116 protein-coding genes, 1 tRNA gene and 1 riboswitch (1 of these 118 running past the window's edge) are annotated in these 111,930 nt (G+C 59.9%); of the genes, 56 read left to right on the top strand and 61 right to left on the bottom strand.

All coding sequences use genetic code 11. From position 1 onward, the window contains the following. Positions 1–462: the 3' portion of a LysE family translocator gene (locus RRH01S_RS03870; RefSeq protein ID WP_012651492.1), read on the top strand. Its footprint begins 138 nt before the window's first position; the window shows 462 of its 600 coding nt (coding positions 139–600); its start codon lies beyond the left edge, outside the window; its stop codon occupies positions 460–462. A gap of 27 nt (positions 463–489) precedes the next feature. Here the strand turns inward: RRH01S_RS03870 and RRH01S_RS03865 are convergent, their stop codons facing one another. The 4 genes from RRH01S_RS03865 to RRH01S_RS03850 form a co-directional block, all read right to left on the bottom strand. Further along, positions 490–2,349: a CHASE2 domain-containing protein gene (locus RRH01S_RS03865; RefSeq protein WP_042469989.1), complete on the bottom strand. Its 1,860-nt coding sequence runs from the start codon at positions 2,347–2,349 to the stop codon at positions 490–492. A 13-nt stretch (positions 2,350–2,362) separates the two neighbouring features. Further along, complete coding sequence (locus RRH01S_RS03860; RefSeq protein WP_012651494.1) at positions 2,363–2,896, bottom strand: FecR domain-containing protein; 534 nt, start codon at positions 2,894–2,896, stop codon at positions 2,363–2,365. Positions 2,897–2,982: 86 nt separating this feature from the next. Further along, positions 2,983–4,032 carry a HoxN/HupN/NixA family nickel/cobalt transporter gene (locus RRH01S_RS03855; protein WP_012651495.1) on the bottom strand — a complete coding sequence of 350 codons (1,050 nt, stop codon included), beginning with the start codon at positions 4,030–4,032 and terminating at the stop codon, positions 2,983–2,985. Positions 4,033–4,170: 138 nt separating this feature from the next. Further along, positions 4,171–4,566, bottom strand: coding sequence for a rhodanese-like domain-containing protein (locus RRH01S_RS03850; protein WP_034519357.1), 396 nt, complete (start codon positions 4,564–4,566; stop codon positions 4,171–4,173). A 90-nt stretch (positions 4,567–4,656) separates the two neighbouring features. Here RRH01S_RS03850 and ftrA point away from each other — a divergent pair, with 90 nt between their 5' ends. After that, positions 4,657–5,673, top strand: coding sequence for a transcriptional regulator FtrA (gene ftrA, locus RRH01S_RS03845; RefSeq protein WP_012651497.1), 1,017 nt, complete (start codon positions 4,657–4,659; stop codon positions 5,671–5,673). Here ftrA and pyrG read toward each other — a convergent pair. The 4 genes from pyrG to RRH01S_RS03825 form a co-directional block, all read right to left on the bottom strand. Next, entirely contained in the window at positions 5,636–7,264 is a 1,629-nt protein-coding gene (gene pyrG / locus RRH01S_RS03840; RefSeq protein WP_034518206.1) for a CTP synthase, read from the bottom strand. The genes ftrA and pyrG overlap by 38 nt on opposite strands. 141 nt (positions 7,265–7,405) lie before the next feature. Then, entirely contained in the window at positions 7,406–7,912 is a 507-nt protein-coding gene (secG, locus tag RRH01S_RS03835; RefSeq protein ID WP_042469987.1) for a preprotein translocase subunit SecG, read from the bottom strand. A gap of 119 nt (positions 7,913–8,031) precedes the next feature. Beyond that, a complete protein-coding gene (tpiA, locus tag RRH01S_RS03830) occupies positions 8,032–8,802 on the bottom strand; it encodes a triose-phosphate isomerase (protein WP_034518202.1) in 771 nt (256 codons plus the stop codon). 140 nt (positions 8,803–8,942) lie between these two features. Further along, positions 8,943–9,839, bottom strand: coding sequence for a dienelactone hydrolase family protein (locus RRH01S_RS03825; RefSeq protein WP_042469985.1), 897 nt, complete (start codon positions 9,837–9,839; stop codon positions 8,943–8,945). Positions 9,840–10,038: 199 nt separating this feature from the next. On the opposite strand from RRH01S_RS03825, the gene parE reads away from it, so the two are divergent. The 3 genes from parE to RRH01S_RS03810 all read left to right on the top strand — a co-directional run bounded on the left by parE (position 10,039) and on the right by RRH01S_RS03810 (position 14,706). Beyond that, positions 10,039–12,108 (top strand): DNA topoisomerase IV subunit B, encoded by a 2,070-nt coding sequence (gene parE, locus RRH01S_RS03820; RefSeq protein ID WP_007696126.1) that lies wholly within the window; start codon positions 10,039–10,041, stop codon positions 12,106–12,108. Positions 12,109–12,251: 143 nt separating this feature from the next. Further along, on the top strand, positions 12,252–13,385 hold the full coding sequence (locus RRH01S_RS03815) for an esterase-like activity of phytase family protein (RefSeq protein ID WP_034518199.1): 1,134 nt from the start codon (positions 12,252–12,254) through the stop codon (positions 13,383–13,385). A 142-nt stretch (positions 13,386–13,527) separates the two neighbouring features. Then, entirely contained in the window at positions 13,528–14,706 is a 1,179-nt protein-coding gene (locus RRH01S_RS03810; protein WP_012651503.1) for an AI-2E family transporter, read from the top strand. Between the two features lie 11 nt (positions 14,707–14,717). Here RRH01S_RS03810 and RRH01S_RS03805 read toward each other — a convergent pair whose 3' ends face one another. The 4 genes from RRH01S_RS03805 to RRH01S_RS03790 form a co-directional block, all read right to left on the bottom strand. Continuing rightward, positions 14,718–15,119 carry a GNAT family N-acetyltransferase gene (locus RRH01S_RS03805; RefSeq protein ID WP_042470038.1) on the bottom strand — a complete coding sequence of 134 codons (402 nt, stop codon included), beginning with the start codon at positions 15,117–15,119 and terminating at the stop codon, positions 14,718–14,720. 93 nt (positions 15,120–15,212) lie between these two features. Continuing rightward, positions 15,213–16,367: a DUF2336 domain-containing protein gene (locus RRH01S_RS03800; RefSeq protein WP_034518197.1), complete on the bottom strand. Its 1,155-nt coding sequence runs from the start codon at positions 16,365–16,367 to the stop codon at positions 15,213–15,215. A 114-nt stretch (positions 16,368–16,481) separates the two neighbouring features. After that, the gene (locus RRH01S_RS03795; RefSeq protein WP_012651505.1) at positions 16,482–17,087 is read right to left on the bottom strand and encodes a flavin reductase family protein; all 606 of its coding nucleotides are present in this window, start codon (positions 17,085–17,087) and stop codon (positions 16,482–16,484) included. Continuing rightward, positions 17,087–17,674 carry a nitroreductase family protein gene (locus tag RRH01S_RS03790; RefSeq protein WP_012651506.1) on the bottom strand — a complete coding sequence of 196 codons (588 nt, stop codon included), beginning with the start codon at positions 17,672–17,674 and terminating at the stop codon, positions 17,087–17,089. Before RRH01S_RS03790 ends, RRH01S_RS03795 begins: the two co-directional genes overlap by 1 nt. Before the next feature lie 110 nt (positions 17,675–17,784). Between RRH01S_RS03790 and RRH01S_RS03785 the strand changes: the two genes are divergently transcribed. After that, entirely contained in the window at positions 17,785–18,915 is a 1,131-nt protein-coding gene (locus RRH01S_RS03785; protein WP_042469982.1) for an RgsD C-terminal domain-containing protein, read from the top strand. A 19-nt stretch (positions 18,916–18,934) separates the two neighbouring features. On the opposite strand, the gene RRH01S_RS03780 is transcribed toward RRH01S_RS03785, so the two are convergent. From RRH01S_RS03780 to RRH01S_RS03760, 5 genes are all read right to left on the bottom strand, one after another. Then, positions 18,935–19,774, bottom strand: coding sequence for a lysophospholipid acyltransferase family protein (locus tag RRH01S_RS03780; protein ID WP_012651508.1), 840 nt, complete (start codon positions 19,772–19,774; stop codon positions 18,935–18,937). 108 nt (positions 19,775–19,882) lie between these two features. Beyond that, on the bottom strand, positions 19,883–21,871 hold the full coding sequence (gene thrS, locus RRH01S_RS03775) for a threonine--tRNA ligase (RefSeq protein ID WP_042469980.1): 1,989 nt from the start codon (positions 21,869–21,871) through the stop codon (positions 19,883–19,885). 123 nt (positions 21,872–21,994) lie between these two features. Continuing rightward, a complete protein-coding gene (locus RRH01S_RS03770; RefSeq protein WP_012651509.1) occupies positions 21,995–22,525 on the bottom strand; it encodes a DUF1697 domain-containing protein in 531 nt (176 codons plus the stop codon). 5 nt (positions 22,526–22,530) lie between these two features. Next, complete coding sequence (gene yidD / locus RRH01S_RS03765; protein ID WP_012651510.1) at positions 22,531–22,959, bottom strand: membrane protein insertion efficiency factor YidD; 429 nt, start codon at positions 22,957–22,959, stop codon at positions 22,531–22,533. Positions 22,960–22,971: 12 nt separating this feature from the next. Continuing rightward, complete coding sequence (locus RRH01S_RS03760; RefSeq protein ID WP_034519355.1) at positions 22,972–23,430, bottom strand: iron-sulfur cluster assembly scaffold protein; 459 nt, start codon at positions 23,428–23,430, stop codon at positions 22,972–22,974. 293 nt (positions 23,431–23,723) lie between these two features. Between RRH01S_RS03760 and folE the strand changes: the two genes are divergently transcribed. The 3 genes from folE (at position 23,724) to RRH01S_RS03745 (ending at position 25,878) form a co-directional block, all read left to right on the top strand. After that, entirely contained in the window at positions 23,724–24,347 is a 624-nt protein-coding gene (gene folE / locus RRH01S_RS03755) for a GTP cyclohydrolase I FolE (RefSeq protein ID WP_012651511.1), read from the top strand. Positions 24,348–24,372: 25 nt separating this feature from the next. After that, a complete protein-coding gene (gene hisI, locus RRH01S_RS03750; protein WP_012651512.1) occupies positions 24,373–24,822 on the top strand; it encodes a phosphoribosyl-AMP cyclohydrolase in 450 nt (149 codons plus the stop codon). Between the two features lie 90 nt (positions 24,823–24,912). After that, positions 24,913–25,878: a patatin-like phospholipase family protein gene (locus RRH01S_RS03745; protein WP_007696147.1), complete on the top strand. Its 966-nt coding sequence runs from the start codon at positions 24,913–24,915 to the stop codon at positions 25,876–25,878. 176 nt (positions 25,879–26,054) lie between these two features. Here the strand turns inward: RRH01S_RS03745 and RRH01S_RS03740 are convergent, their stop codons facing one another. Beyond that, positions 26,055–26,489, bottom strand: a complete 435-nt coding sequence (locus RRH01S_RS03740; protein WP_012651513.1) for a CBS domain-containing protein — start codon at positions 26,487–26,489, stop codon at positions 26,055–26,057. Between the two features lie 167 nt (positions 26,490–26,656). Next, positions 26,657–27,427: a rhomboid family intramembrane serine protease gene (locus RRH01S_RS03735; protein ID WP_042469977.1), complete on the bottom strand. Its 771-nt coding sequence runs from the start codon at positions 27,425–27,427 to the stop codon at positions 26,657–26,659. A gap of 309 nt (positions 27,428–27,736) precedes the next feature. Between RRH01S_RS03735 and RRH01S_RS03730 the strand changes: the two genes are divergently transcribed. The 7 genes from RRH01S_RS03730 (at position 27,737) to RRH01S_RS03700 (ending at position 34,307) form a co-directional block, all read left to right on the top strand. Further along, entirely contained in the window at positions 27,737–28,366 is a 630-nt protein-coding gene (locus RRH01S_RS03730; RefSeq protein ID WP_042469975.1) for a PAS domain-containing protein, read from the top strand. A gap of 118 nt (positions 28,367–28,484) precedes the next feature. Beyond that, positions 28,485–29,114, top strand: a complete 630-nt coding sequence (locus RRH01S_RS03725; RefSeq protein WP_007696155.1) for a PilZ domain-containing protein — start codon at positions 28,485–28,487, stop codon at positions 29,112–29,114. Between the two features lie 71 nt (positions 29,115–29,185). Then, positions 29,186–30,148: a prolyl aminopeptidase gene (pip, locus tag RRH01S_RS03720; protein ID WP_042469973.1), complete on the top strand. Its 963-nt coding sequence runs from the start codon at positions 29,186–29,188 to the stop codon at positions 30,146–30,148. A gap of 400 nt (positions 30,149–30,548) precedes the next feature. Continuing rightward, a complete protein-coding gene (locus RRH01S_RS03715; RefSeq protein WP_034518187.1) occupies positions 30,549–31,154 on the top strand; it encodes a transglutaminase-like cysteine peptidase in 606 nt (201 codons plus the stop codon). A gap of 336 nt (positions 31,155–31,490) precedes the next feature. Further along, entirely contained in the window at positions 31,491–32,261 is a 771-nt protein-coding gene (locus RRH01S_RS03710) for a hypothetical protein (RefSeq protein WP_234711640.1), read from the top strand. A gap of 117 nt (positions 32,262–32,378) precedes the next feature. Further along, positions 32,379–33,902, top strand: a complete 1,524-nt coding sequence (locus tag RRH01S_RS03705) for a serine hydrolase (RefSeq protein ID WP_080705408.1) — start codon at positions 32,379–32,381, stop codon at positions 33,900–33,902. A gap of 129 nt (positions 33,903–34,031) precedes the next feature. Then, complete coding sequence (locus RRH01S_RS03700) at positions 34,032–34,307, top strand: hypothetical protein (RefSeq protein ID WP_012651520.1); 276 nt, start codon at positions 34,032–34,034, stop codon at positions 34,305–34,307. Between the two features lie 9 nt (positions 34,308–34,316). Here RRH01S_RS03700 and RRH01S_RS03695 read toward each other — a convergent pair whose 3' ends face one another. Continuing rightward, positions 34,317–34,751 (bottom strand): DUF1489 family protein, encoded by a 435-nt coding sequence (locus RRH01S_RS03695; RefSeq protein ID WP_007696164.1) that lies wholly within the window; start codon positions 34,749–34,751, stop codon positions 34,317–34,319. A gap of 149 nt (positions 34,752–34,900) precedes the next feature. On the opposite strand from RRH01S_RS03695, the gene RRH01S_RS03690 reads away from it, so the two are divergent. Then, positions 34,901–35,374: a hypothetical protein gene (locus RRH01S_RS03690; protein ID WP_042470035.1), complete on the top strand. Its 474-nt coding sequence runs from the start codon at positions 34,901–34,903 to the stop codon at positions 35,372–35,374. 113 nt (positions 35,375–35,487) lie between these two features. On the opposite strand, the gene RRH01S_RS03685 is transcribed toward RRH01S_RS03690, so the two are convergent. Next, on the bottom strand, positions 35,488–36,894 hold the full coding sequence (locus tag RRH01S_RS03685) for an L-serine ammonia-lyase (protein ID WP_034518186.1): 1,407 nt from the start codon (positions 36,892–36,894) through the stop codon (positions 35,488–35,490). 199 nt (positions 36,895–37,093) lie between these two features. On the opposite strand from RRH01S_RS03685, the gene RRH01S_RS03680 reads away from it, so the two are divergent. The 3 genes from RRH01S_RS03680 to RRH01S_RS03670 all read left to right on the top strand — a co-directional run bounded on the left by RRH01S_RS03680 (position 37,094) and on the right by RRH01S_RS03670 (position 39,330). Beyond that, a complete protein-coding gene (locus RRH01S_RS03680) occupies positions 37,094–37,786 on the top strand; it encodes a DUF599 domain-containing protein (protein WP_007696172.1) in 693 nt (230 codons plus the stop codon). Positions 37,787–37,854: 68 nt separating this feature from the next. Further along, positions 37,855–38,844, top strand: a complete 990-nt coding sequence (locus RRH01S_RS03675; protein ID WP_034518183.1) for an acetyltransferase domain-containing protein — start codon at positions 37,855–37,857, stop codon at positions 38,842–38,844. 12 nt (positions 38,845–38,856) lie between these two features. Further along, on the top strand, positions 38,857–39,330 hold the full coding sequence (locus RRH01S_RS03670) for a methyltransferase family protein (RefSeq protein ID WP_034518180.1): 474 nt from the start codon (positions 38,857–38,859) through the stop codon (positions 39,328–39,330). A gap of 4 nt (positions 39,331–39,334) precedes the next feature. Here RRH01S_RS03670 and RRH01S_RS03665 read toward each other — a convergent pair whose 3' ends face one another. Then, positions 39,335–39,721: a MerR family transcriptional regulator gene (locus RRH01S_RS03665; RefSeq protein WP_007696178.1), complete on the bottom strand. Its 387-nt coding sequence runs from the start codon at positions 39,719–39,721 to the stop codon at positions 39,335–39,337. A 92-nt stretch (positions 39,722–39,813) separates the two neighbouring features. Further along, positions 39,814–41,232: a magnesium transporter gene (gene mgtE, locus RRH01S_RS03660; RefSeq protein WP_012651525.1), complete on the bottom strand. Its 1,419-nt coding sequence runs from the start codon at positions 41,230–41,232 to the stop codon at positions 39,814–39,816. A 196-nt stretch (positions 41,233–41,428) separates the two neighbouring features. Here mgtE and RRH01S_RS03655 point away from each other — a divergent pair, with 196 nt between their 5' ends. Then, positions 41,429–41,923, top strand: coding sequence for a peptide deformylase (locus RRH01S_RS03655; protein ID WP_012651526.1), 495 nt, complete (start codon positions 41,429–41,431; stop codon positions 41,921–41,923). 66 nt (positions 41,924–41,989) lie between these two features. Here the strand turns inward: RRH01S_RS03655 and RRH01S_RS03650 are convergent, their stop codons facing one another. Further along, complete coding sequence (locus RRH01S_RS03650; protein ID WP_007696185.1) at positions 41,990–42,502, bottom strand: hypothetical protein; 513 nt, start codon at positions 42,500–42,502, stop codon at positions 41,990–41,992. Between the two features lie 239 nt (positions 42,503–42,741). Next, positions 42,742–42,826: transfer RNA gene (locus RRH01S_RS03645), tRNA-Leu, on the bottom strand. A gap of 202 nt (positions 42,827–43,028) precedes the next feature. Between RRH01S_RS03645 and lipB the strand changes: the two genes are divergently transcribed. Further along, the gene (gene lipB / locus RRH01S_RS03640) at positions 43,029–43,745 is read left to right on the top strand and encodes a lipoyl(octanoyl) transferase LipB (RefSeq protein ID WP_012651528.1); all 717 of its coding nucleotides are present in this window, start codon (positions 43,029–43,031) and stop codon (positions 43,743–43,745) included. Here the strand turns inward: lipB and RRH01S_RS03635 are convergent. Next, positions 43,742–44,164, bottom strand: a complete 423-nt coding sequence (locus RRH01S_RS03635; protein WP_007696189.1) for a helix-turn-helix domain-containing protein — start codon at positions 44,162–44,164, stop codon at positions 43,742–43,744. The two genes, lipB and RRH01S_RS03635, sit on opposite strands and share 4 nt — an antisense overlap. Positions 44,165–44,390: 226 nt before the next feature. Here RRH01S_RS03635 and RRH01S_RS03630 point away from each other — a divergent pair, with 226 nt between their 5' ends. The 6 genes from RRH01S_RS03630 (at position 44,391) to sugE (ending at position 50,478) form a co-directional block, all read left to right on the top strand. After that, positions 44,391–45,326 carry a DMT family transporter gene (locus RRH01S_RS03630; protein ID WP_037218498.1) on the top strand — a complete coding sequence of 312 codons (936 nt, stop codon included), beginning with the start codon at positions 44,391–44,393 and terminating at the stop codon, positions 45,324–45,326. Positions 45,327–45,407: 81 nt separating this feature from the next. Next, positions 45,408–47,417, top strand: a complete 2,010-nt coding sequence (locus RRH01S_RS03625) for an acetyl-CoA carboxylase biotin carboxylase subunit (protein WP_034518175.1) — start codon at positions 45,408–45,410, stop codon at positions 47,415–47,417. A gap of 100 nt (positions 47,418–47,517) precedes the next feature. Then, a complete protein-coding gene (locus RRH01S_RS03620) occupies positions 47,518–48,645 on the top strand; it encodes an S-(hydroxymethyl)glutathione dehydrogenase/class III alcohol dehydrogenase (protein ID WP_007696195.1) in 1,128 nt (375 codons plus the stop codon). A 70-nt stretch (positions 48,646–48,715) separates the two neighbouring features. Then, a complete protein-coding gene (locus RRH01S_RS03615; RefSeq protein ID WP_042469963.1) occupies positions 48,716–49,180 on the top strand; it encodes a YaiI/YqxD family protein in 465 nt (154 codons plus the stop codon). After that, entirely contained in the window at positions 49,177–50,010 is an 834-nt protein-coding gene (fghA, locus tag RRH01S_RS03610) for an S-formylglutathione hydrolase (protein WP_034518172.1), read from the top strand. The genes RRH01S_RS03615 and fghA overlap by 4 nt, the downstream gene beginning before the upstream one ends. Positions 50,011–50,163: 153 nt before the next feature. Then, complete coding sequence (gene sugE / locus RRH01S_RS03605) at positions 50,164–50,478, top strand: quaternary ammonium compound efflux SMR transporter SugE (RefSeq protein WP_012651533.1); 315 nt, start codon at positions 50,164–50,166, stop codon at positions 50,476–50,478. A 160-nt stretch (positions 50,479–50,638) separates the two neighbouring features. Here sugE and RRH01S_RS03600 read toward each other — a convergent pair whose 3' ends face one another. The 7 genes from RRH01S_RS03600 to RRH01S_RS03570 all read right to left on the bottom strand — a co-directional run bounded on the left by RRH01S_RS03600 (position 50,639) and on the right by RRH01S_RS03570 (position 56,486). Next, positions 50,639–51,031, bottom strand: a complete 393-nt coding sequence (locus RRH01S_RS03600; protein ID WP_007696214.1) for a DoxX family protein — start codon at positions 51,029–51,031, stop codon at positions 50,639–50,641. A gap of 123 nt (positions 51,032–51,154) precedes the next feature. Continuing rightward, positions 51,155–52,687, bottom strand: coding sequence for an acyl-CoA carboxylase subunit beta (locus RRH01S_RS03595; protein WP_012651534.1), 1,533 nt, complete (start codon positions 52,685–52,687; stop codon positions 51,155–51,157). A 62-nt stretch (positions 52,688–52,749) separates the two neighbouring features. After that, positions 52,750–53,226: a hypothetical protein gene (locus RRH01S_RS03590; RefSeq protein WP_012651535.1), complete on the bottom strand. Its 477-nt coding sequence runs from the start codon at positions 53,224–53,226 to the stop codon at positions 52,750–52,752. Positions 53,227–53,296: 70 nt separating this feature from the next. Next, entirely contained in the window at positions 53,297–54,082 is a 786-nt protein-coding gene (locus RRH01S_RS03585) for an ATP12 family chaperone protein (RefSeq protein ID WP_037218500.1), read from the bottom strand. A 9-nt stretch (positions 54,083–54,091) separates the two neighbouring features. Next, positions 54,092–54,745, bottom strand: a complete 654-nt coding sequence (locus RRH01S_RS03580; protein ID WP_007696220.1) for an HAD-IA family hydrolase — start codon at positions 54,743–54,745, stop codon at positions 54,092–54,094. Next, the gene (locus RRH01S_RS03575) at positions 54,742–55,740 is read right to left on the bottom strand and encodes an RluA family pseudouridine synthase (protein ID WP_012651537.1); all 999 of its coding nucleotides are present in this window, start codon (positions 55,738–55,740) and stop codon (positions 54,742–54,744) included. Before RRH01S_RS03575 ends, RRH01S_RS03580 begins: the two co-directional genes overlap by 4 nt. A gap of 218 nt (positions 55,741–55,958) precedes the next feature. Beyond that, on the bottom strand, positions 55,959–56,486 hold the full coding sequence (locus RRH01S_RS03570; protein WP_034518169.1) for a copper chaperone PCu(A)C: 528 nt from the start codon (positions 56,484–56,486) through the stop codon (positions 55,959–55,961). Between the two features lie 183 nt (positions 56,487–56,669). Continuing rightward, positions 56,670–56,757, top strand: a riboswitch (glycine riboswitch). A gap of 148 nt (positions 56,758–56,905) precedes the next feature. Between RRH01S_RS03570 and gcvT the strand changes: the two genes are divergently transcribed. Genes gcvT through gcvP form a run of 3 tightly spaced genes read left to right on the top strand, consistent with a single transcriptional unit; the run spans position 56,906 to position 61,296 of the window. Then, positions 56,906–58,042: a glycine cleavage system aminomethyltransferase GcvT gene (gene gcvT / locus RRH01S_RS03565; protein ID WP_034518167.1), complete on the top strand. Its 1,137-nt coding sequence runs from the start codon at positions 56,906–56,908 to the stop codon at positions 58,040–58,042. Positions 58,043–58,069: 27 nt separating this feature from the next. After that, positions 58,070–58,432 carry a glycine cleavage system protein GcvH gene (gcvH, locus tag RRH01S_RS03560; protein ID WP_007696229.1) on the top strand — a complete coding sequence of 121 codons (363 nt, stop codon included), beginning with the start codon at positions 58,070–58,072 and terminating at the stop codon, positions 58,430–58,432. Beyond that, entirely contained in the window at positions 58,432–61,296 is a 2,865-nt protein-coding gene (gcvP, locus tag RRH01S_RS03555) for an aminomethyl-transferring glycine dehydrogenase (protein ID WP_012651540.1), read from the top strand. Before gcvH ends, gcvP begins: the two co-directional genes overlap by 1 nt. A gap of 202 nt (positions 61,297–61,498) precedes the next feature. Here the strand turns inward: gcvP and RRH01S_RS34305 are convergent, their stop codons facing one another. Beyond that, complete coding sequence (locus RRH01S_RS34305; protein WP_161599999.1) at positions 61,499–61,990, bottom strand: hypothetical protein; 492 nt, start codon at positions 61,988–61,990, stop codon at positions 61,499–61,501. Positions 61,991–62,069: 79 nt separating this feature from the next. On the opposite strand from RRH01S_RS34305, the gene RRH01S_RS03545 reads away from it, so the two are divergent. After that, positions 62,070–62,336 (top strand): addiction module antidote protein, encoded by a 267-nt coding sequence (locus tag RRH01S_RS03545; protein ID WP_007696234.1) that lies wholly within the window; start codon positions 62,070–62,072, stop codon positions 62,334–62,336. A 48-nt stretch (positions 62,337–62,384) separates the two neighbouring features. Here the strand turns inward: RRH01S_RS03545 and RRH01S_RS03540 are convergent, their stop codons facing one another. The 10 genes from RRH01S_RS03540 to RRH01S_RS03495 all read right to left on the bottom strand — a co-directional run bounded on the left by RRH01S_RS03540 (position 62,385) and on the right by RRH01S_RS03495 (position 71,251). After that, complete coding sequence (locus RRH01S_RS03540) at positions 62,385–63,077, bottom strand: ZIP family metal transporter (RefSeq protein ID WP_012651542.1); 693 nt, start codon at positions 63,075–63,077, stop codon at positions 62,385–62,387. A 79-nt stretch (positions 63,078–63,156) separates the two neighbouring features. Then, on the bottom strand, positions 63,157–63,774 hold the full coding sequence (locus RRH01S_RS03535; protein ID WP_234711639.1) for a hypothetical protein: 618 nt from the start codon (positions 63,772–63,774) through the stop codon (positions 63,157–63,159). Between the two features lie 90 nt (positions 63,775–63,864). Further along, a complete protein-coding gene (sufA, locus tag RRH01S_RS03530; protein WP_034518163.1) occupies positions 63,865–64,254 on the bottom strand; it encodes a Fe-S cluster assembly scaffold SufA in 390 nt (129 codons plus the stop codon). Between the two features lie 76 nt (positions 64,255–64,330). Next, a complete protein-coding gene (locus RRH01S_RS03525; protein ID WP_007696242.1) occupies positions 64,331–64,711 on the bottom strand; it encodes an SUF system Fe-S cluster assembly protein in 381 nt (126 codons plus the stop codon). A gap of 11 nt (positions 64,712–64,722) precedes the next feature. Continuing rightward, positions 64,723–65,964, bottom strand: a complete 1,242-nt coding sequence (locus RRH01S_RS03520) for a cysteine desulfurase (protein ID WP_034519349.1) — start codon at positions 65,962–65,964, stop codon at positions 64,723–64,725. Between the two features lie 18 nt (positions 65,965–65,982). Beyond that, positions 65,983–67,257: a Fe-S cluster assembly protein SufD gene (sufD, locus tag RRH01S_RS03515; RefSeq protein WP_012651546.1), complete on the bottom strand. Its 1,275-nt coding sequence runs from the start codon at positions 67,255–67,257 to the stop codon at positions 65,983–65,985. Positions 67,258–67,279: 22 nt separating this feature from the next. After that, positions 67,280–68,035 (bottom strand): Fe-S cluster assembly ATPase SufC, encoded by a 756-nt coding sequence (gene sufC / locus RRH01S_RS03510; protein WP_007696251.1) that lies wholly within the window; start codon positions 68,033–68,035, stop codon positions 67,280–67,282. 64 nt (positions 68,036–68,099) lie between these two features. After that, positions 68,100–68,417 (bottom strand): hypothetical protein, encoded by a 318-nt coding sequence (locus RRH01S_RS03505; protein ID WP_306464976.1) that lies wholly within the window; start codon positions 68,415–68,417, stop codon positions 68,100–68,102. 50 nt (positions 68,418–68,467) lie between these two features. After that, positions 68,468–69,937, bottom strand: coding sequence for a Fe-S cluster assembly protein SufB (gene sufB, locus RRH01S_RS03500; protein WP_012651547.1), 1,470 nt, complete (start codon positions 69,935–69,937; stop codon positions 68,468–68,470). Between the two features lie 147 nt (positions 69,938–70,084). Continuing rightward, on the bottom strand, positions 70,085–71,251 hold the full coding sequence (locus RRH01S_RS03495) for a cysteine desulfurase family protein (RefSeq protein WP_012651548.1): 1,167 nt from the start codon (positions 71,249–71,251) through the stop codon (positions 70,085–70,087). A 236-nt stretch (positions 71,252–71,487) separates the two neighbouring features. On the opposite strand from RRH01S_RS03495, the gene RRH01S_RS03490 reads away from it, so the two are divergent. Then, positions 71,488–72,165: an alpha/beta hydrolase gene (locus tag RRH01S_RS03490; protein WP_007696254.1), complete on the top strand. Its 678-nt coding sequence runs from the start codon at positions 71,488–71,490 to the stop codon at positions 72,163–72,165. A 12-nt stretch (positions 72,166–72,177) separates the two neighbouring features. On the opposite strand, the gene RRH01S_RS03485 is transcribed toward RRH01S_RS03490, so the two are convergent. Beyond that, the gene (locus tag RRH01S_RS03485) at positions 72,178–72,696 is read right to left on the bottom strand and encodes a GNAT family N-acetyltransferase (protein WP_012651549.1); all 519 of its coding nucleotides are present in this window, start codon (positions 72,694–72,696) and stop codon (positions 72,178–72,180) included. A 195-nt stretch (positions 72,697–72,891) separates the two neighbouring features. Continuing rightward, complete coding sequence (locus RRH01S_RS03480) at positions 72,892–75,222, bottom strand: caspase family protein (RefSeq protein ID WP_234711638.1); 2,331 nt, start codon at positions 75,220–75,222, stop codon at positions 72,892–72,894. 305 nt (positions 75,223–75,527) lie between these two features. On the opposite strand from RRH01S_RS03480, the gene tyrS reads away from it, so the two are divergent. Continuing rightward, on the top strand, positions 75,528–76,784 hold the full coding sequence (gene tyrS, locus RRH01S_RS03475; RefSeq protein ID WP_034518153.1) for a tyrosine--tRNA ligase: 1,257 nt from the start codon (positions 75,528–75,530) through the stop codon (positions 76,782–76,784). Positions 76,785–76,862: 78 nt separating this feature from the next. On the opposite strand, the gene RRH01S_RS03470 is transcribed toward tyrS, so the two are convergent. After that, positions 76,863–77,267 carry a VOC family protein gene (locus tag RRH01S_RS03470; RefSeq protein WP_012651553.1) on the bottom strand — a complete coding sequence of 135 codons (405 nt, stop codon included), beginning with the start codon at positions 77,265–77,267 and terminating at the stop codon, positions 76,863–76,865. A 33-nt stretch (positions 77,268–77,300) separates the two neighbouring features. Next, positions 77,301–80,720, bottom strand: a complete 3,420-nt coding sequence (locus RRH01S_RS03465) for a YhdP family protein (protein ID WP_042469957.1) — start codon at positions 80,718–80,720, stop codon at positions 77,301–77,303. A gap of 130 nt (positions 80,721–80,850) precedes the next feature. On the opposite strand from RRH01S_RS03465, the gene RRH01S_RS03460 reads away from it, so the two are divergent. The 5 genes from RRH01S_RS03460 (at position 80,851) to RRH01S_RS03440 (ending at position 85,786) form a co-directional block, all read left to right on the top strand. After that, entirely contained in the window at positions 80,851–81,333 is a 483-nt protein-coding gene (locus RRH01S_RS03460; RefSeq protein ID WP_012651555.1) for a peroxiredoxin, read from the top strand. Then, a complete protein-coding gene (locus RRH01S_RS03455) occupies positions 81,333–82,175 on the top strand; it encodes a ferritin-like domain-containing protein (RefSeq protein ID WP_042469955.1) in 843 nt (280 codons plus the stop codon). The genes RRH01S_RS03460 and RRH01S_RS03455 overlap by 1 nt, the downstream gene beginning before the upstream one ends. 117 nt (positions 82,176–82,292) lie before the next feature. After that, a complete protein-coding gene (locus RRH01S_RS03450; RefSeq protein WP_012651557.1) occupies positions 82,293–83,648 on the top strand; it encodes a M23 family metallopeptidase in 1,356 nt (451 codons plus the stop codon). A 183-nt stretch (positions 83,649–83,831) separates the two neighbouring features. Continuing rightward, on the top strand, positions 83,832–85,352 hold the full coding sequence (locus RRH01S_RS03445; RefSeq protein WP_012651558.1) for a DEAD/DEAH box helicase: 1,521 nt from the start codon (positions 83,832–83,834) through the stop codon (positions 85,350–85,352). Between the two features lie 14 nt (positions 85,353–85,366). Beyond that, on the top strand, positions 85,367–85,786 hold the full coding sequence (locus RRH01S_RS03440; protein WP_034518143.1) for an NUDIX domain-containing protein: 420 nt from the start codon (positions 85,367–85,369) through the stop codon (positions 85,784–85,786). 6 nt (positions 85,787–85,792) lie between these two features. Here the strand turns inward: RRH01S_RS03440 and RRH01S_RS03435 are convergent, their stop codons facing one another. Genes RRH01S_RS03435 through RRH01S_RS03405 form a run of 7 tightly spaced genes read right to left on the bottom strand, consistent with a single transcriptional unit; the run spans position 85,793 to position 91,488 of the window. Beyond that, complete coding sequence (locus tag RRH01S_RS03435) at positions 85,793–86,113, bottom strand: TfoX/Sxy family protein (protein ID WP_012651560.1); 321 nt, start codon at positions 86,111–86,113, stop codon at positions 85,793–85,795. Between the two features lie 3 nt (positions 86,114–86,116). Continuing rightward, on the bottom strand, positions 86,117–87,751 hold the full coding sequence (locus RRH01S_RS03430) for an NTP transferase domain-containing protein (RefSeq protein ID WP_042469953.1): 1,635 nt from the start codon (positions 87,749–87,751) through the stop codon (positions 86,117–86,119). Then, a complete protein-coding gene (locus tag RRH01S_RS03425; RefSeq protein WP_042469951.1) occupies positions 87,748–88,455 on the bottom strand; it encodes an XdhC family protein in 708 nt (235 codons plus the stop codon). The genes RRH01S_RS03430 and RRH01S_RS03425 overlap by 4 nt, the downstream gene beginning before the upstream one ends. Next, a complete protein-coding gene (locus tag RRH01S_RS03420; protein WP_042469949.1) occupies positions 88,455–88,784 on the bottom strand; it encodes an XdhC family protein in 330 nt (109 codons plus the stop codon). The genes RRH01S_RS03425 and RRH01S_RS03420 overlap by 1 nt, the downstream gene beginning before the upstream one ends. Before the next feature lie 7 nt (positions 88,785–88,791). Next, a complete protein-coding gene (locus tag RRH01S_RS03415) occupies positions 88,792–90,039 on the bottom strand; it encodes a vWA domain-containing protein (protein ID WP_012651563.1) in 1,248 nt (415 codons plus the stop codon). 4 nt (positions 90,040–90,043) lie between these two features. After that, the gene (locus RRH01S_RS03410; protein WP_042469947.1) at positions 90,044–90,973 is read right to left on the bottom strand and encodes an AAA family ATPase; all 930 of its coding nucleotides are present in this window, start codon (positions 90,971–90,973) and stop codon (positions 90,044–90,046) included. A 20-nt stretch (positions 90,974–90,993) separates the two neighbouring features. After that, positions 90,994–91,488, bottom strand: a complete 495-nt coding sequence (locus tag RRH01S_RS03405; protein WP_034519348.1) for a flavin reductase — start codon at positions 91,486–91,488, stop codon at positions 90,994–90,996. Between the two features lie 169 nt (positions 91,489–91,657). Here RRH01S_RS03405 and RRH01S_RS03400 point away from each other — a divergent pair, with 169 nt between their 5' ends. The 4 genes from RRH01S_RS03400 (at position 91,658) to purB (ending at position 95,432) form a co-directional block, all read left to right on the top strand. Next, positions 91,658–92,740 (top strand): branched-chain amino acid ABC transporter substrate-binding protein, encoded by a 1,083-nt coding sequence (locus RRH01S_RS03400; RefSeq protein WP_034518133.1) that lies wholly within the window; start codon positions 91,658–91,660, stop codon positions 92,738–92,740. Between the two features lie 93 nt (positions 92,741–92,833). Next, positions 92,834–93,520, top strand: coding sequence for a ribulose-phosphate 3-epimerase (gene rpe, locus RRH01S_RS03395; RefSeq protein WP_034518131.1), 687 nt, complete (start codon positions 92,834–92,836; stop codon positions 93,518–93,520). Positions 93,521–93,614: 94 nt separating this feature from the next. Continuing rightward, positions 93,615–94,028, top strand: a complete 414-nt coding sequence (locus RRH01S_RS03390) for a hypothetical protein (RefSeq protein WP_234711637.1) — start codon at positions 93,615–93,617, stop codon at positions 94,026–94,028. 102 nt (positions 94,029–94,130) lie between these two features. Then, complete coding sequence (purB, locus tag RRH01S_RS03385) at positions 94,131–95,432, top strand: adenylosuccinate lyase (RefSeq protein WP_007696291.1); 1,302 nt, start codon at positions 94,131–94,133, stop codon at positions 95,430–95,432. A 12-nt stretch (positions 95,433–95,444) separates the two neighbouring features. On the opposite strand, the gene RRH01S_RS03380 is transcribed toward purB, so the two are convergent. Continuing rightward, positions 95,445–95,915, bottom strand: coding sequence for a low affinity iron permease family protein (locus RRH01S_RS03380; protein WP_012651569.1), 471 nt, complete (start codon positions 95,913–95,915; stop codon positions 95,445–95,447). A 109-nt stretch (positions 95,916–96,024) separates the two neighbouring features. After that, on the bottom strand, positions 96,025–96,831 hold the full coding sequence (locus tag RRH01S_RS03375) for a DUF2189 domain-containing protein (RefSeq protein ID WP_042469944.1): 807 nt from the start codon (positions 96,829–96,831) through the stop codon (positions 96,025–96,027). Positions 96,832–97,003: 172 nt separating this feature from the next. Here RRH01S_RS03375 and RRH01S_RS03370 point away from each other — a divergent pair, with 172 nt between their 5' ends. The 6 genes from RRH01S_RS03370 to RRH01S_RS03345 all read left to right on the top strand — a co-directional run bounded on the left by RRH01S_RS03370 (position 97,004) and on the right by RRH01S_RS03345 (position 100,777). Beyond that, positions 97,004–97,558: an RBBP9/YdeN family alpha/beta hydrolase gene (locus RRH01S_RS03370; RefSeq protein ID WP_007696298.1), complete on the top strand. Its 555-nt coding sequence runs from the start codon at positions 97,004–97,006 to the stop codon at positions 97,556–97,558. A gap of 265 nt (positions 97,559–97,823) precedes the next feature. After that, the gene (gene purC, locus RRH01S_RS03365) at positions 97,824–98,588 is read left to right on the top strand and encodes a phosphoribosylaminoimidazolesuccinocarboxamide synthase (RefSeq protein WP_007696300.1); all 765 of its coding nucleotides are present in this window, start codon (positions 97,824–97,826) and stop codon (positions 98,586–98,588) included. 18 nt (positions 98,589–98,606) lie between these two features. Beyond that, the gene (gene purS, locus RRH01S_RS03360; protein WP_007696302.1) at positions 98,607–98,849 is read left to right on the top strand and encodes a phosphoribosylformylglycinamidine synthase subunit PurS; all 243 of its coding nucleotides are present in this window, start codon (positions 98,607–98,609) and stop codon (positions 98,847–98,849) included. A gap of 104 nt (positions 98,850–98,953) precedes the next feature. Further along, positions 98,954–99,625 (top strand): phosphoribosylformylglycinamidine synthase subunit PurQ, encoded by a 672-nt coding sequence (gene purQ, locus RRH01S_RS03355; RefSeq protein ID WP_042469942.1) that lies wholly within the window; start codon positions 98,954–98,956, stop codon positions 99,623–99,625. A gap of 126 nt (positions 99,626–99,751) precedes the next feature. After that, complete coding sequence (locus RRH01S_RS03350; protein WP_042469940.1) at positions 99,752–100,159, top strand: hypothetical protein; 408 nt, start codon at positions 99,752–99,754, stop codon at positions 100,157–100,159. An 84-nt stretch (positions 100,160–100,243) separates the two neighbouring features. Further along, entirely contained in the window at positions 100,244–100,777 is a 534-nt protein-coding gene (locus RRH01S_RS03345) for an AAA family ATPase (RefSeq protein ID WP_042470031.1), read from the top strand. A gap of 44 nt (positions 100,778–100,821) precedes the next feature. On the opposite strand, the gene RRH01S_RS03340 is transcribed toward RRH01S_RS03345, so the two are convergent. Continuing rightward, positions 100,822–101,070 carry a DUF1127 domain-containing protein gene (locus RRH01S_RS03340; RefSeq protein WP_042469938.1) on the bottom strand — a complete coding sequence of 83 codons (249 nt, stop codon included), beginning with the start codon at positions 101,068–101,070 and terminating at the stop codon, positions 100,822–100,824. A gap of 103 nt (positions 101,071–101,173) precedes the next feature. On the opposite strand from RRH01S_RS03340, the gene RRH01S_RS03335 reads away from it, so the two are divergent. The 4 genes from RRH01S_RS03335 to RRH01S_RS03320 all read left to right on the top strand — a co-directional run bounded on the left by RRH01S_RS03335 (position 101,174) and on the right by RRH01S_RS03320 (position 105,955). Further along, complete coding sequence (locus RRH01S_RS03335) at positions 101,174–102,592, top strand: aminotransferase-like domain-containing protein (protein WP_007696312.1); 1,419 nt, start codon at positions 101,174–101,176, stop codon at positions 102,590–102,592. A 131-nt stretch (positions 102,593–102,723) separates the two neighbouring features. Then, positions 102,724–103,317 carry an acyloxyacyl hydrolase gene (locus tag RRH01S_RS03330; RefSeq protein WP_042469936.1) on the top strand — a complete coding sequence of 198 codons (594 nt, stop codon included), beginning with the start codon at positions 102,724–102,726 and terminating at the stop codon, positions 103,315–103,317. Between the two features lie 155 nt (positions 103,318–103,472). Further along, complete coding sequence (gene purL, locus RRH01S_RS03325) at positions 103,473–105,704, top strand: phosphoribosylformylglycinamidine synthase subunit PurL (RefSeq protein WP_012651575.1); 2,232 nt, start codon at positions 103,473–103,475, stop codon at positions 105,702–105,704. 17 nt (positions 105,705–105,721) lie between these two features. Then, complete coding sequence (locus RRH01S_RS03320) at positions 105,722–105,955, top strand: BolA family protein (RefSeq protein ID WP_004108912.1); 234 nt, start codon at positions 105,722–105,724, stop codon at positions 105,953–105,955. Here the strand turns inward: RRH01S_RS03320 and RRH01S_RS03315 are convergent. Then, positions 105,941–107,140 carry a membrane protein gene (locus RRH01S_RS03315; RefSeq protein ID WP_042469931.1) on the bottom strand — a complete coding sequence of 400 codons (1,200 nt, stop codon included), beginning with the start codon at positions 107,138–107,140 and terminating at the stop codon, positions 105,941–105,943. The genes RRH01S_RS03320 and RRH01S_RS03315 overlap by 15 nt on opposite strands. Positions 107,141–107,293: 153 nt before the next feature. Beyond that, positions 107,294–107,602, bottom strand: a complete 309-nt coding sequence (locus tag RRH01S_RS03310) for a hypothetical protein (RefSeq protein WP_007696326.1) — start codon at positions 107,600–107,602, stop codon at positions 107,294–107,296. Between the two features lie 377 nt (positions 107,603–107,979). Between RRH01S_RS03310 and grxD the strand changes: the two genes are divergently transcribed. The 3 genes from grxD (at position 107,980) to RRH01S_RS03295 (ending at position 110,982) form a co-directional block, all read left to right on the top strand. After that, positions 107,980–108,315 (top strand): Grx4 family monothiol glutaredoxin, encoded by a 336-nt coding sequence (gene grxD, locus RRH01S_RS03305; RefSeq protein ID WP_007696329.1) that lies wholly within the window; start codon positions 107,980–107,982, stop codon positions 108,313–108,315. A 140-nt stretch (positions 108,316–108,455) separates the two neighbouring features. After that, positions 108,456–109,688, top strand: coding sequence for a multidrug effflux MFS transporter (locus tag RRH01S_RS03300; protein WP_012651579.1), 1,233 nt, complete (start codon positions 108,456–108,458; stop codon positions 109,686–109,688). A 13-nt stretch (positions 109,689–109,701) separates the two neighbouring features. Further along, positions 109,702–110,982, top strand: a complete 1,281-nt coding sequence (locus RRH01S_RS03295) for a multidrug effflux MFS transporter (protein ID WP_042470029.1) — start codon at positions 109,702–109,704, stop codon at positions 110,980–110,982. A 26-nt stretch (positions 110,983–111,008) separates the two neighbouring features. Here RRH01S_RS03295 and RRH01S_RS03290 read toward each other — a convergent pair whose 3' ends face one another. Beyond that, a complete protein-coding gene (locus RRH01S_RS03290; RefSeq protein ID WP_042469930.1) occupies positions 111,009–111,929 on the bottom strand; it encodes an adenylate/guanylate cyclase domain-containing protein in 921 nt (306 codons plus the stop codon). Between the last annotated feature and the right edge of the window lies 1 nt (position 111,930).

Raw genomic sequence — 111,930 nt, 5'->3', positions numbered from 1 at the left:
GCTGTCGGTCTCGGCTCGATCGCCTGTGCCGCAGCGGCCGGGCTCGGCAGCCTGCTGATGGCCCTGCCCGCGTTGCAGATCGCGATGAAGGCGCTCGGCTCGCTTTACCTGATCTGGCTTGCCGTCCGGATCGGCCGCAGCGGTCCGCCGCATCTTTCAGGCGATATGTCGAAACCCACCAGCTTTGCGGCCGGCGTGTGGATGCTCTGGTACAATCCCAAGGGCTGGGCGATGACCGTGGGTGCAGCCGCTTCCTTTGCCGCCTTGGCGAGCGGTCCTGCTACGCTCGCGATCTTGCTTGGCTCAACCTTCTGCCTTGTCGCCGCATTCTCGCTGGCGGTCTGGTGCGCGCTCGGACAATGGCTCGGACGCTTGCTGAAAACGGCATGGCAATGGCGCGTGCTCAATGTCTCGCTCGCTTGTTTGCTCGCGATATCCATCATCCCGATGTGGCGCGGATGACGTCTGAAATGCTCAGGGCGTTCCGGATCACGCCTGGCTGCGCCAGAGCCACACGGCCAACAATCCGGCGCGGCCGCGCAAGCTTGTTTCGAGCGGACCTTCGAGCCTGCCTTCGATATATGGCAGGCTGTCATGTCCGGCGGAATGCAACAGGTCGTTGCTGATGGCGATCTCGGCTCGATTGCGGGCGGCCACTTCCATCAGGCGGCTGGCAACGTTGACCGTGTCGCCGGTCGCCGTGATCTGCTGGCGGCCTTCACCGCCGAGCCTGGAGGCGACGATAGTCCCGAAATGCGCGCCGATCTTGAAGCCGATGCGAGAAGCGGTCGCCTCCGGCAGCGCTGCGAGCCAGCCTCTCATCCTGTCGGCGAGGCGAATGCAACAGCGCGCCGCATTGGCGGGATCGGTTCGCTTCGGCTGCGGCAGGCCGAAAAGGATCATCGCGCCGTCGCCCATGAAGCTGGTAATGGCGCCGCCGCTGGCTGTCACCTCCTCGTCGACAAGATTGTAGAAACCGTTCAGCAGCTCCCGCACGGCGGCCGGGCCGATTGCCTCGCTGAGACCCGTGAAGCCATTGATGTCGATAAAGACCACGGCCGCCTCCTGATGCACTGGCTCGGCGAGAAAGCCGGGATCATGGGCAAGATGTTCGGCAAGACCGGGTGCCTGGATGCGCTGCAGGCGTTCGCTCTGCTCGGCAAACCGTCCGGCCTGCCTGCGGCCGAGCCAAAGCTGGGCCGCGCCGAAGAGCAGCGCCGGCGGCACCGTCGCAGCGATCGGCAAGGCGGCGCTCAGCCAGATCCCGTGCTTGAAGGCGCTGAGGTTGATCGCCAGCCAGGCAAGGATGACGCAGAGCGCCATGATCAGGCCGATGGTGTTGCGCCGCCAGGCAAGCAGGCTGACGATGACGAGCGGCAGGCCGACGGCGAAATAGAGGTCGATGAGACGCACACTGCGGTCACGAACCAGGCCATCGCCGGCAATCAAATGTGTGATCGAGGTGGAGATGACTTCGACGCCCGGTAGCACCGGATCGAAGGGTGTCGGAAAGACATCGCCACCGCCGGTGACGGTGGCGCCGATGACGACGATATGGTCCCTGATCGCCTCCTCCGGCAATTGTCCATTCAACGCCGCGCTGGCGCTGATGGTGCGTATCGTACCGCGCGGACCGTAGAACGAGAGCGGCATGAGATAGCCTGTATCGGTATGCACGGAACGGTCGCCGATCTTGATGTGGTCGGAGATGACCGTTGGGTGTTCGCCGGTCGCGGCCGAAACGACGCGCAGCGAGAAGGACGGCTCGATCCGCTCGCCGCTGCGAAACAGCATGGGCACGAAACGCGGCGTTCCCGTCTTGTCGGTCTGCACATTGACGATGCCATAGCTCGCAGCCTCCGCGAACCGCCGCTGCGGCTCCAGGAATTGCAGCGCGCTGGGAACGCGGGCGAGAGGTTCCCTACTGTTATCAGTGACGCGCTGGCGGCTTTCGGGAAAGATGCCGGCGGCAGCCAATACGATATTGACCCGCCTGAGCGATTGCTCCAGCGCCGCATCGCCGGCTTCATCGCCGGGATCAAGCAGCAGCATATCGAGCGCGATTGCTTTTGGTCCCAACGCGGCGATCGCATCTATGATCGTGGCGAGAGTAGCGCGGGGCAGCGGGTAGCGTCCTGCCGCCCGCGAGGCGTCGTCATCGATGGCAAGAATGGTGACGATATCGGCCGGTTGGCGGCTGCCGCCGACCGCATTCCTGAGGTTCGCCAGCGTCGCCTCGGCGCCGTCGATGAAGGGAATATCACCGCGCAAATGCGTGATGCCGAGGCCGAGACCCCAGACGGCGGTCAAGACAAGCGCGATCATCGTTTGGAGCGGCGGTCTGCGCATGGGCGTCAGGATCTCACTGGCCGAGGCGGGCCATCAACGCGTTTATGCGTGGTTGTCCCCAGGCTGTGACATGTAGTGGGGAGCGGCCGCGATCGGCATCGACGCCCTGCCCTTGCCCGAGCGTAACGCCTTGGCCCGTCGAAACCTTGTTGACGACGACGCGGCCCCGCAGCACCAACACGGATGTCTTGCCACGCTGCGCATCGACTGCCCATCGCGTGCCCCGGACGGCCGCAATCGCCTGCGGCGTCACCACTTCGAACCCGCCCTGAACGCGGCTGCTATCGACATCGACCAGCGCCGCCTTGCTGTTGAGCACGATAGCATCCACCTGACCATCGCGATTTCGGTCGGCAAGCCGGTAGCGTGCCCCGCGTTCGACGGTGATGCTAAGCCCTGGTTCGCAATTCAGGGTCTGACGCTCAGTGCTGACCGCCGGCCGCAGCGAGCAGTTTGCGGCGGCTTGCGCAGAGGCCGAGCCGGCGCTGATGGCACAGAGAACGCCCGCTGCCAGCGCAGCGCCGAGAATATCGCTTGTCTGGATCATGATTGTGCCCCCTCATCGCATGTAACTGGGGCCACGGATGACCATTTCCAGTTACGGCATTCTCGATCCTTGGAGCCGATGATGCGTCAGGAGCGGTTGATCTGCAAGTTGTCGTAGCCCCCGGCCTTGTAGAGGACAGTCGAAACCAGCCAGCTCAACAGGAAGATGCCAACGATCGCGAAGCCGAAATTGGCGAGATTGTCGTTGAGATCGCCGATGAAGCTCCAGACACCGCCTTCAAGGCCAAGCTTGTCGGAGATCAGCCCTATCGCCTCGATGCCGCCTATGAAAATGGCGACGACGACCGAAGCGGCGGTGATCGTCAGATTGTACCAGAGCTTGCGCACCGGCTTGACGAAGGCCCAGCCATAGGCGCCGGTCATCAGCGTGCTGTCGATGGTATCCATCAGCGACATGCCGGCGGTAAAGAGCGCCGGGAAGACGAGAATCGTCCAGAAGGACATGCCTTGTGCTGCCTGCGCCGCCGAAATGCCGAGCAGGCCGATCTCCGTCGCCGTGTCGAAACCGAGGCCGAAGAGGAAGCCGATCGGATACATATGCCAGGAGCGCGTCACCACCTTGAACATTGGCCGGAAGATGCGCGCAAGAAAGCCGCCGCCGGCCAGCAGCGCGTCCAGATCCTCGTCGGCGATCTTCTCGCCCCGCCTTGCCCTGCTGAAAGCCGACCAGACGCCCTTGAGCACGAACAGGTTGGCCACACCGATGAGAAGCAGGAAGACGGCCGAGACGCCCGTCCCGATGACCCCGCCGACATCGTGAAAGGATTCGAACTGTCCCTGCATCACAGCCGCCGTCGCGGCAATGAAGATCGAGGCGAGTACGACGATGCTGGAATGGCCGAGCGAAAAGAAGAAGCCGACGGCATAGGGCTGCTTCTTCTCCTGCATCAGCTTGCGCACCACATTGTCGATCGCAGCGATGTGGTCGGCGTCAAACGCATGCCTGAGGCCGAACATATAGGCGAGAAACGCAGTGCCCAGCAGCGACGGCCTGTCGGCGAAGGCGACCCATGCCCAAACCCAGGCAGCTACGTTAAATGCAATCAGCAAAATATAGGTGACGACGATCTTGGTCTTCGACCGCTCGATCCGGTCATCAAATGGATTGAGTATCATACTTTTGTTCCCAATGTGCTTACCGGCAAATTGCCATGGAAACGGGAACGGCGCGACAGTCAAATGACGTAGGGAGCAGGATTTTTTGCGATGCAAAATAGAAGCCCGGTGAGAACCGGGCTCCCTTCCGCTGACGTTCTACCCTCTCTCGAAAATAAACCCCTCGTCCGCCCAGCCTGTCATACCACCAATCATGACCTTGACGCGCTTGCCAAGCGTGCCGAGACGCCAGGCCGCCTTGTCGGTTCCGTTGCAATGCGGGCCGGCGCAGTAGACGACAAAGAGCGTATCATCCGGCCATTCCGCCATCCTTCTTACTGTCATCTTGCCGTGCGGCAGGTTGATTGCGCCGGGTATGTGTTGCTGTTCGAACAGCGATGGTCCGCGAACGTCGAGCAGGACGAAATCGGCATTTCCCGAGGTCATGGATAGCTGGACATCCGAACAATCCGTTTCGAAGGCAAGCTTCTGGCTGTAATATTCGGCGATAGCACTGGGAGAAGCGGTTGGTATTTCACTGACGCGGCTGGACATGAGAGGCTCCTGCATTGGTGTTGCGGGAGCATTTATGCCGCGAGTATCTCCCTGTTGAAATTGGCTGAAACGCCATATATCGTCAAAATCATGCCAAACACCTCCACTCCCGTTCTTCACGGTCCGCATGTCGTCGCTCTTGTCTATGACGAGCTCTGCACTTTCGAATTCGGCGTCGCCTGCGAGATATTCGGTCTGCCGCGACCTGAGATGGGAGAGGATTGGTATCGCTTCTCCGTTTGCGGCATAGAGGACGGTCCTCTGCGCGCCGCCGGCGGCCTGCTGGTCCAGGTCGATCGCGGTCTCGATATTCTGCAGGAGGCCGATCTGATCATCGCTCCCGGTTGGCGCGGAATAGCCTCTCCCGTCCCCGCACCGTTGATCACCGCGCTGCAGGCTGCGAGCAATCGCGGCGCTCGCGTCATGTCGCTGTGCTCAGGCGTTGCCGTTCTCGCCGCCGCTGGACTGCTGGCGGGGCGAAAGGCGACGACGCATTGGCGCTATGTCGATGTCATTGTAGCCCGCTATCCCGATGTCACCGTCGATGCGGATGTACTGTATGTCGATGAGGGTGCTGTTCTGACCGCAGCCGGAAGTGCTGCGGCGATCGATCTTTGTCTTCACGTTGTGCGTAGGGACTTTGGGCCAGAAGCGGCAAACAGCGTAGCGCGCCGGCTCGTGGTGCCTCCCCATCGCGAGGGCGGTCAGGCGCAATATATCGAAACGCCGGTGTTGCGTCAGCGCGAAGGGGCCAGACTAGGTCCGCTGCTCGATTGGATGCGCCAGAGGCTGCATGAAGAGCAGCCGATCGTCACGCTGGCAGAGCGGGCCGGCATGAGCGTGCGGACTTTTCAGCGCCGATTCGAAGCGACGACCGGCATGGCGCCGGGTGAATGGCTTCTGGCTGAGAGATTGAGATATGCGCGCGATCTTCTTGAAAAAGAGACGGCGAGATCGCTGGACGATGTTGCCGTCGCGAGCGGTTTTGGATCGCTCGCCACGATGCGCCATCATTTTAGGGAGAAGCTTGCGGTCAGTCCAAGTGACTACCGCAAGCGATTTTCAGCCATCAAACCAGCCGGCTCTGTTCCGTCGCAGCTTCGATGAAGCTCGAGAACAGCGGATGCGGTTCGAGCGGGCGGGACTTCAGTTCCGGGTGGTACTGAACGCCGATGAACCAAGGATGGTCGGGATATTCGACCGTTTCCGGCAGGATGCCGTCCGGCGACATGCCGGAGAAGATGAGGCCGCAATCTTCCAGCCGATCCTTGTAGTCGACATTGACTTCGTAGCGGTGGCGATGGCGCTCGGAAATATCGGTCGAGCCATAGATTTCGGAAATCTTCGTGCCCTTCTTCAGGGACGCCTTGTAAGCGCCGAGGCGCATCGTGCCGCCGAGATCGCCGGATTTCGTGCGCTTCTGCAGCTCGTTGCCCTTCAGCCATTCCGTCATCAAACCAACTACCGGTTCGTTGGTCGGGCCGAATTCGGTCGATGATGCATGTTCGACGCCGGCAAGGTTGCGGGCCGCTTCGATGACGGCCATCTGCATGCCGAAGCAGATACCGAAATACGGCACCTTGCGCTCGCGGGCAAAGCGGGCAGCTAGGATCTTGCCTTCGGAGCCGCGTTCACCAAAGCCGCCGGGCACGAGAATGCCATGAACCTTTTCGAGATACGGCGCCGGATCTTCCTTTTCGAAGACCTCGGATTCGATCCATTCGAGGTTGACCTTGACGCGGTTGGCGATGCCGCCGTGATGCAGCGCTTCGATCAGCGATTTATAGGCATCCTTCAGGCCGGTATATTTGCCGACGATAGCGATGGTCACCTCGCCTTCCGGCGTGCGGATGCGATTGCAAACCTCTTCCCATTGATCAAGGCGAGGCTTCGGCGCCGGCTCGATGCCGAACGCGGCCAGCACTTCGTTGTCGAGGCCTTCCCTGTGATAGGCCATCGGCACGTCGTAGATATTCGCGACGTCGAGCGCCTGGATGACGGCGGACTGGCGGACATTGCAGAACAGCGAGAGCTTGCGACGCTCTGCCTCGGGGATTTCCCGATCGGCGCGCACCAGCAGGATGTCGGGATGAATGCCGAGTGCCTGCAACTCCTTGACGGAATGCTGCGTCGGCTTGGTCTTCAGCTCTCCAGCCGCCGGAATATAGGGCATCAGCGTCAGGTGAACGTAGATCGCGGTGCCGCGTGGCAAATCGTTACCGAGCTGGCGGATCGCCTCCATGAACGGCATCGCCTCGATGTCGCCGACCGTGCCGCCGATCTCGCAGATGACGAAATCATACTCGTCATTGCCTTCGATGACGAAGTCTTTGATCTCGTTGGTCACATGCGGAATGACCTGAACGGTGGCGCCGAGATAATCGCCGCGACGTTCCTTGTCGATGATGTTCTTGTAGATGCGACCGGTGGTGATGTTGTCGGTCTTGGTGGCCGAGCGACCGGTAAAGCGCTCGTAATGACCGAGATCGAGGTCGGTTTCCGCGCCGTCGTCGGTCACGAAGACCTCGCCGTGCTGGGTCGGGCTCATCGTGCCCGGATCCACGTTCAGATAGGGGTCAAGTTTGCGCAGGCGGACCCGATAACCACGGGCCTGCAACAACGCTCCGAGAGCCGCGGCCGCAATTCCTTTTCCGAGGGAAGAAACCACGCCGCCAGTGATGAATACATATCGCGCCATGGGAGTCACCGGATACCTTTTAACAAACGATTCTGCCAGCCCTAAAATTCGTTTCCGGAATTTTGGACACAGAACACGGAATTTCGACAAAACAAAACCGGCAGATCCGAAGACCTGCCGGAGGATGATATGCGACCGGGCTTAGTTGCCGGTCGGAACGCCGTTGCCGCTCTGGGCAGGCGTCGTCGTAGCTGGCGCCGTCTGCTGACCGGTAGCGGCCGGAGCCTGCTGGGTGGTCGTTGCCGGAGCAGGCTGCGTCGTCTGAGACTGTGGAGCAATCGCGCCGTTGTTCGGAACGCCGCTGTTGTTGGCCGGCTGCGTTTGGCTGCCTGCCGGGGCTGCGCCCTTCTGGCCGCCAAGCGAATCGAGAATGCCGTTGCCCTGTCCCGACGTGCTCGGAATACGGTTGAGAATATCCGTCGGACGTCCCTCAAAGCGCGACAGCACGTTCATGCCGAGCGCCAGTGCGAAGAACAGAGCAGCCAGGATTGCCGTGGTGCGCGTCAGCGCATTGGCCGTGCCGCGCGCCGACATAAAGCCCGATCCACCGCCAATGCCCAGGCCACCGCCCTCCGAGCGCTGAATCAGCACCACGCCGATAAGGGCGACAACAATCATGAGATAGATGACAAGCAATACGGTTTGCATAGGTCCAGTCCTGCCCACGGGCGCGGGCATCAATCAAAAAGAAAAGCTCGCGGCTCTTTACATGAGGCTATCGCCTATTCCAAGCCCTTTTAAGATTGGAATTCAGGCAAGTGAGGCCTTCAGGCGAACTGCCGTTCGAATGCGCCATAGATGGCGAGGAAGTCGACGGCTTTCAAGCTTTGCCCACCGACGAGCAAACCGTTGACATTTGCGACCGAAAGCAGGTCCGCCGCATTCGCGCCGCTGACCGAGCCGCCGTAGAGAAGACGGAACTTTTTGCCGTCCTCGCCGAAGCGTTCCACGAGTTCGCCGCGGATGAAGGCGTGGGCTTCTTCAACATCGGCGCGCGTTGGAACCTTACCGGTGCCGATTGCCCAAACGGGTTCATAGGCTATGACGGTCGTTTCCGAGACGGAACCGTCTGGAACCGAACCGGCGAGTTGGCGCTTGAGCACGTCAAGTGTCTGAGCATTGTCGCGCTCTTCCGCCGTCTCGCCGATGCAGACGATCGCGATCAGATCGGCGTTGAGCGCCGCTTCCGCCTTGGCGCGCACCAATGCGTCGCTTTCCACATGATTTCTGCGGCGTTCGGAATGGCCGACGATAACGTGGGTGCCGAAGCAATCGGCAATCATTTCGGCGGAAATATCGCCCGTATGCGCGCCGCTGACCAGCTGATGGCAGTCCTGCGCGCCAATCGCCAGCGGGCTATCGTCGCAGAGAGCCGTCGCGACATAGAGGAGTGTTGCCGGTGGGCAGAGCAGCGTGTCGATCCTCTCCGACAACGGCGCCTTCACCCCTTCCGCGATCGCCTTGATCTGGTCGAGGCTGGCGCGCGTGCCGTTCATCTTCCAGTTTCCCGCCAAAAGCGGCCGTATTTGCTTCGTCATTCCTCATCTCCCCTTCATTCATGTGCTGCCGCACTAACAAAAGTGAGAGGGAAAGAAAAGTTAACGGTGGTCCCCGGAACGGCTTAAAATCGTTTAAAAATCGCTTTTACGAAAATAAACCGAAAATTTTTCGAAAAGACCTATGAAGGCTGTGGATCAAGGATCCAGTTCAGAACTTTCCGCCAGTCGGTCATACGAACCGGCGTGCCGTGATTGCCGGTCGCAAACAGCGTGAACCGCGTCGGGTAATGCGCCTTGTAGAGCTTTTCGAACAGCGCCTCCTGGTCGGCGGCGGCATAGACCGGATCCTTGCTGCCATGGGTGAACCAGACCGGCAGTTTCGCCTTGTAGAACGCGCTCTTGGCAAAGTCAGGATCGGTTACGCCGCTCAATATCGCCATACCCTTCAGGCGCTTGACGCTCTCGGCATCGCGGGTGATGCCCCAGCAGACGAAGCTACCCATCGAGGCGCAAGTGAGGATAACGGGCTTGCCGCCGGATTGCTGATAGGAATAGCGGATCAGGGCCGCGATATCGGCGACGCCATTGCTATCAAAACTCTTGACGCTTGGGGCATAATAGGTGCCGCCATTGTTGTAGGCGAGGTTCTTCAGCCGGTTGAAGTTGCCGCCGAAGGTGTAGTCGTTTGACCCCAGCCGACGGTCGCCGCCGCGGCCATGGATGAAGATCACCGTGAAAGCCTGTCCGGATGCCGGGCCGATGCGGGTGAAGTCGAGGTTGCGATCGCCAAGCGGCAAGGTCTCGTCTTCCTGCGCTTTCCAGCGTACGCCGGTTTCGACATAGGCCGGCTTGACCCGCTTTTCCGGAATCTGGTCGCGGCCGTTGATGTCGCGCATCTCCTGGTAGTCGATCGTCTGGAAGGCGCCATTGTCATGGCTTTCGATGACCGTCTGGTTGGAAAACAGCTCGTCCTTGAATGGCTTCAGCGCTTCGGCGGCGGCACCCGAAGCGTTGGCTAGCGGCAAAAAGGCCGCAATTGCGGCTAGTATCGACAAATGAGCTGTGGACATTCGCATGCGGACACTTTCCTCGATAGGCTCACGGGCTTGCCATTCGTCGCCCGGCAACGCAAATCTTTTTTCGAATTTGTCCCGTCACTGGGGCGCCATCGCGTTAGAACGTCATTTCTGGCAGAATCAAGATGATTCGCGGCATCGACGGCAAATGTGATGATTCTGGGGTGTGACCCCTTCAAGGATAAATCTGAACAGCTCCATGGATAACAGCAACGATCTCTTCTCCGGACTGCCGGTTTCGCCGAAGCCCGAAACGGCGGAAAAGCCGGCACCAAAGGCTGAAAGCCCTGTGGCCGCTCCCGCCCCTGCCCCGCGCGCAGCTCCGACAACTTCGTCCGCCGAAGAATACGGTGCGAATTCGATCCGCGTCCTCGAAGGGCTCGAACCGGTGCGTATGCGCCCCGGCATGTATATCGGCGGCACCGACGAGAAGGCGCTGCATCATCTCTTCGCCGAAGTCATCGACAACTCCATGGACGAGGCCGTCGCCGGCCATGCCGATTTCATCGAAGTGCATCTCGACCAGCGCGGCTACCTGACCGTCACCGACAACGGCCGCGGTATTCCGGTCGAAAACCATCCGCAGGTCCCGGGCAAGTCGACGCTCGAGGTCATCATGACCAAGCTGCATGCCGGCGGTAAGTTCGATGGCAAGGCCTATGAGACCTCCGGCGGTCTGCATGGCGTCGGCGTCTCCGTCGTCAATGCGCTCTCCGACGATCTCGAAGTCGAGGTGGCGCGCAACCGTAAGCTCTATCGCCAGCGCTTTTCGCGCGGCGTGCCGCAGGGCGGCCTGGAAGAGCTCGGCGATGTTCATAACCGCCGCGGCACCCGCGTCCGCTTTCATCCCGATCCGCAGATTTTCGGCGACCACGCCAAGTTCGATCCGGCCCGCGTTTTCCGCATGGCCCGCTCCAAGGCCTATCTCTTCGGTGGCGTCGAGATCCGCTGGAGCTGCGATCCGGAATTGGCGCCGGCGGGTTCGGATGTTCCCGACAAGGCCGTCTTCCATTTCCCCGGCGGCCTGAAGGATTATCTCAAGGCGACGATGGGCAACGAGTTCACCGTTACCCGCGAAATCTTCGCCGGCAAGTCGGAGAAGGGAACTGGCCATGGCTCGCTGGAGTGGGCGATCACCTGGTACGGCGGCGACCCGCAGGTCCATTCCTACTGCAACACCATTCCTACCCCCGAAGGCGGCACCCACGAGGCCGGTCTGCGCATCGCGCTGACCAAGGGGTTGAAGAACTATGCTGAGCTGACGCAGAACAAGCGCGCGGCCGGCATCACCACCGATGACGTGATGATTTCCGGCGTCGGAATGCTCTCCATTTTCATCCGCGAACCGGAATTCGTCGGCCAGACCAAGGACAGGCTTGCGACCGTCGAGGCACAACGCATCGTCGAAAACGCGCTGCGTGACCCCTTCGATCACTATCTCACCGACAATCCGACCGAGGCCGAAAAGCTGCTGGAATGGGTGATCGAGCGCTCGGAGGAGCGCCTCCGCCGCCGCAAGGAAAAGGAAGTCAACCGCAAGACGGCCGTGCGCAAGCTGCGCCTACCAGGCAAGCTTGCCGATTGTTCGCAGAACACAGCCGAAGGCGCCGAACTCTTTCTCGTCGAAGGTGATTCGGCTGGCGGCTCGGCCAAGCAGGCGCGCAACCGCATGAACCAGGCGATCCTGCCGCTGCGCGGCAAGATCCTCAACGTCGCCAGCGCCGGCCGCGAGAAGCTTTCCGCCAACCAGCAGATCGCCGATCTGGTGCAGGCGCTGGGCTGCGGCACGCGCTCGAAATATCGTGAGGAAGATCTTCGTTATCAGCGCATCGTCGTCATGACCGATGCCGACGTCGACGGCGCACACATCGCCTCGCTGCTGATCACCTTCTTCTATCAGGAGATGCCCGAGCTGGTTCGTGGCGGCCACCTGTTCCTGGCCGTGCCGCCGCTTTACAAGATCACGCAAGGGTCGAAATCCATCTATGCCCGTGACGACGCCCACCGGCTGGAGCTGATGGAGAGCGATTTCAAGGGCAAGGGCAAGATCGAAATCAGCCGATTCAAAGGCTTGGGTGAAATGCTTCCCGCCCAGCTGAAGGAAACGACGATGGACCCGTCGAAACGCACGCTGCTGCGCGTCGTGATCGACGAGGTGGATTTCGAAGGCACGCGTGACGCCGTCGACAACCTCATGGGCACCAAACCCGAGGCCCGCTTCCGCTTCATTCAGGAACGCGCGGCATTTGCGGAGAATCTGGATATCTGACAACCGCGCTTAAGCGGCTGCGGCAAAATCGATTTCCCGATATTTTTAGGCGATGGAGCGCGATCCGTAACGAAAGCGTCATGGGCGGATGCATAGATGCGGCGCAAACCCGCAGCTCATGATCCGGATGTAACGATATCGCCATGATGAAGCCCTTCCTGACGACCGCCACTCTTGCCCTTCTTCTTAGCGCCACCGCCCGCGCCGCCGATATCGGTGCGGTTGTCGACGTGCCCTGCCCCTTCGGTGACTGCAAGGCCGGCATCAGTCTCTCCTATCTCGGCGAATACGACATTCCGACGGGCTTCAGGGAAAACGGCGTTGAGGTCGGTGGTCTCTCGGGCATCGATTTCGACCCCTCAACCGGTCGCTATATCTCGATCAGCGATGACCGTTCCGAAAGGGCACCGGCTCGCTTTTACGATCTCGACATCGATGTCGGCGCCGACGGACTCAAGGGCGTGACGGTGCTCGATCATGTGACGCTGAAGGACAAAAACGGCCAGCCTTTCGCATTTCGCACGGTCGATTCCGAGTCGATCCGTATCGGCAAGGACGGCATCTACTGGAGCAGCGAAGGCGACGGCAAGGCGCTGTTGCCGCCATTCGTGCGCGTTGCCAATCGCGACGGCAGCTTCGTGCGTGAATTGCCCTTGCCGGATGGTTTTGCCCCCACTGCCGACAAGAGCACGGGTATCCGTGACAACCTCGCCTTCGAGGGGCTGACGTTCCTATCCGGCGGCGATCTCCTCGTTGGCATGGAGTCCGCGCTCTATCAGGATGGACCGATGACGACGCTGACCAATGGCGCACTTGCTCGTCTCATCCGCTACGATGCGGCCACGGGCGGACAGAAAGCGCAATATGTCTATCCGATCTCGCCGATTCCGCAGGCGCCGACCAAGCCCGGCGGCTGGAACGATTTCGGCATGTCGGAAATCCTGGCACTGGACGACCGGCATGGGCTGTCGGTCGAGCGCGGCTATGCGCAGGATATCGGCAACTCCGTAGTCATCAACATGTTCGATCTCGACGGGGCGACCGATGTTTCCGCCATCCCGTCGCTTGCCAAGACCGATCAGCGCATCGTTCCGGTACGCAAGTCCCAGGTGATGGATTTGCGCGCGCTGGGCCTCGCACCCGACAATATTGAAGGCGTCACCTTCGGCAAGGCGAAGGACGGCACGGATGTGCTGATCTTCGTTGCCGACAACAATTTCAATCCGACGCAGAAAACCCAGTTCTTTGCCTTCAAGGTTCTTCGCCGGCCATCTTAAGGCAAGTCGTCTTTTGCCCGCATTGGTAGTCGTTCTGCCGTCATGACAACGGATTATATGGGCTTTCGGGTTGCGGCCCTTGAATCGGCCTAGATCATGGCCCATAACCGGTTGATCGAATAAAAAAGGTAAAACAAGTCCGGTGGGTGTATTCGAACGTCAAAAGCAGAGGGAACCACGGTGGCTGGGGCCTACCGCACCTTCACGCATGGCCCTTATTCCGTCCATTTCGGCGGCACGCTGGCTGCTGATCCTGATTGCCGCAGCCGGCATTTATTTCTTCTACGGCTTTCTGATCCCGGTGCTGGCAGCCGCCGTGATCGGTTTTGCCACCTGGCCGCTCTATAGCGACCTTCTGCGCCGCACCGGCGGCAACACGACGCTCGCCGCCGCCATTGCCATTGCCTTTATCGTCACCTTCCTGGTGCTGCCGATCGTGCTTTCCGCCATCTATATGGCTGGCGAGGTGCGCGAATGGTTTGGTTGGGCGGTGCATGTCAACCGCGACGGCGCTCCGCCGCCGCAGTGGATTCTGGCGCTGCCGATGGTCGGGGCTTGGCTTGGCGATCAGTGGACGCAGTATATAGGTAGCCCCGGTTCCATCGGCGAGTTGGCGCAACTCATCAGCGGTGCGCATATCGGCAATATCTACCGCGCGGTGCTTGCCGCCGGCGGTGGCGCCTTTCATGTCATCCTGACCTTGCTTTTCATGCTGATCGCGCTGTTCTTCATATACCGCGACGGCTCGATGTTCGTCCGCCAGGTCGACCTTTTGGGCGAACGCATCCTGCCGAATCGCTGGGAGCGGATCTCCCGCGTGGTACCGGCGACGATCAGTTCCACGGTCATGGGCATGACGCTGATCGCCATCGGCGAAGGCATCGTCCTTGGCGTTGCCTATTGGATCGCGGGAGCACCATCGGCGATCACGCTCGGCGTTCTCACTGGCGTCATGGCACTGGTACCGGGCGGCGCGCCGCTTTCCATGTCGCTCGTCTCCATCTATCTGATCGCCAGCGGTTCGCTATGGGCGGGCATCGCCCTCTTCGTCTGGGGCACGGTCGAACTCTTCATCGTCGACAAGACGTTACGGCCGAAGCTCGTCGGCGGACCGATCAAGCTACCCTTCCTGCCGACCTTTTTCGGCCTTGTCGGCGGCGTCAAGACTATGGGGTTCCTTGGCCTGTTCATCGGCCCGGTGCTGATGGCCATCATCGTCGCTATCTGGCGCGAATGGATTCGCGAAGCCGAACTCACTGAGGAACAGCATGCCCAGGAGCCGGAACTGCAATTGAAAATCCGGGATGGTTCTGAAGTCTGATCAGATCCTGCCTACGGGGACAGGGTCTTTTCCATGAACAGACTGAGCGGATCTGGCGTGTAGTCGCCGAATGGTTCGATCTCGACGTAGCCGGACTTGCGGTAGAGAGCGATGGCCTCCGGCTGGTATATGCCGGTTTCCAGCCTCACCGCCGTCAGCTTCCGTTCCGCCGCCATCCCTTCGAGGACTTCCATCAGCCTCAGGGCGACCTTTTGTCCCCTGGCGATCGGATCGACGAACATGCGCTTGATCTCGGCCGTGCCATCGCCGGCCTCGACCAGCGAGCAACAGCCGACAATATTGCCATCCAGCCGCGCAACCCAGAAGGTCACTTCAGGCTTTTCCAATGAGCTCAGATCAAGCAGGTGGTTGCTCTCCGCAGGATAGAGCGATTCGGCATAGGCGCTCGACATGTCGAGAAGGCGGATAACACCGTCCTGGCGCGGCGGTTCAACGGCAATGGTCAGCAAACGTCATATCCTGAAAGCTTTGATGGTCGATCAGTATCACGCCGCCGCGAGAGCCGCCAGCGCTGCAAAGCTCCGCGCCGTCTGCCGTCGTTCGGCATTGGCGAGCTTCTCCACCATATCCAGCAATTGTATCGCCGCGGCAGGCGACCGCTCGGCAACGTGGAACTTGCGCATCAGCCGGACCGAGACATTTTCCAGCATGCCGCCGCCTGATGTCTGTGATGCCTCGCGCCAGATCAGGGTCGCCTCGACGAAGACGACACTAATATCGCGCGGCAGGCCGGCGGACTCATAAAGCGCGCGTACGGCATAGACACGTCCGGTCGACAGGATCGAACGGACCCGCCGCTCGTCGCAGCCGGAAAGATTTGTAATCGCACCGGCGAAGAAATCGACCTTGCCGGAACAAAGCGCGTGCATCAGGAACGCCGGCGTCAACCAGCCGGACTGGCGCAGATGCTCGGCCAGATCCGGAATATCGTCATGCTGAACCGATCCAGCGATGGAGACCGTCGCCGTCTCGCTGGCCTCGCGGGTAATATGCTGCAACCGGCCGGCACCGATCGTGGCCTGGATTAGGTTCGAGCCCGACAATGCGGCGCAAACATGCCGGATCAGCAGGTGGCGAACATCGGAAGGCAGTGCGTCGCGGGCAAGAAGCTGGCCGCGAATCTCGGCGTGATCGCCAAGTCGCTCGGCAATGCGTTTCAGCGAGGCGCGCGACAATGAGGCTGCGTCGTTTTCCAGCAGGCAGAGAATCTCGGTTTCGCCACCGATCTCGGCCAATGCCGCGGAAACCGGTCGAGACACCTGTCCGCGCGAGGCAATCAGGACACGGGTCACATCGCTGCCACGCAGTGCGAGATCGACGAGATCGGCATCGGTGAAGACCGGCGACAAGAGAATGACCTGCCCGGCAATTTCCGGCTGGTCTTCCGCCAGGGAAAGGATGATGCCGCGTGGTGCATTCGGTGCACGCGCCACGGCTTCGGCCAGCGACAGGCGGACGCGGGGCGAAGGATCATCAAGCAGATAGGTCATCGCCATTTCGGCGGCCTCACGCTCTCCCGCCGGCATTGCCGATTGCAGATAGGCACGACCGAGGGCATTGGCCGCCCTTGCCCTGCCCTCTGCCTTGGCGGTCTCAGCCCAGCGAAGAAATGCTTCTATGATCACGTAATGCCCCGATATCGTCGGGACGATTCTTGCCCCGCAAACTCATGAGGGACACGCTAACGGCGAAAGGTTTACGGGCCGTTTACCTTATTTATTAACCACTAATGCGCGAACCGGCGCCCGCTAGCGTCACGGCGTCTTTGGCCGCACCAGTTCGAAGACATCGCTGCCTTCGCTGTAGTCCATATAGCCCATGCGCGCGACGGGCCGGGCAAGCGCCATGTCGAGCCGGCCGTCGCGAATGATCGCTTCATCGATATGGATGCCGACGACCTGGCCGAAAACCATGACGTTGTCCGTCGGCTCTCCGTTGAGGTCCTTGGGTCGCATGATCTCCGTTACCCGGCATTCGAGGACGGCAAAGGCTTCGCCGACATAGGGCGCATCCACCAGCCGGCCCGGCTCGGCCGTCAGGCCGGCCAGCGCGAACTCATTGGTGCCGTAAGGCACGGAAATGGATGAATGATTCATCTTTTCCACGAGGTTGCGGCTGACCAGATTGGCGGTGAAGACACCGGTTTCCTCGACATTGCGGGCGCTATCCTTGCGGCCCGTCGAGGAAAACATCACCAGCTTCGGTCGATCGCTGACGGCGTTGAAGAAGGAGTAGGGTGACAGGTTGATAGAACCATCTCTGCCCTTGCTGCCGATCCAGCCGATTGGGCGTGGTGCAACGATCGCCTTGAAAGGATCATGAGACAGGCCATGCTGATTGGTGTCGGTCGTGTAGAACATTACGCCCCCTCACCGCCAACCCAGGTCACGGTTTCCGTCAGTTCCGGGCGCGGCCTTTCTATCGGCGGGAAATCGGAGGAGCCGATATGGATGAAGCCGGCAACCTTTTCGCCCGGCTGGACGCCGAGGAGCGGATAGGCGCGCTCGTCATAGGCGAACCATTCGGTCAGCCAGTTCGACACCCAGCCATGTGCATTGGCCGAGATCAGCAGATTGAGGCAAAGCGCGCCCGCTGACATCAACTGTTCCCATTCCGGGATCTTGAAATGTGGGCCTACCTTGCTGACGACGGCGATAACGACCGGCGCGCGGGTGAAGCGCGTGCGCTCGACCTGAATCATTTCCCCGGACAGATCCGGCTTGGCTTCCAGCGCGAGCTTCAGCAACTCTTCGCCGATCCGCGCCCGCTCTTCGCCACGATAGACGATGAAGCGCCAAGGAGCGAGCTTGCCGTGATCCGGCACACGGGAGGCTAGCCGCAGGATCTCTTCGATTTCGGCCTTATCCGGGCCTGGTTCCGCCATCTGAAATGCGGGAATGGATCGGCGAACCGCCAGATAATCGACCAGCTTGATATCGGTTTTCATGGAATGATTGCTTTCATTTTCATGCGCGGGAGGAAGTGGGTCTTGAATTTGCCACCGCATTGGTTTTGAAGTGGCCTGTGTTTTATCGGAAGTCAATCGGTTGGGAACGCATGTCAGGTATTTCATCCGCTCACCGATTGGGCGCGGCTTTTGCCATGCTCGCAAGCCTGAGCACGGCTGCCTCGGCGCAGGATGCCTTTCAGGAGTTCAAGCAGCTCGACGGCAGCATGAAAATGCCGAAGCTCAATGCCTTCGTAGCGCCGGGCGGCGAAAATTCGCCGGTACGAACATTGCGCGATGTTTCGCTGGAAGCCAAGCTTGCACCCGACAGCGGCCCGCAGCAGCAGGGCCTGTCCTGGTATGTCTTCAGCCCCTTTGCCGGCGCTGACGGCAAGTTGCCGCTGGTGGCGAGCTCCAAGGGCGGCTCGGCCTCCTTCCACCTCCTACCCGGCGATTATTTCGTCAATGTCTCCTTCGGCCGCGCCGGCGTCACCAAGAAGCTGACCGTGCCCGAAAGCGGCATGTCGCAGAAGCAGACCATGGTGCTGGACGCCGGCGGCATGGTGCTGAACGCCGTCTCCGGTTCCGACGTACGCATCCCGCCGGCCGAACTGAGTTTTTCGATCTATGCCGGCGACGCCAAGGAAGATGGCGATCGCGGCCTGGTCATGTCCGATGTCAAGCCGAACACGCTGGTGGGTCTCAGCACAGGCACTTATCACATCGTCTCGGAATACGGCGCCGTCAATGCCGTCATTCGAGCCGATATCCAGGTCGAGGCCGGCAAGGTGACCGAGGCGACGATCCAGCACAGAGCGGCCAAGATCACCTTCAAGCTGGTCTCGGATGCCGGTGGCGAGGCGATCGCCGATACCGCATGGTCGATCCTCACCTCCGCCGGCGATATCGTTGGTGAAAGTCTCAGCGCCTTCCCGGTGATGGTGCTGGCCGAAGGCCAATATACCGCCGTCGCCCGCAACAAGGACAAGATCTACCAGCGCGATTTCACTGTCGTCGCCGGCAGAAACACCGATGTCGAAGTGCTGATGAAGGAACAGCAGCCGCAGGACGCTGACGATCAGCAGCCCGCGCAGCAGATTCCCGTCCAGTCGCCGCAGGCACAGCAGAACCAGGGGCCGTCGAGCCAGCCAGGCGTGTCAAGCCAGCAGCGTCCGTTGCCGACCTACGAGCAATTGGCGCCGTCCGCCGGCGGCGATGATGGCGGCGATAGTATGGATTGATGGTGAGGCAGCCTTTGCCTCAGCCGGCTTTTTTCCGTAGCGCCCGCTTTGGCGGCGCCATGGAAAACACCGCGCCGTAGAGTTTAGACAGCAGATCCTTGCGGTCGTTGCCTTCGCTCAACGCTTCCCACGTCATCAGCTTGCCGACATGGGCGGTGATCGTGCTGCCGGAAAGGCGGCGGAACTCGCGGATCAGCAGCGAGATGCGCAGCGTCATCGATACGCGGCTGGCGAGATGAAACAGCCGGCCGTTCTGGCCTTCGAAATAGATGGGAATGACGCTGGCGTGGGCCGCCTGGATGAGCTTTGCCGGAAAGATCTTCCACGGCAGATCTTCGGCGCGGCCAAAACCCTTCTTGGCCGTCGCGACGCCGCCGGCCGGAAAGACGATGATGGTGGTGCCTTCCTTGAGCAGCCGAACGGCCTCATGGCGCGTCTTCATGTTGATCGCCATCGCCTCCTTGGTCTCCTCGAAGGAAACCGGCAGCGAATAGTCGTTCATCTCGGGTACTTTCAGCAGCTCGTTGTTGATCAACACCTTGAACGGGCGACCGAGCTCCTCGGCGAGCGCCAGCACGGCAATGCCGTCGCCGATACCGAAGGGATGGTTGGCGACGATGACGATCGGCGCGTCGGGAACCTCAAGCGGCGGCCATTCGCCCTTGGTCACGAGGCGCACGTCTATGAGATCGAGCATCTTGCCAAAGACACGCTCGCTTTTGCCGACGATATCGCTGCGCCAGATATCGTAGAGCCGGGTATAGCGATCGCGGCCGGATAGGCCTTCGATGGAGCGGATGAACCAGCGCTTGATGCGCGTATCCCGTTCGTTGGCATAGGATAATTCTTTGAAATCCAAATCCGCAACGGGCTGCCCCGCTCCTTGTGCATACAGGCGCATATATTACAGATCTATGTCAGTTATCTGACGGCGCACTGAAGGCGCCGTCAGACGACATCTGTTATCTCAAGCGAGCTTGGCCCGCTTGGCTTCGCGCTTGCGCAGAACATCCGGCGGAGTGGCTTCGAGCGAGAGCGAAGCGATCGCCTCGTCGAGCGACATTGCCGTCTGTGCCTGGCTGCCGAGACGACGGATATTGACCGAGCGCTCCTCGGCCTCCTTCTTGCCGCAGACGATGATCACCGGAACCTTCGTTACCGAATGCTCGCGGATCTTGTAGTTGATCTTCTCGTTGCGGAAGTCGGTCTCGACGGTGAGCCCGGCATCGCGTAGCGCCTCCGCTACCTCTTCGCCGTAACCATCGGCTTCCGATGTAATGGTCGCGACAACCACCTGCAGCGGCGAGACCCAGAGCGGCATGTGGCCGGCGAAGTTCTCGATCAGGATACCGAGGAAGCGCTCCATCGAACCGCAGATGGCGCGATGGATCATCACCGGCTGCGTCTTTTCGGAATGCTGGTCGATATAGAAGGCGCCAAAGCGTTCCGGCAGATTGAAATCGACCTGCGTCGTGCCGCACTGCCATTCACGGCCGATGGCATCCTTCAGCGTATATTCGAACTTCGGTCCGTAGAACGCGCCTTCGCCCGGCAGAATACCGGTCTTGATGCGGCCGCCGGACTGTGCCTCGATGGTTTTCAGGACCTCCATCATCACGCTTTCAGCGCGATCCCAGAGCGCATCGTCGCCGACGCGCTTTTCAGGACGGGTCGAAAGCTTGACGACGACTTCCTCGAAACCGAAGTCTTCATAGACTGAGAGGATCAGGTCGTTGATCTTCAGGCATTCGGCCGCCATCTGCTCGTCGGTGCAGAAGATATGCGCGTCGTCCTGCGTAAAGCCGCGCACGCGCATCAGACCGTGAAGCGCGCCCGAGGGTTCATAACGATGCACATTGCCGAATTCCGCAAGGCGGATCGGCAGTTCGCGGTAAGACTTCAAGCCATGCTTGAAGATCTGGATGTGGCCGGGGCAGTTCATCGGCTTCAGCGCGAAGACGCGATCGTCGTCGGTGTCATCGCCGGCAACCGTCACCTTGAACATGTTGTCGCGATACCAGCCCCAGTGACCGGAGGTTTCCCAGAGCGACTTGTCGAGCACCTGCGGCGCGTTGACTTCCTGGTAGTCGCCCTCCAGACGGCGGCGCATGTAGGAGACCAGCGTCTGGAAAATGCGCCAGCCCTTGCCATGCCAGAAGACGACGCCCGGACCCTCTTCCTGGAAATGGAACAGGTCCATTTCGCGGCCGAGACGGCGGTGATCGCGCTTCTCAGCCTCGGCGAGGATATGCAGATAGTTGTCGAGATCGGCCTGCTCGGCAAAGGCCGTGCCATAGATGCGGGTCAGCATCGGATTGTTGCTGTCGCCACGCCAATAGGCACCGGCCACCTTCATCAGCTTGAAGGCCGTGCCGATCTGGCCGGTGGAGGCCATATGTGGCCCACGGCAAAGGTCGAACCAGTCGCCCTGATAATAGATCTTCAGATCCTGTCCCTCAGGAATGGCGTCGACAAGCTCGACCTTGTAGCGCTCGCCCTTTTCGGCAAAAACCTGTTTCGCCTTTTCGCGCGACCAGATCTGCCTGGTGAAGGGCTTATTGCGCTGGATGATCTCGCGCATCTTCTTCTCGATGACCGGCAGGTCGTCGGGCGTGAAGGGCTCGTTCTTGGCAAAGTCGTAGTAGAAGCCGTTTTCGATCACCGGGCCGATGGTTACCTGCGTGCCGGGCCAAAGCTCCTGCACGGCTTCCGCCATCACATGCGCCGCGTCATGCCGGATCAGTTCCAGCGCGCGGTCGTCGTTGCGGGTGATGATCTCGATCTTGCCGTCGGCTACCGGCTCGGAAAGGTCGCGCACGGTGCCGTCAATCGCAATGGCGACGGCCTTCTTGGCAAGCGACTTCGAAATGGATTCGGCGACATCCCGGCCGGTTGCGCCAGCATCGTAGCTGCGCACGGAACCATCGGGAAATGTCAGGGAAACGGATTGGGACATCGAAATTCTCCTTGTCCAGTCCCGCCAACGAATGCGGGTGGTTTCAACAGATGCGGTCAATCAATGTTGTTGAACGCGGTCGCCTGATAGCGATATTTCGCCGTTTAGTAAAGGAAAAGAGGCTTACGAGCCGATCATCCGGGCCACTCCGCGTACCGTATTCCAGTTGCGCAATGTGCCAACGCCGAGGCGTTTGGTGGTGAGGGAGGACAGCAGGCGCGTTTCGCTCGCTTTGCCGCCGAAATCGATCCATAGATCGCCGTCGACCACGGCCAGTCGCTCCGGGTCGCTTCTGCGCTTTTCCAATATTTCGATCACCGACGGATCGAGCGGTTTGCGCATGACGCGGACAGCCACCTCGCTGCCCTCGCCATCTGCGAACGGACTGCCGGCGACAAGCTTCATCCATGTCGCAGCATCGCGGGCGATGATGTCGACGCGCTTGCCGAAAGTCTTCGCAAAGCCTGCTTCGAGTTGAGTTTCGATTGCTGCAATCGGTTGCTCGCCAGCCTCGAAGATCAGATTGCCGGTCGCGACCAGTGTTTTGACGTTGGTGAATCCGAGATCCTCTGCCATCTCCCGCAGATCGCTCATGACCACGCGACGGCCGGCTGTTAGGACAATGCTGTGAAGCAGTGCGACATACGTCGTCATGCCACTCAGGCTGCCTTTCGGCCGATGACAAAATACCGCCAGGGTGTCCACCAATGATAGCGGTTTTCCAGAGCCTCCGGCACGGGGTCCAGCCCGCTGGTGCCGCCGGGTCCGCATCGCGCCACCCGAAACAGCGTCATCCAGCCACCGGCCCACAGGCCATGACGAGCGACGGATTCATAGCCATATTCCGAGCACGTCGGAATATGGCGGCAGGAATTGCCGATGAAGCTGGAAAGGGTCAGTTGATAGAGGCGGATAAGGCCCATGCCAAAGAGCCGATCGGGTGTCTTGCGGAAGGGGCCGGAATAGTTGCGGGAATGCAGGGGTTTAGCATTGTCGCGAGATGCTGTCTCGCCGCGCCTCAAGCCGCTGGAGCCTGCAGCGGCGCCTCCCTCATCATCGTCTTCTTGAATGGAACAGAGATAGCACATGGCTCGCCGTCTTTATGAAACGGCTGCGGCAGTCGCATGATTTCCGCGCGCCGCCTCGACCTGCCCGATCGCATCCACCACCGCATCGAATGTCAGCATTGTCGATGCGTGGCGCGCCTTGTAATCCTTGACCGGCTTCAGATAACGCATGTCTTCGAAACGGCCCGATGGCCCCTCGCCGTCAGCCTTGAGCATTGCAAGCATATCTTCGCGGGCCTTGCGCAATTCCTCGGCGGTCGCACCTACTATGTGGCGGGCCATGACCGAAGAAGATGCCTGACCGAGCGCACAGGCCTTGACGTCGTGCGCAAAATCGGTAACGACACCGTCGTCCATTTTCAGCCAGATCTTGACGCGGGAGCCGCATAGTCTGGAATGGGCCTGAGCGCTTGCATCGGCGTCTGAAAGGCTGCCAATGCGTTCGATATTGCCGGCGAATTCCAGGATCTTGCTGTTATAGATCTCGTCCATCATCGATTTCGCTCCGATGTACCTGTCTTGTGTTTCGAAACAAAAAACACACTGTATCTCGTTCGGACACTTTCACAGGGACAATGCCATACTATATGTATGTCGTTCGAAGACCACAAAATTGCAATGGTCTTCTGTAAGTTTGATGGGAAACCGTGCAGGACGGCAGGCTTGTCCGCCAGCCAGAACGCCCCGGAGCCCGCCAAAGGTGCACATTTTCCCATGTCATGGGGAATACCAGTGGCGAGTCCGACAAAACAAGATCCGCGGTGCGGATCAGGAGACCACAGGTAATGGACGCCATTGTAAAGAACTTTCCGCAAGCCGTTGAATCCGATCGTATATTGGACCGCCCTTCGCAGAAGGAAGCCGAAGACGCTGTCCGCGTTCTGCTTCGCTGGGCAGGCGATGATCCGCAGCGCGAAGGCCTGCTCGATACGCCGGAACGTGTCGCCAAGGCCTATCGTGAGCTTTTCGCCGGCTATGATATGAGCCCGGAGGATGTGCTAGGTCGCACCTTCGAGGAGGTTTCCGGCTATGACGACATGGTCCTCGTGCGCGACATTCCATTTTTCTCGCATTGCGAACACCATATGGTGCCGATCATCGGCAAGGCGCATGTCGCCTATCTGCCGAATGGCCGCGTCCTCGGCCTGTCGAAGATCGCTCGCACCGTTGAAATCTTCGGCCGCCGCCTGCAGACGCAGGAGGCCATGACCGCCCAGATCGCCAACGCCATTGACGACTCGCTGCGTCCGCGCGGCGTCGCCGTCATGATCGAAGCCGAGCATATGTGCATGGCGATGCGCGGTGTACAGAAGCAAGGCTCGTCGACGTTGACGACGACTTTCACGGGCGCCTTCAAGGCCGATCCGGCCGAGCAGGTCCGCTTCATGACGATGGTCCGGAGCCGTTGATAGGGCTCCAGGGAAAGAGCCTGAGATGAATTTGGTATTCAATGCCCCTTCCACGGACAAATCCGAGCTTGAGGATGCGGGTGATTTCACGCCTCGTTTCGACGATCGCGGCCTGATCACCGCGATCGTAACCGATGCCCATGACGGCGAGTTGTTGATGGTCGCGCATATGAATGCCGAGGCGCTGGCGCTGACGATCAAGACTAAGACGGCGCACTACTACAGCCGTTCGCGCGGCAAGCTCTGGAAGAAGGGCGAAACCTCCGGAAACCTGCAAACGGTGACGGAGATACGCACCGATTGCGACCAGGATGCCATCTGGCTGAAAGTTGTAGTCGCAGGTCACGATGCAACGTGCCATACTGGTCGCCGTTCCTGTTTCTACCGCACGGTGGAGCTCGAGGATGGAAAGCCTGTGCTGAACGTGGTCGACGATCACTTGCATTTCGATCCCAGCGAAATCTACCGAAAGTAGATGGGGCGATAGCCAAATATACGATTTGGAAACAAAAAAGGGACAGTATTTTAGCAAGGGGCACATAAAGGCCTCGGAGGAAGATATGTCATGCTGAATTGGGGGTTGAATCGTCAGGGCGCCGGACAGACTTCGGCAAGTTCAGATCCGACGACTTCGCACGACATCCTCGCTCCCCCGATTGCTCCTGCTCCCCCAAAGAAAGTGAAGATTGCGCTGGCACTCGGCGGAGGTGCAGCTCGCGGCTGGGCTCATATCGGCGTGCTGCGTGCTCTGGACGAAGCGGGTATCGAGGTCGGCATGGTTGCCGGCACCTCCATCGGGGCTCTGGTTGGCGGCTGTTATCTTGCCGGCAAGCTCGACGAGCTGGAGGCTTTTTCCCGCTCCTTGACCATGCGCCGCATCGCCAGCCTGCTCGATCTCACCATAGGCGGCAGCGGCCTGTTTGGCGGTATGCGGCTCACCAAGCGCATGCAGGAACACCTCGAAGGCCTGTCGATCGAGGATCTCGATCGCACATTCGTCGCCGTCGCCTCGGAATTGAACACCGGTCACGAGGTCTGGATCGCCAATGGCTCCCTGATCACGGCGCTGCGGGCGTCCTATGCCCTGCCCGGCATTTTCGAGCCGGTTCGCACCAACAGCCGAACGCTGGTTGACGGCGCTCTGGTCAATCCCGTGCCCGTTTCCGTCTGCCGCGCCTACGAGCAGCCGCTCGTGGTTGCCGTCAACCTGAACTACGATCTTTATGGACGCTCGGCCGTCGTCAAGCACAATGCCGGGCCGCCGACCAGCGACCAGCAACGCCGCGACGAGGCACCCTATACCAAGCTCGGCATGACCGGCGTGATGGTGCAGGCCTTCAACATCATCCAGGATCGGATCTCACGCGCCCGCCTTGCCGGCGATCCGCCGGATCTATCGCTGCACCCGCGCCTCAGCGATATCGGTCTCTCGGAGTTTCATCGCGCTGGCGAGGCAATCGAACGCGGCTATGAGGAAACATTGGCTCGCCTCACCGAAATCCGGCGCATGCAGGAAGCCTATGCGCGCTAGGGCCTCGATAAACGTGAAAATCTGAAAAGGCAGCTAGCCACAACCCCATCTCGCTTACTAAGGGCGGGATGGGGTTTGCATGTGATGCACCATCCGGCCCTTCGCTTTAGGCTCAGGGCGTTCGTCGCTGCAATCGACTCACTGGATCGATTGCTCGGGCTCTGCCCGACCGGTCCTCACCCAGCAATATAAGCCTTGATCTGCTCGGCCTCGAGTTCGATTTCGCGGATGCGCCATTTGACGACGTCGCCGATCGAGATGATGCCGGAGAGCTTGCCTTTGTCTTCAACGGGAACATGACGGAAGCGGCGCAGGGTCATCACTTCCATCAATTCATCGGTGGTGGTCTCTTCCTTGCAGCGATGCACCTTCGCCGTCATCAGCGAGGCGATCGGCTGGTCGAGACATTCGCCACCGTGCTTGGCCACAGCGTTGACCACATCGCGCTCGGTGAATATGCCGGAAATCTTGCCTGCCATGCCGACAACGACGATCGCGCCGATGCGGTTCTCGTTGAGCATTCTGGCGGCTTCCGCAACGGTCGTATTACCCCCGGTGGTAACGACATTGCGGCCTTTGGTATCAAGTATGGCTTTTACGGAAACTGACATTCGATTCTCCCATCTCGAAAGCACAGTGAACATGCGAGCCTCGGATTTGTTCCGAAACCACCCCAAGGTTTCGGACCGCTGCTCCCGTCATCGGCCGCGTTGGTCTCCTCCCACGCGCATCCGATAGAGATGAATGTTGCGCCTGTGGAGCCAAGAAAGCAACAGCTTCATTCCGTTGATGCAGCTGGATTTTCGACTTCAACGCGAGGCTGCCGGTCGAACAGCGAAAACAGCAGGAAACCGAAGAGAAAGCCGCCGATATGCGCGTCCCAGGCGACGGGTTGCGAGCTGTCGCCAACGAGTGTGATGCCGAAAGCGACCAGCGCATTGCCGGCGATCCACATGAGGATATAGACGACGACCGTCCGGCTGCGCAGCGAGGCGAGGATCGACAGCCGCGGGTTGAGGTGGGCTTGCCGTATGCCGGTGCGGCGGCCGTCCATGGCCGGAAAGGCAAAGCGGCATGCCGCACCCATCAACCCTGAAACGACGCCGGATGCGCCGATCAACAGGGTCTGGTCACCCCAATAGATGGCCGCGTGCAGGAATGCGGAGGCGGCCGCCGAAAAAATCCAGAACATCACATAGCGCACGACGCCAATCCGGCGCGCGACGGGCGCAGCAAAGACCATCAGCCACAGCCCGTTGAAAACGATATGCTCGATCCCGCCATGCAGAAGCGAATAGGTAACCGGCGTCCATAGCCACTCCAGCCCCTGCTGCGACAGCGGGAAAGCATAGCGCGCGGGAATGAAGCTGAAGGTGAAATAGAGCCAGTTCAGCGTATCGTCCGACCACCAGGGCAGGTTCTGAACAGCGAAGACTACGGCCAGCAGTACCAGGCTTGCAAGGATGACGGGTGGCAGGTTGAAAACCGGAACGCGCTCCGGCGGCCGCGGGGATTCTGGCTGTTGGCGCGGCGGCTCTGCATTATCCATGTCTTGCTCTGAGATCCTCAAAAAGGGACTCGAGACATACAGCAGCGACCGTCAAAAAAAAAGCCGCCCAACTGAGGTGGACGGCTTGCTCGGGCGTTCACAGCGATGGCTTGCATCCTACGCCCGAAAGACTTTGTGCTGAAGGTCACCTCGTGAAGTGATGGGATATTTCTCCCATTCAGGCTCGCGAAAGGCAAACGATACCCTTTGTTAACCCTAACGGCTCGGCGTTGGCATGAAATAAGCAAGGCAAGGTGCAAGGGCGATGAGCGCCCCGGTATTTGAACTGAAATGGGACACCGACGCGTCATGCGCCAGAAGACGAGCATCGAGATATTTACCTATTGGGAGCAATTGCGCGGCAACGCGGATGCCCCCTTGCGCAATTTGATACAGCCCTCGGCGGTTCGCCATATCCTGCCGGAGCTCTTCATTCTCGAACTCTTGCCGAATGATACACCACGTTTCCGGCTGGCCGGGACGGCGATTTGCAGTCTCATGGGGCGCGAAATTCGTGGTGAGAGCTTTGCCGCACTTTGGGCGGGCAGCCAGATCGACGACCCAATGCGTATTGCGACGGGCGTTATGACGCATGTGGTTCCCGCCTTGATCAATGCGACCGGCTACAGCATCAGCGGCCGCCATATGGCCTTTGAAATGGTGCTGATGCCGCTGCGTTCGTCGGGCGATGTCTGCGATCGTTTGCTCGGCTGTCTAACGCCGGTGGCCCATACGGCATGGCTCGGCAGCGAGCGTCTGGAGTTCCTGGCGCTTGACCGCAGCCGCCTGCTTTACGACCGCCCTGCCCGCGCCGCCGAACAGCCATCGCATCCGCAACCCACCGATCCGATCGCCCCTCGGGATGGCGCTCGGTTTGGTGGATTAATGCGCCGGGTACTGAACCTGAAAACGGGCATGCACGATTCGCGCGCCGGATGACCCATCGCGGCACAAATTCATCCGTCACTTCTCAGTCATTCCTCGGCAAAGACAACCTTACCTTAAGAAAGTTCGGCTAAAGATTGTAATAAACATAATCGGTTGAAGAAGCCCTTTCATGCATTCATTCCAGCCAGCTCAGACGACGCGGCCCAACCAGATGGTAGGAGGTGCGCCCCGCAATGATCAGCGGACCTTTCAGCGGGTTCCGATCAATATGCAGGGCCGTCTGATGCTGGCCAGTTATGAAGAGTATGAGTGCCTGGTCACAGAGATGTCGCCCGGCGACATGTATGTCACCTGCCTGGGACGTCCGCGCGCCAATGAGCGCATCGTGGCCTATATCGATCATCTTGGCCGGGTCGAGGGCAATGTGGTCGCCGTCGATGGTCGTGGCTTCAGCATGTCGATCAACGCGACCGACCGCAAGCGCGAGAAGCTTGCCGCCCAGCTTACCTGGCTTGCCAACAAGCATGAGCTTGGCCTTCCGGAGGATCGCCGCCATGATCGCTTGACGCCGCGCTCCACCACCAGCGAATTGACCCTGGAAGACGGCACTCTCTATGTCTGCCGCATCATGGATCTGTCGCTGTCGGGTGCGGCCGTTGACGTCGAGGCTCGCCCACCGATCGGAACGCCTGTTCGTCTCGGCAATATGCGTGGCCGCGTCGTGCGTCACTTCATGGAAGGCGTCGCAATCGAGTTTCTCTCGCTGCAATCGCGCGAGACCTTGCGCGAATTCCTCTGATCCCGTCATTCTGACGTCACGTTCTCTCTAGAGACAGAGGCGCTTCACCTCCTCTATCCGCGTGGCCGCCGATGAAGACGCTTTATCCGGAAATCGAGCCCTACGATCAGGGCATGCTCGGTGTTGGCGACGCCAACAGCATTTACTGGATGCAGTCGGGCAATCCGAACGGCGTTCCCGTTGTCATCCTGCATGGTGGTCCCGGATCCGGCAGTTCCGCCGGCGCCCGCCGCTTCTTCGATCCGCAACATTATCGCATTATCCAGTTCGACCAGCGCGGCTGTGGCAACAGTCTGCCGCACGCGTCAGAGCCGGAGAGCGATCTTTCTGCCAATATCACATGGCACCTGGTTGCCGATATCGAGCGGCTAAGGCTCTTTCTCGGCATCGAGCGTTGGTTGGTCTACGGCAATTCCTGGGGATGTACCCTGGCTTTGGTCTATGCTCAGGCACATCCGGAGCACGTCGTAGCCCTTATCGTTGCTGGCGTGACCACGACCCGACAATCCGAGATCGATTGGCTTTACAAAGGGCTTGCTCGTTTCTTTCCCGAGGAATGGGAGCGATTTCGCGCAGGTGTTCCAGAGAGCCAGCGCGATGGCGATCTCGTCGCGGCTTATTATCAACTGCTCCGCGACCCAGATCCTGCCGTCCATCTCAAGGCCGCCAGGGACTGGCACGAATGGGAATCGGCCAATATTCTGGTCGATCCACGGGCGACGCTTTCAGACCGCTGGGCTGATTCACGCTATGTCATCGCAAGAGCCCGTATCATCACCCACTACTTCCACCATCGCGGTTGGATGGAAGACGAACAGATATTGCGGAATGTCCATCGGCTTGCCGGCATCCCTTGTACGATGATCCAGGGCCGCCTCGATCTGGAGGGACCCGTCGTCACCGCATGGGAATTGTCGCGGGCCTGGCCCACGGCACGTCTGGTGGTCGTGCCCAACGCGGCTCATTCGCCAGAGACGTCCGAGATGGCGGCAGCCATTGTCGAGGCGACGGATGCATTTCGCGCACTCGCCTGAGGGCAGTAAAAAAATCAAAAATATTTTTCTGCGCACCGTCCCGAAATGGCACAATACGAGGAAATTCCGGGCATTCGGATGGCCTCTGCTATGTGCGGAGACAGGGCGTCGGCCCTGCTATATTAACGCCTCGGGTGAACAAGCTGTTCGGCTAATTTTAGCACTTAAAAAGAAAGTCATTCAAAAACAATTGGATATGAGAATTCCAATCACGGCGGCAAACGCGGGAGGATTTTGGAATTCCGATGGAAATCACTTCAAATTTGATTCAAATTTTATTCTCATTTTACGACAATTCGACGCGTGTTTGAATAAACTAAGTACTTAATTTGACTACGTAATTTTGCGTGGGGTAAAAGCCTGCATGTCATTCTGGTCCCAATAAAAAAGGGACACGGACATGAGCTTTCAATTTCTTCTTCGCGGATATGCCGCAGTAGCTCTCTTCACCTTCGGCTGTCTCGGCCTCGCCCATGCGGCGCCTGCCAATATGACGATCACCGGCGATGCTGCGCCGCCGATCGGCCATTACCAGTTCTGCAGGGAAAATCCGACTGAATGCTCCTATGCCGGCGGCGATGCCGGTCCAGCCATCCTTACCGAGGATCGCTGGAAGACGATCGTGAAGATCAACTATGCGGTCAACACGACAATCCGGCCGATGACGGACATGGACCTCTATGGCGTCGAGGAAAAATGGGCGATCCCGACCACAGCGGGCGATTGCGAGGATTTCGCGCTCCTGAAGCGCAAAGACCTGATCGACGCTGGCTTTTCCCCTTCCGACCTGCTGATGACCGTCGTGCTGCAGCCGAATGGTGAAGGTCATGCCGTCCTGACGGTACGCACCGATCGCGGCGACTTCGTCCTCGACAATATGCGCAACAAGGTGAAGCTCTGGTCGGAGACCGAATACACCTTCCTGAAGCGTCAGTCCGCCGATGATCCGGCTCGTTGGGTTAAGATACAAGATGGTCGCGCGGTCGCTGTCGGCAGCTTGAAGTAAGTCATTCTCCTCCTTGCGACCGCCGGCGGCCTAGCGTTGGCGGCGTGAGTAAGGGCCCGGTCCGTCCCCAGATTTCTGTTCCGACCGGCGCCTCGGAGCCGTTCCCACTGTCCCGGGAACGGCTCTTTTCGTTTCCGGGCACATCACATCGAAAAATCATCCAGACAATCGCGAGAGCATATCCGCGATTAAATATGCAAGCTGACACACTATTAATCACTCATTAACCATGAAGGCGGCAATCATTCCACATCGGGACTCATCAGGGGTCTCTTGCCGCAGCGGATATGTCACCGACGATGATGACCGATGCGGGTTGGAACCGAAGGCAAGAGCATGGCCCCTCCTCTGTCGTCCACCTCCATGATCGACGAACAGCCGCTGATTTCGAGCGGCCTGGTTTATCGTCTGACCGCCGGTGTTGCCGTGCTCGCAGCACTGACCGTGGCAATCACCATCGGAGGCCGCTGGCTCGGCGAGAAGATTTCGCTTGCGGGCCACACCGACAGCATCAGGCCGATCACCGTGACGATCGGCGAAGACACGTTGCGCCTTGGTGCCAATACGATCCGCTTTCCGAGCGAACGCGCAAACGGCATCGCCGAACGCGTCGATCTCTATATGACCTGGCCGCAGATGCAGGGCTACAGTGATGTCGACCGGCTGCGTTTCGACGATACTTCCCAATCCTCCTCGTTGATCTTCCTCCAGATCAGCCAGAGCACCATGTCGCGCGACATGTCGGGCCGGCTGGAGCCGATCTATTCGCATTTGATGGAGGGGCAGGCCTTTGCCGGTCCGCATGGCCTGACAGCGCATCCGCTCCGCGCCGATGCCGGCTATAGCGGCGAAGTGCTTCTGACCGCGCCACGCGCCGGCGAGCCTGATTATGTTGTTCGCTGCATCCTGCCCGCCTCGCCTGACCTTGCGACCAGCGGCGACTGCCAGAGAGACGTTAAGGTCGGCAAGGATCTGAGCGTCCTCTACCGCTTTTCCGCCAATCAGCTTGCCGACTGGCAGGCAATGGATGCGGTCGTCCAGGGCTTTGTCAAATCCCACCTCATCGACGCACCAGACGCCGGCGGTATTTCCGCGAGCGACGGCTAAAATGGTGCCAAAATTTGAAACCAACTGTTCATCATAAACCGATTGGTAACGCTAAGCCCCTACGTTGGAACCCAACGGACGTTCATGGAGGCGGCGGCCGGATAATCGAGACCGTAAATGCAAGCAGAGAGTGAAGTAGTGTCCAGATCAAAATTTTCCGCATCCTCATCGCACTCCGGCAAGTTTCTGGCGAAGATGCTGTTTGGTCTCGCAGTTTCGACGGCGACGATAACCATGACCGTTGATGCGTCGTACGCAGCCGGTGGCTCGAAATATGCGGGCATCGTCATCGATGCGAATACCGGCAATGTTCTCTACAGCGAGAATGCCGACACACTTCACTACCCCGCATCGCTGACCAAGATGATGACGGTATACCTGACCTTCGAGGCGCTCGAATCCGGTCGGATCACTCTCGATACGCCGGTGGTCTTTTCGAAGAATGCGGCCATGCAGGCGCCGACGAAGCTTGGCATCGGCACCGGCCGGTCGGTTACCGTTCGCGAAGCAATCCTCGGCATTGTTACCAAGTCGGCCAACGATGCGGCCATGGCGCTCGGCGAAATGCTCGGCGGCTCGGAAGACAATTTCGCCCGCATGATGAATGACAAGGCACGCATGCTCGGCATGACGCGCACGACCTATCGCAACCCGAACGGCCTGCCGAACACCGCGCAGATGACCACGGCGCGCGATCAGGCCCGCCTCGGCATCGCCCTGCGCGAGCACTTTCCGCAATATTACGGCCTCTTCTCCACGACGAGTTTTCGTCTCGGCAACAGAGTAATCCCCGGACACAACCACCTGCTCGGCTCGGTCCGTGGCGTCGATGGCATCAAGACCGGTTACACGCGCGCCGCCGGCTACAATCTTGCGACTTCTGTCAAAGTCGACGGTCGTTCGATCGTCGGCGTCGTGCTCGGTGGCGCTTCGACGCCGGCCCGCGACAACCAGATGCGCAAGCTGATCGCGACCTATCTGCCGGTCGCATCGACCAAGCATATTTCGTCCAACGTGGTTGCCCAGACCGTGGCGGAAACGCCAAATATCCAGGCTGCGAGCGCCCGCATGGCGGCGGCTGGCAGTGTGAAGGCGAGCAAGGTCGAAAGCGCCGAGGTAGAAGACGATCAGCAGCCATCCAGCGCCGCCGCTTTTGCCGCGGTCGCGCCGAAATCCAGCAATCCGCTGCTTGCGAGCAAGCAGAAGCACCGCGCCGCATCCGACGAAGTCGCCTCCATAGCGCCGACCGCCTCGGACGAGACCAGCGAGGATGATGTCGATACGCTGACGACCGCTTCGACTTCCAAGTCTGATACGAAGATCATCAAGCCGCAGAAGGTCGAAAAGGCCGAGAAGGCGGACAAGCCTGAAAAGCTTGCCAAGGCGAGCAAGGCTGAGAAAGGCCCGACCGGCTGGGTCGTTCAGATCGGTGTTTCCTCCAGCAAGGACGGCGCCGACGATCTGCTCGACAGAGCCAAGAGCAAGGGCGGCAAGGCATTGCGCTCGGCAAAGGCTTACGCAGTTGCCTATGACAACGGCTATCGCGCCCGCTTCGGTGGCTTTGGAGACCAGAATGCGGCGGTCAACGCCTGCAAGGCGCTCAAGAAGGCCGGCGTGAAGTGCTGGGCAAGTTTGGAATAGGAATGTGGACACGGTTTTCGTGCCGCATTGTCAATAGATTGCCGGGTTTCGCGTGGCGACGCCCGGCTTTCCGGTCCCGGATGTGTATCGGGCCGGCCCTGAGTTTGTAATGTGTTGCGGGGATATAAGATGGCGATGAACGAGAACTTTCCAGGTTTCTCGCTCGATGGCGCGGGAAAGACCAAACAGAAGGGCTTTGCCCTTCATCCGCTGCATGAAGCGGCATTGCGGCTGGCCGATCTGGGTCTCAACCGTTCGCGTTCGCGCAGTAAGACGAAAGACCTGATCGGCATCCTGCTCTGCCATGGCGCGCGCGCCTGGCGTTATTCGCAGCCGGAAGCCAATATTCGACTGCACATCACCTCGCCGAACGGCCAGGCACCGGTGCAGCTGCGGGTGCGCTGAGCGCCCGCTCTACAGCAATCCCAATTCGGAAAGCTCGCGTCTCAAATCCGCGGGCAACTCGGCAACGCCGCCGAGACTGTCGAGGTCGCGCGGCACGTCATCCTGCGGCAGGTAACGCCAACCCTGAAAAGCCCTGCGGGGCTGTCCGGCGGTTTCGACGACGCTCGGATCGAGAATCAGCCGGCAGCGATGAATGCCGTCGACATCGGTGAAGGTTTCGATACCGAGCAGCTTTTGCCGCGCCTGCACCTGCCCTTTGATCACCCAATAGAGCGAGCCGCCATCCAGCAGCTCATCCATGCGCTTCGGCACCATGCGGGTTGTATGGGTCGTATGTGGCTCCAAGCCGGCGGCAATAGCGCTCATCGCCCGTTCGGAAACCCATTCGCGCAGATCCTCAAGCGAGTCAGCGCCCACGCATAATTTGATCAGATGCAAAGCCATAACGCCGTTGAAATCCTTTTGACCGGCAGCGTCAAGCTTTTCACGTCACGTGTCCACAAACTCGATATCATTCTGTCCGGGCCGTGCATGGTGCGATTGATCGAGGAATATGATTTGGTATCCAGTTGGAGCTTATAGGGGGCGTAATCATGGTGGACCATCGAAAACAGCCGTCGAAAAGACACCGCCAGGATGCCTCGTCGAATAATGCCTTCACGCCACATGAAATTGCATCGGATACTTCATGGGTGGATCTGCCGGAAATGGAGCAACCACCCGGCAGTGCAGACGCCTATGTTCAAGCTTATCTTGCTGATCCCGACACGTATTGGTGGTCAACGAACGATTATTCGTCAAGCGAGGCGGACGTCGTCTTGAAACGGGTCCTTGCCATTATCGCGCAAGCCCGCTTGCCCGATCACAAGCAAGCACTCGGTCAATTAGGCGTCGGGCCGCTGGAGGATATGATGTCCGATGCTCTGCTTGATCTATTGGGACCTTGGATGCCGTTCACGGCGGCAATGTGCTACGCTCTTGGCTCCGTGCGGATGGAGTTCGAACCGCCCGCTTTACAACGGCGTTTAGCCACGATGATCCTGCATTCGCAGGGTAAAGACCGTTGATGCCAAAGAACTACAGGAAAAGAACTCGGTTGGGCGGTTTGAAAGCTACCCGTTAACCGGCCCTCATTGCCCACCTCACCTGTTGCGTGAAGCAATGCCTCTAATATTCTGATTCAACATTCGACGACATTCACAGCGAGACCGCCTGTCGACGTCTCCTTGTACTTCTCGCTCATGTCGTAGCCGGTCTGGCGCATGGTTTCGATACAGGCGTCAAGCGGCACGAAATGCTGGCCGTCGCCCTTGAGGGCCAATGATGCGGCGGTCACGGCCTTGACGGCGCCAAGCGCGTTGCGCTCGATGCAGGGTACTTGCACGAGGCCGGCGACAGGGTCGCAGGTCATGCCGAGATGGTGTTCGAGGGCGATTTCGGCGGCATTTTCGATCTGCTCCGGAGACGCGCCCATGACGGCGGCAAGCCCCGCAGCCGCCATTGCAGCCGCCGAACCCACCTCGCCCTGACAGCCGACTTCGGCGCCGGAGATCGAGGCATTGTGCTTGATGATGCCGCCGACGGCGGCGGCTGTCAGCAGGTAATTGCGGATGCCGTCCTGGTCCCAGTCTTCATGGAAGTGCTGGTAATAGCGGATCGTCGCCGGGATGACACCAGCGGCCCCATTGGTTGGCGCGGTGACGACGCGACCACCGGCCGCGTTCTCCTCATTGACGGCCATGGCGTAGACGCTCAGCCAGTCGTTGGCGAGCAGCGGATTGATGCGGTTGCTGCGCCATTCCTCCTGCAGCTTGTCATGGATGGAGCGGGCGCGACGGCGCACCTTCAGGCCGCCCGGCATGATGCCATCGACCTTCAAGCCGCGATCGATACAGCTGCTCATCGCCATCCAGATACGATCGAGCCCGGCATCGAGTTCATCGCTGCTCATACGCGTCTCTTCATTGGCGCGCTTCATCTGTGCTATCGAGAGACCGGAACGCTCGGCCATATCAAGCATCTGCTTGGCAGTGGAAAAGGGGAACGGAATGCGTTCGCCGGAAGACGCCTTCTTCTTGTCGGCCCGCATCTGTTCAAGCTCGGTATCGGTGACAACGAAGCCGCCGCCGACGGAGTAGTAGATGCGTTTGACAAGCAGGCGCTCGTCCTTGTCGAAGGCGGAAAAGCTCATGCCGTTGGCATGGCCCGGCAGCGGCACCTTCTTGTCGAAGATCAAGTCGGTTTTCGGCTGAAACTGGTAGGCCGGATGCCCCGGCGGCGTGATGCGGCCGCTGCGCTCGACCTCGTCGATAACGGCATCCATCCGGTCGGGATCGACCTGATCCGGGCGTTCGCCCATCAGGCCGAGAATCACCGCCCTGCCCGTGCCGTGGCCGATGCCCGTATGGGCGAGTGAGCCATGCAGGCTCACCTTGATCGAGGCGACATGCACATTCGAGGACGGCCGCGGCCACTCGCTCGACAGCACGAGGTCAAGAAACCGATTCGCGGCCGACATAGGTCCCATCGTGTGCGAACTGGACGGTCCGACGCCGATCTTGAAAACATCGAAAACTGAAAGAAACATGGACCTTTGGTGCCTCCTCGGCAAATCAAGCAATGACAAGGCTACGCTATCAGGGCAGCCCTGCACGGCGATCGACCGACATCGGATTTCATGCCTGCGACATAACATATAGGCTTGAGGCGGCGCAAACATAAGGCCATTGCGCCCGAACAGGCGTGCGTTACAGTCTGGAACAGAAAGACTGGGAGAATCTGCCTTCATGACGACCGTCGACTATGTCGCCCTCGCCCTCTTCATTTTTCTCTGGATTGCCCTGAACTGGATCACCAGCAGCGCCAGCTTCTTCAATCGCACCAGCCTGACGCTGGCGATGAACGAGCGCCGGCGCGAATGGATCCACAATTCGCTGCGGCGCGACCTGAAGATGATCGATACGCAAATCCTGGCTGGCCTGCAGAACGGCACTGGTTTCTTTGCCTCGACATCAATCTTCGCCATCGGCAGCTGCTTCGCCCTGCTCGGCGCCACCGACAAGGTCAATGCCTTCTTCGCCGACCTGCCCTTCATCCTCAATGGCGGCCGCGCCGCCTTCGAGCTCAAGGTGGCGGGGCTTGCCTGTCTGTTCGGTTACGCCTTCTTCAAGTTCGGCTGGGCCTATCGCCTGTTCAACTATTGCACCATCCTCTTCGGCGCCCTGCCGATGCGGCAGGATGCCGAGCTCGATCCCGCGCGGGCGGAGCGGGCCGCAGAGCGCGTCATCCGCATGAACATCATCGCCGCGCGCAATTTCAATGCGGGTCTGCGAACCATCTTCCTGTCGATCGGCTATCTCGGCTGGTTCCTGAGCCCTTACGTCTTCATGGTCACGACGATGTTCATCATCATCGTTCTGGTCCGCCGGCAGTTTTTTTCCGACGCCCGTCTGGCCATCATGGATATCGATGTGCCATGACATCGCCGCGTTGGCGATGATTAAGCTGGTGCCGACGATCTGAATTCATGCCTGGAAGGATCCGCCAAATGGCCGTTATCGCCGAGAGTATCGATGCGCCGCAGAAAACGCCCCGCATCGGCATTCTGGACACGGCCCGTGGGATCGCGCTTCTGGCGATGGCGAGCTATCATTGCACCTGGGATTTCGAGTTCTTCGGCTATCTCGAGCCGGGTACGGCAGAGACCGGCTGGCTGAAATTCTATGCTCGCGCCATCGCCAGTACCTTCCTGTTCCTCGCAGGCGTCAGCCTGGTGCTTGCCAACACGCCCGAAATCCGCTGGCAGTCCTATTTCAAGCGCGTCGGCATGATCGCAGCCGCTGCTGTAGCGATTTCTATCGTGACCTTCATCGGCATGCGCGACGAGTGGATCTTCTTCGGCATCCTGCACTGCATTGCGGCCGCCAGCATCATCGGCCTGCTCTTCCTGCGCCTGCCGGCCTTCGCGACCTTGCTGATAGCCGTGCTGCTCTTGGCCGGTATCGTCGTCGACAATGTCATCGCGCCGTTTTCGCTGCATTCCTCTTTCTTCGACGTGCCCTGGCTCTATTGGGTCGGCTTGTCCGAAAGCCTGCCGCGATCCAACGACTACGTGCCGGTTTTCCCATGGCTGACGCCGTTCCTTTTCGGTCTTGGCATCGCGCAGCTTGCGATTTCGCTCGGTTGGCTCCGGTCCCTGGCAAAGCTTGGCCCCGGCCGCAACCTGATCGCCCGCGCCGGCCGCCACAGCCTGATTTTCTATCTCGTGCACCAGCCGCTACTCTTCGGCCTCGTCTATCTTCTGTCGTTGGTAGCACCCGCTCCGGCGCCGGACCCCACGGTCGGCTATATCAGGCAATGCGAGGTGTCCTGCACACAGTCCGGCAGCGAAGCCATGTGCCGCAGCTTCTGCAAGTGCACGCTCGATCAATTGCAGGCGCAGAACCTCTTCGCGCCCCTGAATTCCGGGGCAATTAAGGCAGATAGCGATGAACGGATCAGCCGAATCGCGCTACAGTGCACGGAACAAGCGCAATGACAGGGTTATTCGATGAATGCCTATCGTTTGAAGTCGCTGAGTTTCCCATGGCCGCCATTATTATATAGTCTCGCAGTCATAACAGCGCTGTATCTGAACAAGGATTATCCGGTGCGACTGCCTTATCTCTGGGCCATCATCGGCTGGGGTATCGGCGCTCTTCTCACCACCGTCGCGGTGACGCTGAATGTCTGGGCGGTGAAGACTCTGATCGAGAGCCGAACCACCGTGCTGACACAGCGCTGTACCGCGCATCTGGTGACCAAAGGCCCGTTCCGCTTCACCCGCAACCCGACCTATCTCGGCTATACGCTGCTGACGGCGAGCCTTGGCCTGATGATCGGCAACGTCTGGTTCGTCGCCATGGCGGCCGTGGCGGCGGCGCTGACCACGCTATTGGTCATCCGCTGCGAGGAGATGCATCTACTATCCCGCTTCGGCTGCGAATTTGAATTTTATTGCAGGCATACCCGCAGGTGGATTTAAGGGGTCACGTCCCCACGCCAATCTCGGCCAGGCGGCCAAGGCAGGCTTCCTCGACATTGTCGAGTTCGGTCAGCGTATCTTCGATATCCTTGCGCTTCTGGCGCAGCTCGTTGCGTTTCTCGTCGACGCGCTTCATCAGCAATTTCAGCTGACCCATCTCGCCCGGCGGTTCCTTGTAGACCTGGATGATCTCGCGGATTTCGGCGATGGTGAAGCCGATACGGCGGCCGCGCAGGATTTCCATGATCAGACGGCGGTCGGCCGTGCGGAACAAACGTGTGCGGCCCCGGCGTTCGGGGTGGATAAGACCTTCGTCCTCGTAGAAACGCAATGTTCGGGTCGAAACCCCGAATTCCCGCGTCAGCTCCGTTATGCTATAGTATCTATCCACCAGTCGCGCGCCCCTGTCTTGCAGGGGGCATAATATTGACTTTTACGTAATAGTCAATTTGTGCACGATGGCACTCCCCCGCTCATTTCAGCCTAGTGAATCGCGAACCACCACGTCGCAATGCCCAGGAATGCGAAATAGCCCGTGCAATCCGTGACCGTGGTGACGAAGGCCGACGAAGCAATGGCCGGGTCGGCGCCGAAGCGATGCAGAATCAGCGGCAGAAGGATGCCGCCAAGAGCCGCCGCGACCAGATTGATGATCATCGCCGCGCCAACGACGATACCGAGCTGAAAATCATGGAACCAGAATGTGGCGACGGCACCCATGATGATGGCGAAAAGGATGCCGTTGATCAGACCGACGCTCGCCTCCCTGCGGATGACGCGGAAAGCGTTGTAGATGTCGAGGTCGCCTGTGGCGAGCGCCCGCACCGTGACGGTCATCGTCTGGGTGCCGGCATTGCCGCCCATCGAGGCGACGATCGGCATCAACACGGCAAGCGCCACCATCTTCGCGATGGCGCCGTCGAAGACATCGATGATGCTGGAGGCGAGGATCGCCGTGATCAGGTTGACGGCCAGCCAGACGAAGCGTGAGCGCACGGTCGAGGTGACGTTATCCGACAGTTCTTCGTCGCCGACACCGCCGAGACGCTTGATGTCCTCGTCGGCCTCTTCGTTGATGACGTCGACCACGTCGTCGATGGTCAGCACGCCGACGAGCCGTTGATTCTCGTCGACGACGGCGGCGGACAGCAAGTCGTATTGCTCGAAGAGCTGCGCCGCCTCTTCTTGGTCCATTTCGGCCGGGATTGGGTGCGAGGTCTCGCGCATGATGCCCTCGACCTTCGCCTGCCGCTTGGCTCTCAGGATACGGTCGAGATCGATGCTGCCGAGCAGCTTGAAGGTCGGGTCGATGACGAAGATCTGCGTGAAGGCTTCCGGCAGCCCCTCTTCGTCGCGCATGTAATCGATCGTCTGGCCGACCGTCCAGAATGGCGGCACGGCGACGAATTCTGTCTGCATGCGGCGGCCAGCTGACCGCTCCGGGTAATCGAGCGCGCGCCGAAGGCGGACGCGCTCGGTAAACGGCAGTTGCGACAGGATTTCGTCGCGGTCTTCCTGGTCGAGATCCTCGAGAATGTAGACGGCGTCGTCCGAATCAAGCTCGCCGATACCGGCGGCGATCTGGTCGTTCGGCATCTGGTCGACGATCTCCATACGGATCGCCTCGTCCACCTGCGTCAGCGCCGTCATGTCGAAGTCGTTGCCGAGCAATCGCACCAGTGCCAGACGTTCATGCGGCGGCAGCGATTCGAGAAGATCGCCGAGTTCGGAATCGTGCAGCCGCACGACATTCTGCTGCAGGAACGGAACGTCCTGCCGCTCGATCGCATCGCTGATCTTGGTCAGAAAATCGGAGCGGACGACGCCGTCCTCATTATAGATGTCGGGATCTGTCTCCGTGGAGGTCCTGCGTACGCGCTCGTCTTCGTCGGTCGTGGTCATTACCACCTCCCAGCCTGGTTCAGTCTATGGAGACGCAGGATTTCACCATGCAGAATGACGGTGAAAAGATCATTGTCAACAATTGGATAGACGGAAAAGCTAACATTTTTTGTCTGATCCGAAAGACGATGGCATCAGCCTCGTATTGTCCCTATTCTTAGATGGAGAAGATGTCGTCCCGACAATAGAGAGAGCCGTGTCAGTCCGTTCCATCATTCGCTTTCCAGATCCATTGTTGAAAACCACCTGCGCGCCGGTGACCATCTTCGATGACGGTCTGCACAGTCTAGCCATCGATCTGGTGGACACCATGCGTGCCGCGCCCGGCGTCGGCATCACCGCCGCCCATATTGGCGTTCTCCGGCGCGTCACGGTAATTGAGCTCAGCCGCGAAGATGGCATCCGCACCTATATCAATCCGGAGATCACATGGTTTTCCGAGGAGACGATGCGGCACATGGAAGGCAGCGTGTCCATGCCGGGCATCACGGACGAGGTTGTCAGGCCGAGGGCTATCCGCTTCCGCTATCAGGATATTGACGGCGAAGCTCACGAAGCTGCGGCCGAAGACTTCCTGGCGATTTGCATCCAGCATGAGGTCGATCAGCTTGACGGCCTGTTCTGGCTGCAGCGGCTTTCAAAGTTGAAGCGCGATCGGCTGGTGAAAAAATGGGAAAAGGCGAACGCCTGATCTGGCTCACCACAAAAAATACGGGCGCCTGTGGGCGCCCGCTCGATTATCCGATAAAGAGGCAGATTAGCTCTTCAGCTTGGTATTGCAGAGGCTGTAGTAGCCGCCGCCCTTCTGGATCCACTTAAGACCACCGAGGCTGTTCTTGGCCTTGTTGGCATTATAGGCATCGACGCAAGTGTGGAAGCGGCCCTTGCCGGGCGTTTCGCTCGAATACTTGGTATCGACAGCAGTCGGGAAGGTCACGCCCGACGGTGCGACGGTCGTCGGCTTCGCTGGCTCCTTAGCTGGCGGCTTGGTGACATCCGGCTCATTGGGATCGACCTTGGCGGTCGTGGTCGTCTTTGCAGGCGTCGTTGCGGCCGGTGCGGTAGTGGTAGTTGCAGAAGAATCGGCACCGCACTGAGCAGCACGGAAATCATTCCACTTCTGGCCGTTCAGAGTACCCGCATCCTTGGCAGCTTGATATTTGGTGCTGCACTCTTTCATCGTTAGCGCAGAGGCCGGCGATGAGAGGGCCATCGAGCCCAAAACTGCAAAAGACGCAAAAGACATCAACAGGATGGCACGACTAGTCATTGGCAAATCCTCCGCTCTATGACGAATGTCGAAACTATTAATCATCTCACCCCTTTGATTTGTCAATTGACGCAGCATCAGGGTTCGATGAGCGACACCATATGATGACGAACATGAACGGTAACTGTACAGAACAGCGACCAGCGCGAGTATATCACATATCGCGCAACTCAAAAGGATGTGAAAAACTCAAGCGGAGCAGAAAAACAAAAAAACCCGCCGAAGCGGGTCTTTTGTTTTGGTGCGGTCGAGAAGACTCGAACTTCCACGGGTTGCCCCACAGCGACCTCAACGCTGCGCGTCTACCAATTCCGCCACGACCGCATCGTGGTAGGCGCCGAATTGCTCCGGCGCGGCTGCATGTAGCAAAAGCATTCGGGGGGCACAAGAGATATGTGTCAGTTTTTTTGAAGAGTTTCACAACTGTTTGAATTCCCCTGTGAAAGCCTCCATATAGGCGGTGCCTGCCGGCTCGTTCGTTTTATAAGAGATACGCGCAGCCGCAGGCATGCAAAGGACTGGCAGGATGCTACGCACCGATCTCGAACACCAAATGTTTCCGCTGATTGATTCACCGCCGGTGCGTTGGCGCATCGCCGACTGTCCTGTGCCGTATGAAGAGGCGGTGGCGACCATGGAGGCGGAAGTCGCTGCTATTGCCGATGGTCAGGCGCCGGAACTCGTCTGGCTGGTCGAACATCCTCCTTTATATACGGCAGGCACCAGCGCCAACGCGGCCGATCTCATCGAGCCCGATCGTTTTCCGGTTTTCGCCACCGGGCGCGGCGGCGAATACACCTATCACGGCCCCGGCCAGCGCGTGGCCTATGTCATGCTGGATCTGAAACGCCGGCGTCAGGATATCCGCGCTTTCGTGGCCGCGCTGGAAGAAGTCATTATCCGCACGCTCGATTCGATGAATGTCCGCGGTGAACGTCGCGAGGATCGCGTCGGCGTCTGGGTGCGCCGTCCGGAAAAGCCGTTGCTGCCGGATGGGACCATGACAGAGGACAAGATCGCGGCGCTCGGCATCCGCGTGCGCAAGTGGGTAACGTTTCATGGCCTGTCGCTGAACGTCGACCCTGATCTCTGCCATTTCTCAGGCATCGTTCCCTGTGGAATCTCAGCCTATGGCGTTACTAGCCTTGTCGACCTCGGTCTGCCGATAATGATGACGGATGTGGATATCCGCCTGCGCGAGGCTTTCGAGCAGGTCTTCGGCGAAACAGCCAATGAGGTCTAATGCGCGACGTCCTTGCTGACGTTGCGCAAGCGAATCTGATGGTCGAGCCTTTCGATCTGGCGCGTCGTCGTCTCGATCAGCCGGCCGATGTCCTGATGGGCGGAACGTAGTCGGGACAGTTCGCTCCTGACGGCTTCCAGCGCCCGTTCTTCACTATCCTCGCGCGGCCCATCTCCCGTGCCGGTCATCAGCCAGGCCGGCGAAACACCGAACAGACCGGCCATTGTGGCCAGAACGGCCGATTTCGGTTCCGAACGGTCCGATTCCCAGGCCAGCATCGTCTCCTGGTTAACGCCCAACTGGCCTGCCAGTGATTCGAGGCTGATGCCGGCGGCATCGCGGGCCATGGAGATGCGCCCACCCAGGGTGTCGTCGCTTTCATCCGAAAAAACGGTCGTTTCCTGTTCCGTCTTCAACATCGGTGCGATCCTCCGTTTTGGTCGCGCCGGTTAAATTCTGAGCGGCGCGCTTAAATTTTTAGCGGATTAACCAGGCGGATATAGGTCTAGAGGCGTCATGTAGCGACCTCGATGTGTCCGATTTGGGAAAGTCCGGCACTTTACGTCAAATGGTGCAACCAATTGATAAGGACAGGTTGCATCCAATGCCTTGATCGAATGATGTTCCTGTGATTGATGACCGGTCATGTCCGCTATCGCCACCGCTCCCGCCCAGCAAAACCCTCTGCAAGGCATGGCCATCATGGCCGGTGCCATGATCGTGTTGCCGGTGATGGATGCCATCGCCAAGTATATGGCGACCTTCGAGGCGATGTCGCCGGGACAGGTGACCTTCTACCGCTTTTTCTTTCAGCTCGTCTGCACCCTGCCGCTGCTCTTCTTTGCGTTCGGCTGGGGAGCGCTTTCGGCCAAGCGGCCATGGATGAACCTGTTGCGCGGCGCATTGCATGGCGCGGCCAGCCTGCTGTTCTTTGCAGCGGTCAAATACATGCCGCTTGCCGACGTCTTTGCCATCTATTTCGTCGAGCCCTTCATTCTCACCGCCCTTTCGGCGCTGTTTCTCGGCGATAAGGTTGGCTGGCGGCGCTGGCTGGCGATCGTCGTCGGCTTTGGCGGCGCTATGATCGTCATTCAGCCGAGTTTCGAGATTTTTGGCCTGAAGGCGCTGCTGCCGGTCGCCTGCGCCTTTCTTTTTGCGCTCTATCTCTTCATGAATCGCGCCGTCGGCGACGCCGATTCACCTTTGACCATGCAGACCATGGCCGGTATCGGCGGTACGATCTTCATGATAGGCGCGCTGTGGATAGGCGCCTCGGCCGGCGCTACCGATTTCGCACCGTCCCTGCCTGCTTCATGGCTCGGTCTCATACTGCTGCTGATTCTCGGCGCGGTGTCCGGCTATGCCCATCTGCTGGTCGTCCGTGCTTTTCGGCTGGCACCGCTGTCGCTGCTTGCGCCCTTTCAATATTTCGAGATCATCTCCGCTACCGTTCTCGGCTATGCGCTGTTCGGTGATTTTCCCAATTTTTCCAAATGGATCGGCATCCTGATCATCGTCGCATCGGGCCTGTTCATCATCTGGCGCGAGCGGGTGCAGTCGCGATCCGCAGCGTCGGCCTGAGCACTCATATCTTCCGCATGGACCGCCGGGGCGATTTGTGGCTAAAACGCTAGCAGGGCATATGCATTGGGCGGAGTTTCCATGTTCAAGAAAATCCTGATCGCCAACCGCGGCGAGATCGCTTGCCGTGTGATCAAGACCGCGCGCCGGATGGGGATCCCGACTGTCGCGGTTTATTCCGACGCCGATCGTGATGCCCTGCATGTCGAGATGGCCGACGAGGCCGTGCATATCGGTGCAGCCCCTGCCGCCGAAAGCTATCTCGTTGCCGATAAGATCATCACCGCCTGCAAGGAAACCGGGGCCGAAGCTGTGCACCCCGGCTATGGCTTCCTTTCGGAACGCGCCTCTTTCTGTGAGGCACTGGAGAAGGAAGGTATCATCTTCATCGGCCCGAAGCCGAAGGCCATCAAGGCGATGGGCGACAAGATCGAGTCGAAGAAATTCGCCAACGCCGCCAAGGTCTCCACCGTGCCCGGCTATCTCGGCGTCATCGACGATGCCGATCACGCCGAAAAGATTGCCGGCGAGATCGGTTATCCCGTGATGATCAAGGCATCGGCGGGCGGCGGCGGCAAGGGCATGCGTATCGCCTGGAGCAAGGATGAAGTGCGCGATGGTTTTGATCGCGCCCGTTCCGAAGCGAAAAGCTCCTTTGGCGACGACCGCGTCTTCATCGAGAAATTCGTGGTCGATCCCAGGCATATCGAAATCCAGGTGTTGGCCGACGGCCACGGCAATGTCGTCTATCTCGGCGAACGCGAATGCTCGATCCAGCGTCGTAACCAGAAAGTCGCCGAGGAGGCACCCTCGCCTTTCCTTGATGAGGCCACGCGCAAGGCGATGGGCGAGCAGTCCGTCGCGCTCGCCAAGGCGGTCGATTACCAGAGCGCCGGCACAGTCGAGTTCATCGTTGATCGCGACCGCAATTTCTATTTCCTCGAGATGAACACCCGCCTGCAGGTCGAGCATCCGGTGACTGAACTCGTGACCGGCATCGATCTGGTCGAGCAGATGATTCGCGTTGCCGCTGGCGAAGCGCTGCCGTTCAAGCAGGACGACATCAAGCTGAATGGCTGGGCGATCGAAAGCCGTCTCTATGCCGAGGATCCCTACCGCAACTTCCTGCCGTCGATCGGCCGCTTGACGCGTTATCGCCCGCCACGTGAAGGCAAGAACGGCAAGACGATCGTCCGCAACGATACCGGCGTCTTCGAGGGCGCTGAAATCTCGATGTATTACGACCCGATGATCGCCAAGCTCTGCACCTGGGCACCGACACGGCTTGAAGCAATCGACGCCATGGGCGAGGCGTTGGATGGTTTCGTCGTCGATGGTATCGAACACAATATGCCATTCCTCTCCGCGCTGATGAAGCATCCGCGCTGGCGTGAAGGCCGCCTGTCGACCGGCTTCATCGCGGAGGAATATCCCGACGGCTTTGCACCGATGACGCCAGATGGCGACGAAGGCGCCCTGCTGGCGGCCATAGCCCTCTCCTGCGGCCTGGTCGATGCCAACCGCCGCGAACGCTATGCCGACAGACTGCGGCCGGCCACGGGGCCGCTGCGCGAGGAATGGGTAGTCAAGCTTGGCGCGGATTATATTCCGATCACGCTGCTCGATGGCCTCGTCACCATCCCCCTCGAAATGGACATGCAGATCGCCGGCGAGAACCTGACGGTTGCGACTGAATGGCGTCCGGGCGATGCTGTCTGGGCCGGCTCGGTCGGCGGGCGCAAGGTGACGGCGCAGATCCGTCCCTTCCTCAATGGCCTGCGCATCGATTGGCAGGGGCTCTCCGTCCGGACCAGGGTCTTCACCCCGCGCCAGGCCGAACTCGACAAGCTCATGCCGGTGAAAATGCCACCGGATACGTCGAAGCTGCTGCTCTGCCCCATGCCGGGCCTCGTCGTTGCCATCGCTGTTGCCGAAGGCCAAGAGGTCAAGGCTGGGGAGACGCTGGCGATCGTCGAGGCGATGAAGATGGAGAATGTCCTGCGCGCCGAGCGCGACCTGACCGTCGGCAAGATCAACGCAAAGCCCGGCGAAAGCCTCGCCGTCGATGCGGTGATCATGGAGTTCGACTGATCAAAATACGGCATTAAGTGTCCGATTTTTAGCTTGAGCCGTACTGCGCGCCCATGCGAATGTCGCGCCGACCAAATCATTATTAGAAGGGAATGAAACGATGGACGTACGCGCCGCCGTAGCCGTTCAGGCAGGTAAACCGCTCGAAGTCATGACCGTGCAGCTCGAAGGCCCGAAGGCCGGAGAAGTGCTGATCGAGGTCAAGGCCACCGGCATTTGCCATACCGACGACTTCACGCTGTCGGGCGCCGATCCGGAAGGGCTGTTTCCCGCGATCCTCGGCCACGAGGGTGCCGGCATCGTCGTCGACGTCGGTCCGGGCGTTACCTCGGTCAAGAAAGGCGATCACGTCATTCCGCTTTACACGCCGGAGTGCCGCGAGTGCTATTCCTGCCTGTCGCGCAAGACCAACCTCTGCACCTCGATCCGCGCCACCCAGGGCCAGGGCCTGATGCCCGATGGCACCTCGCGCTTCTCGATCGGCAAGGACAAGATCCATCACTATATGGGCTGCTCGACCTTCGCCAATTACACGGTCCTGCCGGAGATCGCGCTCGCCAAGGTCAATCCCGACGCACCCTTCGACAAGATCTGCTATATCGGCTGCGGCGTTACCACCGGCATCGGCGCGGTCATCAACACCGCCAAGGTCGAAATCGGCTCGACCGCGATTGTCTTCGGTCTCGGCGGCATCGGTCTCAATGTCCTTCAGGGCCTGCGCCTTGCTGGTGCCGACATGATCATCGGCGTCGATATCAACAATGATCGCAAGGCCTGGGGCGAAAAATTCGGCATGACCCACTTCGTCAATCCGAAGGATGTCGGTGACGATATCGTGCCCTACCTCGTCAACCTGACGAAGCGCAATGGCGACCTGATCGGCGGCGCCGACTACACCTTCGACTGCACGGGCAACACCAAGGTCATGCGTCAGGCGCTCGAATCCTCGCATCGCGGCTGGGGCAAGTCCGTTATTATCGGCGTTGCTGGCGCCGGCCAGGAAATCTCCACCCGTCCGTTTCAGCTGGTCACCGGCCGCAACTGGATGGGCACCGCCTTCGGTGGCGCACGCGGTCGCACCGATGTGCCGAAGATCGTCGACTGGTACATGCAAGGCAAGATCCAGATCGACCCAATGATCACCCACACCATGCCGCTCGAAGACATCAACAAGGGCTTCGAGCTGATGCATTCCGGCGAAAGCATCCGGGGCGTGGTAGTCTACTGATCTCTGCCAGCAAGCAGCATGCGGCGCATGAATTAACCGCCGCATGCCATTGTAAATATTGAAGTATAAAATGATCTATGTTGATGCCGATGCCTGTCCGGTCAAGCCGGAGATTTTGAAAGTTGCCGAGCGTCACGGCATCGAGGTGACGCTTGTTGCCAATTCCGGATTGAGGCCATCGCGCGATCCGATGGTGAAGAACGTCATCGTCTCCAGTGCTTTCGATGCCGCCGACAACTGGATTGCCGAGCATGCCGGACCCGGTGATATCGTCGTCACCGCCGACGTGCCGCTTGCCGGGCGCTGTGTCGCCACCGGCGCGCTGGTGACCGGGCCGACCGGCCGCATCTTCGATATGGCCAATATCGGCATGGCCACCGCGATGCGCGATCTCGGCGCGCATCTGCGCGAAACCGGCGAGAGCAAGGGCTACAACGCTGCCTTTTCGTCGCGCGACCGCTCGGCCTTTCTTGAAACATTCGACCGGCTCTGCCGGCGGGCGAAATCCCACAATTCGTCTGGAGATCAATCTTGAACATTATTTCCCAGAACACCGCCTTCGGCGGCATGCAGGGCGTATTTTCGCATGAATCCGAGGCCTGCCAGGGCGAGATGACCTTCGCGGTCTTCGTGCCGCCGCAGGCGATCAAGGAGCCGCGCCCCGTCCTCTGGTATCTCTCCGGCCTCACCTGCACCCACGCCAACGTCATGGAAAAAGGCGAATATCGCCGCATGGCGGCTGAACTCGGCCTGATTATCGTCTGCCCGGATACCAGCCCACGCGGCAACGATGTGCCGGACGAGCTGACCAACTGGCAGATGGGCAAAGGCGCCGGCTTCTATCTCGACGCCACCGAGGAGCCGTGGTCCGAGAACTACAAGATGTACACTTACATCACCGACGAACTGCCCGCGCTGGTCAGCCAGCAGTTTCGCCTGGATATGAGCAGGCAGGGCATTTTCGGCCATTCCATGGGCGGCCATGGCGCGATGACCATCGCGCTGAAGAATCCGGATCGCTTCAAAAGCTGCTCAGCTTTCGCGCCGATCGTTCAGCCCTCAACCGCCGATTGGTCGGCACCAGCCCTGGAGAAATATCTCGGAGCCGACAAGTCTGTCTGGCGGAAATACGATGCCTGCGCGCTGGTCGAGGATGGTGCCCGATTCCCCGAATTCCTGATCGATCAGGGCAAGGCCGACAGTTTCCTGGAAACCGGCCTGCGGCCCTGGCTGTTCGAAGAGGCGATCAAGGGCACCGGCATCGATCTGACGCTACGCATGCATGAGCGCTACGACCACTCCTACTATTTCATCTCCAGCTTCATGGACGACCATCTGAAGTGGCATGCCGAACGGCTGGCATAAGAGTCGTGGCATAGCAGCCATGCAATCGCCAGGTTGAAAAACAGATGCAACTGAGGCATATATCCACCCGCGCAGACGACTGCGGCGGCCGGTATTGCGTTACCGACCGTAAGATACCGCGGGGACGGCCTCGCTCTCATAAAGGAGCGTAAAATGGCTTGGTTCCTGCTTTTTCTCGCAGGTCTGTTTGAAATCGGTTGGGCCATCGGCCTGAAATACACGGATGGTTTCACCCGACCGATGCCGACAATCCTCACCATCATCTCGATGGTTATCAGTGTTGTATTGCTAGGTCTGGCGGTGAAGACTTTGCCGATGGGCACAGCTTATGCCGTCTGGACCGGCATCGGTACGGTCGGCACCGTCCTGCTTGGCATCTGGTTGCTCGGAGATCCCGCAACCCTCGTTCGCTTGTTCTGCATCGGCCTGATCGTTGCGGGCATTGCCGGCCTCAAGCTCGCTGCCTAGGGCGTGCGAACTCCAATCACCCTGACAGCAAGAGCAATATCGCAATTGCAAAGGGCGCGGGCGAAAAGCTGAAGAGCTTTTGCGCGCCGCGCTCGATGCAGATGGGGGTTATGATGATATGTCGGACGCGGCGATTGGCCTAGCCAGACGTTGAGATCGATTACTTCTTGCGATTGTCGATGGCCAGGAGGCCGGGACCCGCGAAGATCAGGAACAGGAAGACGAAGCAGTAAAGGATAGCTGCGTCGCCGCCATTGTTGGCGGGGTAAAAATCCTTCGGATAATGCGCCATGAAATAGGCGACCGCCATGTTGCCGCAAAGGATGAATGCAACGGGACGGGTAAAGAAGCCGACGACTATTGCCAGTCCGCCAATCACCTCAAGAAGACCCTGAACCAAAAGCAAGGTCGGCAGCGGGCTTGGGAATTGACCACCGGCCGGAAAGCCGAAAAGCTTTTGCGTGCCATGTTCAATGAACAAGACGCCGGTAACGATACGCAGGACAGCAAGTGCATAAGGCTGATATTGATTCAGCCGATCGGAAAGCGCCATTTTAAACTCCAGTTCTAAGTCCCCCAAATGAAAGCATTAGAGAGGTCGGTTGCGAACGTGAAAACACGGCTTCTAACGTCCAATCAATTTACCGTGTAAAATCCGTGACTTGTTGTCACATGCCTAAAGTGGGATGTTGTCGTGCTTCTTCCACGGATTGGTCAGATCCTTGTTGCGCAGCATTCTAAGCCCCTGCGCCAGCCGGCGTCGCGTCGAGTGTGGCTTGATCACCTCGTCGATATAGCCGCGCTCGGCGGCGACGAAGGGTGACAGGAAACGGTCTTCATACATCTTCGTATGTGCCGCGATCTTTTCCGGATCGGCGATATCCTTGCGGAAGATGATCTCGACCGCACCCTTAGCGCCCATGACGGCGATTTGCGCGGTCGGCCAGGCATAATTGAGATCGCCGCGCAGATGTTTCGACGCCATGACATCATAGGCGCCGCCATAGGCCTTGCGGGTGATGACGGTAAGCTTCGGCACGGTGGCCTCGGCATAGGCGAAGAGTAGCTTGGCGCCATGCTTAATCAGCCCGCCATATTCCTGCGCGGTGCCCGGCAGGAAGCCGGGGACGTCGACAAAGGTGACGATCGGAATATTGAAGCAATCGCAGAAGCGGACGAAACGCGCTGCCTTTCGCGAGGCGTCGCTGTCCAGCACACCGGCAAGCACCATGGGCTGGTTGGCGACGAAACCGACAGTCGCGCCCTCGATCCGGCCGAAGCCGCAGACGATGTTCTTGGCGAAGCTAGCCTGGATCTCGAAGAAATCCCCCTCGTCCGCCACCTTCTGGATCAATTCCTTGACGTCATAGGGCTTGTTAGCATTGGCGGGAATGATCGTGTCGAGCGACATGTCCGGATCGGTGACCGATTGGTAGCACTCGATTTCCGGAAGAGCTGCGGTATTCGACTGCGGCAGGAAATCGATGAGCCGTCTCACCTGCATCAGAGTGTCGATATCGTTGTCGTATGCGGCGTCGGCAATCGAGGATTTCGTCGTGTGCACGGAGGCGCCGCCGAGCTGCTCCGACGTCACGGTCTCGTTGGTCACCGTCTTCACCACATCCGGGCCGGTGACGAACATATAGGAGGTGTCGCGCACCATGAAGATGAAGTCGGTCATGGCAGGCGAATAGACGTCGCCGCCGGCGCAAGGACCCATGATGATGGAAATCTGTGGGATGACGCCGGATGCGAGCACATTGCGCTGGAACACCTCGGCATAGCCGCCGAGTGCGGCCACGCCCTCCTGGATGCGCGCGCCGCCGGCATCGTAGATACCGATGATCGGCGCACAGTTCTTCAGCGCCATATCCTGGACCTTCATGATCTTCTCGGCATGCGCCTGTGAAAGCGAGCCGCCGAAGACAGTGAAATCCTTGGCAAAAAGGAAAACGGTGCGACCGTTGACCGTGCCCCAGCCGGTGACGACGCCATCACCGGCGATCTTGGTCTTGTCCATACCGAAATCGGTCGACCGGTGCTCGACGAACATGTCGAACTCCTCGAAGGAGCCTTCATCGAGAAAGATGTCGATCCGCTCGCGTGCCGTCAGCTTGCCGCGCGCATGCTGCGCATCGATACGTGCCTGCCCGCCTCCGAGTCTCGCAATCTCCCGGCGACGTTCCAGTTCCTGCAGGATCTCTTTCATGATGGCCCTCTTCTGCGTTTATCCGGCTTAGCATGACGCAGGAATAGTTTGAAGCCGTACGCTCAGTTCACCAGCGGCGGCGCCTTCAGCACGAAAATCGACCGGATACGAGCGGCAACATCCTCGGCCATCAGATCGTTGGCCGCGGTCGGATCCTGTGTGTAGTTCACGATATCGAAGGAGGCGATTGCAAGCACCGCGCCGTTGTCGACCGACGCAGCATCGACATTGATCTTTGCCGAATTGCGATCGTGGTTGAAGCTGCGCCCCTTGCGGAGATCTGTTACACGAATGGTCAATGCCACCTTCGGCAATGGCGTATCGCGGGTCGTCACTGCGATGGCGGCGTTGACGTGATCGTTGATGGCTGACAGCAACGTCGGCGGAACAGGTGGAACAGCCTGATCGGCAACGACCGTGGCGCTACGCACATCATAGGCCGGCGGTGCAGGCGGTTCCGTCAGCGACCAGCTCGAGCATGCAGCCAACGCCAAGCATCCCACGAGCGCCGATACCGCCCCCGACCTCAATTTCAGCATGATTCGCGTCCCGAACTCCCAATCCCATGATATGTAGAGTTCGATATAACGGACTGGAAATCAACAACATTCAACTGCGAAGCGCAGAAAATACATCCGTTGCCGCCTGAAACTCTTCGAAGCGCTGGGCGCGGCGGTGATCGGCCTCTTCGTCATGCCCCCATTGCTCGATCGTCCAGTCTTCATCGAGATGAGCGAGCGACCAGACCTCGGCGAGAGGTAGTTGTCCCTCGGCGAAGGCAAGCGCCAGGATCGCCGACCCCGTCAGCGTGGTGATCGTATGCAGGCTGGCGAGTTCCAGCGGCGTATCGTATTTGCGCAGCGTCACGGCAAAGGCTGCGATCGCCTCGCGCGGCTGTTCCTGATGCATGACGCCTTCCGCCAGGATGAAGCGAGCGCCAAGCTCATTGGCCGCCCAGTCGATCAGCGGATCCCAACGCTCCGATTGCCGCTCCACCAGCCGTTCCGGCTGATCGGCGCGATAGCAGAGCAAGTCGCTGGAGGAAAAGCGCAGGATATCCTCGAAGACCGCTTGCGGATCGGTTGCCACGCCATCGAGCGCAGTATTGACCAGGCGTGTTACCGGCATGACGGTGGGGTCGATGATCTCTACCTGCCGTGCCCATTCGGCCGCCACAAGTTTCGCCAGCGCCTCGGTCGGCACGGCGAGCGATCGGCGGGCTGGCGTCTTCACCACCTTGCCGTCAAGCTCGATCACATGGCCGTCTTCGCCTTCGCGAATGCCGACATCCTTGTAGAAGCGCTTCGGCAAAGGCTTCTTCATCTGGATCTGCGCGCGGCGGATCGGGTCGGGGTGGCTCAGGCCTTCGGAAAGGTCGTTCAACAGGTCGCGCATGGCGTCACCTCAGAGAATATGGCTCAACAGATCGTTCGGATGATGGGCAATAGTGTCAGCGCCAGCCGCCAGCAGCTCTTCCACCGAGGCATAGCCCCAGGCGACGCCGATCGCGGTCGCACCCGCTGCCTTCGCCATCTGCATGTCATAGATGGCATCGCCAATGACGATAGTATCATGCGGATCCATGCCCGTCTCGCTACAGCATTCGGTCACCATCGCCGGATGCGGCTTCGAGGGGCAATCGTCAGCGGTGCGCGAGACGACGAAATAGGGCGTAAAGCCGTTCACCTCGAGAATATGTGTCAGCCCGCGGCGCGACTTGCCGGTGACCGCACCCAGCAGCAACCCTTCACGGGCGGCCAGCGTCTCGATCAACGGCTTGATACCGTCGAAAAGCGGCGTCTGCATGTCCGCCTCGTCGCGCACGCCGGGATAGATCGCCTTGTAGTGCGCCGTCATGGCGATCGCCTCGTCATCGACATGCGGCTTGCCCTGCATGCGGGCAATCGCGATATCGAGCGTCAGGCCGATGATCGACTTGGTGGAGGCAACGTCAGGGCGCTTGTGACCGAAGTCGACGAAGGTGCGGGCCATGACCTCGTGGATCAGCCGCGCGCTGTCGACCAGCGTCCCGTCGCAATCAAAAAGAACGAGTTTCATTCGTCGTCCGGCTCCCCCGCCGAAGCCATGTCAAGGCCGAGAAGGTTCCACGTCTGCACCATATGCGGCGGCAATGGCGCGGTGATGCGCAGGCGGCCACCATTGGGATGCGGAATATCGATGTGGCGGGCATGCAGATGCAGCCGGTTCTGAACGCCACCCGGAAAATCCCAGTTATGATCGTCGTCGAAATATTTGGGATCGCCGATGATCGGATGCCCCATATGCAGCGCATGGACGCGCAGCTGGTGCGTGCGGCCGGTATAGGGCTCCATCTCCAGCCAAGCGAGGCTCTGTGCCGCCGTTTCAAGCACGCGATAATAGGTGATGGCGTGATCGGCGCCGTCTTCTCCATGCTTGGCGATACGCATGCGGTCGCCGTCGGCGGTCGCTTCCTTCACCAGCCAGGTCGAAATCTTGTCCTCATGCTTGCGCGGCACGCCCTTTACCAGCGACCAATAGGTCTTCTTGGTATCGCGTTCGCGGAAGGCGGCGGTCAGCTTCTGCGCAGCACCTCGGGTGCGGGCGACGACCAGGACGCCGGAGGTGTCGCGGTCGAGACGATGCACCAGACGCGGCTTCTCGCCCTTCTTGCTCGTCCATGCCTCAAGCATCTTGTCGAGATGACGGGTAAGGCCAGAGCCGCCCTGCACGGCAAGGCCGGCCGGCTTGTTCAGCACGAAGACCTTCTCGTCCTCATGCAGCAACATGCGCGCCAGAAGATCGGCATCGCTTGAATGCTTCATATCCTTGTTGCCGATCGGGCCACTCTTCGGTCCCTTGGCATCGACGTCCAGCGGCGGCACTCGCACAATCTGTCCCGGCTGCACACGCGCATCGGTCTTCACGCGGCCGCCGTCGACACGCACCTGCCCGGAACGCATGAGCTTCTGCAACTGCCCAAAGCCCAGCCCAGGGAAATGCACCTTGAACCAGCGGTCGAGGCGCATGCCGGCCTCGTCAGGCTCGACCTCTATATGCTCAATCCCGGCCATTCTTCTTCTTTCAAAAGTCGCGGCGTGGTCCCGAAAGGTGCGAAACGGTTTCGGGCAACATCATGCCAAATCAGGGAACTGGGGACGATCCCGCCCCAGGGCCGGTCCATCCCGGCCTTTTGACGTGGCTTTAGAGCATTTCGAGGGAAAGTGGAAACCGGAATTGACTATGGGAGGGAATTTTATGACCGCGTTGCTCGTTAGCGGTCGCGCAAACCTCAGTTTGCGTTTGGCGCGACGACAGGCAAGGTGATGTCGACCATCCCCGCCTTCTCGAACATCAGCATGACCGGCACCGTGCCGCCCTGCTTGAATGGCGTCTTCACCTGCTTGAACATCATGTGCATGCTGCTCGCCGAAAGCGTCACGGTGGCGCCGGCAGGAATGGCGATGCCTTCCTTGACTTCGCGCATCTTCATAACCTCGCCCTCCATCTTCATCTGATGCAGTTCGACCTTGCCGGCTTGCGAAGACGTGACGGAGGTAAGCTTGTCGTCGCTCTTGCCGCCATTATGGATGGTGATGTAGCCGCCGCCGACCGGCTGGCCTGGCAGCATGGCGCGGACGTAGCCGCCGCTAATATCGAGATCGCCGAGCTTTGCCGTTGCCGATCCGGCTGGCGCCTTACCCGCATCCATGTGCATGCCTTGCATGCTGCTGCTGCTCTGCTGCGCCATGACGGCTGTCGTCGAAAACCAAAGCACGCTCGCCGATATCAGCAATGCCACGGCATAATTGCGGTTCATCATTGTCTCCTGCCCTGCTCCTCAATTGGCTTCATGGGATAGCCTCTCGAAGCGCCGTTGCAAAGTCCCTCGCATCCGCCGGCCGCGCACTTCCGCGTGTGCTCGAACAAGCCACGCGACAAAAATTTGTTCAAGGGCGACATTTGCCCCTTGCCATCTCTGGCGACTACCAGATAATGGCACTCAACCTTGTTGGGAGAATCCGGTGCAAGCCGGTGCCGAAGGAGCAACCGCCCCGGAAACTCTCAGGCCAAAGGACCAGCAAGGGGCAGACGGAACTCTGGAGAGAAACGCGCAAGCGTTCGCCGAAGGGATAACAATCTCAGGCAAAGGGACAGAGGGGGCTCATCGTAAGGCGCAGCCGCGCCGAAATTTTGAGCCCTGCGCTTTTAACCGAGCGCAAACCCCGGAGACGTCATTTGGACGAGACCGCTGCCCTGAACAAGACACCCCTTCACGCTCTGCATCTGTCGCTTGGTGCCCGCATGGTGCCGTTCGCCGGCTATGACATGCCGGTGCAATACCCCGCCGGCGTGATGAAGGAACATCTTTGGACCCGCGCATCCGCCGGCCTGTTCGACGTTTCACATATGGGCCAGGTGACGATCCGCGCCCGTTCCGGCACCTATGAGGATGCGGCACTGGCGCTGGAAAGCCTTGTGCCGATCGATATTCTCGGCCTCGCCGAGGGACGTCAACGCTACGGCTTCTTCACCGACGACAATGGCGGCATCCTCGACGATCTGATGATCACCCATATGGACGACTATCTTTTCGTCGTCGTCAATGCTTCTTGCAAGGAAGCAGATCTCAAGCATCTTCAAGATCATATCGGCGATACCTGCGAAGTCACTTTACTGGATCGCGCCCTGATCGCGCTGCAAGGACCACGCGCCGTTGCCGTCCTTGCCGAGCTCTGGGCCGACCTCGCCTATATGAAATTCATGGATGTACGCCATTGCCGCCTGCACGACGTTTCCTGTCTGGTCTCGCGCTCGGGCTATAGCGGCGAAGACGGTTTTGAAATCTCCGTACCGGCTGACAAGGCCGAGGACATTGCCAAGCGGTTGCTCGAACATCCAGACGTCCAGCCGATCGGTCTCGGCGCCCGTGACTCGCTCCGTCTCGAAGCCGGACTTTGCCTCTACGGCAACGACATCGATCAGACGACGACGCCGGTCGAGGCCGCCCTGGAATGGGGCATGCAGAAGGCCCGCAAGACCGGTGGCGTCCGCGCCGGGGGCTTCCCAGGCAGCACACGCATCCTTGCAGAACTCGACAATGGCGCATCACGCCGCCGCGTCGGCCTGAAGCCGGAAGGCAAGGCACCGGTTCGCGGCCACGCCAAGCTCTATGCGGATGCCGGAGGCAAGACCGAAATTGGCGAGGTCACCTCGGGCGGCTTCGGCCCAAGCGTCGAAAGCCCCGTTGCCATGGGCTACGTGCCCGTCAGCTTCGCCGCACCAGGTACGCCGATCTTTGCTGAAGTGCGAGGCAAATACCTGCCCGTCACCGTAGCTGCCCTGCCTTTCATCACCCCGACCTACAAACGCTAAGACGTCATAGCCCAGAGAGGATTGTCCATGCTTAAATTTACCGAAGAACATGAATGGCTGAACATCGAAGGCGACGTCGCGACCGTTGGGATCACAGCGCATGCTGCCGGACAACTCGGCGATCTCGTTTTCGTGGAACTGCCTGAGGTCGGCGCCAGCTTCTCCAAGGGCGACGATGCGGCGACCGTCGAATCCGTCAAGGCGGCTTCGGAAGTCTATTGTCCGCTTGACGGCGAGATCACCGAGATCAACGAAGCTATCACCGCCGACCCGGAGCTCGTCAATTCCGACCCGATGGGCGCCGGCTGGTTCTTCAAATTGAAACTGAAGAACGTCGCCGATGCCGATGGTTTGCTTGATGAATCCGGTTACAAGGAGCTAATCGGATAATGAGTACACCGACCGAATTCACCTTCACCGACTACCAGCCCTACGATTTCGCCAATCGCCGCCACATCGGCCCGTCTCCCTCGGAAATGGCCGACATGCTAAAGGTGATCGGCTACAGCAGCCTCGACAAGCTGATCGATGCGACCTTGCCGCCCTCCATCCGCCAGAAGGCGCCGCTCGTTTGGGGCGCGCCGATGACGGAACGCGAGGCGCTCGACAAGCTGCGCGAGACCGCCAACAAGAACAAGGTTCTCGTCTCGCTGATCGGCCAGGGCTATTACGGGACGATCACGCCGCCGGTCATCCAACGCACTATCCTGGAAAACCCGGCCTGGTACACCGCCTATACGCCTTACCAGCCGGAAATCAGCCAAGGCCGTCTCGAGGCGCTGCTGAACTACCAGACGATGATCTGCGACCTTACCGGCCTCGACGTGGCCAACGCCTCACTGCTCGATGAAGCAACCGCCGCTGCCGAAGGCATGGCGATGGCCGAGCGCGTGGCGAAATCCAAGGCCAAAGCCTTCTTCGTCGATGCCGATTGCCATCCGCAGACGATCGCGTTGATCAAGACCCGCGCCGAACCGCTTGGCTGGTCGGTCATCGTCGGCAATCCTTTCACCGATCTCGATCCGGTCGATGTCTTCGGCGCTATCTTCCAGTATCCGGGTACGCATGGTCATATCCATGACTTCACCGGGCTGATTGCCAGGCTGCACCAGACCGGCGCTATCGCCGTCGTCGCGGCCGATCCGTTGGCGCTGACCCTTTTGAAGTCGCCCGGCGAGATGGGCGCGGACATCGCCATCGGCTGCTCGCAGCGCTTCGGCGTGCCGGTCGGCTATGGTGGCCCACATGCGGCCTATATGGCCGTCAAGGACGCCTATAAGCGCTCCATGCCTGGCCGTCTGGTCGGCGTCTCGGTCGATGCACGCGGCAACCGCGCCTATCGCCTGTCGCTGCAGACCCGCGAACAGCATATCCGTCGCGAAAAGGCGACGTCGAACATCTGCACCGCGCAGGTCCTGCTTGCCGTCATGGCCTCGATGTACGCCGTCTTCCATGGGCCGCAGGGTTTGAAAGCGATTGCCCAGCAGGTGCACCAGAAGGCCGTGTTGATGGCCAAGGGACTGGAAAAGCTCGGCTACACCATCGAGCAGGAGACCTTCTTCGACACCATCACCGTCGAGGTCGGTCATATGCAGGGCCTGATCCTGCGCGCCGCCGTCGCCGAGGGTGTCAACCTGCGCAAGGTCGGCGAAACGAAAATCGGCATGAGCCTTGACGAGCGCACACGCCCGGCAACGCTGGAAGCCGTCTGGCGCGCCTTTGGCGGTAATTTCCGCCTCGCCGATTTCGAACCCGGCTATCGCTTGCCGAAGACCCTGCTGCGCACCAGCGAATATCTGACGCATCCGATCTTCCACATGAACCGCGCCGAAAGCGAGATGACCCGCTATATCCGCCGGCTTTCCGACCGCGATCTGGCGCTCGACCGCTCGATGATCCCGCTCGGCTCCTGCACGATGAAGCTTAATGCAACAGCTGAGATGTTGCCGATAAGTTGGCCTGAATTCTCGGATATTCATCCTTTCGTGCCGACCGACCAAGCGCTCGGCTATCGCGAGATGATCGACGATCTCACGGAAAAACTCTGCGCCGTGACGGGCTATGACGCCTTCTCCATGCAGCCGAATTCCGGCGCGCAGGGCGAATATGCCGGCCTGCTCACCATCCGCAACTACCATATCGCCAATGGCGAGGGTCATCGCGACATCTGCCTGATCCCGACCTCGGCACATGGCACCAATCCGGCCTCTGCCCAGATGGCCGGCATGAAGGTGGTTGTCATCAAGGTCAGCGATGACGGCGACATCGACATGGCCGACTTCCGCGCCAAGGCCGAGCAATATGCCGCCAACCTCTCCTGCTGCATGATCACCTACCCTTCGACGCACGGCGTCTTCGAGGAGACGGTGAAGGAGATCTGCGATCTCGTGCATAAGCATGGCGGCCAGGTCTATCTCGACGGCGCCAACATGAATGCTATGGTCGGTCTTTCACGTCCCGGCGACATCGGCTCCGACGTCAGCCACCTAAACCTGCACAAGACCTTCTGCATCCCGCATGGCGGCGGCGGTCCCGGCATGGGGCCGATCGGTGTCAAGGCGCATCTGGCGGAACATCTGCCCGGCCACCCGGAAACGGACGGACGCCCCGGTGCGGTCTCGGCAGCTGCCTTCGGTTCGGCGTCGATCCTGCCAATCTCCTGGAGCTATTGCCTGATGATGGGTGGCGAAGGGCTGACGCAGGCGACCAAGGTCGCGATCCTCAACGCCAACTATATCGCAGCACGGCTGAAGGGCGCTTACGACGTGCTCTACAAGTCGAAGACCGGCCGTGTGGCGCACGAATGCATCATCGATACGCGCCCGCTGGTCGACAGTGCCGGCGTCACCGTCGATGACGTCGCCAAGCGCCTGATCGATTGCGGCTTCCATGCGCCGACAATGAGCTGGCCGGTTGCCGGCACGCTGATGATCGAGCCGACTGAATCGGAAACCAAGGCTGAACTCGACCGTTTCTGCGCGGCGATGCTGGCGATCCGCGAGGAAGCCCGCGCCATCGAAGAGGGCCGGATGGATAAGACCGACAATCCGCTGAAGAACGCGCCGCACACGGTCGAAGACCTCGTCGGCGAGTGGAACCGGCCCTATTCCCGCGAACAGGCCTGCTTCCCGCCGGGCGCCTTCCGAGTCGACAAATACTGGTCGCCCGTCAACCGCGTCGACAATGTCTACGGCGATCGGAACCTGGTGTGCTCCTGCCCGCCGGTTGAATCCTATGCCGAGGCTGCGGAGTAAAGTTCTTCCGAAAAAGTGAAGCGGTTCAGCCGCTTCACTCCCGCCCGACATAAATCTATCGTGAAAAATGTCTATGACTGCGCCGCGTGTCCGATCGGATGCGCGGCGCTTTTCACGGCGCGGCGAAGAACGGCGCTGGAAGCTAGATATCATGCCGGAACTGCCAGGATTTCATTTCGTTACCGGACGGGAAGACTTTCCTTCACCGCCGCTTCTTCTGCTGCATGGCAGCGGCGGAAGCGAGATGGATCTCATTCCCCTTGCGGACGACATTGCGCCGCAGCGGCCCTACATGTCCTTGCGCGGCGGTGTGGAATGGGAAGACGGCTTCGCCTTCTTCCGCCGCAATCCCGATCGCAGTCTCGACTATGGTGATCTCGGCGAGCAGACGCACCTGCTCTGCCGTTTCATTACGGAAGCGAGCGAACAAGACATATTGAAACAGCTGCCGATCCTCGTTGGCTTCTCCAACGGCGCCATCATGGCCGCCTCGATCCTGCGCGCCCGACCGGATATCGTATCGGGCGCAATTCTGATGCGCCCCTTGTCTCCGGCTCCTGAAGCACGATTCCCATCGATGACCAGCCTGCCAGTCCTGATGACGGCGGGAGAAAACGACCAACGCCGCGAACCGGGCGATGCGCTGCTGGTCAACCGACAATTCGAGAACTGCCACGCCGATGTCAGCATGCATGTGCTGCCCACGGGCCATGGTTTGCATCAAAGTGAAGCCGCGCTCATTCGCGACTGGCTTATACGGAAAGGCATAGAAGATGGATCAACAAGCACCCGCCGGCATGAACGCGGTCGACGGCCAAATCGCAGCCGCCTTCGAAACCGACGATCCTTCCTCCATCGCCAAGGCGCTTGGTGAACTGGCGCGGACGCGCAACATGAGCAAGCTCGCCAAGGATGTCGGCATGAACCGCTCGGCGCTCTACCGCGCCCTCAGTGGCGAAGGAAATCCGGAATTCGCGACGATCTTGAAAGTCGTCAAGGCACTCGGGCTCAAGCTGACACCGGTGCCGGCTGCCCATTAAAAATCCGCAATACCAATGAATTAGGCTTCTTGGTCGATCCACGCATCGTTAGCCGATCGACTCTTCAAGCAAGAGAAGTATCAGAAAGCCCGCGAAGAACATCGCTGTCACCCAGGGACGATCGGGTGTTTCATGGGCTTCGACCAGCAGTTCCTCGGTGACGAGATAGAGGAGCGCAATCAGACCGAACGAAAAGAAGCCGGTCAGAATGGGACCGGGCAGCAACGCCACCGGCGTCCCGAGCAAGGCACCTATCGGCAACAAGAGTGTAAGCGCCGCCGTGACTGCGACGATCCTGGTGCGGGAGCGGACGCTCTCGCCAAGCTCCGTGGCTACGGTCAAGCCAAGGAATAACACCTCGATCGTCAGAGCGATCGTCAGCAACAAGCCGACCTTCGGGCCAGCCGCAAACCCAATGCCGAGCACCAGGCCGTCGATCAGGATATCGATGCCGATAGCCGTCAGGAGGCCGACCGGACCTTTGGCCCAATTTTCCAATTGTTTGACCAGCAGCATGACGGCTACGCCGATCGCACCGCCGATCACCGTCGCCAAGGGATTGCCTCGATGCATGAGGTCCGGCAGGATTTCGCCGGCGGCGGCCGCAAACACGACCCCAGCGGCAAAATGTTGGATCGCGCTAACAAGATTAGGTCCTGGCCGCGTGTTCACCGCCACCACAGAGCCCACGATGGCGGCCGTTGCCGGGATCAACGTGTAAACCCATGCCGAAGCCGCCATAAACTTCCTCCGTTGCTCGCCCTGTCGACTTTATCCAGCTACGCCGGTTAGCCAACGAGGCGGCGATCGAAACCGGCAATTACCAGATCACCTTGGACAATTCGGAAAGGACCGTGTTGCCATAGTCCTCGTCCTTGATGCTGAACTCTGCTTCACCGGACACCAGATTGAAATTAAAGAAAACCTCGGCTTGGTCCTGATCGAGGAAAAGCTTGGTGGCGTACCAGTCTCCCGGCCCGCCACCAAAGCCACCACCGGGAAGACGGGCCGTCGCTGCGCCGAGAAATGCTATGCTGAACGGCAGCGTTTCCAGCTTCACGTTTGAGAGGCTGGGGGCCTGTGCCGTCAAGGCTTTGGCCAGTTGTTCGAAGAATCGTGTCGGGCGAGAGCCGGGAACGTGGCGGAATGCGCCGCGCGAGATGCTTATCGGACCACTGCCCTCTTTTTCATCCGGCGCCTGAATTTCGATAACGAATTTCGTTTCGTTTTCACTCTCGCCATAGGTAGCCATCAAAGCGAGGGTTTCCGTATCCGAGCCGCCCGTCAGAGGAGCGACCTTGAAGGCGAGAGGTGCTGGGAAATCGTCATCAGCAAGAACAAGATCCTGCGCAAGGCTGCCGCCGGACAGTATCGTACCAAGCGACATGATCAAAATAGAGCGCCGTGTAATCATTCTGCACTCGTAGACAAAAAACAACGTCTCCGGAACCACTATAAGATAGCAGTAATCCAGATTTCAAATCTGTTCTTCGAATTGGCTGTTCGCGGTGTGGCGTCGAGTAGACCCTCAGGCGGCCGGAGCCGCCTGACGCTGGGCTGCCAAGGCAGCAAGATCGGCTGGCTTCAGCTCGACGGATTCGCCGCAGCCGCAGGCCGATGTCTGGTTCGGATTGGTGAAGGTGAAGCCCGAGCGCAACGTCGTGGTCTCGAAGCCCATTTGGGTGCCGAGCAGATACAGCACGGCCGACGGCTCAACCCAGACCTTGGCACCGTTATACTCGATCAAGTCGTCCTTGGCATTCGGCTCGGTCACCAGATCGATGGTATATTCCATCCCGGCGCAGCCGCCCTTCTTGATGCCAACGCGAACGCCCTTGGCATCGGGGCCGGAATTCTCGACGATTGCCTTGACGCGCGCTGCGGCGGTCTCGGTCATGGTTATTACAGCAAAGCCCATGGGCCCATTCTCCTTCCACAACCGGGGTCAAGATCCGGTGCTTCGAGTCTTAATGTAAAGCGAGCGGCTTAAAGCTTCAATACCAGCCGATCGCCACCTGCGCTTCTTCCGACATGCGATCTGCCGACCACGGTGGGTCGAAGGTCATGCTGACTTCGACGCCCGACACGCCTTCGACGGCGCCGACGGCGTTTTCGACCCAGCCTGGCATCTCGCCGGCGACGGGGCAGCCGGGCGCGGTCAGCGTCATGACGATCTTCACCATGCGGTCATCTTCGATGTCGATCTTGTAGATCAGGCCGAGTTCAAAGATGTCGGCGGGAATTTCAGGGTCATAGACTGTTTTCAGCGCGCTGATGACGTCATCGCTGAGACGAGCCAGCTCTTCCTCGGGGATGCTCGAATGCACGAGGCCTTCGCGCACGTCGATCTTCTGTTCGCTTTCGTCGAGTGACATCGCGTGCCTCCTTAGGCAAAGAATTTGCGCGCATATTCCAGCGCATCGGCCAGGGCGTCTACCTCAGCTCGGGTATTGTACATGCCGAACGATGCTCGGCATGTGGAGGTGACGCCGAAGCGTTTCAAGAGCGGCTGGGCGCAATGCGTTCCCGCCCGCACCGCAACACCCTGACGATCGATCACCATCGACACGTCATGAGCGTGAATGCCGGCGAGTTCAAAGGAGAATATACCACCTTTGCCGGGCGCCGTGCCAATAACACGCAGCGAATTGATATCCCGCAACCGTTCGGCCGCATAAGCCGAAAGATCGGCTTCGTGGCGGGCAATCGCCTCACGGCCGACGCTCTCCATGTAATCGAGCGCATAGCCAAGCCCGATTGCCTGGACGATCGGCGGCGTGCCGGCCTCGAAACGATGCGGTGGATCGTTGTAGGTAACATTCTCCTCGGTGACGTCGAAGATCATCTCGCCGCCGCCCTGGAAGGGCCGCATCTCGGCAAGCCTGTACTTCTTGCCGTAGAGCACGCCGATCCCCGAGGGACCATAGAGCTTGTGGCCAGTCATGACGTACCAGTCGCAATCGATATCCTGCACGTCGACGGGCATATGCACCGCCCCCTGCGAACCGTCGATCAGCACCGGAATGCCACGCTCATGCGCGATCCGGCAGATTTCCTTGACCGGAACGACGGTGCCGAGCGCATTTGACATGTGCGTGATGGCGACGAGCTTGGTGCGTTCCGTCAGGCTCTTTTCGAAATCCTCGATATGGAACGCGCCCTCGTCGTCCACCGGCACCCAGACGAGCTTGGCGCCCTGTCGTTCGCGGATGAAATGCCACGGCACGATATTGGAGTGATGCTCCAGGATCGAAATGACGATCTCGTCGCCTTCACCGATCTTGGGCATGCCCCAGCCATAGGCGACCGTATTGATTGCCTCGGTCGAGTTCTTGGTGAAGACGATATTGTCCACCGACGGCGCATTCAGGAAGCGGCGCACCTTTTCGCGCGCAGCTTCATAGGCCTCCGTGGCGGCATTGGAGAGGAAGTGCAGGCCGCGATGCACATTGGCATATTCGCTCGAATAGGCATGCGATATGGCGTCAATCACGACTTGCGGCTTCTGCGCCGATGCGCCGTTGTCGAGATAGACCAGCGGCTTGCCGTGAACGGTCGTCGACAGGATCGGAAAATCCCGACGAATCGCTTCAACGTCATAGGCGGTGGCTGGTACGATCTTGTCCACGAGCATTGCTCCAATCAATCAGGCGTGCTTTTCGAGCCAGGCAAAGATAACGCCTTCCAGCGCCTCGACCAGTGCCTCGTCTTCCAGCTCTTCGACAATTTCGGCCACGAAGGCATTGACCAGCATGGCGCGGGCCTTGTTCTTCGGGATACCGCGCGCCATCAGGTAGTAGAGATGGTTGCTGTCGATATCAGCGACGGTAGCGCCATGACCGCACTGAACGTCGTCGGCGAAGATTTCGAGTTCCGGCTTGACGGAGAACTCGGCATCGTCGGACATCAGCAGCGTGTTGCAGGCCATTTTGGCGTCGGTCTTCTGCGCATCCGGAGCGACGCGGATCATGCCCTGGAAGACGCCGCGGGCGCGGTCGAACACCACGTTGCGAACGATCTCCGTCGAGCTGGTGTGCGGCACGTCATGGCCGAGCACCATCGTCACATCGGTATGCGTGTCGCCGCCGAGCAGGTTGACGCCGCGCAGCGAGAGCTCAGCGCCCTCGCCCGAAACCTTGATATGCAGTTCCTGACGCACCAGCTTGCCGCCGGCATTGATCACGAACAGCTTTAGCTTGGCGTCCTGACCGAGATCGACACGGATCTGGCCGAGATGCGTGTCCTCGGAACCCTGCTCCTGCAGGATGATCCAGGTCACCTCAGCGCCCTTGCCGACCGTGATGTCACTGATCGAGGACACCAGTGCCGCAGCGCCCGGAACACCCTCGTGACGCTCGATCACGGTTGCCTTGGCACCGACGCCGAACGTAACAGGCAGACGGCTGTGAATCTGTCCGCCAGCATGGATGAACTGGATCTCCAGCGGTGCATCGAGCTCGGTGCCATCGGGAAATTCGATGACGTAGCCATCACGCACGAAGCTGGCATTGATGCGGCCAATCGCGTCATCCCTGCCAAGTGCCTCCAGGCCGGCGGCGGCCGTGCCGTCCGTCAGGCTGTCGATATAACGGCTGACAATCAGGCCATCGACCGAGGCCTTGCCGACCGCGCGACCCTGCAGAACCGAAAGAACGGCCGAACCCTCAGCCGTCGGCGACAGCGGCTCGACGCTGCCGGTGCCGAGATCGGTCGGAACCGTACGCAGCAGGTTCTTGAAATCGGTATAGTGCCAAGCCTCGAAGCGCCGCGTCGGCAGGCCGGCGGTCTTCAGATCATCCAGCAGACGGTCACGGATGGCGAAGACTTCTCCGTCACCCGGCAGATCGCCCAACTGGTTGTTGTAAGCCTCGATCAGCGCGGTTTCCGCGGCAGTCAGGCGGGTCGTCGTCTGAACGTTCATCGACGTATCCTTTCCGCCCCGATCAGGCCGCAGCCCCAATGATGTCGGCATAGCCGTTGGCTTCGAGTTCATGCGCCAGCGTCTTGTCGCCAGACTTGATCACCTGGCCCTTGTAGAGGACGTGGACGGTGTCCGGTACGATGTAGTCGAGCAGACGCTGATAGTGGGTGATGACGATCACGGCGCGGTCGGGCGAACGCAGGGCGTTGACGCCGTCGGCGACGATCTTCAGCGCGTCGATGTCGAGACCGGAGTCAGTCTCGTCGAGTACGCAAAGCTGCGGCTCCAGCAACGCCATCTGCAGGATCTCGGCGCGCTTCTTCTCGCCGCCGGAGAAACCGACGTTCAACGGACGCTTCAGCATCTCGGTGTTGATCTGCAGCTTGGCCGCCGCTTCCTTGACGCGACGCATGAAGTCCGGCGTCGTCAGTTCAGCCTCGCCGCGCGCCTTGCGCTGCTCGTTCATCGCCACCTTCAGGAACTGCATGGTGGCAACGCCGGGAATTTCGACCGGATACTGGAAGGCGAGGAAAATACCCTTGGCGGCGCGCTCGGCAGCGTCCAGCTCGAGAATGCTCTCGCCATTGTAAAGGATCTCGCCCTCGGTCACTTCGTAGTCGTCGCGGCCGGCAAGGATATAGGAGAGCGTCGACTTGCCGGAGCCATTCGGGCCCATGATAGCGGCAACTTCGCCAGCCTTTACCGTCAGGTTCAGACCACGGATGATCTCGGTGCCGTCTTCGGCGATGCGGGCATGCAGGTTCTTGATTTCAAGCATATTCGTTTCCTTCATCCCACCCTTGGCGATTGGTTATCGAACCAACGGTGCTTGTCTCTATAGGTTAGCGCTCGTCTGTCGGCATGAAGCTCTGCGTTACAACAATCGCGCCAATGATATTGCGATTGAATTCGTCGAGTTCTTCCGCTGGCACCCAAAGCTCTTCATGTTCCCGTCCGCCGACAACCTTGCGTTCAAAACGCGATGCATAAGCGGCATTTACCTCAAAACGTGTCACATAACCGCGCTGCGACCCGACCTTGGTGTTCCAGTCTCTTGCAATCTGAGCTGCGTAACCTTCGTTCGTTACAGGATAGAAAATCGGCTGATCCGGAAGTCGTGGCGGAAAGGCTTTCCAGCCGCTCTCTTCGATCAGCTTCAACTCTTCCAATCCAACTGGGCGGAAGAGTGTGACTGTCTCTACTGCGGCCATCACCCCACGCTGCCTTCCAGCGAGATGCCGATCAGCTTCTGTGCTTCCACAGCAAATTCCATCGGCAGCTCCTGCAGCACTTCCTTGACGAAGCCGTTGACGATCAGTGCGATCGCCGCTTCGGTCGGGATGCCACGCTGCAGGCAGTAGAACAGCTGATCTTCGGAGATCTTCGACGTCGTGGCTTCATGCTCGAACTGCGCCGTCGAGTTCTTCGCCTCGATGTAGGGCACCGTATGCGCGCCGCACTTGTCGCCGATCAGCAGCGAATCGCACTGCGTGAAGTTACGTGCGTTCGACGCCTTGCGGTGAGCCGAGACCTGGCCACGATAGGTGTTCTGCGACACGCCGGCAGCGATGCCCTTCGATACGATACGGCTCGACGTATTCTTGCCGAGATGGATCATCTTGGTGCCGCTGTCGACCTGCTGATGACCGTTGGAGACGGCGATCGAGTAGAACTCGCCGCGGCTGTCGTCGCCGCGCAGGATGCAGGACGGATATTTCCAGGTGATCGCCGAACCGGTCTCGACCTGCGTCCAGGAGATCTTGGAGCGATGGCCGCGGCAATCGCCACGCTTGGTGACGAAGTTGTAGATGCCGCCCTTGCCGTTCTTGTCGCCCGGATACCAGTTCTGAACCGTCGAGTATTTGATCTCGGCGTCGTCCAGGGCAACCAGCTCGACCACAGCGGCATGCAGCTGGTTTTCGTCGCGCTGCGGCGCCGTGCAGCCTTCGAGATAGGAGACATAGGCTCCCTCTTCGGCGATGATCAACGTGCGCTCGAATTGGCCGGTGTTCTTCTCGTTGATGCGGAAATAGGTCGACAATTCCATCGGGCACCGCACGCCCTTCGGCACGAAGACGAAGGAACCGTCCGTGAAGACGGCCGAGTTCAGCGTCGCATAGTAATTGTCGCTCGTCGGAACGACCGTTCCGAGATATTTGCGTACGAGATCGGGATGCTCGCGGACGGCTTCCGAGATCGACATGAAGATCACGCCGGCCTTCTTCAGCTCTTCCTTGAAGGTGGTGACCACAGAGACCGAATCGAACACCGCATCGACGGCGATCTTCGGCCGCTCGACGCCGGCGAGAATCTCCTGCTCGCGCAGCGGAATGCCGAGCTTTTCATAGACCTTCAAGAGTTCCGGATCGACTTCGTCGAGTGAGGTCGGGCCGGGCGTGGTCTTCGGCGCGGCGTAATAATAGATATCGTTGAAGTCGATCTTCGGATAGTCGACTCGCGCCCAGGTCGGCTCGTCCAGCGTCAGCCAGCGGCGATAAGCCTCCAGACGCCATTCCAGCATCCACTCCGGTTCCTGCTTCTTGGCGGAAATAAAGCGAACAATATCCTCGGACAGGCCTTTCGGAGCCTTGTCCATTTCGATGATGGTCTCAAAACCATACTTGTACTGGTCCACGTCGATCAGACGAACCTGATCGATTGTTTCTTGGACGGCAGCCATGTCGTTCTCCAATCTCGCCGGATCCAAGGTCCGGCAGCTTGTCAACGTTTCAGTAGACTTTCGCCTACCCTCTATGTAGTCGGCCAAAAGGGACTTTTCAGCCCGCTTGGCAAGCGGAAATTTATGTTTCCGCAAAATTGTAAGCCGTCAGGCCGCAGCGCCCGCAGGTTTGCGTCGTCCGGCAATTCTGGCGAAGGCGGCAATCGCGCGTTCGACATCCTCGTCGGTCGTCGTAAATCCGAGCGAAATGCGCAGCGCCCCGAGCTTCGGATCGCAGCCCATTGCCGACAGCACATGGCTTTCACCAACCTTGCCGGAGGAGCAAGCCGAGCCTGCCGAGATCGCCACACCTTCGAGATCGAAAGCGATCTGCCCGGTTTCCGACTTCAGCCCCGGCAGGGTGAAGAAGCTGGTATTCGGCACGCGCGCACCGCCTTCGCCGTGGATGATGACGTCGGGCGCGGCAAGCTTCATGCCCAGTTCCAACCGGTCGCGGAGCTTTGCGACACCCATGTTCCGGCTATCGAGCTCGGCGATCGCCGCAGTGGCGGCAGCACCAAAACCGATGACACCAAGCGCATTTTCCGTGCCAGAACGATGGCCCTTTTCTTGGCCCCCGCCATGGATCAACGGCTTCGGCATCAGCACTTCGCCGCGAGAGATCAATGCGCCCACCCCTTTCGGGCCGCCGATCTTATGCGACGAGACGATGAGGAAATCCGCACCAATCGCATTGATATCCAGCGGAACCCGGCCCGCTGCCTGTACGGCATCGACGATAAACACGCCTCCGGACGCCTGCACGATCTTTGCCGCTTCAGACACAGGCTGAAGAATGCCGGTCTCGTTGTTGGCAAGCATGATCGCCACCATCGGCAGGCCGTCGGCCTTGTTATGCGCGACAAGCATAGTTTCCAGCGCGGCCAGATCGACCGTCCCTTCCGGCGTCACCGGAATTTCGCTGATATTCTCTTTCGCAAATCGTCCGCCTTCGCGCACGGCCGGATGTTCGATCGCCGAGATATAGAGACGGCCGATCGCAAGTGGCGTGCGGCCCATGCGAAATTCCGGCGTCAGCACCATATTGGCGGCTTCGGTCGCACCGCTGGTGAAAACGACGTGTGCCGGCTCGGCACCCGTCAGGCTTGCAACCTGCCGACGCGCGGTCTCGATCGCCGCCCGTGTCGCCCTGCCCTCGCCATGCACGGAATTAGGGTTTCCATAAAGATCCAAGGCATGCAACATTGCATCGCGCGCCGCCGGGTGGAGGGGTGCGGTGGCATTCCAGTCGAGATAAAGGCGCGTTGCGGCCATAATCTTCTTCCTGCCTGACGAAGCCTTGTTGCGCCGCCCGGCTCATTTTCCTTGAAATTTCGACCGGGCATGCCTTATGACACGTTCCACAAACCGTTGAACAAGCAACGCGTGGAAGACCGTACCAAGTTTCGAATTGTTCTAAACTGCGTTCTAGAAAAGATGAGCGCATTCGTCAAGTCAACTTGCTGCGTCCCACCTAGTTTGAACGCAGAAAAAGAAGAGCCGGAGTATCGATGCCCGAAGTTATTTTCAACGGCCCCGCAGGCCGCCTTGAAGGCCGCTATCAGCCCTCCAAGGAAAAGAGCGCCCCGATCGCGATCATCCTGCACCCCCATCCGCAGTTCGGCGGCACGATGAACAATCAGGTCGTCTACCAGCTTTTCTACATGTTCCAGAAGCGCGGCTTCACCACGCTTCGCTTCAACTTCCGCAGCATCGGCCGTAGCCAGGGTGAATTCGACCATGGCGCCGGTGAATTGTCGGATGCCGCCTCGGCGCTCGACTGGGTGCAGAGCCTGCATCCCGATTCGAAGAGCTGTTGGGTTGCCGGCTATTCCTTCGGCGCCTGGATCGGCATGCAGCTTCTGATGCGCCGCCCCGAGATCGAAGGTTTCATGTCGATCGCGCCGCAGCCGAACATCTACGACTTCTCGTTCCTGGCACCCTGCCCGTCCTCCGGCCTGATCATCAACGGCGATGCCGACAAGGTTGCCCCGGAAAAGGACGTCAACGGCCTCGTCGAAAAGCTGAAGACGCAAAAGGGCATTCTCATCACCCATAAGCTCGTCTCCGGCGCCAACCATTTCTTCAATGGCCAGGTCGATACGCTCATGGGCGAATGCGAGGACTACCTCGATCGTCGCCTGAATGGCGAACTGGTGCCGGAACCGGCAGCCAAGCGGATCAGATAAGAGGTTCGCCTCTTACCGCGATATCCCAAAACTTGGACATGCGAGCCCGTCGATCACCATCGGCGGGCGTTCTCGCATGCCGATTTTGCGCAGAACCCGCTGCGATGCGGCATTTTCCGGATGGGTGAAGGCGATGAATTCGCGGGCTATGCCGCGCTTGAAGAACCACTCCGATAAAGCCCCGGCAATTTCGGTCGCATAGCCATTGCCCCAGGCCTCCCGGCTGAGCGAATAGCCGAGCTCGAATTCACCGCGCCCACGCTCTTCCTGAAAACGGGAAAAGCCTGCCCGGCCGATAAAGCGGCCGTCGTCGCGCCTGAGCATCTTGTATTTCGTCACACCGTCGCGCGCCTGCTCGCCGAACCAGCTCTTCAGCCGCTCCTCGGCCTTCTCCAGCGTCCACGGCGCGGCGCCCGAGAGATAGCGGGTCGTATCGATGGTCGAATGCAACTGCTGAATCAGCGCTGCATCGCCCTTGTGCCACATCGTCAGAACAAGACGAGGTGTTTCCAATATGATTGTGTCGCTCATCAGACGATGTTTTCCCGATCCCGCTGAAATGTCCGGCTCGTACCTGACAGGACGAGCCGCCAGATCAGTGTTAAACGCGCGGCGACGGCTCAACAATAGCGATCGCGGATATCATCGTCGCAGCGAACGGAAGCCGCCAATGAGTAATCTCCCTGGCGGCCATCCGTCCCGATGTCACTTATGCGGTGACGTCCCTCAATGACATGCAGGCAGACCGGGCGCTCCACATTTCTTCACGGGAGGCTTCGGTGGCGGATGCGCCTGTGGTGGCCTTTTCGCCTGCTGTACGGCTCTCGACTGCGGTTGAGGCCTTGGCTGAGCCTGAGATTTGGCAGCCTGTGCTCTGACGGGCGCGGCCACCTGACGTGCCATCTGGGGCGCAGGTTTGGCCTGGGGAGCGGGCCTGGGAGCCGCATGACGCGGCGGCATGGCAGCAACGACCTTCGGCTTTGCGGGCGCTCCTGTAACAGCTGCAGGCGCTGCCGCTTTTGCTGCCTGAGCATGAGCGGCTGGCTTTGCCGCCGACACCGGATTCTGCACGCTATTGGCAAGAGGCTGTGAAGGCAGAGGCTTCTTAGCCTGAACCTGTTTGGGCGTCACCTGCGTGTTGCCGACTGGTGGCAATGGCTGGCCCTTCGTGCCGGGGAGCGCATGTGCGTTGGCATTTTGGCCCTGAGCGGCTGGTGCCACCGCTGCGACACCAGACTTCTGCGCAGTATTGGGAACCGATTGCGGTGACTGGACTTTCTTCGCCTGAGATTGCCCCTGCGTCATCGGTGTATTGCCGACAGGCGGCAAGGGCTGACCCTTGGTGCCCGGAAGCGCATGCGTGTTCTGCGGCTGCCCTGCGGGTACCGAGCTAATCGCCGGAACCTTCGTCGCGGCGGCCGGACTTTGCTTTTGAATGATTGCGGCGTGCTTCTGCACCGAGGGCGGCAGTGCGACATGCAACGCCGTAGCACCCGCGCCGGCGACAACTGCAGCGCCGGTCAGTTTTTGCGCCGTCGTCAGGCTCGGCGCTGCGGGGGCAGCCGTGCTCTGATTGACGGTCGTGCTGTTGTTGATGATCGTGTTGTTGACCACCGTATTGTGGATATTGTTGAAGATCACATTGTTTTCAGGCGGCGCTATATCACGCGGCGGGCGCACCCATTCGGGGACTGGAACGAAGACCGGCGCCGGCAGGACATAGAGATCGACCGACGGCTGCGGCGGCGCCAGCACGACGAAATCCGGAGGCGGCGGCGCTAGGAAGACGACCGGCGGCGGTGGGGCATAACCGAAATCCGTATCATCGAAATAGAGGATGGGCCGATCGACATAGACGATCTCCGGCGGCGGCGGCGGTGGCACGTCATATTCGATCACCGTAAATGACGGCGGTGGTTCGAGTGCCGCCTCGAAATGCTCCAGGCGACGACGAGCGTCCCACACATGCGGGCCGCGTGGATAGCGCCTCAGATAGGACCAATAGGCTTCCGGCGTATCCGCGACCCAGGTCTCGCGCCATGTGATCGCCTCGCGACGGGCGGCAATGATGGCGCGCACGCGCCTTGCCATCGGATCATCCGGATAGGCGGCGAGGAAGTCTTCATAACCCACCAAGGTGTCGCGGTCGAGTGCGGCGAAATAAGCGTCTCTTTCGTCGAAATCGCGGATCGCCTTCGTACGCATCGTGGCGCTATTGTAGCTGGAAACCTGGACCGCGGGCGCATCGGGGCCACGGTCGAGGAACGTGAATGCTCCGCCAAACTTCGAGGCATCCCATGATATCTGCGCACCCTTGCTGAGGTCGCTGACACGCAGCCGCGTGCGGTCGAACACGTCGCTGAGCGGAAGACCGCCGACGCGCATCATCTCCGCCAAGGCATGCGCGTAAGCGCCATAGGGTCCCGCCTCCGGCGGCGCCACTGTGCCGGGCGCGGCATTGAACGCGATCAGCTGATTGGCATCGGCCTCGACAAGCGCCAGGCCGCCCGCAAGCGGCTGATTGGATTGGGCGAACGGATTGGCGCGCGCAGCATCAAGGACAACAATGCTGCCTCTGTTCCTGATCGCCGCCAGCGACCTGGTGAAATCGCTAACCCTGATGGCTTCGACCGGAACGTCGGTGGCGTTGGCGATCTGCGCGTCGACCGGCACGAAATAGTTGTCGCCTTGATATTGAAGCCCATAGCCAGCCAGGTAGACAAAGGCGATCGTGTCGGGGCCGGAAGCGTTTGCCTTGGCGAGAAAGTCGCGCAGCGCATCGCGCAGCCCGTCCTGGTTCAGGTCGCGCGCACCGATCACATCAAAGCCTGCGGCCTGCAGCGTCTGCGCAATCAGACCCGCATCATTGGCCGGCGTCGGCAATGCGCCGGCTTTATAGGCCGAGTTGCCGATGACAAGCGCTATTCGCTTTTCCATGGCGTTTTGAGCTTCGGCCGGACCCGCAACAGCAAGACCAGTCAATACCAGGACCATGGCAAGCAATGCCCAGATCGCCCTTATGGACGACAGTCCCATTACCGAAAACAAAGGTGACATACCGGTTTCTTTCGTGAAACATGTGGTGCACGCAGGATCAATGGTATGCCCAGCATGGGATCGGATTTCGGCGAATGCTGGGCGCATTTTCGGCCCCTTCGCGGCGATCTGGCGACCTCTTTCAATCGAAATACTGCGGCAGGCAAAGCCGTTCGATCGTCTTTCCGGTTTTGCTGAAACTTCCGCGGCGCCGTTCAAGCAAAGTGGTGACGCCACGCGAAATCAGTGCTAAACGCGCCGCGATAGTTCAACAACAGCGACTTCGCCGCACGGCATAGAGATGCGGCGCCCGAGAGACCAAGATCATGGCTGAGTTCAAATCCGATTTCCTGCGCACCCTGCAAGAGCGCGGCTTCATCCACCAGATTTCCGATGAAGCCGGCCTCGACGACCTTTTCGCCAAGGAAACCGTGACCGCCTATATCGGCTTCGATCCCACGGCACCGAGCTTACATGTTGGCTCGCTGATGCAGATAATGATGCTGCACTGGCTGCAGGCGACCGGCCATCGCGCCGTCTCGCTGATGGGCGGCGGCACCGGCATGGTCGGCGACCCCTCCTTCAAGGATGAAGCTCGCCAGCTGATGACCGTGGACACGATCGAAAGCAACATCGCCTCGATCAAGCGCGTCTTCTCCAGCTACCTCACCTATGGCGATGGCCCGAAGGACGCGTTGATGATCAACAACGCCGAATGGCTGCGCTCACTCAACTACCTCGAATTCCTGCGCGACGTCGGCCGGCATTTCTCGGTCAACCGCATGCTGTCCTTCGACAGCGTCAAGACGCGCCTGGATCGCGAGCAGTCGCTGTCCTTCCTCGAATTCAACTACATGATCCTGCAGGCTTATGACTTCGTCGAGCTGGCCAAGCGCTACGATTGCCGTCTGCAGATCGGCGGTTCGGACCAGTGGGGCAACATCGTCAACGGCATAGACCTGGGTCACCGTATGGGGACAAAGCAGCTCTACGCGCTGACCTCGCCGCTGTTGACCACCTCCTCGGGTGCCAAGATGGGCAAGTCTGCCTCCGGCGCGGTCTGGCTGAATTCCGATCTGCTCTCGGCCTATGACTTCTGGCAGTACTGGCGTAACACCGAGGATGCGGACGTTTCCCGCTTCCTCAAGCTCTACACCACGCTGCCGATGGACGAGATCGCTCGCCTCTCCGCGCTTGCCGGCTCGGAGCTCAACGAGGTGAAGAAGATCCTGGCGACGGAAGTCACCGCCATCCTGCACGGCCGCGAGGCGGCCGAACTTGCCGCCGAAACCGCGCGCAAGACCTTCGAGGAAGGCGGCCTTTCCGAAAACCTGCCGTCGGTCGAGGTTCCCGCTTCCGAACTCGATGCCGGCATCGGCCTGCTGTCTCTGATCGTCCGCGCCGGCCTGGCCGCATCGAACGGCGAAGCCCGCCGTCATGTCCAAGGCGGCGCCGTGCGTATCAACGACCAAGCCGTCAGCGACGAACGCAAGCTGATCGGCAGCGGCGAAATCACCGCCGATGGCGTCATCAAGCTGTCGCTGGGCAAGAAAAAGCACATCCTGGTTCGCCCGGCTGCTTGAGCGGGCGAACATCAAACGCATGAAAAAGCCGGCGCATCGCGCCGGCTTTTCTCGTTCTATTTCCAAAGAAATCGGAGCTTACGACCGTCCATCGGTGAACTGCACCAGATCCCACAGATTGCCGTAAAGATCCTTGAAAACAGCGACGATCCCGTAGTCCGCCTGCTTCGGCTCGCGCGTGAATTCGATCCCTTTTTCGAGGTAGACAGCATAGTCACGCCAGAAGTCATCGGTCTGTAGAAACAGGAACACCCGTCCCCCGGCCTGGTCGCCGATATAATTCTCCTGATGGGATGAGGAGGCGCGCGCAAGCAGCAGCGAGGCCGCACCATCGCCCCTTGGCTTCACGACAACCCAACGCTTGTCCTGCGCCGGCTGATAGCTGTCCTCAACCAGGGCGAACCCGAGCTTGTTCACATAGAAGTCGATCGCGTCGTCATAGTCTCGAACGACGATGGCAATATGGGCAATGTTCTGATTCATCCCACTCCGGCTCCCGGCCCGTCGCTTATTTCCTCAAAACTCAAATATCTGCCGGAAAACACCCGGCGCGATGATCGACAGCGGGTTGATCTGCATGCTCGATTTTTCGATCGTGCCGGTCACCCGGAAGGTAATGCCGATCAGGCCGCGGTCGCTGCCGTTGCCGAGGATGAAGCCAACGATCGGAACTTCCGCAAACAGCCGGTTGAGGCCATAGGCAGGCATGAAGGTGCCTGTCAGGTCCATGTTGCCCTTGGCGTCCTTGACCGTTCCCTGGAAGGTCGCGCCCACCTGCGAGCCGCGCACGACGCCGTTTTCCACCGAAAGCGCGCCGCTGCGGAACACCAGCCGCGCGAAACCGCGGTCAAAACTCTGCGACCGCGTGTCGATATTCTGTTTGACGGCGGAATTCAGGCTCTTGCCGTTCTTGCCGCTGGGGGTCGAAACAATGGTCGAGAGCTTCTTTTCGTCGATGATCGCGAAGTTGCGGATATCCAGCGAACCATCCCATGCATCCGGCCCCGTGGAACGCAGCGACAGATTGAGAAGGCCGCCCTTCAGGTGTTTATAGAGGTCGGCAAAGCGTGCCACAGCGCCGGCATCGCCACTGGTGATGCGAATGGTGCCGCTGCCACCGCCCTTGCTCATCTGGCTGACCACGGCTTCGCCGCTATCAGTGAGCCCGGAAAAATCCGCCGCTACAATGTGCCCGCCGGAGACGGAATAGACACCCTTGAGATTGCGGATCGATTCGTCGTTGAAACCGATGACCTTGTCGATATTGGCGCGGACTGTCGCGCTGGACGAATCGTCTGCGCTGCCGCCATTTCCTCCGCTCGACGATGCTTTCAGCCGCGCGAGAACCGGCCGCAGGTCTGCCGAATTGCCGGAAACCGATATGTCATAGGCACCGCTCTTGCCGTGCTTGACCGACAGTGCGAAATCGTCGAGCGCCGACAGTTTGACGCTGCTGAAATTGGCTGATGTCAGGCCGCCCTTGCTGACGACGAGATCGCCGCTGACACCAAAGCCGTCGCCCTTGAGAACGAAATTCTTCAGCGCCGTCTGACTGTCCGGTCCGGAGGCCTCGAACTGGGCGGTGGCCGGAATGCCGCTGCCCTTCGACCAGCCGATCCACGGCACGGTCAGGGCCGCCTTGCCGAGGTCGATCTTGACGGCCTGGCGATCCTCATCGATACGCGTGAGCTCCAGCTTGACCGGGCCGTCTATGATGTCGTTGAGGCCCGGTATGACGGAGTTGCGTTGGGCATCAGTAAGCGTAGCGGTGATCACGCGGCTGCGTTTGGCTGGCGATTTGCTGTCCGTGGGCTCAACCATATCGATCTGTGCGGGAATGCCATCGATCTGGGCCTGAGCATTCAGATGCACGGCCTGGGGATCGGCATCGATGCTCCCCGTAAGATTGGTGACCTTACGATTGTTCATCGGTTTCAGCACGTCGACACTGCTAAGCTGCAGGTTCGCCTTCCAGACGGGCGGAGGCGGCTTCTGGTCGCTGAGCAGGCCGATGGTCGCATCGACATTGGCGACGATCTTGCCGTTGAAGTTCTCCGGCTTGAATTCGGTTCTTTGCAGCACTTCCAGCGGCTTATAGCTCAGCAGTTCGCCGATCGCATCGCCGGTGCCGGATATTGCGAGATTGAGCTCCGCCATCAGCGGCTTGTCATAGGCTGACGGGATCGAGAAATTGCTATCGTTCAGCGTCACCGAGCGACCGCTGGAAAAATAGGAGGTTGCGCTCGCAATATCGACACTCATCGTCGGACCCGTGAGGTCGAAATGCGCCTTGGTATCGCGCAGCGGCGGAATTTCACCGGGCACATCGAGACGGGTGTTGTCGATATCGAAGGCGATGTGCAGCTCATCCTTTCCGAGCTGCAACTTGCCGGTTTGTGCCGCTTCCCTCAGCCGTCCGGCGGGGATGAAGACCGAGATGACCGCGTTGGTCACCGTACCGCCGAAGAGATTGCTCTCCACCCAGACGCGCGGCTTCGAGGCCATCCAGAAAGGCCAGAGCTGCTTGATCGCGGTGGTATCCAACTTATCGGCGCGGCCGCCGAAGCTAATTTCCGGCGAGCTATCGCCGAGTTTCATATGCAGCGAGCCGAACAACGCGCCAAGCGGTGTCGAAATGCCGATATTCTCGAATTGAAACTCCTTGGTCGCCGCCAGGAAGCGCCCCGTCGCCTGCCCGTCGAAGCTGACCGGCTGTTCGCTCGAGATCGAGGAAGCCGCCGTACCGCCACGGATCAGGAAATCGATGCCGAAGCCCTTGCCGGCATTGGCATCGATGCGGTCGAGATCTATGAGAGCGCCGGAGAAGGGTACGATGGTTCCGACGAACTGGGCCTTCGACTGTACGATCTCAAGCTTCTGGCGCGGGAAGTCATAGGCAAGGTTGATATTGGCCTGCGTCAGGTCCTGCATGTCGCGGTCCATGTACAGCGTACCGGGCTGGACATCGATGGAAGCGCTGAGCTTTGGATCGACGCCCTCGCCGCCGCGCACCGCAGTGACCGTCATGCCTGCGAGGCTCATGATACCCTGGCGCGGCGTGCCGTTCTGGTCATAGACCATGGTCAACGGCTTCAGGTCGACATTGGCAAGTTTCGCCGTCAGCGAAGAGCTATGGCCGGTCTGCTGCTGATCGGCGACCACATCCAGCGTCGCCAGGGAGCCGTTGACGGCAACCTCTCCGTAGAGATGTAACGCCGTCGGCCCACTGCGTTCGAAGGTGAGATTATCCACCACGAGCGAGATCGGCTCGCCCTCGTGACGCGCAAGCTTGACGGCAAAACCGGAAATACGCACCGAGTTCGTGCCGCCGCGCTGAACGAAGCGCTCCAGGAAGTCCAGATTGTCGAAGGCTGAATTCAGCGCCTGCGGCAGTGCGTCGACGCGCAACGCCGTCAGATCGACGGAATCGCCTTGCGGCAGCAAAGAGGTATCGAGCGCGATGCCTTCGGCCGAAACATTGGCGACCTCGACGCGGCCTTCGACAAGTGCCAGGGGATCCAGTTCCATGCTGACCGACGACATGGTCGACAGGTGCTTACCGCTTTCCTGGTCGACCACATTGACGTCGTGGGCCTCGAGTGCCAGCCGCAGGCTCGGCGTGAACCGGACGACAGTCGAGCCAACTTCCGCCTTATAGCGCGGCCCGATCGCCTCATCGAGTGCCGACTGCGCCTTCTGAGACAGAGGCTGGTCGAAGATGCCGCTCTCGATGGTGGCGACGAGCGCACCACCGATCAGGACAAGGAAGGTGATGAAGACAAGAGTGATTCGGCAGACGTGCCAGACATGCGACCGGCTACGGCGGGCAGGCTCCGGCACATGCACGATCATGGGATCGTCGACCTGGGCGGAAGGCAAGTGGTCGAGTGAGACGAGATCCTTCTTGCGGAATATAATCTTTTCGCCTCGGATCACTCCCGTGCGTCCCTTTCGTTTTTCGCAATTTTGTTGGTGACGCTGCGTCCGATGTGGACGGCATACCGGTACAGTATATATGGCTGATGCCCAGTGTCATCTAAAATACCGGCAAAAGAAAGGTTTTCCCGTGACCAAAATCCCAGCGGTTGAATTAGCAATCGGAGACAAAGCACCGGATTTCGATCTTCCGCGCGACGGCAGTGGCCGCATAAGCCTTGCAGACTTTGCCGGCAAGCCGCTGGTGATCTTCTTTTATCCCAAGGACAATACGTCCGCCTGCACCGCCGAATCGATCGCTTTCACCGCGCTTGCAGCGGACTTCAAAAAGGCCGGCGCCTCGATCGTCGGCATGTCGCCGGATTCGGTCAAGAGCCACGACAAGTTCGTGAAAAAATACGACCTGTCCGTTCCCCTTGCCGCCGATGAAGAGAAGACGGCAGCCGAGGCCTATGGCGTCTGGCGGGAAAAGAGCATGTACGGCCGGAGCTATATGGGTGTCGTCCGTTCGACCTTCCTGATCGCCGCGGACGGCCGAATCGCGCGCATCTGGGATAAAGTCAAAGTGGCCGGCCACGCTGAGGAAGTCCTGGCTGCCGTGAAGGAACTTTGATGACGATGTCGGAACCGGCGGACATCGAGACGATCACGTCACTGCGCGGTGGCGCCATCGCCGCTATCCGCTCAGCCGATCTCGACCGTAAGACCACCCTTGCCCAGGAGACGGCCACCCGCTGGTTCGCGCGCACCCTGTCGCTGCGCTCACCACTCGATCCGCCGCTGGCCGATCGCCCCGGCCGGCCGCGGAAGCCGGAACTGGTGCCGCCAAAGCACATGAAAAAGCGGTCGCTGCACACGCTGCAGGGCCGTATCGCGCTGCTGCACGCCATCGCCCATATCGAATTGAATGCGGTGGATCTGGCGCTCGATATCGTCGCGCGCTTTGCGACCGGCCCGGTGCCAAACTCCTTTTTCGACGGCTGGATGCAGGTTGCCTTCGAGGAAGCCAAGCATTTCAAGATGGTGCGCGCTCGTCTGCGCGATCTCGGCGCCGACTACGGCGACCTGCCGGCCCATGACGGCCTGTGGCAGGCAGCGCACGCAACTCGCACCGATCTCACCGCCCGCCTCGCCGTCGTGCCGCTCATTCTTGAGGCGCGCGGCCTCGACGTGACGCCGGCGCTGCAGGCGAAGATGCGCGAAACCGGCGATATGGAAAGTGCCGCCGTGCTCGATGTCATCTATAATGACGAGAAAGGCCATGTGGCCGTCGGCGCCAAATGGTTTCGCTTCCTCTGCGCCCGCGAAAAGCGCGATCCCGCCCGTACATTTCAGGAGCTGGTGCGCTCGAATTTCCGTGGCTCGCTGAAAGCGCCGTTCAATGACATCGCCCGCGCCGAGGCCGGCTTGACGCCGTCATTCTATCGCTCACTTACCTCCACAAGCAATGCATAACATACTAAAACACAAGAGTTTTTCAGTTTTCTAATAGTGCAGCGTAAAGCAATCATTAACCATAAATCCGTCTACTTCGACAATGGATGCGAGAATGCGTCGATTGGGAGATTCTCGGTGACAACCAAGCCTCAGAACCGGGTTTTCGGCAAGCAGAAGCGGTGTCACACCATCATCGTGGCAAGCGGCGATAGCGTGCGTCACATGACCGTCCGCCCGTGGATGGCAGCGTTCGCCGTCTGTCTCGTCGGCATCTTTTCGATCGGCTACCTCCTGGCGACCTCCTATCTCGTGCTGCGCGACGACCTGATCGGCGCCACTATGGCCCGGCAGGCGCGCATGCAATATGATTATGAAGACCGGATCGCCGCGCTGCGCGCCCAGGTCGACAGGGTCACCTCGCGCCAGCTTCTCGACCAGCAGGTCGTCGAGAAAAAAGTCGACAAGCTGATGGAGCAGCAGCAGGCGCTGTCCTCGCGTCACGGCAAGCTCGATGCACTGCTCGATCGGGCCGAGAATTCCGGCCTGATGGATAATAAGGGTGCCAATACGGAGACCACCGGCAATCGCGTCGACAAGGGCGACCATGCGGAATTGACCGGCGGCCTGAAAGCAATCGAAACGCTTCTGTCGAGCGGCAAGCCCGCCGATGCCACACCCGACAACTCCACCCTCGCCTACGTTCCCGCTCCCGAGACAGTCGCCGACCGTGCCGACCGCGTCTTCTCCAGGGTGACGCTGTCGCTGAAGCATATCGAGCAGGATCAATTGACTCGCGTGCAGCGCCTGACAACCGGCGCTGCCGACACTGCCGACAACATCCAGTCGATCATGCGGAATGTCGGCATCAAGGTTCCTACCGTGACGGCGAGCGTTGCGAGCAAGGACGCGGATCCCGCCAATGATGACGAAGGCGTCGGCGGCCCCTATGTCGCGCCTGAAAACGTCGATCAGTTCGAACAGTCCATGGCCGATCTCGATACGGCCCTGACGCGTCTGGAGACGGTGCGTGGCGCCGCCGAGAGCCTGCCATTCCGCAATCCCGCACCGGGCAAGCTGATCACCAGTCCTTTCGGCAATCGCAAGGATCCCTTCCTCGGCAAGCTGGCACTGCACACCGGTACCGACTTTCATTTCAGCCCGGGTGAGAGGGTCAGGGCCACGGGGCCAGGCAAGGTCGTTTCCGCCGGCTGGACAGGCGGCTACGGCAACATGGTCGAGATCGACCACGGCGATGGGATCTCCACGCGCTACGGCCACATGGAAGAGCTGCTGGTCAAGGCTGGCGATACGGTAAAGACGGGCGACGCTGTCGGCCTAGCCGGCAGCACGGGGCGCTCGACCGGCACGCATCTGCATTACGAAGTCCGCGAGAACGGCCATCCGATAGACCCGATGTATTTCATCAATGCCGGCATGAAGCTGGCAAGTTATATCAATGGGATCGGGGCAATTTCGGCGCGAGAATTGTGACAAACGAGCAACAAAGATGGCGCTAATCTAAAAATTGCGTTATGAATGAGCCTCAGGCTTTCTGAAGCGCCCGCTTTCCTTGACTTCGCGGGTATTTGGTTCTATGTCGCGCAGCATTGCGGCACGCTAGAACGTGTCGACTCATGAGTGTTCGACCGAACCGGAACGGAAATAGTTTTCCCTTTGACAACATTTGCTGACCTTGGCTTGAGCCAAAAAGTCCTATCCGCTGTAACAGACGCGGGCTACACCACGCCGACTCCGATCCAGGCCGGCGCCATTCCCTTTGCGCTGCAGCGCCGCGACATCTGCGGCATCGCCCAGACGGGCACCGGCAAGACCGCTTCCTTCGTTCTGCCGATGCTGACCCTGCTTGAAAAGGGCCGCGCCCGCGCTCGTATGCCGCGCACGCTGATCCTCGAACCGACGCGCGAACTCGCTGCGCAGGTCGCCGAGAACTTTGAGAAGTATGGCAAGAATCATCGCCTGAACATCGCCCTGCTGATCGGCGGCGTGTCCTTCGAAGAACAAGACCGCAAGCTTGAGCGCGGCGCCGATGTGCTGATCTGCACGCCCGGCCGCCTGCTCGACCATTTCGAACGTGGCAAGCTGCTGATGAGTGCCGTCGAGATCTTTGTTATCGACGAAGCCGACCGTATGCTCGACATGGGCTTCATCCCGGATATCGAGCGCATCGCCAAGCTCATTCCTTTTACCCGCCAGACCCTGTTCTTCTCGGCCACCATGCCGGCGGAAATCCAGAAGCTGGCCGACCGCTTCCTGCAGAACCCGGAACGTGTTGAAGTCTCGGCGCCGGCATCGACGGCCAAGACCGTGACGCAGCGTTTCGTTGCTTCGCATGGCAAGGATTACGAGAAGCGCGCCGCTCTGCGCGATCTCATCCGCGCCCAGACCGACCTGAAGAACGCCATCATCTTCTGCAATCGCAAGGTAGATGTGGCCGACCTCTTCCGTTCGCTCCAGCGCCATGGTTTCTCTGTCGGCGCACTGCATGGCGACATGGACCAGCGCTCGCGCACGACGATGTTGCAGAACTTCCGTGACGGCCAGATCCAGCTTCTCGTGGCTTCCGACGTCGCGGCACGCGGTCTCGACCTTCCCGATGTCGGCCATGTGTTCAATTTCGATGTTCCGATCCATTCGGAAGATTATGTCCACCGCATCGGCCGCACCGGCCGTGCCGGTCGCTCGGGCGCAGCTTTTACTCTCGTGACCAAGCGCGACACCAAGCATATCGACGCGATCGAAAAGCTGATCGGCGAAGATGTCCAGTGGCTGAACGGCGACCTGTCGGCGCTGCCGCCAGCTGAAGAAGGCGGGGACGACAATCGTTCTTCTCGACGCCGCGAGCCGAAAGGCAAAGGCCGCGAGCGTGATCGCAGCCCCAGAGGCCGGAGTGCCTCGAGTCATAAATCTGATATCGACGTCGAAGATAATGTCGTCGTTGAAGTGATCGAAGCAGCACCAGCAAAGGCCGAGAGCGTGAGAAACGAGCGCAAGTCTGAGAACAATAACAAATCCCACAACGGTTCTCGTAACAACAATCGGCCCTTCCCCGCTGCCAATGACGACAATCGCGAACGTCGCAATCGTTACCGCGACCACGATGACGGCCCGACTCCGGTCGGCTTCGGCGACGATATCCCCGCATTCATGCTGATCGTAGCCAACGCCAAGGGCTAACAGGGTCGCGCGGCATGGGGAAACCCGGCATCGATTTCCCAGGATTAGGAACCGGTCTCGCAATTTTGCGGGATCGGAAATTGCTGCTCTATAAGCGCCTCAAGGCGCCGGAAGCCGGCTTCTGGAGCATCGTCGGTGGCAAGGTCGATCATATGGAGCCGGCCGCCAAAGCCGCCATCCGTGAGGCCGAAGAGGAAAGCGGCCTCTCCATCGGCAATATTGATTATCTTTGCGCCACGGAAGTCATTAACGACACCGACCGGCAGCACTGGATCTCGCTGATTTATCTCACCAAGGATTTTTCCGGCGAAGCAAGTCTGGTTGAGCCGGATAAACTCTCCGATTTCGGCTGGTTTGGCCGCAACGAGCTACCGCAGCCGCTTTCGGCTTTTGCAGAAGCGACGATCGCTCATCTGAGCAAAGACGATTTCTAGCTAGAACTATTTATCCGCCCGCACGGCTGCTTCGTAGGCAAGCCTCACCCAGCGCGCCATGATATCCGGATCGTCGAAAGCATCGTCCGGGATCGACCAGTAGGGCATGTTGACCGGCTTGCCCTTCTTGCCCTCATAGGCCCAGCGCGTGGCGCCTGCCTCCTCAAATTCCGGTGCGCTGATCTCGTCGGCCTTCAACAGCATCTCGCTATCCAGTTCGATGGCAAGGATGCGGCCCATATGATAGATGCCCTTGCCGCCGAACATGCGCTTGATCGTCACCGGACCGAGCGCCTGAAACATCTCTTCAATCTCGATATTGTCCATTCCCTACCCCTTCAAAATCCCACCGGCGGCAAGCACGGCTTCGGGCGTATCGACATCGAGATGGGCGGCATCGCCGATATCTACATCGACGACGGCGAGCCCTGATGTCTCGATGATATGCCGGGCGCCAACATCACCCTCCAGACGCATCACGGCATCGTAGACTGCCCGCGGCAGAATGACCGGATTGCCGCGCTTGCCGAGCGACACGGCCCTCACTATTGCTTGACCGTTCGCTTGGCGGAAAGCCGCAATCAACACCTTCAGGTCGTCGCTCGTGATACCCGGCATGTCGGCCAGCATGACCAGCACGCCATCGCTCCGTTGCGCCGCCGGCGCGCCGATGCCTGCGACCAGCGAGCTCGCCATGCCAGAGGCATAGTCGGGATTGTAGACTTGCTCAACCGCCAGCCCGGTAAGCGCCTCTTCGATCTCCTCGCGGCGATGACCGGTGACCGCCGCCACGGAGGCGGCTCCGCTTGAAAGGGCCGTCAAGGCAGAGCGTCGCACCAGCGGCATGCCATCGAACTCGGCCAGAAGCTTGTGTGGTCCACCCTCGCCCATGCGGCTCGCCTTGCCGGCAGCAAGCAGAACGACGGCAACGGAAATCGGTACTTCCGGCTTTACCGGGATATCGCGCGGCCGTGGCCGCGATTGTATTTCCATTAGAAGACCTCCGACACCCATGCCGCTGATTTCCTGCGGCGTCGGCTGCTCGCCAGCAAGAATGCGGTCCAGCACCCAGTCGAAACCATTTTCCTTCGGGCTGCGGGCGCAGCCAGGGGCACCGATGACATAGACGTCACCGACCTTGCCGAGCACCATCAGATTACCGGGATCGACCGGCATGCCAACCTGGATGACCTCGCCACCCGCCAGCCGGATCGCTTCCGGAATGACATCGCCGGCGTCGATGACGGCAGATGCGCCGAAGATAATCATCAGCTTCGGCGATCGATCCGCGGTGCGCAGCGCGCCACCAATCGCTTCCGCCACCGCAGGCGCGCGATGCGCCACACGCTCTTCCCGCACCAGCGTACTGCCGGCAAGCTGCAGCCGTTGCGACAGGATGCGCGCCGTCTTGTCCATCACGGATATCTTCAGCGACGGCAGTTCGGTGGCGATCAGCGATATCGCATGCGGCAGGAACGGCTTGACCTCGAACGCCGTCATCCGCCGCAGGATATCGACACCGGCTGCAATCTTCGTACCGGAGACAGCAAGCGGTATGATCTTGAAGGTCGCCACCATGTCGCCACGGCGCACCGGGACATGATCGGCAAGACAGGCAAGCGTAATCGCCGGGTCGACGCTGTTCAGCCGGTCAACGGCGGCGCGGTTTGCAACGAACAGGCCGTCGACTGCGCTATGAACATTGACGCGCCCCGTGGCCGCTTCGGAAAAACTCAGATGATCCGGCGCGATCACCCGCGCCAGCCGCTCCGCGGCCTCGTCCTCCATCAGATCGCCAGGCTCGATCCGTGCGGCGATGACCCGATCGATCCCGGCCACAGCAAGGCGATGAATATCTGCCGGCTCAAGCACATGCCCCTTGGCAAAGCTGCCATCCGGCAAGCGGACGGAATGCGCCAGGACCGCGCCAACCGCCTCTCTCGTCAGAAAATCGCCAAAGATCATGTCTTGTCACCTTTTGGCGACAAGACATTGCGGCCGCGCAGCGCTCCGATAATCTCGGCCAAAATAGAAACAGCGATTTCCGCCGGGCTCGACGCGCCAATGGGAAGGCCGATGGGGGCGTGAATCCGCGCGAGATCGCCTTCCGTCAGCTCTTCCCGCGTCAATCGCTCCAGCCGGCTCGCATGCGTCTTGCGGCTGCCGAGCGCGCCGACGTAGAAACAGCCCACTTTCAACGCTTCGGCGATCGGGAAATCGTCGATTTTCGGATCATGGGTGACCGCGACCAGCGCCGTATAGGCATCGAGCGGCCGCTCCTTCAGCGCATCCACGGGCCAGTCGGCAACGAGATCGACGCCCTCGAAGCGCTCCGGCGTCGCAAAGGCGGTGCGTGGGTCGACGATGCGAATATCGAAGCCGGCAAGCACGGCCATCTGCGCCAAGACCTGGCTGATATGCACGGCGCCGATGACCACGATATGCGGTGGCGGCAGGTGAACATTGAAAAAGAGGTTGCGTCCGTCGATGTCGACCGCCGATGACTTTCCCGAGCGGAAGGCGGAAGCGGTGGCGTCGGCAAGAAGCCCATCAACAGCATCCCCCTCGACAATCAGTCGGTCCGGACCACCGGACAGATCGGTGACCAGGATCACCGCCTGCCGCGCGCGTCGCAGCGCATTCAGCTTCGTCAGTATCTGACGGTCCATCAATGAAGCCTTTCGACATAAACTCGAATACGGCCGCCGCAGGACAGGCCAACGCGCCAGGCGGTTTCATCCGCCACGCCGAAATCCAGCGTGCGAGCCTTGCCGCTTTCGATCACGTCCAGTGCCTCGGTGATGACAGCGCCTTCGACGCAGCCGCCGGAAACCGAGCCATGAAAATTGCCCTCACCGTCTATAACGAGATGGCTGCCGGTTGGGCGCGGTGCTGAACCCCAGGTGTCGACGACGGTCGCCAGCGCCACGCTGCGGCCGGCGGACGCCCATTCCTCCGCGATTACAAGCGGATCCAGGCTTTCGGATATGTTTGTCATGTTTGCCTCACAGCTTGGCGAGAAAACGGCGTGGATCATAGGCGCCGGCACGGCCGGCGCTGAGGGCCGAAACGAGATCGGCCAGAGATAATAGATTGTGAACCGGACGGAATTCGTCAACATGCGGCAGCATGGTTCGCACACCACGGGCACGAGGTTCGAATCCCTCGAAGCGCAATAGCGGATTGAGCCAGATCAGCCGTCGGCAGGAACGATGCAGCCGGTCCATCTCGGTTTCCAAAAGCTCGACGCCGTCCCGCTCCAACCCATCAGTGATGAGGAGCACGATGGCACCCTGCCCGAGCACGCGGCGCGCCCAGAGCCGGTTGAACTCCTTCAGCGTTTCGCCAATGCGTGTGCCGCCCGACCAGTCACGGACAGCAGCGGCGCATTCGTCCAGCGCCTCATCCGGATCCTTGTGCCGCATCGCCCGCGTGACATTGGTGAGCCGCGTGCCGAAGAGGAAAGTATGTACACGCCGCCGTCTTTCGGTGAGCACATGCAGGAAATGCAGGAAGATGCGGGTATATTGGCTCATCGAGCCGGAGATGTCCGCGAGAACCACCAGCGGTGGCTGCATCTCTCTGTGCCTGCGATAACGCGGGAGGATCAGGGAGCCGCCGGTGCGCAGCGCCGAGCGCATCGTTGCGCGGGGATCGATCCGAACCGGCGCATGTGCCGACACGAAACGGCGGGTCCGTACCCTATCGAGCGGCAGTTCCAGCCTTGCCAGCTCCTTCTTCGCAACGGCGATCTCCGCCGCCGACATCTGCGCGAAATCCATGCGGCGCAGCACTTCACTGCCGGATGTAGTGAAGCGGGCGTCGATCTCGATATCCGGCATCTCGCGCTGCGGTCGGCGGTCGTTGCGATCGCCGAGCAAGGCATCACCGGCGCGGGTCTCGCCCGGCTTCGGCTTTTCCTTCTCGCGATTGTCGAGCGCGATCGGCGACATCATCGCGATCATCTTCTGCACGAGATCGCGTGAGCGCCAGAACAGCCGGAAAGCCTCGTCGAAAACCGCCAGGTCCTCATGCCGCTTGACGAAGGTGGAACAGAGCGCCGCATGAAACTCTTCGCGCGAACCGATGCCGATCGCCTCCACGGCCTCGATGGCATCGGCAATGGCCGCCGGCCCGATCTTCAGTCCTGCCTTGCGAAGTGCCCGCGCGAAGAAGACGATATTGTCGGCAAGGCGCCCGTCACCAGACGATGATGACGGAGCGGCGATGCTATCCTGTGCTTGCGGATTCATCGGCCTATCCCGTCGCGAGCAGTTCGGATTTCACCTCATCCAGCACCCGCTTGCCCTCGCCACCCTGAATACGGGCGATATCATCCTGGTATTTCAGCAGGGTGCCGAGCGTGTCGGAGATCGTCTCCGGATCGAGCGCCAGCCTGTCGAGTTCGGTGAGAGCCGTCGCCCAATCGATGGTTTCAGCGACACCGGGATTCTTGAAGAGGTCAAGCGCACGCAGCTTCTGCACATAGGCGACGATCTGGCCCGACAGCGCCTCGTTGCAGCCGGGCACTTTGCGGCGGATGATCTCCAGTTCCTGCGCGGCCTCTGGATAATCGACCCAATGATAGAGACAGCGCCGCTTCAGTGCGTCATGCACCTCGCGCGTGCGGTTGGTGGTGATGATGACGATCGGCGGCTCAGCGGCCTTGATTGTACCAAGCTCCGGCACGGTCACCTGGAAATCGGAGAGCACTTCCAGCAGGAAGGCTTCGAACGCCTCATCGGTACGATCAAGCTCATCGATCAGGAAGACCGGCGCACGACCGTCGACGCTCGACAGGGCCTGCAACACGGGCCGGCGGATCAGATATCGCTCGGAGAAGATATCAGCCTCGATACGGTCGCGATCGGTGAGGCCCGATGCTTCGGCAAGACGGATTTCCAGCATCTGCGCCGGGTAGTTCCATTCATAGACGGCGGAGGAAACGTCGAGACCTTCATAGCACTGCAAGCGGATCAGCGGCCGCTCGAGCGCCTTCGACAGAACCTTGGCGATCTCGGTCTTGCCGACGCCGGCCTCGCCTTCGAGAAACAGCGGCCGCTTCATCTTCAGCGCCAGAAACAGCACCGTGCCGAGCGCGCGCCCAGCGAGATAGTCGTGAGCGCCGAGCAAGGCGATCGTCTCGTCTATCGAGCCAGGCAATGAAGGTGCAGCTTTATCGGACATGGTTTCTCCCTTCAGGGAGTTTATAGCGTGTGATAGTCGCGGTTCATATAGAGCAGCGCCGGCTTGATTTCACTGAAACGCACCGCCATGACCTCGCCGAAAATGATGTTGTGCGTCGACGCTTCCTTGATCTCGGTGACGCGGCAGTCGAAGGCCGCCAGCGCGTCGGCAAGCACCGGTGCGCCGGTCACCAGCGTCTCGAATGTGCCGGCGGCGAAACGCTCGTCGTTGGTCAAGCCAGTCTTGCCGGAAAACGCATCCGCAAGCCCCTGATGATGAGCGCCGAGCGCATTCAGAGCGAAGACGCCGCTCTTGAAGAAGATCTCGTTCTTCACATTGCTGTTGTTGAGGCAAATCAGGACCGTGGCCGGATTATCCGACACCGAGCAGGCAGCTGTGATAGTCACCCCGCGCCGCTCGCTGCCGAGTGCCGTGGTCACCAGTTGCACATGCCCCGCATAGCGGCTCATGGCATCGCGATAGAGCGCTGGCCCCATACTCTGCCTGTCTAGCACGATCGTTTCCCTCATTTCTGTCATTTCACACGTTCCGTTCAATATGGCGGGCGAATGCTAGCTTTTCTACAATAGGATTATTGAAAACCGAGTGATTTTGTTGCTTTTTCTTTGACGACCACTGTCATGTGGATAAAAGGGCAGAAGATTTGCCTGGGATAACCATTCGATGAATGTTCTGCGTCGCACACCGCTTCTGATGATGCTGCTCCTGGCAGCCGGCAGCAGCCATGCCGCGGGCATCAATATCGGTATTGTCGCACCGCAGGGCGGAAACTTCGCAACGCTCGGCGCGGAGATCACTGCCGGCGCCAATTTCGAAGTGCAGGCACAACAGAATTCCGCCACCGTCATCGACGAGCCCTGCACGGAAGATGGCGGCCAGGCCGTCGCCGAGGCGCTGATCACCGCCAAGGTACAGATCGCGATCGGCTTCTTGTGCAGCGAAACCCTGGAAAGCGCGCTGCCACGGCTGAAGGATGCCGGCATTCCCGTCATCACCGTCTCAGCGCGCTCCCATATCTTGATGGAAGATGCGCTAAAGAACGGCTGGCCGCTGTTCCGCCTCGCTCCGGTCGACACTGCCGAGGCCGCAATGGCGGTCGACGCCATCCTGAAAGGCTGGACGGCGGAGCCGATGGCGCTGATCGACGACGGCACGATCCACGGCCGCGAACTGGTGAGCGCGGTTCGCAGCGCACTGGAGGACAAAGGCTTGAAGCCGGTCTTCACCGATACCTTTCGCCCGGGTCAGGACCAGCAAATCGCCCTTGTCCGCCGGCTGAAGAAAGCCGGCGCCGCGCGCGTCTTCATCGGCGGCGACCGCAGCGACGTGGCGATCATCGCCCGCGATGCCCAGAGCGAGAACGTCCCATTGAAATTGATGGGTGGCGACGCAATGCGTGCCGCCAACCAGCCGGTACCCTTAGCCGACGGCGTTCTGGCCATCGCCTTGCCCGACTACACCAGCCTGCCTGCTGCCCAGGCCGCAACGCAGGCCATGCGCGCCAGCGGCATAGAGCCGGACGGCTATATCCTGCCGGCAGCCGCAGCAGCGTTGATTGCAAATCAGGCGGTCGAAAGTGCCAAGGCGGAAAACAAGCCAGTTGTTGACAAGCTCATCGGCACAGCCTTCCAGACCCCGATCGGCCCGATCACCTTCGGCAGCAACCACGAATTGACGGACAATCCTTACCGTTTGCTGGAATGGCGCGGCAACGCCTTTGTGCCTCTGATGGCGGCGTCGAACTGATAGGGTCCGCGCAAGTCTGGCGGACTAGGTTGTCCGCCAGCCGAACCGGTGATAAGCCAAGCGCGAAAAAATTAGACGGAGTTCAGCTATCCCATGACCCTGCCGATCCGCATTGCCCCTTCCATTCTCGCAGCCGATTTCGCCAAGCTCGGGCAGGAAGTCAAAGATGTGACCGAAGCCGGGGCGGACTGGATCCATCTCGATGTCATGGACGGGCATTTCGTGCCGAACATCTCCTTCGGCGCCGATGTCATCAAGTCGTTGCGCTCCTATACCACTGCCACATTCGACTGCCACCTAATGATTTCGCCGGCCGATCCCTATCTCGAAGCCTTCGCTAAGGCGGGCTGCGACCGGATTACGGTTCATGCCGAAGCGGGCGTGCATCTGCATCGCTCGCTGCAGACGATCCGTAATCTCGGCAAGAAGGTCGGCGTCACCCTCAATCCTGCAACGCCGCTGTCGATCCTGGAAAACGTGCTCGACGATATCGACCTGATCCTGATCATGTCGGTCAATCCGGGCTTCGGCGGTCAGAAATTCATTCCGGCCATGGCCGATAAGATCCGCAACGCCAAGTCACTCATCGGTGACCGGCCGATCGAACTTGAAGTTGATGGCGGCGTCACCGTCGAGACCGCGCCGCTCATCACTGCTGCCGGCGCCAATGTTCTCGTCGCCGGCTCGGCCATCTTCAAGGGTGGTTCCGTCGAAGCCTACAAGCAGACGGTCTCCGACCTCAGGGCTGCGGCAGAACGGGGCCGCGTTGGATCAAATTAATCCGGCCAGCGCTGTCGTTGCGAGCGGGCGGCTCAAGGCAGCCGTCCCTTCCTATCGACAGTTGCTGATCGGAGCGCCCTGTTGGGGCGCAGCAATGGCGGGTTCTGTGCTGGCGGCGCTTTATCTGCGCAATGGCCTTCTGACGAGCCATCTGCCCGCGCTGACAGCCGTCTATTTCCTCGGTGGCACGCTAGCCTGGCCCTTCATGCTGCCGCTGGCGCGGCTTCTTGCCCGCGGTCAAACGCTTGAAGCGCGTTTCGCAGCCTTCTTCCTGATGCTGTCGCTCGGCACCGTCGCCATGACCGCCTTTCTCTTCGCCATGGATTACCGCTGGTTCTATGCTCGCTGGCACGCGCCTTTCGGCACGGTCGTCTGGGCATTTCAGTTCGCCTTCACCAGCGCCAGCGCCGTCTATCAGTTTGCCGTTCTCGGCCTTGGCCTGTTTCTGCCGTTCGGTCTCCTCTGTTTGCTGGCCGCGAGCCTCTATCTCGCCAAGCATATGCGTTGAACCGAACGAAAGATTGCGCCAAGAAACATTGAGATTGCCGCCCGTCTTTGTTATGGGGGCGCCAAGCATTCGTTTCCCGCACCCCAAGAAAGTTGTGAGCCCATGATCCCGCGCTACTCCCGACCGGAAATGGTCGCCATCTGGTCGCCCGAAACCAAGTTCCGTATCTGGTTCGAGATCGAGGCCCACGCTTGCGACGCTCTGGCCCAACTCGGCGTCATTCCGAAGTCTGCTGCTGAAACCATCTGGGAAAAAGGCGGCAAGGCGACCTTCGACGTCGCGCGCATCGACGAGATCGAAGCCGTCACCAAGCATGACGTCATCGCCTTCCTGACGCATCTGGCCGAAATCGTCGGTCCCGACGCCCGCTTCGTGCATCAGGGCATGACCTCTTCCGACGTGCTCGACACCTGCTTCAACATCCAGCTCGTGCGCGCCACCGACATCCTGCTCGCCGATATCGACAAGCTTCTGGAAGCACTGAAGCGCCGTGCTTTCGAGCATAAGGACACCGTCACCATCGGCCGCTCGCACGGCATCCATGCCGAACCGATCACCTTCGGCGTCAAGATGGCGCTCGCCTATGCCGAATTCGAGCGCTGCAAGCAGCGCCTGATCGCCGCGCGTGAGGAAGTCGCCACCTGCGCCATTTCCGGCGCCGTCGGCACCTTCGCCAATATCGATCCGCGCGTCGAAGAGCATGTCGCCGCCGCCCTCGGACTGAAGCCGGAGCCGGTATCGACGCAGGTTATCCCGCGTGATCGCCACGCGATGTATTTCGCGACACTCGGCGTCGTCGCCTCCTCGATCGAGCGCCTGTCCGTCGAAATCCGCCATCTGCAGCGCACTGAAGTGCTGGAAGCCGAGGAATATTTCTCACCCGGCCAGAAGGGCTCGTCGGCCATGCCGCACAAGCGCAATCCAGTGCTGACCGAAAACCTGACCGGCCTTGCCCGCATGGTTCGTTCCTATGCCCTTCCGGCAATGGAAAACGTCGCCCTGTGGCATGAGCGCGATATTTCGCACTCCTCCGTCGAGCGCATGATCGGCCCGGATGCGACCGTCACCCTCGATTTCGCACTGTCGCGGCTCACCACCGTCATCGACAAGCTTCTGGTCTATCCGGAAAATATGATGAACAATCTGAACAAGTTTCGCGGACTTGTTCATTCGCAGCGCGTGCTGCTGGCGCTGACCCAGGCCGGCGTTTCCCGCGAAGATTCCTATCGCCTCGTGCAGCGCAACGCCATGAAGGTCTGGGAACAGGGCAAGGACTTCCTCGAGGAGCTGCTCGCCGATCAGGAAGTGCGCGCGGCGCTCTCGGAAGAGGACATTCGCGAAAAGTTCGATCTCGGCTACCACACCAAGCACGTCGACACGATCTTCAAGCGCGTCTTCGGCTGAGGTCGAACCGACCTATTGATCCGATTTTGAAGGGGCGGCGCTGACGATGCGCCGCCTTTTCTGTTTCAGGCGCGTCTTCCCGCCAACGTGGTCCTTGCGCTGCCCGCTGGCCGGTCTGTCTCCATCAAGCTTGGCAGCTTTTTCCACCAGCCGGTCCAGATGCTTCAGATCCTCCTCGTCGAGGTTCTCGATCCCGACAAAGCGGTTTTCCGCGGCGCTGGTCAGAATGAGTTCATTGAGCTTGGCTTGAATAGCGCGCGTATCGCGCGTCTGGGCGTTCTGCAGCAGGAAGACCATCAGGAAGGTGATGATGGTCGTGCCCGTGTTGATGACGAGCTGCCAGGTCTCGGAGAAATCGAAGATCGGTCCTGTCAGGCCCCAGACGATGACCGATAGCAGCGCCAAGATGAAAATAACCGGTTTCCCCGCCCATTCCGAAACCGTGGCGGCGAAATGCGCGAAAATATGCTTGAGCCTTGCCATGCATCGAGTCCTCGGCCACGCTCTGCGTATCTCCCGAATTCGGGAGATACATGCGGGATGACGCGGATCAACGCCGCAAGATCACTGTGGTTCCACTCGCCCCAGTTATCTAGTGCGTGTCGGCCGGCACGACCAGCTTGCGATAGAGATGCCAGGTGGCATGACCGAGGATCGGCATGACAACGGCAAGGCCCGCAAAGATTGGAATGGTGCCGATCACCAGAAGTGCGGCCACAATCAGGCCCCAGATCGCGACCGGTACCGGATTGAGCAATGTTGCGCGTAGGCTCGCATCGACCGCCGCCACGGCACCGACATCGCGGTCGAGCAGCAACGGAAATGTGACGATGGTGGTTGCCAATACCACAAGGGCGAAGACGAATCCGGTGAGATTGCCCCAGAACATCATCGCCATGCCCTGCGGCGTCGACAGCACATTGGACAGGAACGACGATAGCGTCACCGGCACCGAGTCACCGAAAAAGGCCATGTAGATATTCTGCGCCACGACCAGCCAGACGATGAAGAAGGCGAACAGCATGAGGCCGACCACGATGATCGACGGCAAGGCTGGCGAAAAGCGCACGTCGAAAGCATGCCGCCAGGAGGTATCCATCCCTCTTTCCCGTCGCATGCTGATTTCGTAAAGGCCCATGGCCGCCAGCGGTCCGACCAGCGCGAAGCCGGACATCAACGGAAAGAGCAATGGCAACAGGTTGGCACCGGAACTCCATAGCGTCAGCGCAATGCCCGCGATCGGATACATCAGACACAGAAAGACATAGTGCGATGGTTTTTCCCTGAAGTCGTCCAGCCCCATTTTCAGAGCGTCGACGAGGTCGGCAATGCCGATCTTGCGGATGGCCGGGCGCGTAAAGGTGTGGTCTGCGCCAGCCATGACGTGAAATGCCGCCATAATATTCCTCCTCCTCATCAGCCTATGTGTTCAGCTGGCGGCACGAAAATATCGGGCAAAAGAGACGCCGACATCATCAATCGCTACCGGCAAGCGTCATCCTAACAAATTTTGCCGCAATTGTCGCCTTTTCCCTTGACAGTCAGGTCTTCCTTTTCCACATCGGCGCATCATGAAAGTCTCCGACGTAGATATTCTCATCGTTCCCGGTTACACCAATTCCGGCCCGGACCACTGGCAGACACGCTGGGAGCAAAAGCTCTCGACGGCTCGGCGCGTGGAACAGGCGGAATGGTCGAAGCCCGTGCGCGACGACTGGGTTGCCCGTATCGCCGAAGAGGTGAATGCCGCGACCAAGCCGGTGGTGCTGGTGGCGCATTCGCTTGGCGTCCCCTCGGTGATCCACGCAATCCCCTATTTTCGCAACAAGGTGGCCGGCGCGTTCTTCGTCACGCCGCCCGATGTCGCCAATCCGAAGATCAAGCCGAAGCATCTGATGACCTTCGGTCCCTACCCGCGCGATCCCTTGCCTTTTCCTTCGCTCATCATCGCTAGCCGCAACGATCCCTTCAGCAGCTACGAACAGACCGAAGAGCTGGCTCATAGCTGGGGTTCCCTACTGATCGACGCCGGCGAGGCGGGCCATATCAATGCCGATTCCGGCCATGGGCCTTGGCCGGAAGGCACGATGGTCTTCGCCAAGTTTCTGAGCAACCTTAAGCCGTAATCGCGGCCAAGTGTGATACAATGGTTTGCTTGGGGTGGATCACTAGCCTGTGCAGTACTTGCGGGCTTCATTCCATCGTCAAATAAAAGCCTGTAGAACATGAGAAGACAGGATCCCGATTCTCGCATTGGTACCCACCAAAGCCGGAATTCCGAGGAAGGAGGCGCTGGCGGATTGTGAATTTGCTTCTTATCCGTTATGGGGACGCCAACAGACAGATCCAATTGCGCTTCCTCCAGAGCGCCAACGACAGAGAACAACACCAATGAACCGTCGCCGCCGTATTTACGAGGGCAAGGCCAAGATCCTTTACGAGGGACCTGAGCCGGGCACGCTGATCCAATTCTTCAAGGACGATGCCACCGCCTTCAACAAGAAAAAACACGAAGTCATCGATGGCAAGGGTGTTCTGAACAATCGCATCTGCGAATATATTTTCAGCCATCTGAACAAGATCGGTATTCCCACGCACTTCATCCGCCGCCTCAACATGCGCGAGCAGCTGATCAAGGAAGTGGAGATGATCCCGCTCGAGATCGTCGTGCGCAATGTCGCCGCCGGCTCGCTCGCCAAGCGCCTCGGCATCGAGGAAGGCGTGGTGCTGCCGCGCTCGATCATCGAGTTCTATTACAAGTCCGACGCGCTCGAAGACCCGATGGTCTCCGAAGAGCACATCACCGCTTTCGGCTGGGCGAACCCCGCCGAACTCGATGACATCATGGCGCTTGCCATTCGCGTCAACGACTTCATGACCGGCCTCTTCCTCGGCGTCGGCATCCAGCTCGTCGATTTCAAGATCGAATGCGGACGCCTGTTCGAGGGCGACATGATGCGTATCATCCTCGCCGACGAAATCTCGCCCGACTCCTGCCGTCTCTGGGACATCGAAACCCATGAGAAGATGGACAAGGACCGTTTCCGTCGCGACATGGGCGGCCTGGTGGAAGCCTATTCCGAAGTTGCCCGCCGTCTCGGCATCATCAATGAAAACGAACCCGTGCGCGGCACGGGGCCGGTTCTCGTCAAGTAAAGCGCAGGAAGGACAATCGTGATCAAGGCTCGTGTAACCGTCACGCTGAAGAACGGCGTTCTCGACCCACAGGGCAAGGCCATTGAAGGCGCACTCGGCGCGCTCGGCTTCGAAGGCGTCGGCCAGGTCCGCCAGGGCAAGGTCTTCGACCTGGAGCTCAACGGTGCCGACAAGGCAAAGGCAGAAGCTGAGCTGAAAGCCATGTGCGAAAAGCTCCTCGCCAACACGGTGATCGAGAACTTCAGCATTTCGATCGACTGATTGCCGTTTTCCGGGAGCCATTCTTTCTTTGTCACGGACAATAGAGTATGGCTCGCCGAACACCTCCAAGCCAGCATCTTTCGCCTAATCTCGGGAGCAGAATCATGAAATCAGCAGTCGTTCAACTTCCCGGTCTCAATCGCGACCGTGACATGATCGCGGCGCTGACCAAGATTTCCGGCCAGGCGCCCGTCACGATCTGGCAGACGGAAACCGAGATTCCGGATGTCGACCTGATCGTCATTCCCGGCGGCTTCTCCTATGGCGATTACCTGCGTTGCGGCGCGATTGCAGCCCGCATGCCGGTCATGCAGGCGATCAAGGACAAGGCAGACAAGGGCGTCAAGGTTCTCGGCGTCTGCAACGGCTTCCAGATTTTGGTCGAAGCCGGCATGCTGCCGGGCGCGCTGATGCGCAATGCCTCGCTGAAGTTCGTCTGCCGCGAAGTCAAGCTTGAGGTCGCCAATGCCGAAACGGACTTTACCCGCGCCTATGCCAAGGGCCAGGTGATCCGCAGCCCGGTTGCCCATCATGACGGCAACTATTTTGCCGACAGCGAAACGCTGGCTGCTATCGAAGGCAATGGCCAGGTGGTCTTCCGCTATGCTGAAGGCACCAACCCGAACGGCTCGATCAACGACATCGCCGGCGTCATCAACGCCAAGGGCAATGTGCTTGGCATGATGCCGCATCCGGAAAACCTGATCGAGGCGGCTCATGGCGGCTCCGACGGTCGCGGCCTCTTCGCCTCCGCCCTCGACGTGATCGCCGCCTGAGGCGATCATCCACACCAAGAGTGAATCTTGTGGACCGACCGGCGCTTTGTCCCATAGGGGCGTCGGAACGTTCCTTTCACATCATCGGCTAGAGCAGCCCAAACCCATCCATTGGAAGAGAGATTGATGCGCCCTCGCCTCGCTACCGGATTTTATTCCGCCGCCGCTCTTGTGGCTCTCTGCCTGCTCGTCACGTCCTGCGGCACGCGTGCACCGACCGCTATCACGATTGATCGCACCGCCCTGACGACGATGGAACGCGTCATGCTGAGCGCCAATGCCTGCTGGTTCAAATCGGGAGATCCGGCCTTTGCCGGCTATCAGCTTGCGCCTGAACTCAACTCCTTCACCGGCCGCCCGCGCATTCTCGTGGTCGACAAGAAACACCCGACCGGCCGCCCGTCCCTCGTCGTCCAGGCGGAAGGCAATCCGGCGCAGCTGCAGGCTTTCGGCCCAATGATGGGTGGCGCTTCCGGCGGCCGCATCACCGGCGACGTCAACCGTTGGGCCGCGGGCTCGAAGGGCTGCCAGTAAGGGTTTCGCCGCCGCAGTTCCATCGCTGGCAAGTAGGCCATCTCGGGAAAGCATGACATGGCCTTGTTCTCGGAGCTCATTGCCATGGATCGTTTCGTCGTCATTTCAGGCTGCTCTGGCGGCGGCAAGTCGACCTTGCTCGAGGTGCTGAAGCATCGCGGATATCAGGTGGTCGAAGAGCCGGGGCGGCGTATCGTTGTCGAGGAACTGGGCCGCGGCGGCTCCACCCTGCCTTGGGTGGATGCTCCCGCCTTCGCCCGGCGGGCTATCGAAATGTCGATCGCTGATCGTTCCAATGCAGCGGCCGCCCAAGGTGTCGTCTTCTTTGACAGGGGCCTTATCGACGCCGCTTCCGCTCTCCAACATTTGACGGGCGAACCGGTTCTGGACGCGCTGCGGCATTCACACCGCTACAACAGTCATGTCTTCCTGACGCCGCCCTGGCCGGAGATATATGTCGGGGATAGCGAGCGAAGGCATGACCTTTCCGCTGCTATCGCGGAATACGATAGGCTGAGCAGCGTTTACCCCTCGCTCGGCTATCAGATCCACCTTCTGCCGAAGGTAAGCGTCGAAGAACGTGCGGATTTCGTACTGTCCGTATTGGATCATGGCTAGCACCTGCCACTGTTCGACTTAGCCTGACACGCGGCCCAACTCGCTCAATCCCAGAAAAACGACTTGTTGACCTCAGTCCTCGCTTCGCTGCGGGTCAGCCCGATATCGCACAATTGCTCATCCGTCAGATCTCGCAACGTCCACCGGCTTTCGCGCTTCTCGATCCAAAGCGCAAGGGGCGCCAAAAGACGGTGTGCCAGGCGCGACATGAGCTGCGCCGGCTTGAAAGCATCAAGCGGCATCTTGACAGGTTCGGTAACCTTGGAAAGGCAGATTGTATCTATTGTATCCATTTTGCGCTCGCAGAATAATGACAATGAGGATGTATCGAGCCAAACGATACAATTGACTCATAGTATTGACTCTATTTCCGAGGCAATCTAAGAAATTGTCATCATGACAAATTGGCTACCTGACATTTCCAGCGGGAACGGACCTGTCTACATCCGCGTCGCCGACAGCATTGAAAACGCGATCACCCATGGCGTATTGCCGCCGGGGACGAAGCTGCCGCCGCAACGCAATCTCGCTTATGATATCGGCGTGACGATCGGCACCGTCAGCCGGGCCTATGCGCTCGTGCACGAACGTGGCCTTGTCGCCGGCGAGGTCGGCCGCGGCACCTATGTGCTCGACCGCATCAACAGCAAGCAGATCGAGCCGGTAGATCCGATCACGCAGGCGCTGGCCGGCACGCGTGGCCTGGAAACCCCTGACGGCAAGATCCGCTTCGATACGACGGCGGCGCCCGATATCGGCCAGGGCGAGGTTATCGGCCGGCTTTTCGCCGACATCAGCCGCGATCATCAGGCGGAGATTTCCTCCTATTCGCGCAGCTTCCCAACGAACTGGTTCCGTGCCGGCCAGGTCTGGCTCGCCCGCAATGGGTGGCAGCCGGCAATCGAAACGGTGGTGCCGACGCTTGGCGCCCATGCCGCTGCCATCGCCGTCATTTCAGCCGTCACCTCCCCCGGCGACAAGATCGTCTTCGAGAACCTGACCTACACGCAGGTCAGCCGCGCCACCCGTCTTCTCGGCCGCCGTTCCATATTGGTGGATTCCGACGAGCACGGCATCATTCCCGACGATTTCGAGCGGCTTTGCCAGCAGCAGCATCCGCGCCTGGCGTTCCTGATGCCCACGGCCCACAATCCGACGTTGACGACCATGCCGGAGGCGCGCCGCCGTGCGATCGCCGCCATCGCCCGGCGTCACAGCGTCTGGCTGATCGAGGACGATCTCTACGGCGGCATGACCGAGGATCCGAACCCGCTGATGGCAAGCATCGCGCCGGAGCGCACCTTTCTCGTCAGCGGCCTGTCGAAATCGGTCACCGCGGGCGTGCGTGGCGGCTGGGTCGCCTGCCCGCCGCATTTCGCCCAGCGCATCAAGGTCACCCACAAGATGACGACCGGCGGCCTGCCCTTCATCCTGGCGGAAACCTGCGCCCGGCTCGTCCTCGAAGGCCACGCGCTGGCACTGCGCCGCAAGGCGGTCGATGAAATCCGCGCCCGCGAACAATTGGCGCGCGAGGCGCTATCCGGCTTCGAATTCGCCTCACATCCGCATGTACCGTTTCTGTGGCTGAAATTGCCGGAGCCCTGGCTTTCCGGCACATTCAAGAACGCCGCTCTTGCCGAAGGCGTGCTTGTCGACGACGAGGACGAATTCAAGGCGGGCCGCTCGGATAAGGTCTATCACCGCGTTCGCGTCGCCTTTTCCTCTCCGCAACATCGCGACGATGTCGCCGCCGGGTTCATGACGTTACGCCGTCTTCTGGAAAACGGCTCGGCCGGCTACGACAGTCACATATGACGGCATTGTTGCGGTTTTGCTTCGGCCTCGCAAAATAAGCTCTACTTAGCAACATGCGCTTTACCTCGATTTCGAGGGTGCTACGATCCCCCGATACGACGCGATTCGCTCGCCATATTTGGGGGGAGTGCATGGTTACGGCTTCTATTTCCGGTCGCCTCTTCACCAAGAGCGGCCTCGCAGCAATTTTTATTATGAATGCCTCGATTTTCGCTGCTACTGAAACCGCGGCTGCCGCGGACAACAAGATATTTGATGAACTGCGCTTCGGAGCGAGCGGGTCTATCCAAAGCGGATACGACCATGAAAAGGGCGTCTTCCCGGATGTCCAGGTGCTATTCAATCCGTTGGGGTACAATCCGACCGCGGATTGGAAGGATCAACTGACCCATCCGCGTATCCATCTCGGAACCTCCGTCGGCACAGCCGGTTCGGCAACGCAAGTTTATGGCGGTCTGTCCTGGACGCTCACGCATAGCAACGGCATCTTCACCGAAGTCGGTCTCGGCGGCACGATCCATACCGGCAACCTCGATGACTGGACCGAGCACGGCCCGATGCTCGGCTGCCGCCTGCTCTTTCATGAATATGCAGGCCTTGGATATAACTTCGACAGCCATTGGAACATGATGGCGCAAATTGCCCATTCCTCGCATGCCGATCTCTGCGATGGTCCGAATGGCGGGATGACGCGGGTGGGCGTCTTGGTCGGCTACAAGTTCTGATCGCCGCCAAGCGGCCACAAATGATCACGCCCGCGATTTACCTATTGTGAATCGCGGTCATTTTCCTGTCGCGCGACAGGTTCACATGCGCTAAAGAGACCCCGATCCCCTGACCGGCCTTCAAACCCTTTACAGGCAAGGACCTTCGAGCGCCCATGACCCTTTCGAATACGATCCAGATCACCCCGGAACTGATTGCCGCCCACGGCCTGAAGCCGGACGAATATCAGCGCATTCTGGATCTGATCGGCCGCGAGCCCTCCTTTACAGAGCTCGGCATCTTCTCGGCCATGTGGAACGAGCACTGCTCTTATAAATCCTCGAAGAAGTGGCTGCGCACTTTGCCGACCAAGGGACCGCGCGTCATTCAGGGACCGGGCGAAAATGCAGGCGTGGTCGACATCGATGACGGCGATTGCGTTGTCTTTAAGATGGAGAGCCACAACCATCCGTCTTATATCGAGCCCTATCAGGGTGCGGCGACCGGCGTCGGCGGCATCCTGCGCGACGTCTTCACCATGGGCGCCCGCCCGATCGCGGCGATGAACGCCCTGCGCTTCGGCGAACCGGATCATCCGAAGACCCGCCACCTCGTTTCCGGCGTCGTCGCCGGCGTTGGCGGTTACGGCAATTCCTTCGGCGTACCGACAGTCGGTGGCGAAGTTGAGTTCGACGCGCGCTATAACGGCAATATCCTCGTCAACGCCTTTGCGGCCGGCCTTGCGAAATCAAACGCCATCTTCCTGTCTGAAGCCAAGGGCGTCGGCCTGCCGGTCGTCTATCTCGGCGCCAAGACCGGCCGTGACGGTGTCGGCGGCGCGACGATGGCATCGGCGGAATTCGACGAATCGATCGAGGAAAAGCGCCCGACCGTTCAGGTCGGCGACCCCTTCACCGAAAAGTGCCTGCTGGAAGCCTGCCTTGAACTGATGCAGACCGGCGCCGTCATTGCTATCCAGGACATGGGTGCCGCCGGCCTCACCTGCTCCGCCGTCGAAATGGGCGCCAAGGGCGACCTCGGCATCGAGCTCGATCTCGACAAGGTGCCAGTGCGCGAAGAGCAGATGACGGCCTATGAAATGATGCTGTCGGAAAGCCAGGAGCGCATGCTCATGGTGCTGCAGCCGGAAAAGGAAGCCGTCGCCAAGGCGATCTTCGTCAAGTGGGGCCTGGATTTCGCCATCGTCGGCAAGACCACCGACGACCTGCGCTTCCGCGTCATCCATCAGGGCGAGGAAGTCGCCAATCTGCCGATCAAGGATCTTGGCGACCAGGCTCCGGAATATGACCGTCCCTGGCGCGAAGCCGACAAGCGCGCCGCCCTGCCCGCCAATCTCGTCGCAGCACCCGAAGATTACGGCCAGACACTGCTGTCGCTGGTCGGCTCGGCCAACCAGTCCAGCCGTCGCTGGGTCTACGAACAATACGATACACTAATCCAGGGCAACTCCCTGCAGCTTCCGGGCGGCGACGCCGGCGTTGTCCGCGTCGAAGGTCATCCGACCAAGGCGCTTGCCTTCTCCTCCGACGTCACGCCGCGCTATGTCGAGGCCGATCCGTTCGAAGGCGGTAAGCAGGCCGTTGCCGAATGCTGGCGCAATATCACCGCGACAGGTGCTGAGCCGCTGGCCGCGACTGACAATCTGAATTTCGGCAACCCGGAAAAGCCCGAGATCATGGGTCAGCTCGTCGGCGCCATCAAAGGCATCGGCGAAGCCTGCCGCGCACTCGACTTCCCGATCGTCTCGGGCAATGTCTCGCTCTATAACGAAACCAACGGCGTCGGGATCCTGCCGACCCCGACGATCGCCGGTGTTGGCCTCTTGCCGGATTGGCAGGCGATGGCACGTATTGGTTCTGCCTCCGAAGGCGATCGCATTATTATGATCGGCGTCGATGGCAGCCATCTCGGCTCTTCCATCTATTTGCGCGATATCCTCGGCTCGACGGACGGTCCGGCCCCGGAGGTCGATCTCTTCGCCGAACGCCGCAACGGCGATTTCGTCCGCTCCGCCATCCGCAATGGCCAGGTCACCGCCTGCCACGACATTTCGTCGGGCGGTCTCGGGCTGGCACTCGCCGAAATGGCCATGGCCTCGGGCAAGGGCCTGAACATCGATCTTGGAGAGTGCAAGGGCCTGTCGCATGCCCTGCTCTTCGGTGAGGATCAGGCGCGCTATGTCATTGCCGTGCCCGCCGATGTCGCCGATTTCGTCTGCATCAACGCCGAAAGCGCCGGTGTGCCTTTCCGTCGTCTCGGCACAGTCGAGGGTGACGCGCTTGCCATTGACGGCCTGCTTTCCGTTTCCGTTCAGCAGTTGCGTCAGGCGCATGAATCGTGGTTTCCTGCCTTCATGGATGGCAGCGCGCTCGCTGCTGCCGAATAGAATGAGGTAAATCACTGATGCCAATGAATCCCGGCGATATCGAAGACATGATCAAGGCCGGCATTCCCGGTGCCAAGGTGACGATTCGCGACCTGGCCGGGGATGGCGATCATTATGCCGCCGAAGTCGTGGCCGAAGCCTTCCGTGGCAAGAGTCGCGTGCAGCAGCACCAGATGGTCTATGACGCATTGAAGGGCAATATGGGCGGCGTGCTGCACGCCCTCGCGCTGCAGACCTCAGCGCCCGACTGAGGAAATCCGGACGCTGTCACTGCCGGGGCCGAAAGCCAGCTCCGGCATATCCGTCTGCGTGAATGCAGCAAAACTGGATGCCGGCAACGGCCCGGCCGTCAGGAGCGTGAAATCGAAGGGAGCTCGGACATCCGGTCCGAGCACATATTGCCTGTGTACGCGCAGGAAATCGCGCTTGATCTTGGCATAGTGCTTCGACGACAGCATCTTCTTGAAGCGAATGAACTGGATCGTGGCCTGCGGCGCATCAGCATGTCCGCAGACCGCGGCGACTTTGGCTTTGTAGAAATGGATCGCATCCGTCAGACAGTGAACGTCGAGCCAGAAGATCTCCTGACAACGGGCCAATAGGCCTACTCGCGAACGCAGCGTCACGGCCGGCCGCATCAATGCACATTGCAGGATGGCGCTGCCAAGTGTCGTGAACACGATGCGTTTGCCCTCAAACAGCGCCGGCTCCCGTTCGAGCAACAGCCCGATCACATGCGCGGCAACACTCGATCCCATGCTGTGCGAGGAAATGACATACTCATCCGCCGGCTCATCAAGCGCCTGACGCGCGCTGATAGCACAGGCTTCGATCCATTGCTCGGCGCCAATGCCGTTCAGCCCCGCCATGGCGACAGCCATCTCCCAGTCGGCGAAGAGATGCAGCGTGTGCAGCCGCTCGGCCTGGGGCAGGAAGACGTAGATGAAGAAGGCCACCGCCAGCGCGATGCTGCCGATATGGCTCCAGGACGGAAGCCCGAGGAGAGAGGGCAGAACGGCGATGGACAGGCTGAAGAGCAGCCCGACCAGCATCAACAGGAACGGGAAGATAAAAAAGAGACCGAAGCGCCAAGCGTGCCGGAAATAGCCTGTCATGCCACCGGAGGCCACAACCCTCCCGGCTGCGAGATAGCCATGCCGCAGTCGCGTGAAAAACGGCCTGCCATTGAGCTTTGCGACCAGATCATTGTGATCGAGGATATGGACGCGGCTATGGGTCTGCCAATCCGCGCCCTTGGAATTCACATCGAAATACGGCGCCCTGCCGAAGTTTTGCAACGAATCGACGGCCACCGAAAAATCCCACGCGGCGGCACTTTGCTTCGCCGAACGCTCATAACGCGCCCTATGCAAGGACGCATCCAAAGGCTCAAAGCCAGGGAAGTGAAGGACCACCCTCTTTTCAACGTTACGCATAATGTACTTGGTTCCCCGGGCGCACGGACGGCATCGCATCAATATCAGAGACCGCCAACATCATGACCAGCCGGCTTTTTCATGGCAGACCGCGATGAAAACTGGCGAAGAAGTTCTCACGGCATGATTAAGGAAGCCTCTACGTCAGCTACGTCAGCACTCCCGGCCTGAATAGGGCGAGTAATCGGCGCAGGGATCGGCCGGCGGCGCGGTCATGATCCTATGGATCGCCTGGGGCTGCGGCTGAACCTGCGGCGCCGCTGTCGTGGTCGTCGCACGGTAACCAAAGGCAATACTGAGCATAAGAACGATGGCGCTGACCGTGACAGCACTATTCAGTATCGATGCCTTGGGGGTTCGGACATGCTCATAATATTCCCGCTCGCCGTCGCTCGTCTCGCTGGAACCGTAAAAATCGCGTTCCTCGCCGACCTGGCCGTCAGAATAGTGATGATGGCTCATGATACCCACTCCCTAAAATGCAATGCTCGCAAGGGGACAGGTACCCGTCATGCACGCCCCTACAGACGCGCCTCAAAAACTCTCTCGCCACCGAATCTAAAAAACCCAGCAGCGTAATATTAAGCGTCCCTTGCTTCTTTCTATATGTGTTGTTCGGTTTCCGAGTTGAAGAAGCGATTTCAAAACGCACTGTTCAAAAAAAGGTGATAATTCCAACGCGGCGCCATCATTCGGGACCAATGTTGCGCGAAAGCCCATTCATGCGATGAAAAACATTCGGGCACGTTATTGCGGCTGGAAATCGAACCTTCTCCTTGCTATTTAAGGAAAAGATTTGGAGCTGCGGACCTTGACCCCGCATGTGAAAGGACTGGAATATGAGCGGCATCAACGAATTCATCGAAAATGAAGTGAAGACCAACGATGTCGTTCTCTTCATGAAGGGCACCCCACAGTTCCCGCAATGTGGTTTCTCGGGCCAGGTGGTCCAGATCCTCGACTACATCGGCGTGGACTATAAGAGTGTCAACGTTCTGGCTGACGCGGAAATTCGCCAGGGCATCAAGGACTATTCCAATTGGCCCACGATTCCTCAGCTCTACGTGAAGGGCGAGTTCATCGGCGGCTGTGACATCGTGCGCGAAATGTTCCAGGCGGGCGAGTTGCAGCAGCATCTTCAGGAACACGGCATCAGCGTTCGCGGCGCCGCCTGACCGGTCACCGGGCACTCTCGTCCGGTTTCCATAGTCCAATTCGATTGATAAGGCGCTGCCGCCGGGTAGCGCCTTGATATGTTTATGGGAATAAAACCGTGACGAACCCATCCCCAGCCATGTCCCATTGGCAATTGCCCATGGGCAAACGCGAGTTTATAGCGCTTGCGGCTTTTCTGATGGCGATCAACTCGCTGGCGATCGACATCATGCTTCCCGCCCTTCAGCAGATCGGCTCCTCACTCGGCGTCGAAAACGAGAACCACCGTCAATATGTGGTGACCGCCTATCTGATCGGTTTCGGTTCGGCGCAGCTTTTCTATGGCCCCTTGTCGGACCGATTCGGCCGCCGCCTGCCGCTGTTGATCGGCCTTATCGTCTTCATCGTCTCCGCTTTCGGCATCGCACTCATCCCGTCCTTTGCCGGCCTGCTTGCCCTCCGCTTCATCCAGGGCCTGGGCTCGGCGGCAACGCGCGTCATCACCATTTCCATTGTCCGCGACATCTTCGGCGGCCGCCAGATGGCCGAGGTCATGTCGCTGATCATGATGGTCTTCATGATCGTTCCAGTCATTGCGCCGGGAAGCGGCCAGATCATCATGCTGGTGAGCACCTGGCACATGATCTTCGTCTTCATCGCCACCATGGCGACCCTCGTTGGCATCTGGATGTATTTCCGCCTGCCGGAAACACTGAAGCCAGAGAATGTCCGGCCCCTGACCGTAAAGTCCGTCGCTGCTGGCTTCCGCATGGTTCTCACGAACCGTGTCGCGCTGTGCTATACGCTCGCCAGCACCTTCCTGTTCGGCGCGCTGTTCGGCTTCATCAATTCGGCACAGCAGATCTATAGCGGCATTTATGGACTGGGCGTCTACACACCCGTCGCCTTTGGCGGCGTGGCGGTGTTCATGGCCCTGTCGTCCTTCATCAATTCGCAGCTCGTCGGCCGCTTCGGCATGCGGCGGCTGTCGCATGGGGCACTCTTCGGCTTCTGCCTCGTCACCTTCATCTGGTTGATAGTGCAGCTTTACGGCCCCGCGCCGATGCCCTTCCCACTGTTCATGGTCTTTTTCGCGCTGGCGATGTTCCAGTTCGGCCTGATCGGCTCGAATTTCAATTCGCTGGCGATGGAGCCGCTCGGCCATGTCGCAGGCACCGCCTCCTCCGTACTCGGTTTCATGAGCACGGTCGGCGGCGCATCGATTGGTGCCGGCATTGGCCAGTATTTCAACGGCACGGCAACGCCAATGGTCGTCGGCTACTTCACCGTTTCACTGATCGGCATCGTCTTCGTGCTGATTGCCGAGAAGGGACGCCTCTTCCAGCCACACAATGCGCCACCGCCGGCCGATCAATCCCTCGCCCTTCATTGACAGGCATTTTTACATGATCTCGCCCCAAGCAAAATCAGCGGAGCCCACCGGCTCCGCACGTATCGGCCTCGGCATCGTCGAATTCGTCATCATCATCGCACTGATGACGGCGAGCATTTCACTCGGCATCGACAGCATGCTGCCGGCCCTGCCGAATATCGGCCAGTCGCTGGCAGTCGCCAATCCCAACGACACACAGATGGTCATTGCCGTCTATTTTCTCGGCTTCGGCATCTGCCAGCTATTTTTCGGCAGCCTGGCCGACGCCTATGGCCGGCGCAATATTCTGCTCGGCGGCCTCGCTTTCTATACGGTCGCGTTGTTTGCCGCCGCCTGGAGCGGTAGCCTGACCATGCTACTGGTGCTGCGCTTCACCCAGGGCGTTGGCGCCGCAGCCGTGCGGATCACCACGCTGGCGATCGTGCGCGATTGCTTCGGCGGCCGCGAAATGGCGCAGGTCATGTCCTACGTCACCATCGTTTTCATGATCATGCCGATGGTCGCGCCTGCCGTCGGTCAGTTGATCGTCGCCTATTCGAACTGGCAATGGATCTTTATCGCGCTCGGCATCACCAGCGCCATTCTCCTTCTTATCGCATTCTTCCGGATGAAGGAGACGCTGCCGGACGATGAGCGACTGCCACTCTCCGTCAGTTCGGTCATATCCGGCTTCAAGACGGTGCTGACCAACCGCATCACCTGCGGCTACATGATCGGCCTGACGCTCTATACCGCCGTTATCTGCGCCTATATCGTCTCGGTTCAGCAGGTGTTCGGCGAGGTCTATGGCCTCGGCGAGTGGTTTCCGATCGCCTTCGCAGCGACAGCGGCGGGCACAGCGGTCGCGCAGTTCGCCAATGGCTATTTCGTTCGCAGCTTCGGTATGCGGCGCATCTCCCATGCCGCCATGATCATCTTCACATTGCTTGGAGCCTTCGGCTATGTCGTCGGAATGGCCGGCATGCCGAGTTTCGTGTTCACCTATGTTCTGATCTCGGTGATGCTGATGATGTTTGCGGTCATCACCACCAATATCATGGCCATCAGCCTCGAGCCGATGGGACACTTGGCGGGAACCGCTGCCTCCATAACCAGCTCGGTCTCCACCACCGGCGGCGTGATTCTTGGCGGCATTGTCGGTCAAATGTTCAACGGCACGCCCCAGCCGTTAATCGCCGGCTTCACCATTTTCGGTGCGCTATCGATCCTTGCGACGCTTTGGGCGGAAAGAGGCAAGCTGTTCACCCATCCCGGCGACAGCCCGAAGCTGGAGCCCGGCATGGGTCACGTCTGATCAGGGATCTCCGGTGCGGCAGCTAATCAAATGTCGCCACGCGGACGCCTGACCCAGCGCATAGCGGCAACGATGGCCAAGCCCAGCAGTGGCCATATTGCCCACGGCGTTCCATGCCAGGACAGAAGGTTGATGCCGATGAGACCGACACCGATCACGGCGAAAGTGGCAAGCTGAGAATCTATCTGCCTGTTCGTTCGTGCCCATCGTAGGCCTGCGGCGAAGGCAAGACCGAGCAAGGGCCATCTTGCCCAAAAATCGCCATGCCAGGTGAATGCGTTGACCGCCAGCACGGCAATCGCAGCCACCGCCAGCGTACCGTAAACCTGGGCGAATCCCGCAGCAGGTCCGGCGTTCGCCGCCGCTGGAGCCCGAACCTCTTCACGAATGCTGCGAGGGTCCGGCGAGGCACTGGCCGCCTGCGGCGCGCCGATCCGCACAGCATAGCTCGCCACGCCGCCGTCGATGTTCTTGACCTCCAGCTGGCCAAGAAAATCGAAGCCGACAGCAACCTTGTTGCGAACCTGATCATAGACCGTGTTGGAAATCACGATGCCGCCAGCCGCCGCGCAGGCCTGAAGGCGGGCGGCAATGTTGACGCCATCACCATAAAGATCGTTGCCTTCGGCAATCACGTCGCCGAGATTGAGCCCGATGCGAAACAGCATCTGCGTATCCGGATCGCTTTTCGCATTGTAGCCAGCGAGTTCATTCTGGACATCAACCGCCGCGCGCAATGCCTCGACGACACTGGGGAATTCGGCGAATACCCCATCCCCCCAAGTGTTGACGACACGACCACCATGCGCTTCGATGAGGCGCGCCATCGCATCGCGATATCGTTTGAGCGTTGCGAGCGTGCCTTCCTCGTCGTTTCGCATCATGCGGGAATAATCCTGCACGTCGGCACAGAAGATAGTGGTCAGCTTGCGGCTCGTCTCGGACATC

This window comes from Rhizobium rhizogenes NBRC 13257 (genome assembly GCF_000696095.1).
In the GTDB taxonomy this organism is placed as follows: Bacteria; Pseudomonadota; Alphaproteobacteria; order Rhizobiales; family Rhizobiaceae; genus Rhizobium; species Rhizobium rhizogenes.
The sequence above is the reverse complement of the archived record's forward strand: the minus strand, read 5'-3'. Positions and strand labels throughout refer to the sequence as shown.

Excerpts from the sequence above, each read along its gene's own strand:
- RRH01S_RS03865 (WP_042469989.1), bottom strand. The coding sequence starts at position 2,349 with ATGCGCAGACCGCCGCTCCAAACGATGATCGCGCTTGTCTTGACCGCC.
- RRH01S_RS03860 (WP_012651494.1), bottom strand. The coding sequence starts at position 2,896 with ATGATCCAGACAAGCGATATTCTCGGCGCTGCGCTGGCAGCGGGCGTT.
- RRH01S_RS03855 (WP_012651495.1), bottom strand. The coding sequence starts at position 4,032 with ATGATACTCAATCCATTTGATGACCGGATCGAGCGGTCGAAGACCAAG.
- RRH01S_RS03850 (WP_034519357.1), bottom strand. The coding sequence starts at position 4,566 with ATGTCCAGCCGCGTCAGTGAAATACCAACCGCTTCTCCCAGTGCTATC.
- ftrA (WP_012651497.1), top strand. The coding sequence starts at position 4,657 with ATGCCAAACACCTCCACTCCCGTTCTTCACGGTCCGCATGTCGTCGCT.
- pyrG (WP_034518206.1), bottom strand. The coding sequence starts at position 7,264 with ATGGCGCGATATGTATTCATCACTGGCGGCGTGGTTTCTTCCCTCGGA.
- secG (WP_042469987.1), bottom strand. The coding sequence starts at position 7,912 with ATGCAAACCGTATTGCTTGTCATCTATCTCATGATTGTTGTCGCCCTT.
- tpiA (WP_034518202.1), bottom strand. The coding sequence starts at position 8,802 with ATGACGAAGCAAATACGGCCGCTTTTGGCGGGAAACTGGAAGATGAAC.
- RRH01S_RS03825 (WP_042469985.1), bottom strand. The coding sequence starts at position 9,839 with ATGCGAATGTCCACAGCTCATTTGTCGATACTAGCCGCAATTGCGGCC.
- parE (WP_007696126.1), top strand. The coding sequence starts at position 10,039 with ATGGATAACAGCAACGATCTCTTCTCCGGACTGCCGGTTTCGCCGAAG.
- RRH01S_RS03815 (WP_034518199.1), top strand. The coding sequence starts at position 12,252 with ATGATGAAGCCCTTCCTGACGACCGCCACTCTTGCCCTTCTTCTTAGC.
- RRH01S_RS03805 (WP_042470038.1), bottom strand. The coding sequence starts at position 15,119 with ATGTCGAGCGCCTATGCCGAATCGCTCTATCCTGCGGAGAGCAACCAC.
- RRH01S_RS03795 (WP_012651505.1), bottom strand. The coding sequence starts at position 17,087 with ATGTTCTACACGACCGACACCAATCAGCATGGCCTGTCTCATGATCCT.
- RRH01S_RS03790 (WP_012651506.1), bottom strand. The coding sequence starts at position 17,674 with ATGAAAACCGATATCAAGCTGGTCGATTATCTGGCGGTTCGCCGATCC.
- RRH01S_RS03785 (WP_042469982.1), top strand. The coding sequence starts at position 17,785 with ATGTCAGGTATTTCATCCGCTCACCGATTGGGCGCGGCTTTTGCCATG.
- thrS (WP_042469980.1), bottom strand. The coding sequence starts at position 21,871 with ATGTCCCAATCCGTTTCCCTGACATTTCCCGATGGTTCCGTGCGCAGC.
- RRH01S_RS03770 (WP_012651509.1), bottom strand. The coding sequence starts at position 22,525 with ATGACGACGTATGTCGCACTGCTTCACAGCATTGTCCTAACAGCCGGC.
- yidD (WP_012651510.1), bottom strand. The coding sequence starts at position 22,959 with ATGTGCTATCTCTGTTCCATTCAAGAAGACGATGATGAGGGAGGCGCC.
- RRH01S_RS03760 (WP_034519355.1), bottom strand. The coding sequence starts at position 23,430 with ATGGACGAGATCTATAACAGCAAGATCCTGGAATTCGCCGGCAATATC.
- folE (WP_012651511.1), top strand. The coding sequence starts at position 23,724 with ATGGACGCCATTGTAAAGAACTTTCCGCAAGCCGTTGAATCCGATCGT.
- hisI (WP_012651512.1), top strand. The coding sequence starts at position 24,373 with ATGAATTTGGTATTCAATGCCCCTTCCACGGACAAATCCGAGCTTGAG.
- RRH01S_RS03745 (WP_007696147.1), top strand. The coding sequence starts at position 24,913 with ATGCTGAATTGGGGGTTGAATCGTCAGGGCGCCGGACAGACTTCGGCA.
- RRH01S_RS03740 (WP_012651513.1), bottom strand. The coding sequence starts at position 26,489 with ATGTCAGTTTCCGTAAAAGCCATACTTGATACCAAAGGCCGCAATGTC.
- RRH01S_RS03735 (WP_042469977.1), bottom strand. The coding sequence starts at position 27,427 with ATGGATAATGCAGAGCCGCCGCGCCAACAGCCAGAATCCCCGCGGCCG.
- RRH01S_RS03730 (WP_042469975.1), top strand. The coding sequence starts at position 27,737 with ATGCGCCAGAAGACGAGCATCGAGATATTTACCTATTGGGAGCAATTG.
- RRH01S_RS03725 (WP_007696155.1), top strand. The coding sequence starts at position 28,485 with ATGCATTCATTCCAGCCAGCTCAGACGACGCGGCCCAACCAGATGGTA.
- pip (WP_042469973.1), top strand. The coding sequence starts at position 29,186 with ATGAAGACGCTTTATCCGGAAATCGAGCCCTACGATCAGGGCATGCTC.
- RRH01S_RS03715 (WP_034518187.1), top strand. The coding sequence starts at position 30,549 with ATGAGCTTTCAATTTCTTCTTCGCGGATATGCCGCAGTAGCTCTCTTC.
- RRH01S_RS03710 (WP_234711640.1), top strand. The coding sequence starts at position 31,491 with ATGGCCCCTCCTCTGTCGTCCACCTCCATGATCGACGAACAGCCGCTG.
- RRH01S_RS03705 (WP_080705408.1), top strand. The coding sequence starts at position 32,379 with ATGCAAGCAGAGAGTGAAGTAGTGTCCAGATCAAAATTTTCCGCATCC.
- RRH01S_RS03700 (WP_012651520.1), top strand. The coding sequence starts at position 34,032 with ATGGCGATGAACGAGAACTTTCCAGGTTTCTCGCTCGATGGCGCGGGA.
- RRH01S_RS03695 (WP_007696164.1), bottom strand. The coding sequence starts at position 34,751 with ATGGCTTTGCATCTGATCAAATTATGCGTGGGCGCTGACTCGCTTGAG.
- RRH01S_RS03690 (WP_042470035.1), top strand. The coding sequence starts at position 34,901 with ATGGTGGACCATCGAAAACAGCCGTCGAAAAGACACCGCCAGGATGCC.
- RRH01S_RS03685 (WP_034518186.1), bottom strand. The coding sequence starts at position 36,894 with ATGTTTCTTTCAGTTTTCGATGTTTTCAAGATCGGCGTCGGACCGTCC.
- RRH01S_RS03680 (WP_007696172.1), top strand. The coding sequence starts at position 37,094 with ATGACGACCGTCGACTATGTCGCCCTCGCCCTCTTCATTTTTCTCTGG.
- RRH01S_RS03675 (WP_034518183.1), top strand. The coding sequence starts at position 37,855 with ATGGCCGTTATCGCCGAGAGTATCGATGCGCCGCAGAAAACGCCCCGC.
- RRH01S_RS03670 (WP_034518180.1), top strand. The coding sequence starts at position 38,857 with ATGAATGCCTATCGTTTGAAGTCGCTGAGTTTCCCATGGCCGCCATTA.
- mgtE (WP_012651525.1), bottom strand. The coding sequence starts at position 41,232 with ATGACCACGACCGACGAAGACGAGCGCGTACGCAGGACCTCCACGGAG.
- RRH01S_RS03650 (WP_007696185.1), bottom strand. The coding sequence starts at position 42,502 with ATGACTAGTCGTGCCATCCTGTTGATGTCTTTTGCGTCTTTTGCAGTT.
- lipB (WP_012651528.1), top strand. The coding sequence starts at position 43,029 with ATGCTACGCACCGATCTCGAACACCAAATGTTTCCGCTGATTGATTCA.
- RRH01S_RS03635 (WP_007696189.1), bottom strand. The coding sequence starts at position 44,164 with ATGTTGAAGACGGAACAGGAAACGACCGTTTTTTCGGATGAAAGCGAC.
- RRH01S_RS03630 (WP_037218498.1), top strand. The coding sequence starts at position 44,391 with ATGTCCGCTATCGCCACCGCTCCCGCCCAGCAAAACCCTCTGCAAGGC.
- RRH01S_RS03625 (WP_034518175.1), top strand. The coding sequence starts at position 45,408 with ATGTTCAAGAAAATCCTGATCGCCAACCGCGGCGAGATCGCTTGCCGT.
- RRH01S_RS03620 (WP_007696195.1), top strand. The coding sequence starts at position 47,518 with ATGGACGTACGCGCCGCCGTAGCCGTTCAGGCAGGTAAACCGCTCGAA.
- RRH01S_RS03615 (WP_042469963.1), top strand. The coding sequence starts at position 48,716 with ATGATCTATGTTGATGCCGATGCCTGTCCGGTCAAGCCGGAGATTTTG.
- sugE (WP_012651533.1), top strand. The coding sequence starts at position 50,164 with ATGGCTTGGTTCCTGCTTTTTCTCGCAGGTCTGTTTGAAATCGGTTGG.
- RRH01S_RS03600 (WP_007696214.1), bottom strand. The coding sequence starts at position 51,031 with ATGGCGCTTTCCGATCGGCTGAATCAATATCAGCCTTATGCACTTGCT.
- RRH01S_RS03595 (WP_012651534.1), bottom strand. The coding sequence starts at position 52,687 with ATGAAAGAGATCCTGCAGGAACTGGAACGTCGCCGGGAGATTGCGAGA.
- RRH01S_RS03590 (WP_012651535.1), bottom strand. The coding sequence starts at position 53,226 with ATGCTGAAATTGAGGTCGGGGGCGGTATCGGCGCTCGTGGGATGCTTG.
- RRH01S_RS03585 (WP_037218500.1), bottom strand. The coding sequence starts at position 54,082 with ATGCGCGACCTGTTGAACGACCTTTCCGAAGGCCTGAGCCACCCCGAC.
- RRH01S_RS03580 (WP_007696220.1), bottom strand. The coding sequence starts at position 54,745 with ATGAAACTCGTTCTTTTTGATTGCGACGGGACGCTGGTCGACAGCGCG.
- RRH01S_RS03575 (WP_012651537.1), bottom strand. The coding sequence starts at position 55,740 with ATGGCCGGGATTGAGCATATAGAGGTCGAGCCTGACGAGGCCGGCATG.
- RRH01S_RS03570 (WP_034518169.1), bottom strand. The coding sequence starts at position 56,486 with ATGAACCGCAATTATGCCGTGGCATTGCTGATATCGGCGAGCGTGCTT.
- gcvH (WP_007696229.1), top strand. The coding sequence starts at position 58,070 with ATGCTTAAATTTACCGAAGAACATGAATGGCTGAACATCGAAGGCGAC.
- gcvP (WP_012651540.1), top strand. The coding sequence starts at position 58,432 with ATGAGTACACCGACCGAATTCACCTTCACCGACTACCAGCCCTACGAT.
- RRH01S_RS34305 (WP_161599999.1), bottom strand. The coding sequence starts at position 61,990 with ATGCATGCTGACATCGGCGTGGCAGTTCTCGAATTGTCGGTTGACCAG.
- RRH01S_RS03545 (WP_007696234.1), top strand. The coding sequence starts at position 62,070 with ATGGATCAACAAGCACCCGCCGGCATGAACGCGGTCGACGGCCAAATC.
- RRH01S_RS03540 (WP_012651542.1), bottom strand. The coding sequence starts at position 63,077 with ATGGCGGCTTCGGCATGGGTTTACACGTTGATCCCGGCAACGGCCGCC.
- sufA (WP_034518163.1), bottom strand. The coding sequence starts at position 64,254 with ATGGGCTTTGCTGTAATAACCATGACCGAGACCGCCGCAGCGCGCGTC.
- RRH01S_RS03525 (WP_007696242.1), bottom strand. The coding sequence starts at position 64,711 with ATGTCACTCGACGAAAGCGAACAGAAGATCGACGTGCGCGAAGGCCTC.
- sufD (WP_012651546.1), bottom strand. The coding sequence starts at position 67,257 with ATGAACGTTCAGACGACGACCCGCCTGACTGCCGCGGAAACCGCGCTG.
- sufC (WP_007696251.1), bottom strand. The coding sequence starts at position 68,035 with ATGCTTGAAATCAAGAACCTGCATGCCCGCATCGCCGAAGACGGCACC.
- sufB (WP_012651547.1), bottom strand. The coding sequence starts at position 69,937 with ATGGCTGCCGTCCAAGAAACAATCGATCAGGTTCGTCTGATCGACGTG.
- RRH01S_RS03495 (WP_012651548.1), bottom strand. The coding sequence starts at position 71,251 with ATGGCCGCAACGCGCCTTTATCTCGACTGGAATGCCACCGCACCCCTC.
- RRH01S_RS03490 (WP_007696254.1), top strand. The coding sequence starts at position 71,488 with ATGCCCGAAGTTATTTTCAACGGCCCCGCAGGCCGCCTTGAAGGCCGC.
- RRH01S_RS03485 (WP_012651549.1), bottom strand. The coding sequence starts at position 72,696 with ATGAGCGACACAATCATATTGGAAACACCTCGTCTTGTTCTGACGATG.
- RRH01S_RS03480 (WP_234711638.1), bottom strand. The coding sequence starts at position 75,222 with ATGTCACCTTTGTTTTCGGTAATGGGACTGTCGTCCATAAGGGCGATC.
- tyrS (WP_034518153.1), top strand. The coding sequence starts at position 75,528 with ATGGCTGAGTTCAAATCCGATTTCCTGCGCACCCTGCAAGAGCGCGGC.
- RRH01S_RS03470 (WP_012651553.1), bottom strand. The coding sequence starts at position 77,267 with ATGAATCAGAACATTGCCCATATTGCCATCGTCGTTCGAGACTATGAC.
- RRH01S_RS03455 (WP_042469955.1), top strand. The coding sequence starts at position 81,333 with ATGACGATGTCGGAACCGGCGGACATCGAGACGATCACGTCACTGCGC.
- RRH01S_RS03440 (WP_034518143.1), top strand. The coding sequence starts at position 85,367 with ATGGGGAAACCCGGCATCGATTTCCCAGGATTAGGAACCGGTCTCGCA.
- RRH01S_RS03435 (WP_012651560.1), bottom strand. The coding sequence starts at position 86,113 with ATGGACAATATCGAGATTGAAGAGATGTTTCAGGCGCTCGGTCCGGTG.
- RRH01S_RS03430 (WP_042469953.1), bottom strand. The coding sequence starts at position 87,751 with ATGATCTTTGGCGATTTTCTGACGAGAGAGGCGGTTGGCGCGGTCCTG.
- RRH01S_RS03425 (WP_042469951.1), bottom strand. The coding sequence starts at position 88,455 with ATGGACCGTCAGATACTGACGAAGCTGAATGCGCTGCGACGCGCGCGG.
- RRH01S_RS03420 (WP_042469949.1), bottom strand. The coding sequence starts at position 88,784 with ATGACAAACATATCCGAAAGCCTGGATCCGCTTGTAATCGCGGAGGAA.
- RRH01S_RS03415 (WP_012651563.1), bottom strand. The coding sequence starts at position 90,039 with ATGAATCCGCAAGCACAGGATAGCATCGCCGCTCCGTCATCATCGTCT.
- RRH01S_RS03410 (WP_042469947.1), bottom strand. The coding sequence starts at position 90,973 with ATGTCCGATAAAGCTGCACCTTCATTGCCTGGCTCGATAGACGAGACG.
- RRH01S_RS03400 (WP_034518133.1), top strand. The coding sequence starts at position 91,658 with ATGAATGTTCTGCGTCGCACACCGCTTCTGATGATGCTGCTCCTGGCA.
- rpe (WP_034518131.1), top strand. The coding sequence starts at position 92,834 with ATGACCCTGCCGATCCGCATTGCCCCTTCCATTCTCGCAGCCGATTTC.
- RRH01S_RS03390 (WP_234711637.1), top strand. The coding sequence starts at position 93,615 with ATGGCGGGTTCTGTGCTGGCGGCGCTTTATCTGCGCAATGGCCTTCTG.
- purB (WP_007696291.1), top strand. The coding sequence starts at position 94,131 with ATGATCCCGCGCTACTCCCGACCGGAAATGGTCGCCATCTGGTCGCCC.
- RRH01S_RS03380 (WP_012651569.1), bottom strand. The coding sequence starts at position 95,915 with ATGGCAAGGCTCAAGCATATTTTCGCGCATTTCGCCGCCACGGTTTCG.
- RRH01S_RS03375 (WP_042469944.1), bottom strand. The coding sequence starts at position 96,831 with ATGGCGGCATTTCACGTCATGGCTGGCGCAGACCACACCTTTACGCGC.
- RRH01S_RS03370 (WP_007696298.1), top strand. The coding sequence starts at position 97,004 with ATGAAAGTCTCCGACGTAGATATTCTCATCGTTCCCGGTTACACCAAT.
- purC (WP_007696300.1), top strand. The coding sequence starts at position 97,824 with ATGAACCGTCGCCGCCGTATTTACGAGGGCAAGGCCAAGATCCTTTAC.
- purQ (WP_042469942.1), top strand. The coding sequence starts at position 98,954 with ATGAAATCAGCAGTCGTTCAACTTCCCGGTCTCAATCGCGACCGTGAC.
- RRH01S_RS03350 (WP_042469940.1), top strand. The coding sequence starts at position 99,752 with ATGCGCCCTCGCCTCGCTACCGGATTTTATTCCGCCGCCGCTCTTGTG.
- RRH01S_RS03345 (WP_042470031.1), top strand. The coding sequence starts at position 100,244 with ATGGATCGTTTCGTCGTCATTTCAGGCTGCTCTGGCGGCGGCAAGTCG.
- RRH01S_RS03340 (WP_042469938.1), bottom strand. The coding sequence starts at position 101,070 with ATGGATACAATAGATACAATCTGCCTTTCCAAGGTTACCGAACCTGTC.
- RRH01S_RS03335 (WP_007696312.1), top strand. The coding sequence starts at position 101,174 with ATGACAAATTGGCTACCTGACATTTCCAGCGGGAACGGACCTGTCTAC.
- RRH01S_RS03330 (WP_042469936.1), top strand. The coding sequence starts at position 102,724 with ATGGTTACGGCTTCTATTTCCGGTCGCCTCTTCACCAAGAGCGGCCTC.
- purL (WP_012651575.1), top strand. The coding sequence starts at position 103,473 with ATGACCCTTTCGAATACGATCCAGATCACCCCGGAACTGATTGCCGCC.
- RRH01S_RS03320 (WP_004108912.1), top strand. The coding sequence starts at position 105,722 with ATGCCAATGAATCCCGGCGATATCGAAGACATGATCAAGGCCGGCATT.
- RRH01S_RS03315 (WP_042469931.1), bottom strand. The coding sequence starts at position 107,140 with ATGCGTAACGTTGAAAAGAGGGTGGTCCTTCACTTCCCTGGCTTTGAG.
- RRH01S_RS03310 (WP_007696326.1), bottom strand. The coding sequence starts at position 107,602 with ATGAGCCATCATCACTATTCTGACGGCCAGGTCGGCGAGGAACGCGAT.
- grxD (WP_007696329.1), top strand. The coding sequence starts at position 107,980 with ATGAGCGGCATCAACGAATTCATCGAAAATGAAGTGAAGACCAACGAT.
- RRH01S_RS03300 (WP_012651579.1), top strand. The coding sequence starts at position 108,456 with ATGGGCAAACGCGAGTTTATAGCGCTTGCGGCTTTTCTGATGGCGATC.
- RRH01S_RS03295 (WP_042470029.1), top strand. The coding sequence starts at position 109,702 with ATGATCTCGCCCCAAGCAAAATCAGCGGAGCCCACCGGCTCCGCACGT.
- RRH01S_RS03290 (WP_042469930.1), bottom strand. The coding sequence starts at position 111,929 with ATGTCCGAGACGAGCCGCAAGCTGACCACTATCTTCTGTGCCGACGTG.